This is a genomic window from Streptomyces sp. SAI-127 (genome assembly GCF_029894425.1).
Taxonomy (GTDB): domain Bacteria; phylum Actinomycetota; class Actinomycetes; order Streptomycetales; family Streptomycetaceae; genus Streptomyces.
The window spans coordinates 6,736,589-6,851,931 of sequence record NZ_JARXYJ010000001.1 but is presented as its reverse complement, the minus strand read 5'-3'; the positions used below and the strand labels follow the sequence as shown (position 1 = coordinate 6,851,931).

Annotated in this window: 93 protein-coding genes, 2 tRNA genes and 2 pseudogenes (2 of these 97 running past the window's edge); 37 read left to right on the top strand and 60 right to left on the bottom strand. The window is 70.5% G+C overall.

Features of this window, described 5'->3' with window-relative positions; translation table 11 throughout:
- Positions 1-272, top strand: partial view of a hypothetical protein gene (locus M2157_RS31575; RefSeq protein ID WP_280859014.1) — the end only. 1,747 nt of this gene lie to the left of the window's left edge; only the last 272 of its 2,019 coding nucleotides appear in the window; its start codon lies off the left edge, out of view; the stop codon is at positions 270-272.
- Here M2157_RS31575 and M2157_RS31570 read toward each other — a convergent pair.
- The 18 genes from M2157_RS31570 to M2157_RS31485 form a co-directional block, all read right to left on the bottom strand.
- The gene (locus tag M2157_RS31570; protein WP_280857592.1) at positions 256-1,449 is read right to left on the bottom strand and encodes a glycosyltransferase family 2 protein; all 1,194 of its coding nucleotides are present in this window, start codon (positions 1,447-1,449) and stop codon (positions 256-258) included. The two genes, M2157_RS31575 and M2157_RS31570, sit on opposite strands and share 17 nt — an antisense overlap.
- 162 nt (positions 1,450-1,611) lie before the next feature.
- On the bottom strand, positions 1,612-3,687 hold the full coding sequence (locus M2157_RS31565; RefSeq protein WP_280857593.1) for a hypothetical protein: 2,076 nt from the start codon (positions 3,685-3,687) through the stop codon (positions 1,612-1,614).
- A 129-nt stretch (positions 3,688-3,816) separates the two neighbouring features.
- Positions 3,817-5,316 (bottom strand): bifunctional cytidylyltransferase/SDR family oxidoreductase, encoded by a 1,500-nt coding sequence (locus tag M2157_RS31560; protein WP_280857594.1) that lies wholly within the window; start codon positions 5,314-5,316, stop codon positions 3,817-3,819.
- Between the two features lie 144 nt (positions 5,317-5,460).
- On the bottom strand, positions 5,461-6,690 hold the full coding sequence (locus tag M2157_RS31555; RefSeq protein WP_280857595.1) for a hypothetical protein: 1,230 nt from the start codon (positions 6,688-6,690) through the stop codon (positions 5,461-5,463).
- 89 nt (positions 6,691-6,779) lie between these two features.
- Positions 6,780-8,330: an alkaline phosphatase D family protein gene (locus M2157_RS31550; protein ID WP_280857596.1), complete on the bottom strand. Its 1,551-nt coding sequence runs from the start codon at positions 8,328-8,330 to the stop codon at positions 6,780-6,782.
- Positions 8,331-8,530: 200 nt separating this feature from the next.
- Positions 8,531-10,051 carry an FG-GAP and VCBS repeat-containing protein gene (locus M2157_RS31545; protein WP_280866879.1) on the bottom strand — a complete coding sequence of 507 codons (1,521 nt, stop codon included), beginning with the start codon at positions 10,049-10,051 and terminating at the stop codon, positions 8,531-8,533.
- Positions 10,052-10,154: 103 nt separating this feature from the next.
- Positions 10,155-11,591, bottom strand: coding sequence for a GTPase ObgE (obgE, locus tag M2157_RS31540; RefSeq protein ID WP_280857598.1), 1,437 nt, complete (start codon positions 11,589-11,591; stop codon positions 10,155-10,157).
- 105 nt (positions 11,592-11,696) lie between these two features.
- On the bottom strand, positions 11,697-11,951 hold the full coding sequence (gene rpmA, locus M2157_RS31535; RefSeq protein WP_266564724.1) for a 50S ribosomal protein L27: 255 nt from the start codon (positions 11,949-11,951) through the stop codon (positions 11,697-11,699).
- A gap of 14 nt (positions 11,952-11,965) precedes the next feature.
- A complete protein-coding gene (gene rplU / locus M2157_RS31530; RefSeq protein ID WP_030601628.1) occupies positions 11,966-12,286 on the bottom strand; it encodes a 50S ribosomal protein L21 in 321 nt (106 codons plus the stop codon).
- A gap of 206 nt (positions 12,287-12,492) precedes the next feature.
- Complete coding sequence (gene rfbC, locus M2157_RS31525; RefSeq protein ID WP_280866878.1) at positions 12,493-13,086, bottom strand: dTDP-4-dehydrorhamnose 3,5-epimerase; 594 nt, start codon at positions 13,084-13,086, stop codon at positions 12,493-12,495.
- A 10-nt stretch (positions 13,087-13,096) separates the two neighbouring features.
- Positions 13,097-15,097 (bottom strand): glycosyltransferase, encoded by a 2,001-nt coding sequence (locus tag M2157_RS31520; RefSeq protein WP_280866877.1) that lies wholly within the window; start codon positions 15,095-15,097, stop codon positions 13,097-13,099.
- Positions 15,094-15,990: a dTDP-4-dehydrorhamnose reductase gene (gene rfbD / locus M2157_RS31515; protein ID WP_280857601.1), complete on the bottom strand. Its 897-nt coding sequence runs from the start codon at positions 15,988-15,990 to the stop codon at positions 15,094-15,096. The genes M2157_RS31520 and rfbD overlap by 4 nt, the downstream gene beginning before the upstream one ends.
- Positions 15,987-16,973: a dTDP-glucose 4,6-dehydratase gene (gene rfbB, locus M2157_RS31510; protein ID WP_069758982.1), complete on the bottom strand. Its 987-nt coding sequence runs from the start codon at positions 16,971-16,973 to the stop codon at positions 15,987-15,989. The genes rfbD and rfbB overlap by 4 nt, the downstream gene beginning before the upstream one ends.
- Positions 16,970-18,037 carry a glucose-1-phosphate thymidylyltransferase gene (locus M2157_RS31505; RefSeq protein WP_280857602.1) on the bottom strand — a complete coding sequence of 356 codons (1,068 nt, stop codon included), beginning with the start codon at positions 18,035-18,037 and terminating at the stop codon, positions 16,970-16,972. The genes rfbB and M2157_RS31505 overlap by 4 nt, the downstream gene beginning before the upstream one ends.
- Positions 18,038-18,248: 211 nt before the next feature.
- Positions 18,249-22,337 carry an Rne/Rng family ribonuclease gene (locus tag M2157_RS31500; RefSeq protein ID WP_280866876.1) on the bottom strand — a complete coding sequence of 1,363 codons (4,089 nt, stop codon included), beginning with the start codon at positions 22,335-22,337 and terminating at the stop codon, positions 18,249-18,251.
- A 263-nt stretch (positions 22,338-22,600) separates the two neighbouring features.
- Positions 22,601-23,365 carry a TIGR03936 family radical SAM-associated protein gene (locus tag M2157_RS31495; RefSeq protein ID WP_280857604.1) on the bottom strand — a complete coding sequence of 255 codons (765 nt, stop codon included), beginning with the start codon at positions 23,363-23,365 and terminating at the stop codon, positions 22,601-22,603.
- A gap of 48 nt (positions 23,366-23,413) precedes the next feature.
- Positions 23,414-24,691 (bottom strand): hypothetical protein, encoded by a 1,278-nt coding sequence (locus M2157_RS31490; RefSeq protein WP_280866875.1) that lies wholly within the window; start codon positions 24,689-24,691, stop codon positions 23,414-23,416.
- Positions 24,692-24,706: 15 nt separating this feature from the next.
- Positions 24,707-25,234 (bottom strand): GNAT family N-acetyltransferase, encoded by a 528-nt coding sequence (locus tag M2157_RS31485; protein ID WP_280857606.1) that lies wholly within the window; start codon positions 25,232-25,234, stop codon positions 24,707-24,709.
- Positions 25,235-25,325: 91 nt separating this feature from the next.
- On the opposite strand from M2157_RS31485, the gene M2157_RS31480 reads away from it, so the two are divergent.
- Together M2157_RS31480 and M2157_RS31475 are read left to right on the top strand one after the other, a co-directional pair.
- On the top strand, positions 25,326-25,910 hold the full coding sequence (locus M2157_RS31480; protein WP_280857607.1) for a TerD family protein: 585 nt from the start codon (positions 25,326-25,328) through the stop codon (positions 25,908-25,910).
- Positions 25,911-25,984: 74 nt separating this feature from the next.
- Complete coding sequence (locus M2157_RS31475; protein WP_280857608.1) at positions 25,985-26,224, top strand: hypothetical protein; 240 nt, start codon at positions 25,985-25,987, stop codon at positions 26,222-26,224.
- Positions 26,225-26,456: 232 nt separating this feature from the next.
- Here the strand turns inward: M2157_RS31475 and M2157_RS31470 are convergent, their stop codons facing one another.
- The 11 genes from M2157_RS31470 to M2157_RS31420 form a co-directional block, all read right to left on the bottom strand.
- Positions 26,457-28,430: a TIGR03960 family B12-binding radical SAM protein gene (locus M2157_RS31470; RefSeq protein WP_280866874.1), complete on the bottom strand. Its 1,974-nt coding sequence runs from the start codon at positions 28,428-28,430 to the stop codon at positions 26,457-26,459.
- Between the two features lie 89 nt (positions 28,431-28,519).
- Positions 28,520-30,019 (bottom strand): CYTH and CHAD domain-containing protein, encoded by a 1,500-nt coding sequence (locus M2157_RS31465; RefSeq protein ID WP_280866873.1) that lies wholly within the window; start codon positions 30,017-30,019, stop codon positions 28,520-28,522.
- Positions 30,020-30,083: 64 nt separating this feature from the next.
- Positions 30,084-31,283: a rod shape-determining protein RodA gene (gene rodA / locus M2157_RS31460; RefSeq protein ID WP_280857611.1), complete on the bottom strand. Its 1,200-nt coding sequence runs from the start codon at positions 31,281-31,283 to the stop codon at positions 30,084-30,086.
- A complete protein-coding gene (gene mrdA / locus M2157_RS31455) occupies positions 31,280-33,535 on the bottom strand; it encodes a penicillin-binding protein 2 (protein ID WP_280866872.1) in 2,256 nt (751 codons plus the stop codon). The genes rodA and mrdA overlap by 4 nt, the downstream gene beginning before the upstream one ends.
- A 131-nt stretch (positions 33,536-33,666) precedes the next feature.
- A complete protein-coding gene (gene mreD / locus M2157_RS31450; RefSeq protein ID WP_280866871.1) occupies positions 33,667-34,344 on the bottom strand; it encodes a rod shape-determining protein MreD in 678 nt (225 codons plus the stop codon).
- A gap of 11 nt (positions 34,345-34,355) precedes the next feature.
- Positions 34,356-35,303, bottom strand: a complete 948-nt coding sequence (mreC, locus tag M2157_RS31445) for a rod shape-determining protein MreC (RefSeq protein WP_280857614.1) — start codon at positions 35,301-35,303, stop codon at positions 34,356-34,358.
- A 115-nt stretch (positions 35,304-35,418) separates the two neighbouring features.
- Complete coding sequence (locus M2157_RS31440; RefSeq protein WP_004931372.1) at positions 35,419-36,438, bottom strand: rod shape-determining protein; 1,020 nt, start codon at positions 36,436-36,438, stop codon at positions 35,419-35,421.
- Positions 36,439-36,746: 308 nt separating this feature from the next.
- Complete coding sequence (gene ndk / locus M2157_RS31435) at positions 36,747-37,160, bottom strand: nucleoside-diphosphate kinase (protein ID WP_059205347.1); 414 nt, start codon at positions 37,158-37,160, stop codon at positions 36,747-36,749.
- A 64-nt stretch (positions 37,161-37,224) separates the two neighbouring features.
- Complete coding sequence (locus tag M2157_RS31430; RefSeq protein ID WP_280857615.1) at positions 37,225-37,581, bottom strand: DUF4233 domain-containing protein; 357 nt, start codon at positions 37,579-37,581, stop codon at positions 37,225-37,227.
- Between the two features lie 9 nt (positions 37,582-37,590).
- Positions 37,591-39,075, bottom strand: coding sequence for a folylpolyglutamate synthase/dihydrofolate synthase family protein (locus M2157_RS31425; protein WP_280866870.1), 1,485 nt, complete (start codon positions 39,073-39,075; stop codon positions 37,591-37,593).
- Positions 39,076-39,159: 84 nt separating this feature from the next.
- The gene (locus M2157_RS31420; protein ID WP_280857617.1) at positions 39,160-41,784 is read right to left on the bottom strand and encodes a valine--tRNA ligase; all 2,625 of its coding nucleotides are present in this window, start codon (positions 41,782-41,784) and stop codon (positions 39,160-39,162) included.
- Positions 41,785-41,920: 136 nt separating this feature from the next.
- On the opposite strand from M2157_RS31420, the gene M2157_RS31415 reads away from it, so the two are divergent.
- Positions 41,921-42,931, top strand: coding sequence for a hypothetical protein (locus M2157_RS31415; RefSeq protein ID WP_280866869.1), 1,011 nt, complete (start codon positions 41,921-41,923; stop codon positions 42,929-42,931).
- A 71-nt stretch (positions 42,932-43,002) separates the two neighbouring features.
- On the opposite strand, the gene clpX is transcribed toward M2157_RS31415, so the two are convergent.
- The 5 genes from clpX to M2157_RS31390 all read right to left on the bottom strand — a co-directional run bounded on the left by clpX (position 43,003) and on the right by M2157_RS31390 (position 47,826).
- Positions 43,003-44,286, bottom strand: coding sequence for an ATP-dependent Clp protease ATP-binding subunit ClpX (gene clpX, locus M2157_RS31410; RefSeq protein WP_280866868.1), 1,284 nt, complete (start codon positions 44,284-44,286; stop codon positions 43,003-43,005).
- Between the two features lie 160 nt (positions 44,287-44,446).
- Positions 44,447-45,127 carry an ATP-dependent Clp protease proteolytic subunit gene (locus tag M2157_RS31405; RefSeq protein WP_020136160.1) on the bottom strand — a complete coding sequence of 227 codons (681 nt, stop codon included), beginning with the start codon at positions 45,125-45,127 and terminating at the stop codon, positions 44,447-44,449.
- A 49-nt stretch (positions 45,128-45,176) separates the two neighbouring features.
- Positions 45,177-45,782, bottom strand: a complete 606-nt coding sequence (locus M2157_RS31400; protein ID WP_266523715.1) for an ATP-dependent Clp protease proteolytic subunit — start codon at positions 45,780-45,782, stop codon at positions 45,177-45,179.
- 377 nt (positions 45,783-46,159) lie between these two features.
- Positions 46,160-47,554 (bottom strand): trigger factor, encoded by a 1,395-nt coding sequence (tig, locus tag M2157_RS31395; protein ID WP_266523424.1) that lies wholly within the window; start codon positions 47,552-47,554, stop codon positions 46,160-46,162.
- A 195-nt stretch (positions 47,555-47,749) separates the two neighbouring features.
- A tRNA-Pro gene (locus tag M2157_RS31390) sits at positions 47,750-47,826 on the bottom strand.
- A gap of 530 nt (positions 47,827-48,356) precedes the next feature.
- Here M2157_RS31390 and M2157_RS31385 point away from each other — a divergent pair.
- Together M2157_RS31385 and M2157_RS31380 are read left to right on the top strand one after the other, a co-directional pair.
- Positions 48,357-48,430 (top strand) — tRNA-Gly (locus tag M2157_RS31385).
- Positions 48,431-48,519: 89 nt separating this feature from the next.
- Positions 48,520-48,816 carry a hypothetical protein gene (locus M2157_RS31380; protein ID WP_280857619.1) on the top strand — a complete coding sequence of 99 codons (297 nt, stop codon included), beginning with the start codon at positions 48,520-48,522 and terminating at the stop codon, positions 48,814-48,816.
- 154 nt (positions 48,817-48,970) lie between these two features.
- On the opposite strand, the gene M2157_RS31375 is transcribed toward M2157_RS31380, so the two are convergent.
- Positions 48,971-49,165, bottom strand: a complete 195-nt coding sequence (locus M2157_RS31375) for a hypothetical protein (protein ID WP_020136157.1) — start codon at positions 49,163-49,165, stop codon at positions 48,971-48,973.
- A 365-nt stretch (positions 49,166-49,530) separates the two neighbouring features.
- On the opposite strand from M2157_RS31375, the gene M2157_RS31370 reads away from it, so the two are divergent.
- Positions 49,531-50,649, top strand: coding sequence for an acyltransferase family protein (locus M2157_RS31370; protein ID WP_280857620.1), 1,119 nt, complete (start codon positions 49,531-49,533; stop codon positions 50,647-50,649).
- Here the strand turns inward: M2157_RS31370 and M2157_RS31365 are convergent.
- Both M2157_RS31365 and M2157_RS31360 read right to left on the bottom strand, forming a co-directional pair.
- Positions 50,646-51,104 (bottom strand): HD domain-containing protein, encoded by a 459-nt coding sequence (locus M2157_RS31365; RefSeq protein WP_280857621.1) that lies wholly within the window; start codon positions 51,102-51,104, stop codon positions 50,646-50,648. The genes M2157_RS31370 and M2157_RS31365 overlap by 4 nt on opposite strands.
- Positions 51,105-51,255: 151 nt before the next feature.
- Entirely contained in the window at positions 51,256-52,437 is a 1,182-nt protein-coding gene (locus M2157_RS31360) for a PP2C family protein-serine/threonine phosphatase (RefSeq protein WP_280857622.1), read from the bottom strand.
- Positions 52,438-52,606: 169 nt separating this feature from the next.
- On the opposite strand from M2157_RS31360, the gene M2157_RS31355 reads away from it, so the two are divergent.
- On the top strand, positions 52,607-53,836 hold the full coding sequence (locus M2157_RS31355) for a GNAT family N-acetyltransferase (protein WP_280857623.1): 1,230 nt from the start codon (positions 52,607-52,609) through the stop codon (positions 53,834-53,836).
- Positions 53,837-53,843: 7 nt separating this feature from the next.
- On the opposite strand, the gene M2157_RS31350 is transcribed toward M2157_RS31355, so the two are convergent.
- Together M2157_RS31350 and M2157_RS31345 are read right to left on the bottom strand one after the other, a co-directional pair.
- The gene (locus tag M2157_RS31350; RefSeq protein ID WP_280857624.1) at positions 53,844-54,653 is read right to left on the bottom strand and encodes a DNA-formamidopyrimidine glycosylase family protein; all 810 of its coding nucleotides are present in this window, start codon (positions 54,651-54,653) and stop codon (positions 53,844-53,846) included.
- A gap of 270 nt (positions 54,654-54,923) precedes the next feature.
- Entirely contained in the window at positions 54,924-55,409 is a 486-nt protein-coding gene (locus tag M2157_RS31345) for a ribose-5-phosphate isomerase (protein ID WP_280857625.1), read from the bottom strand.
- Positions 55,410-55,613: 204 nt separating this feature from the next.
- Between M2157_RS31345 and M2157_RS31340 the strand changes: the two genes are divergently transcribed.
- Entirely contained in the window at positions 55,614-57,026 is a 1,413-nt protein-coding gene (locus M2157_RS31340; RefSeq protein ID WP_280866867.1) for an amino acid permease, read from the top strand.
- Positions 57,027-57,131: 105 nt separating this feature from the next.
- Here M2157_RS31340 and M2157_RS31335 read toward each other — a convergent pair whose 3' ends face one another.
- A complete protein-coding gene (locus M2157_RS31335; protein ID WP_280868302.1) occupies positions 57,132-60,206 on the bottom strand; it encodes a serine/threonine-protein kinase in 3,075 nt (1,024 codons plus the stop codon).
- Positions 60,207-60,397: 191 nt separating this feature from the next.
- Here M2157_RS31335 and M2157_RS31330 point away from each other — a divergent pair, with 191 nt between their 5' ends.
- Positions 60,398-61,117, top strand: a complete 720-nt coding sequence (locus tag M2157_RS31330) for an LPXTG cell wall anchor domain-containing protein (RefSeq protein ID WP_280868301.1) — start codon at positions 60,398-60,400, stop codon at positions 61,115-61,117.
- Between the two features lie 70 nt (positions 61,118-61,187).
- Positions 61,188-62,456, top strand: coding sequence for an FAD-binding oxidoreductase (locus M2157_RS31325; protein ID WP_280866866.1), 1,269 nt, complete (start codon positions 61,188-61,190; stop codon positions 62,454-62,456).
- On the opposite strand, the gene M2157_RS31320 is transcribed toward M2157_RS31325, so the two are convergent.
- Positions 62,446-63,021 (bottom strand): biotin transporter BioY, encoded by a 576-nt coding sequence (locus tag M2157_RS31320; RefSeq protein ID WP_280857629.1) that lies wholly within the window; start codon positions 63,019-63,021, stop codon positions 62,446-62,448. The two genes, M2157_RS31325 and M2157_RS31320, sit on opposite strands and share 11 nt — an antisense overlap.
- Positions 63,022-63,443: 422 nt before the next feature.
- Here M2157_RS31320 and M2157_RS31315 point away from each other — a divergent pair, with 422 nt between their 5' ends.
- The 7 genes from M2157_RS31315 to M2157_RS31285 all read left to right on the top strand — a co-directional run bounded on the left by M2157_RS31315 (position 63,444) and on the right by M2157_RS31285 (position 71,191).
- Positions 63,444-64,667: an ROK family protein gene (locus tag M2157_RS31315; protein ID WP_280857630.1), complete on the top strand. Its 1,224-nt coding sequence runs from the start codon at positions 63,444-63,446 to the stop codon at positions 64,665-64,667.
- 169 nt (positions 64,668-64,836) lie between these two features.
- Positions 64,837-65,904, top strand: a complete 1,068-nt coding sequence (locus tag M2157_RS31310; RefSeq protein ID WP_280866865.1) for an ABC transporter substrate-binding protein — start codon at positions 64,837-64,839, stop codon at positions 65,902-65,904.
- Positions 65,901-66,749: an ABC transporter permease gene (locus M2157_RS31305; RefSeq protein ID WP_280866864.1), complete on the top strand. Its 849-nt coding sequence runs from the start codon at positions 65,901-65,903 to the stop codon at positions 66,747-66,749. The genes M2157_RS31310 and M2157_RS31305 overlap by 4 nt, the downstream gene beginning before the upstream one ends.
- A complete protein-coding gene (locus M2157_RS31300; RefSeq protein ID WP_280857633.1) occupies positions 66,725-67,450 on the top strand; it encodes an ABC transporter ATP-binding protein in 726 nt (241 codons plus the stop codon). The genes M2157_RS31305 and M2157_RS31300 overlap by 25 nt, the downstream gene beginning before the upstream one ends.
- Entirely contained in the window at positions 67,447-68,784 is a 1,338-nt protein-coding gene (locus tag M2157_RS31295) for an LLM class flavin-dependent oxidoreductase (protein ID WP_280866863.1), read from the top strand. The genes M2157_RS31300 and M2157_RS31295 overlap by 4 nt, the downstream gene beginning before the upstream one ends.
- A gap of 12 nt (positions 68,785-68,796) precedes the next feature.
- Positions 68,797-69,693 (top strand): TauD/TfdA family dioxygenase, encoded by an 897-nt coding sequence (locus tag M2157_RS31290; protein WP_280866862.1) that lies wholly within the window; start codon positions 68,797-68,799, stop codon positions 69,691-69,693.
- Positions 69,694-69,805: 112 nt separating this feature from the next.
- Positions 69,806-71,191, top strand: a complete 1,386-nt coding sequence (locus tag M2157_RS31285) for an amino acid permease (RefSeq protein WP_280866861.1) — start codon at positions 69,806-69,808, stop codon at positions 71,189-71,191.
- Between the two features lie 70 nt (positions 71,192-71,261).
- Here M2157_RS31285 and M2157_RS31280 read toward each other — a convergent pair whose 3' ends face one another.
- From M2157_RS31280 to M2157_RS31270, 3 genes are read right to left on the bottom strand one after another with little or no spacing between them, the layout of a single operon-like run.
- Positions 71,262-72,038 carry an SAM-dependent methyltransferase gene (locus M2157_RS31280; protein WP_280866860.1) on the bottom strand — a complete coding sequence of 259 codons (777 nt, stop codon included), beginning with the start codon at positions 72,036-72,038 and terminating at the stop codon, positions 71,262-71,264.
- A gap of 12 nt (positions 72,039-72,050) precedes the next feature.
- Positions 72,051-72,674, bottom strand: coding sequence for a histidine phosphatase family protein (locus tag M2157_RS31275; RefSeq protein ID WP_280857638.1), 624 nt, complete (start codon positions 72,672-72,674; stop codon positions 72,051-72,053).
- Positions 72,675-72,722: 48 nt separating this feature from the next.
- Positions 72,723-74,153, bottom strand: a complete 1,431-nt coding sequence (locus M2157_RS31270) for an FGGY-family carbohydrate kinase (RefSeq protein WP_280868300.1) — start codon at positions 74,151-74,153, stop codon at positions 72,723-72,725.
- 97 nt (positions 74,154-74,250) lie between these two features.
- On the opposite strand from M2157_RS31270, the gene M2157_RS31265 reads away from it, so the two are divergent.
- From M2157_RS31265 to M2157_RS31255, 3 genes are all read left to right on the top strand, one after another.
- Positions 74,251-75,294 (top strand): 2-hydroxyacid dehydrogenase, encoded by a 1,044-nt coding sequence (locus tag M2157_RS31265; protein ID WP_280866859.1) that lies wholly within the window; start codon positions 74,251-74,253, stop codon positions 75,292-75,294.
- A gap of 13 nt (positions 75,295-75,307) precedes the next feature.
- Positions 75,308-76,735, top strand: coding sequence for an FGGY-family carbohydrate kinase (locus M2157_RS31260; protein ID WP_280866858.1), 1,428 nt, complete (start codon positions 75,308-75,310; stop codon positions 76,733-76,735).
- Positions 76,736-77,474: 739 nt separating this feature from the next.
- On the top strand, positions 77,475-77,681 hold the full coding sequence (locus M2157_RS31255; RefSeq protein WP_280866857.1) for a hypothetical protein: 207 nt from the start codon (positions 77,475-77,477) through the stop codon (positions 77,679-77,681).
- Here M2157_RS31255 and M2157_RS31250 read toward each other — a convergent pair whose 3' ends face one another.
- Positions 77,682-78,344: a DsbA family protein gene (locus M2157_RS31250; protein ID WP_280857642.1), complete on the bottom strand. Its 663-nt coding sequence runs from the start codon at positions 78,342-78,344 to the stop codon at positions 77,682-77,684.
- Positions 78,345-78,480: 136 nt separating this feature from the next.
- Between M2157_RS31250 and pepN (M2157_RS31245) the strand changes: the two genes are divergently transcribed.
- Entirely contained in the window at positions 78,481-81,066 is a 2,586-nt protein-coding gene (gene pepN / locus M2157_RS31245) for an aminopeptidase N (protein ID WP_280866856.1), read from the top strand.
- A gap of 205 nt (positions 81,067-81,271) precedes the next feature.
- Entirely contained in the window at positions 81,272-82,330 is a 1,059-nt protein-coding gene (locus M2157_RS31240; protein ID WP_280857644.1) for a hypothetical protein, read from the top strand.
- Between the two features lie 84 nt (positions 82,331-82,414).
- On the opposite strand, the gene M2157_RS31235 is transcribed toward M2157_RS31240, so the two are convergent.
- The 3 genes from M2157_RS31235 to M2157_RS31225 form a co-directional block, all read right to left on the bottom strand.
- Positions 82,415-83,599, bottom strand: a complete 1,185-nt coding sequence (locus tag M2157_RS31235; RefSeq protein ID WP_280868299.1) for a glycosyltransferase — start codon at positions 83,597-83,599, stop codon at positions 82,415-82,417.
- A gap of 143 nt (positions 83,600-83,742) precedes the next feature.
- The gene (locus M2157_RS31230) at positions 83,743-84,897 is read right to left on the bottom strand and encodes a serine hydrolase domain-containing protein (RefSeq protein WP_280857645.1); all 1,155 of its coding nucleotides are present in this window, start codon (positions 84,895-84,897) and stop codon (positions 83,743-83,745) included.
- 434 nt (positions 84,898-85,331) lie between these two features.
- Positions 85,332-85,889 carry a CGNR zinc finger domain-containing protein gene (locus tag M2157_RS31225; RefSeq protein ID WP_280866855.1) on the bottom strand — a complete coding sequence of 186 codons (558 nt, stop codon included), beginning with the start codon at positions 85,887-85,889 and terminating at the stop codon, positions 85,332-85,334.
- Between the two features lie 123 nt (positions 85,890-86,012).
- Here M2157_RS31225 and M2157_RS31220 point away from each other — a divergent pair, with 123 nt between their 5' ends.
- The 4 genes from M2157_RS31220 to M2157_RS31205 all read left to right on the top strand — a co-directional run bounded on the left by M2157_RS31220 (position 86,013) and on the right by M2157_RS31205 (position 89,806).
- Positions 86,013-86,456 (top strand): VOC family protein, encoded by a 444-nt coding sequence (locus M2157_RS31220; protein ID WP_280857647.1) that lies wholly within the window; start codon positions 86,013-86,015, stop codon positions 86,454-86,456.
- 2 nt (positions 86,457-86,458) lie between these two features.
- Complete coding sequence (locus tag M2157_RS31215; protein WP_280866854.1) at positions 86,459-87,340, top strand: pyridoxamine 5'-phosphate oxidase family protein; 882 nt, start codon at positions 86,459-86,461, stop codon at positions 87,338-87,340.
- 9 nt (positions 87,341-87,349) lie between these two features.
- On the top strand, positions 87,350-87,796 hold the full coding sequence (locus tag M2157_RS31210) for an NUDIX hydrolase (RefSeq protein ID WP_280866853.1): 447 nt from the start codon (positions 87,350-87,352) through the stop codon (positions 87,794-87,796).
- Positions 87,797-88,027: 231 nt separating this feature from the next.
- Positions 88,028-89,806: a TIGR03767 family metallophosphoesterase gene (locus tag M2157_RS31205; RefSeq protein ID WP_280857650.1), complete on the top strand. Its 1,779-nt coding sequence runs from the start codon at positions 88,028-88,030 to the stop codon at positions 89,804-89,806.
- Here M2157_RS31205 and M2157_RS31200 read toward each other — a convergent pair.
- Positions 89,803-91,041, bottom strand: coding sequence for a transposase (locus tag M2157_RS31200; RefSeq protein WP_280866852.1), 1,239 nt, complete (start codon positions 91,039-91,041; stop codon positions 89,803-89,805). The genes M2157_RS31205 and M2157_RS31200 overlap by 4 nt on opposite strands.
- A gap of 417 nt (positions 91,042-91,458) precedes the next feature.
- On the opposite strand from M2157_RS31200, the gene M2157_RS31195 reads away from it, so the two are divergent.
- Positions 91,459-94,752 (top strand): S8 family serine peptidase, encoded by a 3,294-nt coding sequence (locus M2157_RS31195; RefSeq protein ID WP_280866851.1) that lies wholly within the window; start codon positions 91,459-91,461, stop codon positions 94,750-94,752.
- A gap of 60 nt (positions 94,753-94,812) precedes the next feature.
- Here M2157_RS31195 and M2157_RS31190 read toward each other — a convergent pair whose 3' ends face one another.
- Positions 94,813-95,508 (bottom strand): hypothetical protein, encoded by a 696-nt coding sequence (locus tag M2157_RS31190; RefSeq protein ID WP_280857653.1) that lies wholly within the window; start codon positions 95,506-95,508, stop codon positions 94,813-94,815.
- 1 nt (position 95,509) lies between these two features.
- Positions 95,510-96,032 (bottom strand): annotated as a pseudogene (locus M2157_RS31185) (sigma-70 family RNA polymerase sigma factor).
- Between the two features lie 206 nt (positions 96,033-96,238).
- Between M2157_RS31185 and M2157_RS31180 the strand changes: the two are divergent.
- A complete protein-coding gene (locus M2157_RS31180; protein ID WP_266523508.1) occupies positions 96,239-97,255 on the top strand; it encodes an aspartate-semialdehyde dehydrogenase in 1,017 nt (338 codons plus the stop codon).
- Here the strand turns inward: M2157_RS31180 and M2157_RS31175 are convergent.
- A complete protein-coding gene (locus M2157_RS31175) occupies positions 97,252-97,731 on the bottom strand; it encodes a DUF1203 domain-containing protein (RefSeq protein WP_280857654.1) in 480 nt (159 codons plus the stop codon). The genes M2157_RS31180 and M2157_RS31175 overlap by 4 nt on opposite strands.
- 142 nt (positions 97,732-97,873) lie before the next feature.
- Between M2157_RS31175 and pepN (M2157_RS31170) the strand changes: the two genes are divergently transcribed.
- Complete coding sequence (pepN, locus tag M2157_RS31170) at positions 97,874-100,450, top strand: aminopeptidase N (protein WP_280866850.1); 2,577 nt, start codon at positions 97,874-97,876, stop codon at positions 100,448-100,450.
- Positions 100,451-100,900: 450 nt separating this feature from the next.
- Here pepN (M2157_RS31170) and M2157_RS31165 read toward each other — a convergent pair whose 3' ends face one another.
- Positions 100,901-102,148 carry a M14 family zinc carboxypeptidase gene (locus M2157_RS31165; protein WP_280866849.1) on the bottom strand — a complete coding sequence of 416 codons (1,248 nt, stop codon included), beginning with the start codon at positions 102,146-102,148 and terminating at the stop codon, positions 100,901-100,903.
- Positions 102,149-102,463: 315 nt separating this feature from the next.
- Here M2157_RS31165 and M2157_RS31160 point away from each other — a divergent pair, with 315 nt between their 5' ends.
- Together M2157_RS31160 and M2157_RS31155 are read left to right on the top strand one after the other, a co-directional pair.
- A complete protein-coding gene (locus M2157_RS31160; RefSeq protein WP_280866848.1) occupies positions 102,464-103,759 on the top strand; it encodes a ThiF family adenylyltransferase in 1,296 nt (431 codons plus the stop codon).
- Positions 103,756-104,922 (top strand): hypothetical protein, encoded by a 1,167-nt coding sequence (locus tag M2157_RS31155; protein WP_280866847.1) that lies wholly within the window; start codon positions 103,756-103,758, stop codon positions 104,920-104,922. Before M2157_RS31160 ends, M2157_RS31155 begins: the two co-directional genes overlap by 4 nt.
- Here the strand turns inward: M2157_RS31155 and M2157_RS31150 are convergent.
- Positions 104,912-105,106 (bottom strand): annotated as a pseudogene (locus M2157_RS31150) (SDR family oxidoreductase); the annotation flags it as partial. The gene M2157_RS31155 and the pseudogene M2157_RS31150 overlap by 11 nt on opposite strands.
- Positions 105,107-105,337: 231 nt before the next feature.
- The gene (locus tag M2157_RS31145; protein WP_280866846.1) at positions 105,338-106,387 is read right to left on the bottom strand and encodes an EamA family transporter; all 1,050 of its coding nucleotides are present in this window, start codon (positions 106,385-106,387) and stop codon (positions 105,338-105,340) included.
- A gap of 104 nt (positions 106,388-106,491) precedes the next feature.
- Between M2157_RS31145 and M2157_RS31140 the strand changes: the two genes are divergently transcribed.
- The 4 genes from M2157_RS31140 (at position 106,492) to M2157_RS31125 (ending at position 110,183) form a co-directional block, all read left to right on the top strand.
- Positions 106,492-107,001 carry a MarR family transcriptional regulator gene (locus M2157_RS31140; protein ID WP_280857660.1) on the top strand — a complete coding sequence of 170 codons (510 nt, stop codon included), beginning with the start codon at positions 106,492-106,494 and terminating at the stop codon, positions 106,999-107,001.
- Positions 107,002-107,071: 70 nt separating this feature from the next.
- Positions 107,072-107,701, top strand: a complete 630-nt coding sequence (locus M2157_RS31135) for a hypothetical protein (protein WP_280866845.1) — start codon at positions 107,072-107,074, stop codon at positions 107,699-107,701.
- A 58-nt stretch (positions 107,702-107,759) separates the two neighbouring features.
- The gene (locus tag M2157_RS31130; protein ID WP_280857662.1) at positions 107,760-108,458 is read left to right on the top strand and encodes a hypothetical protein; all 699 of its coding nucleotides are present in this window, start codon (positions 107,760-107,762) and stop codon (positions 108,456-108,458) included.
- A 3-nt stretch (positions 108,459-108,461) separates the two neighbouring features.
- Positions 108,462-110,183, top strand: coding sequence for a hypothetical protein (locus M2157_RS31125; protein ID WP_280866844.1), 1,722 nt, complete (start codon positions 108,462-108,464; stop codon positions 110,181-110,183).
- Here the strand turns inward: M2157_RS31125 and M2157_RS31120 are convergent.
- The 3 genes from M2157_RS31120 to M2157_RS31110 form a co-directional block, all read right to left on the bottom strand.
- A complete protein-coding gene (locus tag M2157_RS31120) occupies positions 110,155-110,568 on the bottom strand; it encodes an NUDIX domain-containing protein (RefSeq protein ID WP_280866843.1) in 414 nt (137 codons plus the stop codon). The genes M2157_RS31125 and M2157_RS31120 overlap by 29 nt on opposite strands.
- Positions 110,565-111,434 carry a radical SAM protein gene (locus M2157_RS31115; protein WP_280859018.1) on the bottom strand — a complete coding sequence of 290 codons (870 nt, stop codon included), beginning with the start codon at positions 111,432-111,434 and terminating at the stop codon, positions 110,565-110,567. The genes M2157_RS31120 and M2157_RS31115 overlap by 4 nt, the downstream gene beginning before the upstream one ends.
- Positions 111,435-111,614: 180 nt before the next feature.
- The gene (locus M2157_RS31110; RefSeq protein WP_280866842.1) at positions 111,615-113,051 is read right to left on the bottom strand and encodes an FAD-dependent monooxygenase; all 1,437 of its coding nucleotides are present in this window, start codon (positions 113,049-113,051) and stop codon (positions 111,615-111,617) included.
- A 113-nt stretch (positions 113,052-113,164) separates the two neighbouring features.
- Here M2157_RS31110 and M2157_RS31105 point away from each other — a divergent pair, with 113 nt between their 5' ends.
- Positions 113,165-113,758, top strand: coding sequence for a TetR family transcriptional regulator (locus M2157_RS31105; protein WP_280866841.1), 594 nt, complete (start codon positions 113,165-113,167; stop codon positions 113,756-113,758).
- Positions 113,759-113,840: 82 nt separating this feature from the next.
- On the opposite strand, the gene M2157_RS31100 is transcribed toward M2157_RS31105, so the two are convergent.
- Both M2157_RS31100 and malQ read right to left on the bottom strand, forming a co-directional pair.
- The gene (locus M2157_RS31100) at positions 113,841-114,131 is read right to left on the bottom strand and encodes a hypothetical protein (RefSeq protein ID WP_280857667.1); all 291 of its coding nucleotides are present in this window, start codon (positions 114,129-114,131) and stop codon (positions 113,841-113,843) included.
- 102 nt (positions 114,132-114,233) lie between these two features.
- Positions 114,234-115,343, bottom strand: the 3' portion of a protein-coding gene (gene malQ, locus M2157_RS31095) for a 4-alpha-glucanotransferase (RefSeq protein ID WP_280866840.1). The gene runs 945 nt beyond the window's last position; 1,110 of the gene's 2,055 nt are visible here — the last part of the coding sequence; its start codon lies beyond the right edge, outside the window; it ends in the stop codon at positions 114,234-114,236.

Sequence of the window (115,343 nt, the reverse complement as noted above, 5' to 3'; positions counted from 1 at the left end):
CCACGGCGGGAGCGGCGACTGTGCTGACGCCGGACGCGGTGGGGGTGCGGGGGTTGCTGGATGCCGTACGACAGCCTGAACTGGACGAACTCGCCGAGGCGCGAGCCGAGTTGAAGCGGCGGTTGCTGGGGGCGGACGAGCCTTCTTCGCGGGAACGGTTCGACATGGCCGTTCAGGCGTTGTGTGCGGTGGCGCGGAAGCGGCGGGTTCCCGGGCAGCGGCGGGACGAGGAGACCGTGTCCGTCTCCGGAACGCTCACCCTGCCGGGGTGAGGACCCTTCGCGCCTTGCGTACGGCCCGGCGCAGCAACTGGTCGACCCCTATCTCTCGGTAGCCCGGCACCTCGCGGGCCTCGCGCGGCTCGGCGAGATAGAGAGCGTCGGGCAGGCCCGTCGACGGGTCACGGAAGAACGGGTAGGCGAAGTACACCCGGCGGCCGCCCTTCTCCAGCACGGTCTCCGGGGTCTTCTTCGCCTTCATGAACTCCAGGACCTCCACCAGGAGATCCGGGCGGCCCATCGCCACCAGCTGGAGCCGCAGCCGTTCGTGCACCCGGAGGCGGTGGGCCACCTCGCCGGTCCAGTACGCGTCCACCAGCGGCTTCGCCAACTCCAGCTTCTCCTGGCGTACCGCCTCGCCGTCCTTCAGGAACTTCGGGCCGAACTGCGGGAGCAGGGTGACGAGGAAGGGGCGGACCATCAGGGCGTCGCGTCTCGCGCCCGCCGGGACCATGTCGGCGATCAGGTTCATCAGGGCGCGCGCGGAGTCGAAGCGGAGCGTGTGGCTGCCGGTCCTGGTGACGTGCTTGCCGTCCTCGCGGCCCACCAGGTAGTAGCAGGTGTGGTCGGCGATCACGGAGACGCCGTCGGCCCGCAGATAGGCCTCCATCGTGAACAGCGCGTCCTCGCCGGTCCACAGGGACTCGTCGAAACGCATGCTGTGCCGCTCGAGGAACGCGCGGCGGAACAGCTTCTGCGCGCTCAACGTGAACTTGATGTTGGAGGAGAAGACGTCGGTGCGCTCCAGGGTCTGCCCCCACATCGACGTCGGCGGCTTGCGGTTGACGCCCTCGACCCTGCCGAGGACGACGTCCGTGCCGTTGCGGTCGGCCATCGCGACCATCCGCTCCAGGGCCTCGGGGCCGAGCCGGTCGTCGGCGTCGAGGAAGAAGACGTAGCGCCCGGTCGCCTTGCCCAGACCGACGTTGCGCGGGCCGCTGGGGCCGCCGGAGTTGTCCTGCCGGATCACCGTGACGTCGAGGGAGGTCCGCTCGGCGAACTCCTCCAGGTACTCCCCGGTGCCGTCCGCCGAGCCGTCGTCGACCGCGATGACCTCGATACGCGTGTGGCCGATGGTCTGTGCCTCGACGGAGGCCAGACAGTCGACCAGATACGGCATCGCTTCGTACGCCCCGATGACCACGGTCACATCAGGCTGCACAACGGTCACGTCTCCCCCAGTCACGGTCTGTTTCCCCCAGTTCCGCTCAGGGGCAATCCCCTAGACGGCCGGCCGGGGGGAAGGGTTGCATCCGGCACTGGGACATACGCAGGAAGGGCCCGGATTTCGGGATCACTCCGAAATCCGGGCCCTTTCTTTACGAAGGGGAGGTCAGGCCTTGGTCGTGGCCTCCGCCGCCGAGGCAGCCGCATGTGACTCCTGGCCGACATTGCGCGCTTCGGCCTTGATCGCGAGGTTCGCCACCGCGGTGTTGAACTGCTCGATGGAGGTGGGCTCGTCCGGCCCGAGCAGGTACTGCTTGAGCTCCACCCGGTCCTCGGCCAGCGGGTCGGCCGCCGGGTCGCGGACCGCCTCGAGCAGCTCGCCCAGCTCGGCGGCGCTGTTGGACAGGATCGTGGCGGCCCGCACGGCGGTGTTCTGCCGCTTGAACTCCTCCGCACCCACCTCGGCGGAGTCCGTCACCGCGTACGGCTTGCCGCTCGCGATGAAGTCGGAGACCACGCTGGAGATGTCGGAGACCATCGCGTCGGAGACGTTGAAGCAGTCGTACAGCCGCGGCTCGGCACCCGTGACCACCCGGTGCTCCCACACCGGGAAGGAGCGCCAGTACGCGTCGTTCCACTCGCCGCGCAGACGCGCGATCTCCTCGTACTTGGCCACGTCGACCACGCCGTCACGGCTCGCCTCGGCCTCGTCGCCCTTGTCGCCGCCGTTCCCGGCGAGGACGGCGAGCCGGGCCTCGATACCGGCGAGCTCGGCCTTGGCGGCGGCCTGGGCCGCTGCGTCGGCCTGGAAGCGGGCGTCGGCGGCGCGCTCGGTGGCGGCCTTCTCGATCAGCGCGGTGACCTTCTGGTGCGCGGCGCCCGCCTTGGCGAGGACCGTGCCGGTGAAGGGGTGCGGCTTGTAGAGGACACGCACCGGCGGGTCGGCCTTCAGCAGCTTCTTCACGATGTTCTCGCCGGCCAGCATGAGCGAGGTGTTGCCCGGGTCGCCGTCCCAGCCCTCCCAGGTGGGGGCGTAGAGCACGGTCGGACAGTATCCATCAGCGGCTCCGCCGCGGGGTCCTTCCGGCGTGCCCTGCCACTTCTGGATCGGCGCCAGCTGCGGGCGGCCCACCTCGACGATGTCCTCGTCGCGGACGCCCACGTCGGCGATGGCGTAGCGGTCGCGGCCCGCCCGGCCCGCGGTCCACACCTCGTCGTACGCCTTGCTGAACGGGTTGACGCTCGCCAGCTTGTCGCTGTCCCCGTGGCCGATGAAGACGTGCTTCATGGTGGGGACGCGCAGCAGGTGGATGTTCTTGCCGACGTTCGCCGCGTACAGCGCGACCCGCACCGTGGACAGATCCATGTTCATCAGGTGCACCCCTCCGGGCACGCAGATGACGGGGACCGTGGTGGGCGCGAGGTTCTGCAGGATGACGCGCTCACGCAGGATGATCAGCGGCCTGGAGTCCAGCTGCTCCATGGTCTCCAACCACATGTTGACCTGGTAGACGGAGTCCTTGGAACCGGAGAAGTACAGCACGGTCTCCGGCCGGTACTCGCGCAGCCAGTCGTCGACCTTGGCGAGGACCTTGTCGGCGTTCGGCGGGATCTTCTTGCCGCGTACGTACGGCATCAGCGCCAGGACGTACAGGGTGCCCAGGACTATCGTCACGCCGATGCCGATGAAGCCCGGCAGCGCCGAGTCCATCGCGGCGGCGACGAGTAGGCCGACCACGGCCGCGAGGTCGAGGTGCAGCATCTTCTCGGCCGACCGGTTCAGCAGACCCATCGGCGGGGCGTCCGGGATGCGGACCCGGGAGGCCAGGTCGACGTTGCGGGTGGCGACCGGCAGCCGGCGGCGGTTGCGGATCAGGGTGACCAGCGCGCCGTGCGGGGCCTGGAGGCCGTAGAACGCGATGAAGCAGGCGGTGGCCCCGTAGAAGATCAGGTTGTCGGAGAGGTCGAGCCGGGCCAGCAGCAGGATCAGCAGGAGCTGTCTGATCAGGAAGCGGATCGACAGTCCGGCGCGCACCTTGCTGAGGCGGTTGATCAGATAACTGCCCTGGCGGTGCAGATAGTGGTCCGCAAGGTACGTGACGGCGGTCGCGGCCGCGAAGGCGGGGACGCTCGGGATGAGCGCGGCCACCATTATGGCGGGGAAACCCGCCAGCATGAGGACCGCCGCGGCCAGCTCGGCCGCGCTGCCCACCCGGGCGACGCGAATAGCGGTGCTTATCACTGAAAACCTGCTCTGGGAGGGATGCCGGTTGTTTACGAATTAACGGTGCTTAAGGTTCAGGCCCCTGTGAATGCACCAGGAACGGGCAGCCACAGAGGCCTGAATTTACCGAAAACTAATTGGCCCTGATTATGCCACGCCGTCCTGACGGTCCAGGACACTGGCCAGCGCGGCCTCGAAGCCGGAGGCCTGGCCCGCGGAGGCCGTCGGGTCCTGCTGGCGGACGTCGATGACATGCCCGGTCAGCTCGGAGAGCAGCACGTCGAGCGAGGTGCGGGCCACCGCCTCGGAGGACAGCAGGCTGCCCGCGGGCTCCTGGCCGAAGGCCTTGGTGCGCATGGGCGTGGCAGTGCGCTCAGGGTTGATGCAGTTCACCCGGACGCCGTCACCCGCCCATTCGTCGGACAGGGCCTGCGTCAGGTTGACCATCGCCGCCTTGGTCGAGGAGTACAGGCTGTACTCGGCGCGGCCGCGGGTGTAGCTGCTGGAGGTGTACAGCAGCAGCTGGCCCTTGGTCTCCGCCAGGTACTTGTACGAGGAGCGCGCGATCTGCACCGGGGCCAGGTAGTTGACCTTCAGCGCCTCCTCGATGGTGGCGTTGTCGGTCTCCGCCAGCTTGCCGATGCGCAGCACGCCCGCGGTGTTCACGACGTAGTCGATGCGCCCGGTCTCGGCGTACGCCTTGGACAGCGCGTCGTCGACCTCCTCCGGGTTCTCCACGTGGGTGCCGGTGGTGGAGCGGCCCAGCGCGTACACCTTGGCGCCGTAGGACTCGGCGAGTTCGCCGATGTCCTTGCCGATGCCGTAGGAGCCGCCGAAGACGACGACGGTCTTGCCGGTGAGCAGCTCGCGGTAGGCCTCGTCGCTGACCTGCTCGGGAGCCGCGGTCGAGGCGAGCTGGAAGAGCTTGTCGGCGATGAAGACGTCGACGGGCTGGGTGACCTTCATGTTGTACTCGTCACCCGCGACGACGTGGATCGGCACGTCCGGCAGGTACTTGAGCACGACCGAACAGTCGTCCGTCGCCTGGAAGTTGGGGTCCCCGGCGGCGACCTCGTAGGCGCGCTTGATGGTGGACAGCTTGAAGGCCTGCGGGGTCTGGCCGCGACGCAGCCGGGAGCGGTCCGGGATCTCGGTGATGAACTCGCCGTCCAGGCCGTGGGTGCGCGTCACGATGATGGTGTCCGCGGACGGGATGGCGACGTCGACGGCCTGGAAGCGCTCCAGGGCGACCACGCAGTCGTCGATCACACGGCGCGAGAGCAGCGGGCGTACGGCGTCGTGGAAGAGGACGTTGAGGTCCTCGCCCTCGGCCAGGCCCTCGCCGAGGGCGGCGATGGCGCGCTCGGTGGTCTCGTTCCGGGTGGCGCCACCCTCGATGATCTTCTTGACCTTCCGGAAGCCGGCCTTGGCCACGATCTTCTCTATGTCCGGAACATAACCCGGCGCCATCAGCACGATGATGTCGTCGATGGAGTCGGCCTTCTCGAAGGTGGTCAGAGTGTGCTCGATGACTGCCTTGCCGGCGATCTTCAGCAGCTGCTTGGGGATCGAGAGACCCACGCGCTGACCGGTACCACCGGCCAGGATCACTGCGGTGGTACGGGGCTTGGCGATGTGCTGGGACACAGAAGACCTACCTCGGGGCGACAGGGAACGGGGAAATGGTCCCACTTGCGGTTACCGCTGTGCAAGGTGACCGCCGTTCACCGCATATGTACGCGCTACCTGTCATTCATCTTGCACTGCCAGTAACGAAGACCGTGCGGGAGTTCAGCGGCGGCGCAGCTTCTTCAGGCACCGGTGTCCCAGTACCCGCATCAGTTCCTTCGACGGCGTCTGGTGCACCGTGCGCGCCTTGCCGGGCGAGGTGTGCCCCACCGGTGACTCGGCCGCCGCGGCGAGCGCCCCGTACAGCGCCCGTGCCGCCACCTCGGGCGAGATCCGCGGGGCGGGGATCCCGTCCAGGGCAGGAGCCTTCGGCACGGCGGACAGGAGCCCGGGATCACCGATGACCCGCACACCCAGGTCACCGATACGCCGTGCCATCTCGGCGCCGATCTCGGCAGCGGCCTCCATGGCCCACTCGGGAGTGAGGATCTTCACGTCTTCGGGCGATGGGCTGCACGCGTTCTTCATATGCATGACCGCGCCGTTGCGGACGAGCTTGGAATACAACTCGTCCGGCAGTCCATTGCCGCGGAATTCCTTGTTAAGATTCCGCAGCATTTCGGTCTCGGCGAGAGTAAGAGAGCGATTCGCCGTGTCCGGAACGGGCTGGAGGAGATTCTCGGGCAGCCCGAGGAGTTGTTCGAAAGTGCGCATCAGACCACGGGGGTCGCTGTCGTCGACCACGACGACGGTGACACGCTCCGCACCGACCGCCCGGGCCCAGCGCTCGACGAGCCGGTCGTGCCGGTGGCGGCGCCAGAAGCTGGGGTTGGGCTGCTCGTACGGCGCCTTCCTCAGCATGTGCGTGAGCCAGTCGCCGTAACCCATGCGCAGGCCGTTCTGCACGTACTGCTGCCACTGCGAGGGCATGATCCTCGCCAGCGGACGCAGGGTGACCAGCACGTGGACCCTCCCCCACTCTCGGCTTCGCTCGAGCGGGGGGACCCCCATCCCGCCGAGCTGCTCGACGATCCGCGCGATCGTGTCGTCGCCCTCGGCGTCGGCGAAGAACTCGCTGCTGATCACCGAGGTCCTCCCGCCGGTGGCCTCGACCTGTTCCAGCAGCCGCGTCCAGTGCTTCTCGGTGGGCGCGGTGTCGCCGATCATCGCGGGCCTCGCGCAGGCGGCCAGGGCGGCTTCCATGGGGTGTCTGCTGTGCGCCGGGAACACGACGCCGTGTCCGGGCAGCAGGTCCTTCGCCGCGAACAGCGCGCCCTGGATGGAGGTCGTGCCGGTCTTGTGGGGGCCGATGTGCAGCAGGCGCGTGCCGGCGGGCAGCGGAGCGGTCACGCCGTTCACCGGAAGGTCGTCACTCGTACAGTCCGTCTCCATAGTCAGAGGACGGTAAGAGAAGCGCCTGAGTGTTGCCTGAGAGGAGCGTGGGACTGTGATGAAGAGCACGCCCCTCTCAGGCAACGTCCTCACACCAAACGGACTCCGGGCTCGCCCGCGTCCACCCGGAGCTGCGCCAGCGTGCTGGGCGTCGCCTGCGGCCTGACCACCGTGTCCACGACCCGGACCTGGGCGTCGATGCCGTGCCGGTCGATGTCGAAGAGGTGGTAGCCGCGGTGGGCGTCGATGACCTTCCAGTGCGGGTTGTCGGCCTTCAGCGGGTCCCACTGGGCGTGGAAGGCGGCCTGGTCCTGGTCGCCGTTGCTGGAGATGGACGTCCCGACGAACTCGGCGCCGACCACCCGCGAGGACGGGTCGGCGTAGTCCTCCTTGAGGTCGCTGATCATCGTGAGGTGGCGGTCGCCCGAGAGCACGACCGGGTTGCGCACGCTTCTGAACTCCTCCAGGAGCGCGTTGCGTTCGACCTGGTAGCCGTCCCAGGCGTCGTAGTACCAGAGCTTGCCCTCGCCGAGCAGGATGTCGGTCTCGGCCATCATGATCTGCGAGGCGATGAGGTTCCAGCGGGCCGGTGAGCCGTGCAGCCCGTCCAGGAGCCACTGCTTCTGCTCGGCGCCGAGCATCGTGAGCGAGGGATCCTGGGCGGCCGCCTGACCGGTGACCTGGTCGCTGCGGAACTGCCGGGTGTCGAGCACGTTCAGCCGGACCAGACGGCCGAACTCCAGCCGCCGGTACATCTGGATGTGCGGGCCGTTGGGGACGGCGCTCGCACGGACCGGCATGTGCTCGTAGTACGCCTGGAAGGCCGCGGTCATCCGGGCCACGAACGCGTCGTGCGGCTGCTTGTCGGGGTCCTGCGGGATCTCGCCGGCCCAGTCGTTGTCGACCTCGTGGTCGTCGAAGGTGACCACCCAGGGCGCGTTCGCGTGGATCTCGGCGAGGTCCGGGTCGGTGCGGTACTGGGCGTACCGGTTGCGGTACTGGACGAGGGTGTACGGCTCCCCGCTGCCCTCGTGCCGGCGCGGACCGGCGGACGACGGCGCCGACTCGTAGATGTAGTCGCCGACGAACAGCACGACGTCGGGGTCCTGGTCCAGCATGTCGGCGTACGGCGTGAAGTAGCCGTTCTGCCAGTTCTGGCAGGAGGCGAGCGCGACGCGCAGGCTGCCCAGGGAGGTGTACCGGGCGGGGGCGGTGCGGGTGCGGCCGGTGCGCGAGAGCTGGCCGTCGGCGCGGAAGCGGTACCAGTACGTACGGCCCGCGCGCAGACCCCGTACGTCGACGTGAACACTGTGTCCGAACGCGGGCAGGGCCTGGGCGGTGCCGCGCCGGACGACCTTTCTGAAACGCTGGTCCTCGGCGAGTTCCCACTCCACCGGCACCACCCTGTCGGGCATACCACCGCCGTTCAGCGGGTCCGGCGCGAGCCGGGTCCACAGCACGATGCCGTCCGGCAACGGGTCACCGGAGGACACACCGAGGCTGAACACACCGTCGGGCAGCGGGGTCTCCGCCGCTCGCGCCGTGCCCGGCAGCCACAGCTGGGCGGAGGCGGCGGCGCCGAGCACGGCGGCGCCTGCGGTCAGAAAGCGGCGTCGGCCGGGTGATGCTGCTCCGTACATAGCGAACTCCCTTGCGTCGCTGACCTCTTGGACACCCTTGAAGCTCACGCTTCGGGGGGATCCGCGCGTTGAACCAGAGTGTTCGCGTGCATGACAAATAGGTAGACAACAGAAGAGCCGTTGCGACTCGGGTATCACATGATGAACGTGATCCCGGCGCAACGGCCTTCAGGACACTGCCGACTGACGATCTTTTGGGTTTAGTTGGCGAAGCCCGAGCCCAGACGGGCCTTCGCGGCGGTCGTACCGAGGAGGGTGTGGCCGAAGGTGAACGTGCCGTTCGGTGCCAGGACGGTGGCCGGAAGCGGCACACCGCCGGGCGACACGACGTACTCGCCCCGGGAGCGGAAGGACCACACGGACCCCGCGCCCGCGTTCTCGCCGGGCGCGCCGACCGCGACGTCGGCCAGTCCGTCACCGTTCGCGTCACCCAGATGGACGGCCCTGCCGAAGGCGTCGCCCTTCTCGGCGGTGCCCGGGACACCTGTGCTGTTCTGCGTGACCACCTGGTGGGAGCCGACGCCGGTCAGCCCGTCGGCCCGGCCGCTGAGCACCACGACGGACCCCGCGTCGGGCCAGGCGTCCGGGTCGGTGGGGGTGCCCAGGTCCTCGCCGGGCACGCCGGTGACCACGTCGAGGTACCCGTCGCCGTCGACGTCGGCCAGCTGGACGTCGGTCCCGAAGCCGTCGCCCTTCTCGGCGGTGCCGGGCACGCCGGGGCTGTCCTGGTTGACGAACTGCGCGGCCACGCCGTCGGGGGCGCCCGAAGTGCCGGGTATCCAGGTGATACGGCCGCCCTTGGCGCGGTAGGTGTCCAGGTCGCTGTCGTAGCCGTCGACGGCCCGGCCCACGACGATGTCGTCGTAGCCGTCCCGGTTCACATCCCCGACCGCGAGGTTCTCGCCGCCCTGGAGTCCGGCGCCGTCGATGTCGTAGACGAGGGTGTAGGGCGTGAGGCCGTCCTTGGTGCCCCACCAGTACACGACCCGCCGGGAGTCGAACTCGTCCCCGTCGTTCTCGGTGGCGACGACGTCGGTGACGCCGTCGCCGTTGAGGTCGCCGACGGCCAGGTCGAGGACACAGCTGTCGTACTTGTCCTTGACCACCTGGCGTTTCCCGGTGGCCGAGCCGTTGCGGGTGAAGGGCCCGCCGATCGCCGACAGGTCGTGCTGAGCGACCACGGTCAGCAGATCGCTCGCGCCGTCCCCGTCGATGTCCGCCGCCGCGAGCCGGCCCTCGGCGCCGAGCCGGTCGTACGCCGACCCGGAGGCGAGGGTGGCTCCCCCCGCCAGACCGCGGGCGCCGCCCCAGAGGACCTGCACCCGACCGGAACCGCCGTCCTCCCCGCCCACGCCCACGACCAGGTCCGGGTATCCGTCCCGGTCCAGGTCGGCGGTGGTGAGCGCGCTGCCGAACCGGTCGCCCGCCTCGGCGGTGCCCGGTATCCCCGCGCTGTTCTGGCTGAACACCTGCTTCGTGGCGGTCTTCAGGCCGCTCGCCGAGCCGTACAGCACGCCGACGAACCCGGCCTTCGCCTTCCCCGCGACGGTCCCGTCGGGCGCGGCCACCGCGAGGTCGGCGTAGCCGTCCCCGTTGAAGTCGTTCCGCGTCTGGTGAGGGGCGGCACCCGCGGCACCCGCGGCGGTGGGCAGGGCGACGACCCCGCCGAGCGCCAGGACGACGGCGAGCCCCGTGCGCCACCCTCTTCGTTGTACGCGCATGCCGCGTCCCCCTCCTGTGACAGTCGTACGGATTGCCCCGTACGACTCACAGGAAGGGCGGTTGGTTGTCTTCCGGTATGCCGGGACGTCGCCCGGCATTCACTCAGAACGGCTCGAAGTCGTCGAACTCCTGGGTCGCCTCGTCCCGTTCGGCCTGCTTGTCGCGGCGGCGCTGGGCGGCCGGCCGGGGTTCCTCGAAGCGGTGGTCCTCGCCACGCCGGCCGAGCATCTCGGCACCGGCCATGACGGTCGGCTCCCAGTCGAAGACGACCGCGTTGTCCTCGGGGCCGATGGCGACGCCGTCGCCCGAGCGGGCGCCCGCCTTCATCAACTGGTCTTCCACACCGAGGCGGTTGAGGCGGTCGGCGAGGTAACCGACGGCCTCGTCGTTGCTGAAGTCGGTCTGCCGCACCCAGCGTTCCGGCTTCTCGCCGCGCACCCGGTACAGCCCGTCCTCCTCGCGGACCACGGTGAAGCCCGCGTCGTCCACGGCCTTGGGCCGGATGACGATCCGGGTCGCCTCCTCCTTGGGCTTGGCGGCCCGCGCCTTGCCGACCAGATCGGCGAGACCGAAGGACAGCTCCTTCAGCCCCGTGTGTGCGACGGCGGACACCTCGAAGACGCGGTAACCGCGCGCCTCCAGATCCGGCCGCACCATCTCGGCGAGGTCCTTGCCGTCCGGTACGTCGATCTTGTTCAGGACGACGATGCGGGGACGGTTGTCGAGGCCGCCGTACTCCCGGAGCTCCGCCTCGATGATGTCGAGGTCGGAGAGCGGGTCGCGGTCGGACTCCAGCGTGGCGGTGTCCAGGACGTGCACGAGGACACTGCAGCGCTCCACGTGCCGCAGGAACTCCAGGCCCAGGCCCTTGCCCTGGCTGGCGCCCGGGATCAGGCCCGGCACGTCGGCGATGGTGTAGACGGTCGAGCCGGCGGTCACCACGCCCAGGTTCGGGACCAGCGTGGTGAAGGGGTAGTCGGCGATCTTCGGCTTGGCCGCGCTCAGCACCGAGATCAGCGAGGACTTGCCCGCGCTCGGGTAGCCGACCAGCGCCACGTCGGCGACGGTCTTGAGCTCCAGGACGATGTCCTGGAGGTCTCCGGGCACGCCGAGCAGCGCGAACCCGGGGGCCTTGCGGCGGGCGGAGGCCAGCGCCGCGTTGCCGAGGCCCCCGCGGCCGCCCTGGGCGGCGACGTAGGAGGTGCCGTGCCCGACCATGTCGGCGAGGACGTTGCCCTGCCGGTCGAGGACGACGGTGCCGTCCGGCACCGGCAGGACCAGGTCCTGGCCGTCCTTGCCGGAGCGGTTGCCGCCCTCGCCGGGCTTGCCGTTGGTGGCCTTGCGGTGCGGGGAGTGGTGGTAGTCGAGCAGCGTGGTGACGGACTGGTCGACGGTGAGGATCACGTCACCGCCACGACCGCCGTTACCGCCGTCCGGGCCGCCGAGCGGCTTGAACTTCTCACGGTGGACGGAGGCACAGCCGTGACCTCCGTTACCCGCGGCGACATGCAGTTCGACGCGGTCCACGAAGGTGGTCATGGTTCGGTGCCTCCAAAAACGTCACGAGTACTACTGGCTTAACACGCGAAAGGCGGACCCGCCTTCCCACCAGGGAAGTGAGGTCCGCCTCGCGAAAGTTTCCGATCAGGCGACCGGAACGATGTTCACGACCTTGCGGCCACGGCTGGTGCCGAACTGCACCGAACCGGCCTCGAGGGCGAACAGCGTGTCGTCGCCGCCACGGCCGACGCCCGCGCCGGGGTGGAAGTGGGTGCCGCGCTGGCGGACCAGGATCTCGCCCGCGTTGACGACCTGACCGCCGTAACGCTTCACGCCGAGGCGCTGAGCGTTGGAGTCACGACCGTTACGGGTGGACGATGCGCCCTTCTTGTGTGCCATCTCTCCTCAGTCCCTTACTTCGCAGCCGCGGGGATCTCAGTGACCTTGATCGCCGTGTACTGCTGGCGGTGGCCCTGACGACGGCGGTAGCCGGTCTTGTTCTTGTAGCGAAGGATGTCGATCTTGACGCCCTTGTGGTGGTCCACGACCTCGGCCTGGACCTTGATGCCGGCCAGCACCCACGGGTCGCTGGTGACAGCTTCGCCGTCGACAACGAGCAGGGTCGAGAGCTCGACCGTGTCGCCAACCTTGGCAGTGGAAATCTTGTCAACCTCAACGATGTCGCCGACAGCAACCTTGTGCTGGCGACCACCGCTGCGCACGATGGCGTACACGCGGATCTCACTCTCTCGCTCGGGAACGGCACCCCCGCAGTCCAGCCGCCCGGCAGAGCGAGCGGCCTCTCCCGGCCAGAACAGAGACCCGAGAGGAAGAGGTTTACGGGGATGTGGCGTGTCACCAGTGGACACGCCGACGGTCTAGGTTACGGGGCCACGGCCGAACGGGTCAAACCGGGCCCCGCCTCGTGCACACCTGTGGGTCAGGAGCCGAGGCTCTCCCGGTAGGCCACGCACTCCTCGTAGGAGGGCAGCAGCCCCTGCTCGCGGGCCTCGGCCAGGGTGGGCGCCTGCTCGTCCTTGGGAGAGAGCAGGGGGGCGACCCCCTCGGGCCACTCGATGCCGATCTCCGGGTCGAGCGGGTGGACGCCGTGCTCGCGCTCGGGTGCGTACCCCTCCGAGCAGAGGTAGACCACGGTGGCGTCGTCGGTGAGCGCCATGAACCCGTGGCCGAGTCCCTCGGAGAGGTAGACGGCGTGGTGGTCCTGGTCGTCCAGGCGGACGATCTCCCACTGGCCGAAGGTCGGCGAGCCGGTCCGGATGTCCACGATCACGTCGAGGACCGCGCCGCGCACGCACTTGACGTACTTGGCCTGCCCGGGCGGCACGTCGGCGAAGTGGATGCCGCGCAGGGTGCCCCGGCTGGAGACGGACATGTTGGCCTGGGCCAGGCCGAGCGGGTGGCCCGCGGCCTCCGCGAAGACCGGGGCCTTGAACCACTCGTGGAAACTGCCCCGGCCGTCGGGGAAGACCTTCGGCTCGAACACCCAGGCACCGGAGATCGAAAGGGGTCGCATCGCGGGGGTCTCAGCCCTTCTTCTGGTTGGTCAGGGCGCGCTTGATACGCCCGGCGGCCCGGCGCCACAGCGGGCGCGGCGCGGCCGCCTTCTTCTTCGGGGCGCTCGGAGCGGCCTTCTTCGTGGCCGGCGGGGTGTGCCGGTCGATCACCTTGGCGGTGCCGTCGGCGGCGACCACCACGTCGACCGGGAGCCGGGTCCACTTGCGCTCACCGCGGGCGGCGGACGGTACGCCGACGCGGACCGCCCAGCGCATGCCGGTGAGCTGCTCCAGCGGCAGTTCGGCGGTGAGGGCCCCGTCGGCGACGGTGGCGTCCGCGGGGTACTTGCCGACGTTCTTGCGCTCGAAGCGGAGCTGGACCGGTTCGCCGCCGTCCACCGCGTGGTGCAGCGGCAGCGGGAGCCGGACCGTGGCGCCGTCGACCGAGGCCGCGGCCGGGTCCATACGGGCCACCGCCTCGCCCTCCAGCTTGCCGGTGTGCTGGTCGACGTCGAGCGAGAGGTTGCCCGGTCCGTCGGTCCAGTACGGCAGCACCAGGCGGACCGCGTCACCGACGAGCGCGGCGCTCCGGCCGGCCTCGACGTCCGCGCCGCGCACCGCGCCGAGCCGGGTCTCCTTGCTCCAGCCGCAGGACTTGATCCTGAGGTGCAGATCCCAGATGCCCTTGTCGAGCGGGGCGCCGGAGGCCGCGGTCTCGGGGTCGAGCTCGGCGCGGGCGGAGATCCGCTGCCGGAAGGCACCCTCCCCGGCCGCGACCTCGTGCAGCTCGCTCTTGACGGGGAGGTAGAACTGCCGGGCGTCCTCGCGGTGCCGGACCACCAGGTCCACGTCGCTCTTGGCCAGCGGGGCGTCCAGCGCGATGCCCTGGTCGTCGAGCGCCTTGAGAGCCTCGTCGGGCAGCGGCAGACCGAGCAGCAGACGCCCGCCCTCGCGGCGGAAGGTCATCGGCTCGTCGCCGATGTGCAGTTCGGAGTCGAAGCCGACGCGCAGGGTGCCGTCCTGCCACTCCAGCGAGGTGAGCTCGCCGGTGGGCTTGATCCCGGCCTCCCACTCGGCGAGCGTCCGGATGTCCTGGTAGCGGTCGGCGAAGATCAGCCCGGCGACGACCTTCTGGGTGAGGCCGAGACGGGCGACGACACCCGGTCCGAAGCGCTCGGTGACCACCTTGTGGATCTCGGTGTACAGCTCCTCGGCGTAGTCCTCGGGGAGCTTGAGCAGCCGCTTGCCGCGCAGCCGCTCGACCATCTCGTTGCGCAGCCAGCGGCTGAACAGCTTGTCGCGCAGCGCGCCGGGCTCGGTCAGCGACTCGACGACGTCGAGGGCCTCGCGCAGGTTGCCGAAGTAACCGACCGGGTCGAAGCGCTGGAAGCCGGCGTTGGAGCCGTCGTCACGGGTGATGTGGTAGTAGCACAGGTAGTCGCCGAGGACGGAGACGTTCTTCGCGCGCAGATAGGTCTCCACGACGAAGACGTGGTCCTCGAGCCGGCGGCGACCCTCCTTGAAGCGGATCCCGTGCTCCTTCAGGAACTCCCGCCGGAACATCTTGTGCGGGGTGAGGCTGTCGATCAGCGGCGCGTTGGACACGGTGGCACGCGGCCGGTTCACCCGGAACAGCTCCTGCGGGACCGGCCGTCCGATGCCCGCCATCTTTCCCACGACGACGTCGGCCTCGTTGGCCTTGCCGTAGTCGTACATCCGCTCAAGGGCCTCGTCGCCGAGCCAGTCGTCGTGGTCGACGAACATGACGTACTCGCCCTGGGCGGCCTCGATGCCGGTGTTGCGGGGCCTGCCCGACCAGCCGGAGGACTCCTGGTGAATGACGTGGAAGTGCGGGTGCTCGGCGGCGAGCTGGTCCAGCCGGGCCGGGGTCTCGTCGGTGGAGCCGTCGTTGACGAAGAAGACCTCGAACTCGTCCGGGGTGAGGCTCTGCCGCAGCAGGCCCGTGATGCAGTCCTCGACGTATTTGCCGGGGTTGTAGACCGCGATGACGACGCTGACCTTGACCGTCACGCCGTGTTCTCCTTCAGATGGACCCGGTGGATCTCCGGGAAGGCCTCGGTGAGAGCCGTGCGCCAGTCGCGCAGCGGCTCGATGCCGGCCTCGGCGAACCGGTCGTGACCGAGGACGCTGTAGGCGGGACGGGGGGCGGGGCGTACGAACGCGTCGCTGGTGGTGGGGCGGACCCGGTCCGGGTCGGTGCCGAGCAGGCGGAAGATCTCCTGGGTGAAGCCGTGCCAGGTGGTCTCGCCGGAGTTGGTGCCGTGGTAGACGCCGGCCGGGGCGGTGCCGGCCAGGGCTCCGAGGCCCAGCTCGACCAGCAGGCCCGCCAGATCGGCGCTCCAGGTGGGCTGGCCGCGCTGGTCGTCGACGACGTCGAGGGTGTCCTTGACGCCCTCCAGCTTGATCATCGTACGGACGAAGTTGGGGCCGCCGGTGCCGTAGAGCCAGGCGGTACGGACGACGTACCCGCGCTCGATCCCGAGCACGGCCTTCTCGCCGGCCAGCTTGGTGCGGCCGTAGGCGCTGCGGGGCGCGGTGGGGGCGTCCTCCGCGTACGGCTCCTGGGCGTCCCCGGCGAAGACGTAGTCCGTGGAGACGTGCAGCAGAACGGCCCCGGTGCGGGCGCAGGCGGCGGCCAGGTTGGCCGGCCCGTCGCCGTTGATCGCGAGCGCCTCGTCCTCACGGGTCTCTGCGTCGTCGACGGCCGTCCAGGCGGCGCAGTTGACGACCACGGCGGGCCGGTGCTCGTCCAGCGCCGCGCTCACGGCGTCGGCGTCGGTGAGGTCCAGCGCCGCGCGGTCGAGAGCGACATACCGCTCCCCCGCCTGGGCGAGCCGGGCCAGGACGTCCTGGCCCAGCATGCCGCCCGCGCCCGTGACCAGCCAGGTGCGGTTGTCGGTCACAGCGCGGCCCGCTCCTTCAGCGGCTCCCACCAGGCGCGGTTGTCGCGGTACCACTGCACGGTCTCGGCGAGGCCCTGCTCGAAGCTCTTGCGGGGCTCGTAGCCGAGCTCCTCGCGGATCTTCGTGCAGTCGACGGAGTAGCGGCGGTCGTGGCCCTTGCGGTCCTCGACGTACTCGACGCTGGTCTCCCAGTCGGCGCCGCACGCCTTCAGCAGCAGACCGGTGAGCTCCTTGTTGGAGAGCTCGGTGCCGCCGCCGATGTTGTAGACCTCGCCGGCGCGGCCCTTGGTGCGCACGAGCTCGATGCCCTGGACGTGGTCGTCGATGTGCAGCCAGTCGCGGACGTTGCCGCCGTCGCCGTACAGCGGGACCTTCTTGCCGTCGAGAAGGTTGGTCACGAAGAGCGGGATGACCTTCTCGGGGAAGTGGTGGTGCCCGTAGTTGTTGGAGCAGCGGGTCACCCGCACGTCCAGGCCGTGGGTGCGGTGGTACGACAGCGCGATCAGGTCGCTGGACGCCTTCGCCGAGGAGTACGGCGAGTTGGGCTCCAGCGGGTGCGTCTCGGGCCAGGAACCCTCGTCGATCGAGCCGTAGACCTCGTCGGTGGAGATGTGCACGAAGGTCTTGATGCCCGCGCGGTGGGCCGCGTCGATGAGGGTGTGGGTGCCGACCACGTTGGTGCGCACGAACTCCGCGCCGCCGTCGATGGAACGGTCGACGTGCGACTCGGCGGCGAAGTGGACGACCTGGTCGTGCTCGGCCATCAGCTTGCCGACCAGCTCGGGGTCGCAGATGTCGCCCTGCACGAAGGCGAAGCCCGGGTGCTCGCGCACCTCGTCGAGGTTGGCCGGGTTGCCCGCGTAGGTCAGCTTGTCGAGGACGGTGACGGCGATGTCACCGGGGCCCTCGGGGCCGAGCACGGTACGGACGTAGTGCGAGCCGATGAAGCCGGCACCGCCGGTCACCAGAATCCGAGTGGTCATGAAGAGATCTGCACCTTGCTGTGATCACCGAGCACGAGCCGGTGTGCCTTGGGGTTACGGGGCGCGGGCGTGACCTCGACGTCACGTCCGATGAGCGAGGCCTCCACACGGCGCACGCCGGTCACGGACGAGCCGCGCAGCACGATGGAGTACTCGATTTCGCTGTCCTCGATCCGGCAGTCCTCGGAGACGGACGTGAACGGACCGATGTAGGCGTCGTTGACCACCGTGCCGGCACCGATGATGGCAGGACCGACGATACGGCTGCCACGGATGCTGGCCCCCGCCTCGATCCGGACCCGGCCGATGATCTCGCTGCTCTCGTCGACCGAGCCCTCGTTCACCGGGTCGACGGTCTCCAGGACCGACCGGTTGACCTCCAGCATGTCGGTGACGTTGCCGGTGTCCTTCCAGTACCCGGAGATGGTCGTGGAACGCACGTCACGCTTCTGGTCGATCAGCCACTGGATCGCATGGGTGATCTCCAGCTCGCCGCGCCAGGACGGCTCGATGGAGCGGACGGCCTCGTGAATGGCCGGGGTGAAGAGGTAGACGCCGACGAGCGCCAGATCGCTCTTGGGCTGCTTCGGCTTCTCCTCCAGGCCCACCACCCGGCCGTCGCCGTCGAGTTCGGCGACACCGAAGGACGTGGGGTTGGGGACCCGGGTCAGCAGGATCTGCGCCTCGGGCCGCTCGGCGCGGAACTCGTCCACCAGACCGGTGATGCCGCCGACGATGAAGTTGTCGCCGAGGTACATGACGAAGTCCTCGTCACCGAGGAACTCCTGCGCGATGAGGACGGCGTGGGCGAGGCCCAGCGGCGCTTCCTGCGGGATGTAGGTGACCTTGATCCCGAACTGGGAGCCGTCACCGACCGCCTCACGGATCTCGTCCGCGGTGTCGCCGACGACGATGCCGACCTCGCTGATCCCGGCCTCGGCGATCGCCTCCAGGCCGTAGAACAGCACGGGCTTGTTGGCGACCGGCACCAACTGCTTGGCGGACGTGTGGGTGATCGGGCGGAGGCGGGTGCCCGCTCCCCCGGAGAGCACGAGAGCCTTCACGAAAATCCCTATTTGTCTAAATTAAGCGTCAATCTCGGCTCACATCATAACCCTGGGGACAGGCCCGGGATTCACCAGCCATTCACATGATCGATCACCGGTTGACAACTTTCTGTCGGACGCAATACCCACAGAATCACGAAATCCGCCCTAGGCGAACCAAGAGCGGATTTCGATCTTCAGACGGCCGAAACTATGCGGTGACCGTCCGTCAGGCCTCGTCGGCCTGGGTGGAGACGGACCGCGGCGACTGCTGCTCGGCCGCCACCGTCTTCTTCGACGCCGCCTTCTTCGCGGTCGTCTTCTTGGCCACGGTCTTCTTCGCGGCCGTCTTCTTGGCGGTGGTGGCCTTCTTGGTCGCGGCCTTCTTCGCCGTGGCCTTCTTGGCCGTCTTACGGGCCGTCTTCTTGGCCGGGGCCGCCTCGTCGACGGGTGCTTCCGCCTCGACGGGCGCCTCCGCCTCGGCCGGGGCCTCCGCCGAGGGCACGACCACGACGGCCGCCTCCTCGGACGCGGTGGGCGCGGTGGCCTTGCGGACGGCACGACGGCGCGGACGGGCCGGGGCGGCGCTCTCGGCGACCGCCTCGGGCTCGGCCGACACGGCCGGGGCCGGCTCGGCCTGCGGCTCGGCCACCGGCGCGGTCTCGGCGACCGTCACCACGGCGGCCTCGGCACCCGTCGGGGAACCGGCCGGGGCCGATGCCCTCCGGGTGGCCCGGCGGCGCGTACGGCCCTTGGGAGCGGCCTCGTCGGCGGCGGGCTCGCTCGCGGACACGGCCTCCACGACGGGGTCCTCCGCGGCGACCGGCTCGGCCTGTGCCTCGGCGGCCGTCTCCGGCTGCACGGGACGCTCGGCCTCCACCTCGGCCGGCACGGCCTGAGCGGTCGGCACCTCGACGTCCTCGGGGACCGGGCTCTCCTGGTCGGCCGGCACCTCGGCACCGCCCGACCTCCTCGACCCGCCGCCCCTCGGGGCACCGGCCGGAGCGGACGCCCGGCGGCTCGCCCTGCGACGGCCACGCCCGCGCGTGGCCGCGGCCTCCGCCTCGGCGACGCTGCTGTACAGCTCCTCGTCCGGGGCGAACTCAGCCGGCGTGAGCGCGATGGGCTCGGCCACCTCGGCGGCGAGCTCGGCCTCGGTCTCGACCTCTTCGGGCGCCTCGGGAGCCTCTACCGCGGCCACGGCCTCGTGGACGTGCTCGTGTCCGTCACCACCGCGCCCGCGCTTCTTGCGCTTGCCGCCGCCACCGGCGGAGGTCGGCGTCTCCATGTGCACGATGACACCGCGGCCGTTGCAGTGGACGCAGGTCTCGGAGAAGGACTCCAGCAGGCCCTGGCCGACCCGCTTGCGGGTCATCTGGACCAGGCCCAGCGAGGTGACCTCGGCGACCTGGTGCTTGGTCCGGTCCCGGCCCAGGCACTCGAGCAGGCGCCGCAGCACCAGATCCCGGTTGGACTCCAGGACCATGTCGATGAAGTCGATGACGATGATGCCGCCGAGGTCGCGCAGCCTGAGCTGGCGCACGATCTCCTCGGCCGCCTCCAGGTTGTTCCTGGTGACCGTCTCCTCGAGGTTGCCCCCCTGCCCGGTGAACTTGCCGGTGTTGACATCGACGACGACCATCGCCTCGGTCCGGTCGATCACCAGCGAACCGCCACTGGGCAGCCAGACCTTGCGGTCCAGCGCCTTGGCGAGCTGCTCGTCGATCCGGTACGTGGCGAAGACGTCGACCTCGGAGGTCCACTTCGACAGCCGGTCGGCCAGGTCGGGCGCGACGTGCGAGACGTATCCGTGGATGGTCTCCCATCCCTCGTCACCGCTGACGACGACCTTGGTGAAGTCCTCGTTGAAGATGTCGCGGACGACCCGGACGGTCATGTCCGGCTCGCCGTAGAGCAGCGTCGGGGCGTTGCCGCTCTTCGCCTTCTTCTGGATGTCCTCCCACTGCGCCTGCAGCCGCTCGACATCGCGGCGCAGCTCGTCCTCGCTCGCGCCCTCGGCGGCGGTGCGCACGATGACGCCCGCGTCCTCGGGGACGATCTTCTTGAGGATGGTCTTCAGACGCGCGCGCTCGGTGTCGGGCAGCTTGCGGCTGATGCCGGTCATCGAGCCCTCGGGGACGTACACGAGGTAGCGCCCGGGGAGGGAGACCTGGCTGGTGAGCCGCGCGCCCTTGTGGCCGATCGGGTCCTTGGTCACCTGGACCAGCACCGACTGACCGGACTTCAGCGCGCTCTCGATGCGGCGCGGCCCGTTGGCCATGCCGAGCGCCTCGAAGTTGACCTCACCGGCGTAGAGCACCGCGTTGCGGCCCTTGCCGATGTCGATGAAGGCGGCCTCCATCGACGGCAGCACGTTCTGGACCTTGCCCAGGTAGACGTTGCCGACGTACGAGGTGGCCTGCTCCTTGTTGACGTAGTGCTCGACGAGCACACCGTCCTCGAGCACGCCGATCTGCGTGCGCTCACCGCTCTGCCGGACGACCATCACCCGCTCGACGGCCTCGCGGCGGGCCAGGAACTCGGCCTCGGTGATGATCGGGACCCGACGGCGGCCCTGCTCACGGCCCTCGCGGCGGCGCTGCTTCTTGGCCTCCAGACGGGTCGAGCCCTTGATGGACTGCACCTCGTCGGACGGCTCCGAAACCCTTTCCCGCGCGGGACGGGGCTCGCGCACCTTGACGACGGTCCGCTCGGGGTCGCCGTCATCGGGCTCGGTGTCCGCGGAGGAGTCCCCGGCCCGACGCCTGCGCCGACGGCGACGACGGCTGGAGCTGGAGCCGCCGGACTCGTCCGAACGGGCGTCCTCGTCGTCCTCGTCGTCCTGCTCGGCACCATCGTCGTCCTGGGCGGACTGCCCGGCGGCGGGCTCCTCGGAGTCCTCCGAGTCCTCGTCACCGGACGCCTCGGCCGACTCGCCCCGGCGCCTGCGACGGCCACCGCGGCGACGGCGACGCCGCGACCCGGTCTCCTCGGCGTCATCCGACTCCGCGGAGTCCTCGTCGGCGGCCTCGTCCGTCTCTTCTTCCTCCACGACGGTCTCGGCGGCGGTCTCCCGCGCCTCGGGCTCGTCACCGGCACCCCGACGACGGCGGCGGCGCCGCGGCCCGCTCTGCTCCTCGGCGATCTCCTCGACCGGCTCGGCGGACTCGACCGGTTCTTCGCCCTGCCCGGTCTCCGCCTCGGCGGCGGCCTCTGCGGCGGCCCGCTGCGCGGTCTGGAACTGCGGTTCGGTGAAGACGGGCGCCTGGAACACGGCGACCGCGGGGCGCGCCGGCCGGCGCACCGACTCGTCCTCGTCCTCGTCCTCGGCAACGCGAGCGCGCCGCGCGGGCTCGGCGAACCCGGTGGCGGCCTGACGAACGGACCGACGACGGGCACGGCGCGGCGCGGCGTCCTCGGCGGAGGTCTCGGCGACGGGTGCGGGGGCTTCGGTGGCGGGTTCCTGCACGGCGGGGGCCTCGGCAACCGGCTCGGACGGCGTGGCCTCGGCGGCCTCACCCTCGGGGGCACCGGCAGGCGCGGAAACGCGGCGCGTGGCACGGCGGCGGGAACGACGCGGGGTGGCGTCCTCGGCATCGGCGGTCTCGGCGGGCGCTTCCGCGGCCACCGGCTCGACGGTTTCGGCGACCTCCGCGGCGGCAGGCGACTCGACGGTCTCCGCGGCCTCCGGAGCACCGGCGGGCGCGGCGGCACGCCGGGAGGCCCGGCGACGCGTACGCCCGGCGGGCGCGGTGGTCTCGGCGGTGGGCGCCTCATCGGCGGTCTCGGCCTCGGCAGGCGTCTCGGCGGTCACCGGAGCCTCGGCCTCGGCGGCCACGGGCGCATCAGCGGGGGTGGACACCCGACGTGTCGCGCGCCGACGTGTACGTCCGGCGGGCGGAGCCGTGTCCTCGGCCTCGACGGCAGGCGCGCTCTCCGCGGCCGCGGGCTCGGCGGGTGCCTCGGCGACCACCGGCACCACGGTCTCGGCGGCCTCGGCCGCCTCGGGTGCCCCGGCAGGCGCGGAGGCCCGGCGCGTCGCACGCCGACGCGGACGCCCGGCAGGCGCAGCCGCCTCGGTGGTCTCGACGTTCTCGGTGATCTCGACGCTCTCGTCGAGCTTCTCCTCCTCGTCCGTGACGAGGTCCTCCGCCTCCGCGGCCGGTATGGCCGGAGCGACGACCTCCTCGCCGCCCGGGGCGGCGGCGACCGGCGGTCCCGCCGGCCTGGACGCGGCACGGCGCCGACGACGCGGCGGCAGGGTGTCGCTGGGAGTGTTCTGTTCGGAACCCTCGATGGGTTCGGTCGGTTCGAGCATGCGGGCATTTCTCCCGTCAGGCTCCCGGGCGCCGCACCTGGTCCGGCAGGGATGCCGGTGACGTCCGCGGCTCGCGCGATGCGCGGTGCCGCCGTCCGGGGCGCGGGCGCCTCACGGGAGCTCTCTGTGTCCTGTCTCGCCGGTTCCGTACGCCCTTGTTGGGTACGGCCTGGCGAAAGTCTTGTGGTCAGTGCACTGCCCGACCCAGGTGGCTCCCGAGTACGAGGGCTGCGCTACGACGCCCGTCCTTCGCGGGACCTTCCTTACGCCGGCGCCTTCGCGGCGGCAGTCGGTTCGGCCGTTGAGCGGGCCTCCACTGCCTCGCGGTCGGGCGCGAGCGGGTCGGTCACCGTGCCGGTCTCTTCATCGAGCAGCCCCTGCGCCAGCCTGGTCACCGCTGCGGGGACCGGCGGCGCCAGGTCGGCCACGGCGCGGAGACCGGACAGGACGTCGTCGGGTCGAACGGCAGGCGTCACGTGCCGAACAACCAGCCGCAGTATCGCACAGGGCTGGTCGGTCGGCCTATCAGCAGGTTCACTGTGCGTTTCAAGTTGTACGACCGCGGGGCGGGCGTCAAAGGTCCGAAGGCCGTTCTTGGTGGTGCGCTGGACCTCGACCGCCTCGGCGGCGTTGAACGCGGCGACCGCGCGCCCGGCCTCTGCCGGGTCCACGCCGTCCAGCCTGAGCTCCCAGACGGAAGCGGTGAGCCGGTCGGCGAGTCCCGAGGTCCGGGCCTCGACCGCGTCGACGACGTCGAGCCCGGCGGGCAGCGACTCGTCGAGAAGGAGCCGGAGCTTCTCCGGGTCACGCGCCTGCGTGAGCGCGATCTCCAGGTACTCCGCCTCACTGCCCGTGCCGGTGGGTGCGGCATTGGCGTACGACACCTTCGGATGCGGCGTGAACCCCGCCGAGTACGCCATGGGCACCTCGGCGCGGCGCAGCGCACGCTCGAAGGCGCGCTGGAAGTCACGGTGGCTGGTGAACCGGAGGCGGCCGCGCTTGGTGTAGCGCAGTCGGATGCGCTGCACCGCCGGTGCGGGCGGCGGGCCTTCGGGCTGTCGCTTGCCCAGTGTCGCTCAGTCCTTCGTGAGTGCGGTCGTACTGCTACCAAGAGTACGTGTGTCGGCGCCCGTCGGTTCCCGGAGGGCCACCACCTCACGCTCACGGGTCTCGCCGACAGCGCCTACGCCGCCGCCATCGCTGACGCGGCTGACATGGCCGGCATCGCCGAAGAGCATCCGCCGGAAGTCGGCCCGGGCCTGCCGTACGGACTCGCGGGCGGAGGCGAGCGCGGCCCGGGTGATCCGTCCCACACTGCGCGCGGCCTCGGCGACGGGGCGCAGCACCACGTCCCGGATCATGTGCCCGACCGGGGTCAGCACGGTGCGGTACACCCAGCGCACCGGCTCGACGAAGACCCACCGGAAGAGGGTCCCGAGGAACCGCCCGACGGCGAGGGAGATGTGCCCGGCGATCCGCCAGGCGTGCCCGAGCGCGTCCCACACTTCCCGGCCGACCAGGGCAAGGGCCCTTCCTACGGGCGCGAGGACCCAGCGCCACAGGGCGATGACGGGCAGGACTAGCAGGATGCGGGCGATCCAGTACAGGGCGACACCGATGCCGGTGACGACGGTGCTCGCCAGCCATGCGATCCCCCTGGCGCACCAGACGATCGCGCGCCCGATCGGCGTGAAGATCCAGGCAAGGACGGCACCGAAGCCCTTGAGGAGCCACACGACCCCGTGCCCGACCGGCGTGAACATGCGCGCGTACACCCACACGAGCCCGGCCACGATCCCCTGCACGACCCACGCGATGCCGCGCCCGATCGATGTGAGGACCGCCCCGATGCCCTTGAGGAGCCACACGACCCCGTGCCCGACCGGAGTGAGCACGCGCGCGTACACCCACACCAGCCCGGCCACGATCCCGCGTGCCAGCCACGCGATGCCCTGCCCGACCGGCGTCAGCACGCGCGCGTACACCCACACCAGCCCGGCCACGATCCCGCGTGCCAGCCACGCGATGCCCTGCCCGACCGGCGTCAGCACATACCGGTACAGCCACACCAGGGGGATCACGACGAGCACCTTGCCGAGCCATCCGACCGCCTTGGCGATGGGCACGACCACGTAGCGCCACAGGGCCACGCAGGGCCAGACGACCAGCGCCCGCCACAGCGGCCGCAGCACGCTGTCCCGCAGGAACCGCCCCACCACGACGAACGCGTCCCACACGATCCGCACGGGCACGACCAGCACGAGCACGACGATGCGTACGGGGATGCGAATCGCGACGGTCAGACATCCCTCTGGCGGGGGCGCCTGCGGCGCGGGCTGCTTCTCCAGGTCCATAACGACGTAGACGCCTCAGTTCCCCGTACGGATCCAGTACCGCAGCTTTACGCCGCGCCGGTCCTCGAATTCTCCGCCATTGGCCTCGATCACCTTACGAGACGCGGTGTTGTCGGCGTCACAGGTGACCAGGGCCCGGTCGATGCCCAGTTGACGGCAGACGGGCAGGGCGGCCGCGAGCATGGCGGTGGCGTGCCCCCGTCGCCGGGCGCCGGGGCGCACGACGTATCCGATGTGGCCACCGAGCTCCAGCAGATGCGGAGTGAGCCGGTGCCGTATCGAGAGCCTGCCGAGGAAGGTGTCCTCCTCGACGTACCAGAGGTTCGTCATCGGCACCCAGTCCCGCCTGCGCGGTCGTTCCGACTCCGCACGCAGCATCTCCACGAAGGCCGCGAACCCCGCCGGCTCCCCCCACGTCCTCCCGTACGGTCCGGTCTCCCCGCTCTCCAGCACGGCCGGATCCAGGCCCGCCTCGGTGAACTCCCGTACCGCGTCGAGGTAGGAGGCGTGGAACCGGACGTCGGGCGGGGTCAGTTGCGGCATCGCCCCATGATGGCGAGACCGCGGGCCGCCGGGCCACCGGGTTTCCCGGGCCTCTTCCGCGACCCGGCAGGCACCCGTGCACTATGTCCCCATGATTACGCTTACGAAGGAAGACGGCCCCGCCGACCTGGACGGCGTGACCCATCTGTCCATAGGGGTCTCCTGGGACCCCAGCGTCGGCGCCAGCGGCGGAGTGCTCGGCAAGCTCCGCCAGAAGAAGGGCACCGACCTCGACCTCATCGCCATCGCGATGCACGACGGCGACCCGGTCCGCCTGGCGGGCCTCGACTCGCTCGACCCCATCGGCAACGGCTCCCTGCTGCACAGCGGCGACAACCAGACCGGCCACGGGGACGGCGACGACGAGACGGTCACCGTCGAGTTCTCGAAGATCCCGCCGCACATCACGTCGATCGTCTTCGTCGCCGCCGCCTACAAGAAGGGCAGCTCCTTCCAGAAGGCCCGCAACATCAGCTTCAAGGTCTACGACGCCAGCGGCGGCAGCTCCCAGCAGGTCGCCGACATCTGGCCGAGCATGCTCACCACGGACAACGGCTGCGCGGTCGCCAAGGCGGTCCGGGTCGGCAACACCTGGAAGCTCGAAGTCATCAACGTGACGGGCAAGATCAAGCAGGGCGACCAGCTGGCCCTGATGCGCTTCGCCGCGAGCAAGTAGCGGATTCCAGGCCGGCTCACCCACTCAGATGCGCTCGGCGAGCAACTGGTCGCGGGGGTGTGCATGGTGAGTTCATGAACACAACACCTTTCTCCAAGAAGGCCGTTTCCCGCATTCCGCGAGTATTCGCGGTGACTGTCGCCGTGGGCATCGCCTGTGCGGCGGGGCTGGCAACTGCCACGTCCGCCGTGGCCGCGACGCCCGCCACGCACGCCGTCACCAAGGCCGCCCCGGCCGGCGGCCACGGTGGTGGCGACGGCGAGGACTTCCAGTGCGGCAACGGCCTTCTGCCCATCCTCAACTTCTGCAACTGACAGACAGGCGACGGCAGTTCCTGACCGCCAGCCGCACCACCACACAACCGCACATGTGAAGCCCGTCCAACGCAGGGCGGTCGGGAACAGGGACAGAACCCTCTTCCCGACCGCCCTGCCGACCGGCCGAGAGACAGCAACTTCCTGAAGCCATGAGGCACGTCGCGAACCGAGAGCGGCCACTCAGGCGACGGGCTGATCGCCGATAGACGTCACCGGCACCTCGCCCATCTCAGTGCGAGTGCCCACCAGGCGCCGGCGCAGCGTTCTTGACCGTCAGAGGCAGCAACTTCTTGCCGGTCGGGCCGATTTGGATGTGCGTGTCCAGCTGCGGACACACCCCGCAGTCGAAGCAAGGCGTCCACCGGCAGTCCTCGACCTCCGTCTCGTCGAGGGCGTCCTGCCAGTCCTCCCAGAGCCAGTCCTTGTCGAGGCCGGAGTCGAGGTGGTCCCAGGGGAGGACTTCTTCGTACGTCTTCTCGCGGGTGGTGTACCAGTCGACGTCCACGCCGAAGGCGGGCAGCGTCTTGTCGGCGCAGGCCATCCAGCGGTCGTAGGAGAAGTGCTCCCGCCAGCCGTCGAAGCGGCCGCCGTCCTCGTAGACGGCGCGGATCACGGCACCGATCCGCCGGTCACCCCTCGACAGCAGGCCTTCCACGATGCCGGGCTTGCCGTCGTGGTAGCGGAAGCCGATCGAGCGGCCGTACTTCTTGTCGCCGCGGATCTTGTCGCGGAGCTTCGCCAGGCGGGCGTCCGTCTCCTCCGCCGAGAGCTGCGGGGCCCACTGGAAGGGCGTGTGGGGCTTGGGGACGAAGCCGCCGATCGAGACCGTGCAGCGGATGTCGTTCTGGCCGGAGACCTTGCGGCCCTCGGCGATCACCTTCGTCGCCATGTCCGCGATCTGGAGGACGTCCTCGTCGGTCTCCGTCGGCAGGCCGCACATGAAGTACAGCTTCACCTGGCGCCAGCCGTTGCCGTACGCCGTGGAGACCGTCCTGATCAGGTCCTCTTCCGAGACCATCTTGTTGATGACCTTGCGCATGCGCTCGGAGCCGCCCTCGGGGGCGAAGGTCAGGCCCGAGCGGCGGCCGTTGCGCGTCAGTTCGTTCGCCAGGTCCACGTTGAAGGCGTCGACGCGGGTGGAGGGGAGGGACAGGCCGATCTTGTCCTCCTCGTACCGGTCCGCCAGGCCCTTCGCGATGTCGCCGATCTCCGAGTGGTCCGCCGACGAGAGCGAGAGAAGACCCACCTCCTCGAAGCCCGTCGCCTTCAGGCCCTTCTCCACCATGTCGCCGATGCCCGTGATCGAGCGCTCGCGGACCGGGCGGGTGATCATGCCCGCCTGGCAGAAACGGCAGCCGCGGGTGCAGCCGCGGAAGATCTCGACCGACATGCGTTCGTGGACCGTCTCCGCCAGGGGGACGAGGGGCTGCTTGGGGTACGGCCACTCGTCCAGGTCCATGACGGTGTGCTTCGACACACGCCACGGGACACCCGACTTGTTCGGTACGACGCGGGCGATACGGCCGTCCGGGAGGTACTCGACGTCGTAGAACGCGGGGATGTACACCGAGCCCGTCTTCGCGAGGCGGAAGAGGACCTCCTCGCGGCCGCCCGGCCGGCCCTCCGCCTTCCACTCACGGATGATCTTCGTCATGTCGAGCACGGCCTGCTCGCCGTCGCCGATGATCGCCGCGTCGATGAAGTCCGCGATCGGCTCGGGGTTGAAGGCCGCATGGCCGCCGGCCAGCACGATCGGGTCGTCGAGCGTACGGTCCTTGGATTCCAGCGGGATGCCCGCCAGGTCCAGCGCCGTCAGCATGTTGGTGTAGCCCAGCTCCGTGGAGAAGGACAGGCCGAACACGTCGAAGGCGCCCACGGGCCGGTGGCTGTCCACCGTGAACTGCGGGACGTGGTGCTCCCGCATCAGCGCCTCCAGGTCCGGCCACACGCTGTAGGTGCGCTCGGCGAGGACCCCCTCCTGTTCGTTCAGGACCTCGTAGAGGATCATGACGCCCTGGTTGGGCAGACCGACCTCGTACGCGTCCGGGTACATCAGTGCCCAGCGGACGTCACAGGACTCCCACGGCTTGACGGTGGAGTTGAGCTCTCCGCCGACGTACTGGATCGGCTTCTGCACATGCGGGAGCAGAGCTTCGAGCTGCGGAAACACAGACTCTGCGGCCGCAGCGACTTCGGCAGGCATCTCGCGAACCTTCGGTGGGCTTGGCTGAACTGACAGGGGTGACCATCTAGCCTAACGCGGCCGCGACCACCCCCCGTACGCCCCGAAGGTCACAGGCCGTCCGCCACGCCCCTGATCCCGTCCCAGAAGCCGGGCAGTTCCGACTCCACGGCCGCCGCCCGCTGCTCCTCACGCCCGTGGAGCAGCCCGTAGGTGAAGGCGCTCTCCCCCGACGCGTGGGCGACCGCGGACAGCTCGCGCAGGGTCTGCCGGGCCATCACGCTGTCCTGGTGCTCCCCCAGCAGGTTCTGGAGCGACTTCATGGACTTGACCATGGTCTTGGCCGGCTCGCCGAGGACCGGGCGGGCCGCTTCGGCCGCGTAGCGGGTGCGCTTGGTCTTCTTGCGGGCCTCGTGGATCGCGGCGTCCCGGTCGGTTCCGGGCTCCAGCTCAAGCGCCTGCCCGACGAGCCCGGCGACCTTCCGGAAATCCTTCCGCACGGCCTTGGCGATCACCTTGTGGGGTTTCTTCCCGGCCGCCTGCAGCAGCGGCGGGTCGGCGATCAGCGCGTCCAGGGTGTCGAGCAGGGCGAGGTAGCGCCGGGAGTCCAGGACGCCGATCAGCCGGGCGCTCGCCCCGCCGGGCCGGTCACCGGCCCATGTGCTCAGCCGCGCGGCGATCGGACCGTGGAGCAGCGTCTTCGGCACCTCGTCGAGAGCCGCGGTCAGGCGTTCGGCCAGTACCTCGCGGTCCCGGTCCACGCCCAGTTCGCCGGCCAGCCACTTCAGCTCGTCGCCGATCGTGTCGGTGACGTCCCGGTCGAGGACGGTGCCGTACGACTTGAAGGTGCTGCGCATCCGGCGGGTGGCGACGCGCATGCTGTGCACGGAGTCCTCGGCGTCCTGGCGGACGGCCGGATCGAGCTCGAGGATCGCGTCCCGCTGGGCGCGGACGTACGCGAGGACGTGGTCGCCGGCGGTCACCGGATCCGCTGTGACGGGGCTCTTCTTCTTGGGGGCCGTCTCCGCGAGGGCCCGGGCCAGCTTCGAGGAGGACGCGGACGGCCGTACGTCCGCCTTGCGCAGCCGCTTCTCGACCTTGTCGAGGAAGGCCGGGTCGCCGCCGTCGGCGAGCTCCACCTCGATCTCGGTCCACTGGACGTCGCCGACGCCTCCGCTGAGCCGCTCGGCGTGCACGGCGTCCACGCTGACCTCGGCGAGCAAGCGCCCCTGCGCGTCGAGGAGGTGGCGCACGTCACGGTCGGAGCGCAGCCGGACCACGGGCAGCAGCTCGACGCCCCTGACCCGGGAGCGGACCAGGGCGGCGAGTTCGTCGGGGAGGGTGTCGGAGAGCGGGGCCCGGATCTCGTCGCGCACGCCCTCGGACACGGGCAACTTCAGGTGCCAGCCCGCGTCCGATCCGCCCGTGCGGCGGCGCAGGGTGATCGAGGACGCCACGAGGCGTTCGTCGGCCGTGTCGTAGTAAGTGGCGTCCAGATGCGCGACGCCCTTGTCGACGACGGCCTCGACCCCGGCGACTCCGGTCAGATCGGGCAGGCCGCTGTCGTCGGACTCGTACTTCCGCTCGATCTCCCGCTTTGTATCCGCCATACCTCGAATCTAGTGGTCAGCGGGCGGTTGCGGCAGAGGGCGGCCGCCACCCGGCCGACCATGCCTACGCCGACATCGGCCGCTGCACTCTGATCGACTGCAGCAACCCCACCGCGACCCACGTAGCGAACATCGACGATCCTCCATAGGACACGAACGGCAGCGGCAGACCGGTGACCGGCATGATCCCGAGGGTCATGCCGACGTTCTCGAAGGACTGGAAGGCGAACCACGCCACGATTCCGGCGGCCACGATCGTGCCGTACAGCTCGGTCGTCTCACGGGCGATCCGGCAGGCCCGCCACAGGACGACCCCGAGCAGGACGATGATCAGGCCCGCGCCGACGAAGCCCAGCTCCTCGCCGGCGACGGTGAAGACGAAGTCGGTCTGCTGCTCCGGCACGAACTGGCCGGTGGTCTGCGAACCGTGGAACAGGCCCGCGCCCGTCAGGCCTCCCGAACCGATGGCGATCCGCGCCTGGTTCGTGTTGTAGCCGACGCCCGCCGGGTCGAGGCTCGGGTTGGCGAAGGCGGCGAAGCGGGCGATCTGGTACTCGTCCAGGATGTGCAGCTGCCAGACCGTGATCGCGCCGGCCGCACCCGCGCCGAGCAGCCCGAAGACCCATCGGTTGGAGGCGCCGGAGGCGAGCAGCAGCCCGAGCACGATGATGACCATGACCATGACCGACCCGAGGTCGGGCATGAGCATCACGATGAGCATCGGTACGGCGGCGAGGCCCAGGGCCTGGAGCACGGTGCGGTGGTCGGGATAGGGCTTGTCGCCCGCGTCGACCCGGGCCGCGAGCAGCATCGCCATGCCCAGGATGATCGTGATCTTCACGAACTCCGAGGGCTGGAGCGAGAAGCCGCCGCCGATCACGATCCAGGAGTGGGCGCCGTTGACCGTGGAGCCCAGCGGGGTGAGGACCAGCAGGATCAGGAGGAGCGAGGCGCCGTAGAGCAGGGGCACGGCGGTGCGCAGGGTGCGGTGGCCGACCCACACCGTGCCGATCATCAGGGCGAACCCTATGCCGGTGTTCATGAGGTGGCGGATCAGGAAGTAGTACGGGTCGCCCTGGTTGATCTCGGTGCGGTTGCGGGTCGCCGAGAAGACCAGGACCGAGCCGATCAGGGACAGGGCGAGGGCCGAGAACAGTATCGGCCAGTCCAGCCGGCGGGCGAGCGAGTCGCGGGCCAGCAGCCGGGTCCAGCCCGCGCGCGCGGGGCCGTACCCGGAGACCTGGAAGCTGTTCGCCCCGGTCATGTGAGCATCCTCCGGCTCCCCCTCTTGCGGCGCCGCCTCCGGGTGTCACGGTTCCCGGTGGTCGGCGTGTTCACGGTCGCCGCCTGCTGTGTCTCGTCCGGCTCGGGCGCGCCCTCCTGGCTCGCCCGCTGGTCCTTGGCCGGGTCCTTGGGCACCTTCGGGGACTTGATGGTCCCGTCCGTCTGGACCTTCGGCAGGCTCTTCTCGGGGGTCGGCAGCAGTGCGTTCTTCTTGTTGATGGTGCCGTCGTCGGAGACGCCGTACAGCGCGTCGTAGATGTTGCGGACGGCGGGGCCCGAGGCGCCGGAGCCCGTACCACCCTGGGAGATCGTCATGACGACCGTGTAGTCCTTGGTGTACGTGGCGAACCAGGACGTCGTCTGCTTGCCGTAGACCTCGGCGGTACCGGTCTTGGCGTGCATCGGGATCTTGTCCTGGGGCCAGCCGACCTGGGCGAAGCGCCAGGCGGCGGTACCGCGGGTGGCGACGCCGGCGAGGGCCTCGTCCATCTTGGCCAGGTTCGTCCGGCTTATGGGCAGCTTGCCGTGCGAGGTGGGCTTGATCTCGTCGACCGCCTTGCCGTCGGCGCTGACGATGGCCTTGCCGACGGTCGGGTCGTACAGGGTGCCGCCGTTGGCGATCGCCGCGTAGATCGTGGCCATCTGGATCGGGGTGACGAGGGTGTCGCCCTGGCCGATGGAGTAGTTGATCTCGTCACCGGCGCGCATCTTGTTGCCCTCTAGGCAGTTCTCGTACGCGATCTTCTGGACGTAGTCGCCGTCCTTCTTGCCGGTCTTGCACCAGCCGTCCTTGTTGGCCTTCCAGTACGACTCCTTCCACTGGCGGTCGGGGACACGGCCGGTGACCTCGTTGGGGAGGTCGATGCCGGTCTCCTTGCCGAGGCCGAACTGGTGGGCGGCCTTGAAGAAGTAGTCCTTGGGCTCGCCCTTCTTCGGGTTGATCCCGCCGTCCTTCTGCCATTCCCTGTGGGCGAGGCCGTAGAAGACGGTGTCGCAGGAGACCTCGAGGGCCCGGCCGAGCGAGATGGGGCCGAAGTTCTCCGACTCGAAGTTCTTGAAGACCTGACCGCCGACCGAGTACGAACTCGTGCAGGGGTAGTTGCCGTTGAAGTCGTAGCCGGCTTCGAGTGCGGCGGCCGTGGAGATCACCTTGAAGGTGGAGCCGGGCGCGGACTGACCCTGTATGGCCCTGTTGAGCAGGGGGTAGTTGGACTTCTTGCCGGTGAGCCTGGCGTAGTCCTTGGCGGAGATGCCGCCGACCCAGGCGTTGGGGTCGTAGGTCGGGTTGGACGCCATGGCGACGATGCGGCCGGTCTTGGCCTCCATGACGACGACCGCGCCCGAGTCGGCCTTGTAGTTCTCGCCGGTGTTGTCGTCGAACTGCTTGCGGGCTTCCTTCATCGCGTCGTTCAGTTCGTACTCGGCGACGCGCTGGACGCGGGCGTCGATGCTGGTGACGAGGTTGGCGCCGGGCTGGGCCGCGTCGGCCTCGGCCTGGCCGATGACGCGGCCGAGGTTGTCGACCTCGTAGCGGGTGACGCCGGCCTTGCCGCGCAGTTGCTTGTCGTACTGGCGCTCCAGGCCCGAGCGGCCGACCTGGTCGGAGCGCAGGTAGGGCGAGTCGGTGTCCTGGGCCTTGGTGATCTCCTCGTCGGTGACCGGCGAGAGGTAACCGAGGACCTGGGCGGCGTTGGACTTGGCAGGGGCGGCATAGCGGCGCACGGCCTCGGGTTCGGCGGTGATGCCGGGGAAGTCCTCGGCGCGCTCGCGGATCTGCAGGGCCTGCTTGGGGGTGGCCTCGTCGGTGATGGGGATCGGCTGGTACGGCGAGCCGTTCCAGCAGGGCTGGGGTGTCTTCGCGTCGCACAGCCGGACCTTCTGCATGACCTCCTTGGCGGACATGCCGAGGACCTTGCCCAGCTTGGCGAGGACGGCCTTGCCGTCGTCGTTCATCTTCAGCAGGTCGGTGCGGGAGGCGGAGACCACCAGCCGGGTCTCGTTGTCCGCGAGGGGCACTCCGCGGGCGTCCAGGATCGAGCCGCGCACCGCGGGGTCGACGACCTGCTGGACGTGGTTTCCGGAGGCTTCCTTGGCGTACTCGTCGCCTTCGCGGATCTGGAGGTACCAGAGGCGGCCGCCGAGGGTGCCGAGGAGCGAGAGGACGAGGATCTGGATCACGACGAGCCGGATCTGGACCCGTGGGGTCCGCCCGGTCTCGGGGATGTTGGTCACTGCGGTGTCCGCCCCCTCTCAGTGCGCCGACGTGTGTGCGCGTACGAATGATGAACGGCGGACCTGTGAACCCGCGTTCCGCCCCGGCGCACCCGTTCGGGTGAAGTTGCCCGTGCTGAACTCGCCCGCCCTCACAGCCGCTTGACCCCCTTGATGCGGCCCACCCGCGCGGTCCGGGTCCGGGCCTTCGTCTTCAGGCTCCCGAGGCCGCCCCGCTGGCCGCCGATCTTCAGACCGGTGCCCGAGGACAGCCACCCGGAGGAGATGTTCGCCGAGTTGGCCGCGGAGCCGGCCTCGGCGAGCGGGTCGTTCTCGGCGCGCCGGGCGAGCGCCATGATGCCGGGGACGACGAAGGGGGCGAGCAGCAGGTCGTACAGGGCGGCCGTGAACAGCAGGCTGCCGAGGCCGACATGGCGGGCGGCGGTGTCGCCGACGAGGGCGCCGACACCGGCGTAGAGCAGGGTGGTGCCGATGGCGGCGGCGACCACGACGACCATGGGGCCGGTGGCCGACTTGAGTCTGCCGTTCTCCGGTTTGGCGAGGCCGGCGAGGTAGCCGATGACGCACAGCACCAGGGCGTAGCGGCCGGCCGCGTGGTCGGCGGGCGGGGCGAGGTCGGCGAGGAGACCGGCGCCGAAGCCGACGAGGGCACCGCCGACATGGCCGTAGACGAGAGCCAGGCCGAGGACGGTGAGGAGCAGCAGATCGGGGACGGCGCCCGGGAGGTGGAGGCGGGCGAGGACGCTCACCTGGAGGACCAGGGCGACCACGACCAGGGCGGAGGACAGCAGGATCCGGTTGACGCGCATGACTACAGCTCCTACTGCTCTTGCTGGATCTCGCCGTCGACCGGCGCATTGGCGGACGGGGTGACGGTGACCGTCACGGTCGGCGTGGGCGTCGGTTTCGGTTTGGCCGGGAGCACCGTGTCGCGCGGGTCCTTCTTCGGGGCCTGGACGACGACGCCGACGATGTCGAGCTTGGTGAAGCTGACGTACGGCGTGACGTAGAGGGTGCGGGTGAGGTCGCCGCCTGAGGGGTCGACGCGGGAGACCACGCCGACCGGGACGCCGGGGACGAAGGGCTTGTCGGCCTGCGAGCCGAAGGTGACCAGACGGTCGCCCTTCTTCACCTCGGCCTTGCCGTTGAGGAGTTCGACGCGCAGCGGACGGTCGCCCTGGCCGGAGGCGAAGCCGAGTTCGTCGGTGGCCTCCATGCGGGTACCGACGGTGAAGTCGGGGTCGTTGGCGAGGAGCACGGTGGCGGTGTTCGGGCCGACGGTGGTGACGCGGCCGACCAGGCCGTCGCCGTTGAGGACGGTCATGTCGCGCCGGATGCCGTCGTTGGCGCCGACGTCGACGGTGATCGTCCAGGAGAAGCCCTGGGCCGCTCCTATGGCGATGACCTCGGCGCCCTTGATGCCGTACTGACCCTCGCCGGCGGTCTTCAGCATCTTGTCGAGCTGCTTGAGACGGCTGGAGTTGCGGTCGTCGCTGCCGAGTCTCGCCTTGAGGGCCGCGTTCTCCTTCTCCAAGGCGGCGAGCCGGTCGTGCCGCTCGCCGGAGTCGCGGACGGCCGACACGGCGTTGCCGACCGGATTGACCGCGGTCGACACACTGTCCTCGATCGGGCCGAACACGGCGGCCGCGGCCTGGCGGGCGCCGTCGACCGGTGAGTCCTCCCCGCCGCGGATGTCGACCGTGATCAGCGCGAACGCGACGGCGATCAGCAGCACCAGGAGCAGCCGGCTCTCTCGTGTGTCCCTCACGTGCGGCGGCCGTGCCCTTCTTATTGGAGTTGCGTTTGTGGGAGCTTATGCCTCGATATCAACGATCCGCCGCACGAGAGGAGATCATCTCGTACGGCGGAATCGAAGAGTTACGTCATCTGCGCGGCTGGGCGTCCAGCACCTGCTGCAGCGCCTCGAACTCCTCGACGCACTTCCCGGAGCCGAGCGCCACGCTGTCGAGCGGGTCCTCGGCGATGTGGATCGGCATGCCGGTCTCCCGGCGCAGCCGCTCGTCGAGTCCGCGCAGCAGGGCGCCGCCGCCGGTGAGGACGATGCCGCGGTCCATGATGTCGCCGGAGAGCTCCGGCGGGCACTTGTCCAGGGTCGTCTTGACGGCGTCGACGATCGCGTTGACGGGCTCCTCGATCGCCTTGCGGACCTCGGCGGCCGAGATCACGACGGTCTTGGGCAGCCCGGAGACGAGGTCCCGGCCGCGGATTTCGGTGTGCTCGTCAGCGTCGAGGTCGTACGCCGAACCGATCGTGATCTTGATCTGCTCGGCCGTCCGCTCACCCAGAAGGAGGGAGTACTCCTTCTTGATGTGCTGGATGATCGCGTTGTCCAGTTCGTCACCCGCGACGCGGATGGACTGGGCGGTGACGATGCCGCCGAGCGAGATGACCGCGACCTCCGTGGTGCCGCCGCCGATGTCCACCACCATGTTGCCCGTGGCCTCGTGGACCGGCAGGCCGGAACCGATGGCGGCCGCCATGGGCTCCTCGATGATGTGCACCTGGCGGGCGCCGGCCTGGGACGACGCCTCGATGACGGCGCGGCGCTCGACGCCGGTGATGCCCGAGGGGACACACACGACGACGCGCGGCCTCGCGAGATACCGCCGCTTGTGGATCTTCAGAATGAAGTAGCGGAGCATCCGCTCGGTGATCTCGAAGTCGGCGATCACGCCGTCCTTCAGCGGCCGCACGGCAACGATGTTGCCGGGGGTCCGCCCGATCATCTTCTTCGCTTCGGCGCCGACCGCGAGGATGCCACCGGTGTTGGTGTTGATCGCGACGACGGACGGCTCGTTGAGTACGATCCCGCGACCCCTGACGTACACCAGCGTGTTGGCGGTCCCGAGGTCGACAGCCATGTCACGGCCGATGAACGACATTGAGTTCCCCATCAGGATTCGTCTGGCCTTCCCGGGAGCTTTCGAGGGCTTTTCAGGTCGGCGAAGTGGGTGCTGTGACGTGAAGGCTTCCATCGTAGACGCGCCTGCACGAACACTGCGCGAGGGTCTTCGCCATTGTCAGCAGATGTAAAGCCGGCCCGCTTGTGGAGACGGTCCATAGGGGGCACTCGTTCCCCCTATCGGCACGCATATGCCGAAGGACGGCCGAAAATGTACGGCCGTCCCAGGTCAGATGGGCGGATGAACTGATGCCCTGTCAGAAAATGCCACTGAACCTACGCACGGACCTATGCGCGCCCGGGGAAGAAGATCTTCACCTCGCGCTCGGCGGACTCCTCCGAGTCGGACGCGTGGATCAGGTTCTCGCGGACGATGACACCGAAGTCGCCGCGGATGGAGCCGGGCGCGGCGGCGATCGGGTCGGTCGGGCCGGCCAGCGCGCGGACGCCCTCGATGACCCGCTCGCCCTCGACGATCAGCGCGACGACCGGACCGGAGGCCATGAACTCCACCAGCGGCTCGTAGAAGGGCTTGCCCTTGTGCTCGCCGTAGTGCTGCTCCAGCGTGTCCTGGTCCAGCGTGCGCAGCTCCAGCGCGGTGATCTGCCAGCCGGCCTTGCGCTCGATACGGCTGATGATCTCGCCGGTCAGGCCACGACGGACGGCGTCGGGCTTGAGGAGGACGAGGGTGCGCTGGCTCACGAGGGGCTCCTTGCCTGCTGACATGTGCGGTGGGACGAGATTACAGGGCGTGTCGGTGCGCTCGTCACACAGCGTCAGGTGCAGGGGAGTCGGCCTGGGCGGCGAATCTCGCCTTGGCCTCGTCGATCTTCCGGCCGTAGTGCACGGAGGCCCACCACAGTGCCGCGAAGATCGCGCCCATGAAGAACATGGTCGGCACGACGAAGCCGGAGGCGATCAGGGCGATCTGGAGCGCCCAGCCGAGCGCGACGCCGCCGGGCCGGGTCACCACCCCGCACAGCGCGAGGCACAGGAACATGGCGATGCCACTGACCGTCCACACCGTGGAGGTGGCCAGATCGGGGTCCTTCATCGCGACCAGTCCCGCGAAGCCGATGACGAACAACTCGCCGATCAGCGTGGAAGCACAGAGCGTACGCATGCTCGGGACTCAGCCCCTTCCCAGCAGCAGCCGGGCCTCGCCGACCGTGATGACCGACCCGGTGACGAGTACTCCGCCGCCCGCGAACTCGCCGTCCTCCTCGGCCAGCGTGATCGCCTCCTCCAGCGCGTCCGGCAGCCGCGGTTCGACCTGCACGCGCTCCTCGCCGAACACCTCGACGGCGATCGCGGCGAGCTCGTCGGAGTCCATCGCGCGGTGACTGGAGTTCTGTGTGATCACGACCTCGGCGAAGATCGGCTCGAAGGCCTCGAGCAGCCCCCGTACGTTCTTGTCGCCGCTCGCGCCGACCACGCCGATGAGCCGGCTGAAGTCGAAGGCCTCGCCGACCGCTTCGGCGGTGGCGCGGGCGCCCGCCGGGTTGTGGGCGGCGTCCAGGACGACGGTCGGGGAACGACGTACGACTTCGAGGCGGCCCGGGGAGGAGACGGCCGCGAAGGCCTTGCGGACGGTGTCGATGTCGAGGCGGTCCGGGCGCTGGGCGCCCACACCGAAGAACGCCTCCACGGCAGCGAGCGCCACGGCCGCGTTGTGCGCCTGGTAGGGGCCGTGCAGCGGCAGGTACACCTCTTCGTACTCGCCGCCGAGGCCGCGCAGGGTCACCAGCTGGCCGCCCACGGCGACCTGCCGCGAGACGATCCCGAACTCCAGGCCCTCACGCGCGACGGTGGCGTCGACCTCGACGGCCTTCTTCAGCAGCACCTGCGCCGCATCGACCGGCTGCTGGGCCAGGATGACGGTCGCGTCCTGCTTGATGATCCCGGCCTTCTCGGTGGCGATCGCCGCGTGCGTCTCGCCGAGCCGGTCGGTGTGGTCCAGGTCGATGGGGGTGACCACGGCGACAGTGCCGTCGATGACGTTGGTGGCGTCCCAGGAGCCGCCCATGCCGACCTCCACGACGGCGACGTCGACGGGCGCGTCCGCGAAGGCGGCGTACGCCATGCCGGTCAGCACCTCGAAGAAGGACAGCCGGTACTGCTGCTGACCGTCGACCATCTCGACGTACGGCTTGATGTCCTCGTACGTCTCGATGAACCGCTCGGCCGAGATCGGGGCGCCGTCCAGGCTGATGCGCTCGGTGATCGACTGGACGTGGGGGCTGGTGTACCGGCCCGTGCGCAGTTCGAAGGCGCCGAGGAGGGCCTCGATCATGCGGGCCGTGGAGGTCTTGCCGTTCGTCCCCGTGATGTGGATCGAGGGGTACGACCGCTGCGGCTCGCCCAGGACGTCCATCAGCGCGGCGATGCGGCTGACGGAGGGCTCCAGCTTGGTCTCACCCCAGCGGGTGGCGAGCTCCGCCTCGACCGTACGCAGGGCCTTGTCGACCTCGGGATCGGCAGGGCGTGCGGGCACATCTGCCTCCGGCGGGGCGCCCTGGGTGCGCAGGGTGCGGCTGCCGGCCTCGATGACCGCGAGATCGGGGTCGCGGTCGGTCTCGTTGGCGATGATCTCGTCGAAGGGGTCGCTGTCACTCACGCAGTCAGTCTACGGAGGGCGACTGACAGAGTGCCTACGGAGTGGGGCCCCGGGGTGCAGAAGACCCCGGAGCCCCACAATGCCTCATGCCTGAGGCAGACGATCCAGCTGAGCCTTGATCCTCGCGATGTCCTCGTCCGCCTTGGCCAGGCGGCCGCGGATCTTGTCCACCACGTTGTCCGGGGCCTTCGCGAGGAAGGCTTCGTTGCCGAGCTTGGCGTTCGCCTGGGCCTTCTCCTTCTCGGCCGCCGCCAGGTCCTTCGCGAGGCGCTTGCGTTCCGCCGCCACGTCGATCGTGCCGGAGAGGTCGAGCGCGACCGTGGCGCCCGCGACCGGGAGGGTCGCCGTGGCCGCGAAGCCCTCGCCCTCCGGCTGGAGGCGCAGGAGCTGACGGATGGCGGCCTCGTGGGGCGCAAGAGCGGTGCCGTCGAGCTCCAGACGGGCGGGGACCTTCTGGCCGTCCTTCAGGCCCTGGTCCTTGCGGAACCGGCGGACCTCGGTGACGACCCGCTGGACCAGCTCGATCTCGAGTTCGGCGTCCTTGTCGCGGAAGCCGCTGTCCTTGGGCCAGTCACCGATGACCAGGGACTCGCCGCCGGTGAGCGTGGTCCACAGGGCGTCGGTGACGAACGGGATGACCGGGTGCAGCAGCCGCAGCGTCACGTCGAGGACCTCACCGAGGACCCGCCCGGAGACCCTGGCCTGCTCGCCGCCCGCGAAGAACGTCGTCTTCGACAGCTCGACGTACCAGTCGAAGACCTCGTCCCACGCGAAGTGGTAGAGCGCGTCGGCGAGTTTGGCGAACTGGTAGTCGTCGTAGTACGCGTCGACCTGGGCGACCGTGGTGTTGAGGCGGGAGAGGATCCAGCGGTCCGTCGCCGACATCTGTGAGGCGTCCGGCAGCGGGCCCTCGACCGTGGCGCCGTTCATGAGGGCGAAGCGGGTGGCGTTCCAGATCTTGTTGGTGAAGTTGCGGGAGGCCTTGACCCAGTCCTCGCCGATCGGCACGTCCGCGCCCGGGTTGGCGCCGTTGGCGAGGGTGAAGCGGACGGCGTCGGAGCCGTACGCGTCCATCCACACCAGCGGGTCGACCGCGTTGGGGTTCGACTTCGACATCTTCTTGCCGAACTCGTCGCGGACCAGACCGGTCAGCGCGATGGTGTGGAAGGGGACCTCGCCGTCCATGGCGTAGAGGCCGAACATCATCATCCGGGCGACCCAGAAGAAGATGATGTCGTGGCCGGTGAGCAGGACGTCGGTCGGATAGAACTTCCGCAGGTCCTCGGTCTGTTCGGGCCAGCCGAGCGTGGAGAACGGCCACAGGCCGGAGGAGAACCAGGTGTCCAGGACGTCGGAGTCCTGGGTCCAGCCCTCACCGGTGGGCGGCTCGTCGTCGGGTCCCACGCAGACGACCTCGCCGTCCGGGCCGTACCAGATCGGGATGCGGTGGCCCCACCACAGCTGGCGCGAGATGCACCAGTCGTGCATGTTGTCGACCCAGTCGAAGTAGCGCTTCGACATGTCCTCGGGGTGGATCTTGACGCGGCCGTCGCGGACCGCGTCACCGGCGGCCTTGGCGAGCGGGCCGACCTTGACCCACCACTGCATGGACAGGCGCGGCTCGACCGTGGTCTTGCAGCGCGAGCAGTGGCCCACGGAGTGCATGTAGGGGCGCTTCTCGGCGACGATGCGGCCCTGCTCCTTGAGGGCGCCGACGACGGTCGAGCGGGCCTCGAAGCGGTCCAGGCCGAGGAAGGGGCCGTGGACGGTGATGACGCCGTGCTCGTCCATGATCGTCAGGGACGGCAGGTCGTGCCGGCGGCCGATCTCGAAGTCGTTCGGGTCGTGCGCCGGGGTCACCTTGACCGCGCCCGTGCCGAACGCGGGGTCGACGTGGGTGTCGGCGACGACCGGGATGGTGCGGTCGGTGAGCGGGAGCTTGATCTGCTTGCCGATGAGGTGCTGGTACCGCTCGTCGTCGGGGTGGACGGCGACGGCCGTGTCACCGAGCATCGTCTCCGCGCGCGTGGTCGCGACGACGAGGCTGTCCTCGCCCTCGCCGTAGCGGATGGAGACCAACTCGCCCGCGTCCTCCTGGTATTCCACCTCGATGTCGGAGATGGCCGTCAGACAGCGCGGGCACCAGTTGATGATGCGCTCGGCGCGGTAGATCAGCTCGTCCTCGTAGAGCCGCTTGAAGATGGTGAGGACGGCCTTGGAGAGGCCCTCGTCCATCGTGAAGCGCTCGCGGCTCCAGTCGACGCCGTCGCCGAGGCGGCGCATCTGGCCGAGGATCCGGCCGCCGTACTCCTCCTTCCACTGCCAGACGCGCTCGACGAACTCCTCGCGGCCCAGGTCGTGTCGGGACTTGCCCTCCTCGGCGAGCTGCTGCTCGACCTTGTTCTGGGTGGCGATACCGGCGTGGTCCATGCCCGGCAGCCACAGGGCCTCGTAGCCCTGCATGCGCTTGCGGCGCGTCAGCGCGTCCATGAGCGTGTGCTGGAAGGCGTGGCCCAGGTGGAGCGAGCCGGTGACGTTCGGCGGCGGGATGACGATGGTGTACGGGGGCTTGTCGCTCTTCGCGTCGGCGGTGAAGTAACCCTTCTCCACCCAGCGCTCGTACAGCGTCCCCTCTACCTCGGCCGGCGTGTACTGGGTCGGCAGTTCGGTGATGGGCGCTGTGGGCTGCTGCTGAGCGTTCTCGGTCACGGGGTCAGTTTAGAGGTGTCCCGGGCGTGTCCCGAAACGTGTTTGCTCTGTAACGGTGGGGGCCCCGATGCCGTGTGCCGCCTCTGACTGAGCCAGGATGTCGGGAACACATAAGCATCTGGAGGGGAACCCAGAGATGAGTCACAACCAGCCGGGCCCGTACGGGCAGCCCCAGCAGCCCGGTCAGCCGCAGCAGCCCGGGCCGTACGGCCAGCCGGGCCCCTACGGCCAGCCGCCGCAGGCTCCGCAGGCGCCCCAGCCCGGCTACGGCTACCCCCAGCAGCCCGCGCCGCCCCAGCAGCCGGCGCAGCAGCCGGGTTACGGCTATCCGCAGCAGGGCGGGGTGCCGCCGCAGACCCCGCCGTACGGCCAGCCGCAGGCTCCCTACGGCCAGCAGGCCCCGTACGGCCAGCAGCCGCCGTACGGCCAGGCCCCTTACGGCGCGCCGCAGCCCCCGGCGCCGGGCGGCGGCAACGGGAAGAAGATCGGCATCATCATCGGCGCGGTGGCGGTCGTGGCCGCGATCGCGGTGGGGGCGTACCTCGTGATCGGCGGGGGCGGGGGCGGCGGTGGCGGTTCGGACATCGCGGACGACGGCGCGCACACGCTGAGCACGCCGGCCACGGTCCTCACCGACTACAAGAAGTCAGCGAGCGCCGGCGGTGACGGCTTCAGCGCGGACGACGTCAAGGACGCCGAGAAGCACGGCGTGAAGAACGCCAAGGACGTGAGCGCCACCTACCAGTCGGGCGACGCGACCAATTACCTCGCCATGAAGATGGTCAACTTCATGGGCGTCTACGGCGACATCGACGACCCCGAGAAGGTCGTCGACGCCATGTTCGAGGAGATGCAGAAGAGCGCCGAGAAGGACTCCGAGGGGGAGGCCGTCGGCAGCCCGAAGGCGTACACGCCGGCCGGTCTCGACGGCGCGGTCCTCAAGTGCCAGGAGACGAAGGTCTCCGACAGCTCCGGATCCGGTCCGAGCTCGATCAGCATGCCGGTGTGCATCTGGGGCGACCACAGCACGCTGGGTGTGGTCATCCCGATCGACATGGCGGACGCCATGGCCGGAAAGACGGCGGACCTTTCGGGCGCGGCCGACATGACGGCCAAGCTCCGCAAGGAAGTTCGCGTCAAGGCCTGACGCCGGAACCCACCATCGAAGGGGCCCCGGTCGGTTGACCGGGGCCCCTTCGGTTGTTCTGCGTGCGGTCGCTACGCCGTCTTCTGCTCCCCCGGGCCGCGCCCGCGGGCGTCCCTCGGGATCAGGGTCGGGTTCACGTTGGAGTGGACGACGTCCGCCGTGATGACGACGCGGGCCACGTCCTTGCGGGACGGGATCTCGTACATGACGCCCTGCAGGACCTCTTCCATGATGGCGCGCAGGCCGCGCGCGCCGGTCTGGCGGAGGATGGCCTGGTCGGCGATGGCTTCCAGGGCCTCGCGCTCGAAGTCCAGCTCCACGCCGTCGAGTTCGAAGAGGCGCTGGTACTGCTTGACGAGCGCGTTGCGGGGCTCGACCAGGATCTGGAGGAGGGCTTCCCGGTCGAGGTTGTGCACGCTCGTGATGACCGGGAGACGGCCGATGAACTCGGGGATCATGCCGAACTTGACCAGGTCCTCGGGCATGACGTCCTCGAACTGGTCCTTGGCCTCCAGCTCGCGCTTGGAGCGGATCGTCGCGCCGAAGCCGATGCCCTTCGCGCCCGCCCGGGACTCGATGAGCTTCTCCAGGCCCGCGAAGGCACCGCCCACGATGAACAGGACGTTCGTCGTGTCGATCTGGATGAACTCCTGGTGCGGGTGCTTGCGTCCGCCCTGCGGCGGAACCGAGGCCGTGGTGCCCTCGAGGATCTTCAGGAGCGCCTGCTGCACACCTTCGCCGCTCACGTCCCGGGTGATGGACGGGTTTTCACTCTTCCGCGCGACCTTGTCGATCTCATCGATGTAGATGATCCCGGTCTCGGCCTTCTTGACGTCGTAGTCGGCCGCCTGGATCAGCTTCAGCAGGATGTTCTCGACGTCCTCGCCGACGTATCCCGCCTCGGTGAGCGCCGTCGCGTCGGCGATCGCGAACGGGACGTTCAGCATGCGGGCCAGCGTCTGCGCGAGGAGTGTCTTGCCGGAGCCCGTGGGGCCCAGCAGGAGGATGTTGGACTTCGCCAACTCGATCGCGTCGTCACGGCTGCTGCCGCCGTTCTCGCCGGCCTGGACGCGCTTGTAGTGGTTGTACACCGCCACGGAGAGGGCCTTCTTGGCCGACTCCTGGCCCACCACATAGCCCTCCAGGAACTCGTAGATCTCGCGGGGCTTGGGGAGTTCCTCCCAGCGCACCTCGCTCGTCTCCGCGAGTTCCTCCTCGATGATCTCGTTGCAGAGATCGATGCACTCGTCGCAGATGTACACACCAGGCCCTGCGATGAGCTTCTTGACCTGCTTCTGGCTCTTGCCGCAGAACGAGCACTTGAGCAGATCGCCGCCGTCACCGATGCGTGCCACGGTGTGCTTCCCCTTCGCCTGGGAGACGCCTAGGTCCAGCGGCTCCTGGTGCTGCCTTATGTCCGACGGTACCTTGCCGGGCCCCCCGTTCGGGCCCCCCTTGGCAGGGTTCACTTTGACGTGCACTGTGCCAAGGGGCGGCATATCCTACGGGTCCGCGTCAGCGGACGGCGGCGTTGTTCATCTTCCGGGTGGAGATGATCTGGTCGATCAGGCCGTACGCCAGGGCGTCGTCGGCCGTGAGGATCTTGTCGCGCTCGATGTCCTCGCGGATCTTCTCGATCGGCGTGGTGGAGTGCTTGGCCAGCAGGTCTTCCAGCTGGGCGCGCATCCGGAGGATCTCGTTGGCGGCGATCTCCAGGTCGGAGACCTGACCGCGGCCGGTCTCGCTGTAGGGCTGGTGGATCAGCACGCGGGCGTTGGGCAGCGCCATGCGCTTGCCGGGCGTACCGGCGGCCAGCAGGATCGCGGCGGCGGAGGCCGCCTGGCCCATGCAGACCGTCTGGATGTCCGGCTTCACGAACTGCATCGTGTCGTAGATCGCGGTCAGCGCGGTGAAGGAGCCACCGGGGCTGTTGATGTAGACGGAGATGTCCCGGTCGGGGTCCATCGACTCCAGGCACAGCAGCTGCGCCATGACGTCGTTGGCGGAGGCGTCGTCGATCTGTACGCCGAGGAAGATCACGCGCTCCTCGAAGAGCTTCGCGTACGGGTCGTACTCGCGGATGCCCTGCGAGGTGCGCTCGACGAAGCGGGGGATCACGTACCGGGACTCGGCGCGCGGGCCGGTGTACTCGGCCTCGGTGCGGGCGTAGAGGCCGCTGCCGGGGAAGTCGTTCACTGTCTGTCTCCTAGGGGCTTAGGCGGTCGGCTGAGGGGCTCTACGGGGGTCAGGCCCCGGTGCCGCCGCCGCCCGGCATACCGGCGGCCGTGGGAATCACGTCGTCGATGAGGCCGTACTCCTTGGCCTCGAGGGCGTCGAACCAGCGGTCACGGTCCGAGTCGCGGGTGATCTGCTCGATGCTCTGGCCGGTGTGCTGCGAGGTGAGCTCGGCCATGCGCTTCTTGGTGTGCAGCAGCCGCTCGGCGTGGATCTTGATGTCCGAGGCAGAGCCGGCGAGGCCGGCGGACGGCTGGTGGATCAGGATCTCGGCGTTCGGCAGCGCGAAGCGCTTGCCGGGCGTGCCCGCGCTGAGCAGGAACTGGCCCATCGAGGCGGCGAGGCCCATGGCGATGGTCACCACGTCGTTCTTGATGAACTGCATGGTGTCGTAGATCGCCATACCGGCCGTGATCGAGCCGCCGGGGCTGTTGATGTAGAGGTAGATGTCCTTGTCCGGATCGGCGGCAAGGAGGAGCAGCTGCGCGGTGATCTTGTTGGCAATGTCGTCGTCGACCGCCTGGCCGAGGAAGATGATCCGCTCGCCGAGCAGCCGGTTGTATACCTGGTCGCCGAGGCCACCACCGATGGAGGGGTCGCCGGCGGCGGAGGGCATCAGATTCGTCACGTATCCACCTGCTCGTCTTACGACGGCGCCGGGGCCGTCTCACGTTTCCCTGCGTGTTCCCTGCGGGGCTGGGGCAGTCGGGGACTTCCCTGCCCTCGTAGTTATGGACCCTAACGCGCTGGTCCCTTCGGAGAATCCCGGTAAGCGGGGTGTTCGCCGGGGGCGTAGCGCCGCGGGGCTTCCCGCTTCGCGAGCGGCCACGGGTTTGCGGCGGCCGCTCGCGCGCACGCGGTGGAGCCGCGCATCGACGCGGTCTCGCGCCCCTGGGGCCGGCCGCCGTCCCCCACGTCCTCCACGACGGAACGGGCCCCCGGGGAACACAACTCCCCGGGGGCCCGTCCTACGACCTGCTAGGTGCCGTGGGCTCAGCCCTCGGTCTTCTCCTCGGCCTCGGCCTCGGCCGGGGTGTCCTCGGAGGCGGCCTCGACGGTCTCGGCCGTCTCGTCCTCCTCGTCGTCCAGGTCGACGACCTCGCCGTTGGTGTCCTTGACCGTGGCGGCCTCGACCACGACGGCCAGGGCCTTGCCGCGGGCGACCTCACCGACGAGGAGCGGGACCTGACCGCCCTCGACGACCGCCTGGGCGAACTGGTCGGGGGACATGCCGGAGGAGGCGGCGCGGCGCATGAGGTGCTCGGTGAGCTCCTCCTGGTTGACGTTCAGCTTCTCGCGCTTGACGAGCTCGTCCAGCACGAACTGGGTCTTGATGCCCTTGACCGCGGCGTCCTTGGTCTCGGTGTCGAACTCCTCGGCCGTCTTGCCCTGGATCTCGAGGTACTTCTCGAGGTCGAGGCCCATCTGGCCGAGCTGGTGGTGCTCCAGGTTGTGCTTGCGGGTGTTGATCTCGTCCTCGAGCAGCTTCTCGGGGACGGGCACCTCGACGAGCTCCAGGAGCTTCTCCAGGACGCGCTCCTGGGCCTGGGTGGCCTGGTCGTACTGCTTCATGTTCTCGAGGCGCTTGCGGCTGTCCGCCCTGAGCTCGTCGAGGGTGTCGAACTCGGAGGCGAGCTGCGCGAACTCGTCGTCCAGCTCGGGCAGTTCGCGGGCGGCGACCTGGGTGACCTTAACGGTGACCTCGGCCTCCTTGCCGGCCGCGGAGCCGCCCTTGAGCTCGGAGGTGAAGGTGGCCTCGCCACCGGCCTCCAGGCCCTTCACGGCGTCGTCGATGCCGTCCAGCAGCTCGCCGGAGCCGATGGTGTAGGAGACGCCGCTCGCGACGCCGTCCTCCAGCACCTCGCCCTCGACCTTGGCCTCCAGGTCGATGGTGATGACGTCGCCGTCCTCGGCGGCGCGCTCGACCGGGGAGGTCGAGGCGAAGCGCTCACGCAGCTCGGTCACGGCCTTGTCGACGTCCTCGTCGCTGACCTCGACCGCGTCGACCTCGACCTCGATGCCGGAGTAGTCCGGGATCTCGATGGCCGGGCGGACGTCGACCTCGGCGGTGAAGTTCAGCGTCTCGCCGTCCTTCAGCTCGGTGATGTCGACCTCGGGCTGGCCGAGGACGTCGATCTCGGCCTCGTTGACCGCCTCGGTGTAGAACTTCGGAAGCGCGTCGTTGACGGCCTCCTCCAGCACCGCACCGCGGCCGAACCGCTGGTCGATGACGCGCGCCGGGATCTTGCCCTTCCGGAAGCCCTTCACCGTGACCTGCTGGTTGATCTTCTTGTACGCCGCGTCGAGGCTGTCCTTGAGCTCCTCGAAGGGCACCTCGATGCTGAGCCGAACCCGAGTCGGGTTCAGGGTCTCCACGGCGCTCTTCACGGTTCGGTCTCCTTGGGGGCTGACTTCTTGGTTTCTGCCGGAGCCAGAGCGGCTCCGGCGGATTCGCCGCCCGGAGGACTTCCAGTGGAGATCCAGAGGATGAGGCACACGGGCGTGCAGCTTGCATAGTAACGGCAGCGGCGACACGCCCCAAAGGCGATCACTGTGTACGGCCGCGCGAAGTGATCGCGCAGGTGGTCGGGGTGGCGGGATTTGAACCCACGGCCTTCCGCTCCCAAAGCGGACGCGCTACCAAGCTGCGCCACACCCCGTCTGGTGCGACACGTAGGGTACATGCCCGCAGGCGGCGGGGTTGCCGCATTTCGCGAGGCCCATGCAGAACCACGCCCAACGCGCCTCCCCCTGGGGCGCCTGGAGTAGCCCGGCCGCGACGCCACAAAGCGCCTGCCACACTCCGACACCGGACCACGCCGACACGCGGGGCGCCGACACGAATGGACACGCGGTGCCGTGTCTCGCGGCGGCAAACGGACACGCACGGCGAGGCCGGGCCTCCCGCGGCATCCGAGTGGACGTGGCGGTCACGCCTCGCGAGCGGCGCGTCGTGGGTCGGCCCGCTCATGCTGCGGCGACAGGCCGCGCACGATGCGCGACTGGTGTCCCGGCCCGGCGATCCCGGAGTCAGCGGCGCGTGACCTCCACGGCAGCGCCCGTACGCGCTCCAGTGCGCCCCGTCCGTGACGCGCGCGGTAGGGGCGGAACGGAAGGGGTGTGCGACGACAGGTGACGACCCGGTACGATGCTTTCGTGCCGTCGGTCACCGGACCGCGGCGCGTGCTGTGCGGGCGTAGCTCAATGGTAGAGCCCTAGTCTTCCAAACTAGCTACGCGGGTTCGATTCCCGTCGCCCGCTCCATACGACTCAGGGCCAGGCCAGAGGATCAATCCTCCGCCTGGCCCTGATCGTTTCCGGGGTTCCGATCAGCGAGCGATACAGTGCGCGCCGTGGACATACCCGGCTGGTTCGTCTGGATCGCTCTCGGTCTGGCCTTCTTGCAGGCCCTCGGCCTCGTTCCCGTCATCCGCCGGCTCCGCGGATCCGACTCCGCGGTGCGTTTCAGGGCGCGCCTTGACCTGCTGGACGTCGTTGGCTCCTTGTTGCTCTTCGGCGGCGTGCTGCTGAGTCTCGTGGTGGCGGCATCCTGGTTCTGGCTCACCTTCGCCGGCTTCGCGCTCATGGCCGCCGTCTACGCCGTGAAAGGTGTGCGCCGGCTCCGCGCCCGCCAGCGCCCCACAGCCTGATCCACTCGACAGGCTCTGGTGTCACGTGAGAATGCTGAGCGGCCCGCCGCCACCTTCAACGCGATGGCAAGCTGCCACGACGGAAGGCCTCCGGTCCGGTCCCCCGAGGGGAGCGGGCCGGAGGCCTTCTGTCGTGTCCGTCCGGTGGGCCGGGCTAGAACTGGATCGAGTTGATGGTGTCCGCTATCGAGTCCAGGAAGCGTTGGATGTCGTCGGCCATGCCGGTCGAGGCGAGGAAGAAGCCGAAGAGCACCGCGACTATGGCGGGGCCGGCCTTGATGGATCCTCCCCGCATCAACACCACCAGGATGATCCCCAACAGCAGCACCACTGACAGCGAAATGGCCACAACTCATCACACCCTCGGTCGGTCCCGCTCTCCCGGCCCGGGGACGCGACCCCGCGCCCCCCGCCAGAACCATCGTGCCACCAACGCGGCCCGCATATGCGGCCGGTGAGGCAACGTTTGGCCATGCCGATACACGCGCCGCACCCCGTGGCCGGTTCCTTTCGGCACTCAACCACCGCGTCCGCACATCCCGTTCGCAGGGAATTCGAATGGTCGACACAGACATGCGAAGACTGTCGTTATGCGGCATTTCAGGTGGATGAATCCTGACAATGCAGGCCTGTTGAAGTCGACTCAGAAGTGAACAACCGGCCACGAGACGACCGGTTTTACGGAAACACACAGCCGAGGCTAGGGTGCCTCAGATGTTTCCAGCCGCCGCCGACGCAGTCCCCCGTCCGCGCTCGCCGCAGGACCCGCCGCCCGCCAAGCAGCGCGACGCCTTCTTCGACAACGCCAAGTTCCTGGCGATCGTCCTGGTGGCCGTCGCGCACTCCTGGGAGCCGCTCAAGGGCGACAGCCGGATCCTGGAGGGCGTGTACACGGTCGTGTACTCGTTCCACATGCCGGCGTTCATCGTCATCTCCGGCTTCTTCTCCCGCAGTTTCGACATGCGCCCGGACCGGCTGCGGCGGCTGATCACCGGCGTCGCCGTGCCGTACGTCCTCTTCGAGACGGCGTACTCCCTCTTCAAGCGCTACGCCGACCACGATCCGGGCATGGACATCAGTCTCCTGGACCCGTGGTTCCTGACCTGGTTCCTGGTGGCGCTGTTCATCTGGCGGCTGACCACGCCGATCTGGAAGCTGGTGCGGTGGCCGCTGCCGCTCGCGCTCGGCATCGCGATGCTGGCGTCCGTGACCCCGGGCATCGGCGACGACCTGGACCTCCAGCGGGTGCTGCAGTTCCTGCCGTACTTCGTGCTGGGCCTGGTCATGAAGCCCGAGCACTTCCGTATGGTGCGGCGCCGCTCGATGCGGATCGCGGCGGTGCCGGTGTTCGCGGCCGCCCTCGCCGTCGGCTGGTGGGCGGTGCCGCGGATGAACACCGAATGGTTCTACCACCGCAACGCCGTCCAGGAGATGGGCGCGCCCTGGTGGACGGGGCCGGTCATGGTGCTGGCCATGTTCGGCAGTTCGCTGCTGCTGACGGCCTGTTTCTTCGCCTGGGTGCCGGGCCGGCGGATGTGGTTCACCGCGCTCGGCGCGGGCACGCTGTACGGCTATCTGCTGCACGGCTTCCTGATCAAGGGCGCGGGTTTCGCGGGCTGGTTCGACCCCGCCTGGCTGCATCGCCCGCTCGGCGAGCTCTTCGTGAGCGCCCTGGCCGCGATCGCCGTCACCCTGCTGTGCACCTCGCCGGTGCGCCGGGTCTTCCGGTTCGCGATGGAGCCCGACATGAACTGGGCGTTCAGGAAGGACGCCACCGACGTGGCCCCGGTCCGCGCACGGACGACGGCTCCGCGCGAGAAGGTCGACGCCTAGACAGACCCCCGGCTCAGACCGAGAAGCGCGCGCATCCCCGCGTACTTCTCGGTCAGTCGGTTCCGCGTCACCTCGTCCAGGACCGCCAGGCGCGCCGGGTCCGCGTTGTGCGCCAGGTCGGCCTCCTTCACCAGCAGCGCGCCCGGGGTCTCCAGGATGCGCCGGGCGTACACCTCGGGCGGCTCCCCGGACCGCTTGGTGACGGCGAGCACGATGTCCTTCGTACGGCGGCTCAGCGCGGCCCGGTCGAGCCAGTGCGCGGAGAGCGCGTCGTCCTCGACGGAGTCGTGCAGCCAGGCCGCCGCGATCTGCTCGTCGTCGCCGCCACGCGCGCGTACGCCCTCGGCGACGGCCCGCAGGTGTTCGGCGTAGGGCCGTCCCGCCTTGTCGGTCTGGCCCTCGTGCGCGGCGCGGGCGAGGGTCTCGACTTCGGCCAGGGTCAACTCGTCGGTCATTCCTCCAGTGTGTCGCGCCGCAGCGCCGAGCGGGCCGGAAGGCCGGCCACGGTGAGGCCGAGCACGATGAAGCCGATGAGGCGCAGCGTGCCGAGTTCCGTGCAGTTCTACGGCCCAGTCGGCTGGGATGCACCCCACCCCGGTGTCCTGGTCAGCGCGGCGCGGCCTGGGCCGTAGGCCCTTCCCGGCAGATCAGCAGCAGCGCCCGGTCGTCGTTGACGTCCTTAGCGACCGCCTCGATCAGGTGCCACGCGGCACCGTGGAAGCCACCCGCCACATAACGGTCGGCCTCGCCCGTCAGGCGGTCGATGCCCTCCACTATGTCCCGGTCGGACGTCTCGACCAGACCGTCGGTGAAGAGCATCAACACGTCACCGGGCCGGAGCGAGCCCTTCACCGGGTCGAACTGGGCGCCGTCGTAGACCCCGAGGAGCGGGCCCTCCGCGGCCTTCTCCTCCCACCGGCCGCTGCCCGCGCTGAGCTGCAGCCCCGGCGGATGGCCGGCCGAGTAGAGCTCGTAGTCGCCGGAGTCGAGGTCCAGGACCAGGTGGATCGAGGTCGCGAAACCCTCGTCCCAGTCCTGGCGGAGCAGATAGCCGTTCGCGGCGGGCAGGAAGGCGTGCGGGGGCAGCGAACCCAGCAGGCCGCCGAACGCCCCCGACAGCAGCAGCGCACGCGATCCCGCGTCCATGCCCTTCCCGGACACGTCCGTCAGGACGACCTCCATCGTCCTGCCGCCGTTGGTACGGGCCGCGACAACGAAGTCACCGGAGAACGACTGCCCGCCCGCGGGACGCAGCGCCATCTCCCGGTGCCAGCCCTGCGGAAGCTGCGGCAGCTTGCTCTGCACCCGGATGCGTTCCCGCAGGTCGAACAGCATGGTGCCGCCGCGCCGCCAGGGCACACCGACCCGGCTGCGGAACTGGGCGATCAGCAGGCCGAAGAAGCCGCAGGCGGCCACGACCAGGACCACGCCGGGGGTGACCCGGGACGGTCCCTCGGTGTACGGCCCCAGCCGCACCGACTCCACGATCAGGGCCGTCGCCGCCGCCGCGTACAGGCCGAGCAGGCTCGCCGGGCGCAGCAGCAGTCCGCCGGCGACGATCGGCAGGACCAGTGCGGCCGGTGAGCACCACACGGAGTTCATCAAAGTAATGGCCGCGATCACCGGGACGGTCAGGAGCAGACCGGCCAGCGCGACCCAGTCCGAGCCGTCGCCGCGGAAGTAGTCCACGGCACTTCTGCGCAGGCCGACGCGGACCCGGTGCCACTGCATCCTCAACCGGGCCGTGAACGTCTCGGCTTCCGCGCGCCGCTCTCGTCCTGCTGCCATTAGTTCGGGACCTTATCCGTCGAACCCCCTGCTTGGCACAGGAGGTACGACTTGTCCCCCGTGCGAGGTTCAACTTCACAGACTCCAGGGGGTCGTGCACGCCCCGGCCGGCGACGGGTCCCGCGGAAATTCCCTCGCTCGTCCCGCAATGCCCTGGTAGGCATGGTTCATGGGTACTGACTTGCGGGTACTTCGGCGGGACGAATGGGACGAGTGGTACGGCAACCTGATCCGCGCCTTCGGCGGGGTCCCGGAGTCGGCCGAGGAGCGGGAGCTGTGGCGTGAGCTCAGCGTGGACGACCGGTCCATCGGCGCCTGGGACGGCGAGCGGTGTGTGGGCACGGCGGGGGCGTTCGCCTTCCGGATGACCGTGCCGGGCGGCGCCTTGGTGCCCGCCGCCGGCGTCACCATGGTCGGCGTGGCCGGCACGCACCGGCGGCGCGGGGTGCTGACCTCGATGATGCGGCGCCAGCTGGACGACGTACGGTCCTGGGGCGAGCCGCTGGCCGTGCTCACGGCCTCCGAGCCGGTGATCTACGGCCGGTTCGGGTACGGCGCCGCCACCTATCACGTCAACGCCGACATCGACACGACCCGGGTGCGGCTGTCCGTGCCGCCTGGCACCGACGACGTACGGCTGCGGTACGCGGCACCCGCCGACGTCCTCGACGCGTGCGAGGCGGTGTACGCCCGGCTCGTGCCGCGGCGGCCCGGGATGATCGCCCGGGTCCCCGGCTGGGAGCGGCTGTGGCTGCTCGACCCGGAGAGCGACCGGGACGGCGCCTCACCGCTGCAGTGCGTGGTCGCGGAGCGGGACGGGGAGGTCGTGGGGTTCGTGCGGTACCGGGTGAAGGCGGACTGGGAGCCGGCCGGGCCCAGGGGCACGGTGGTGGTCTCCGACCTGGAGGCGCTGGATCCGGCCACGCACGGCGCGCTGTGGCGGTTCCTGTTCGACCTCGACCTCACCTCGCGGATCGACGTGCGGCGGCGGCCGGTCGACGAGGCCTGGCAGTACCTCGTCTCCGACGTCCGGCGCTGTTCGCTGCTGGTGCGGGACGCGCTGCACGTGCGCCTTGTGGACGTCGGGGCCGCGCTGGAGGCGCGGACGTATCAGACGCCGGTGGACGTGGTGTTGGAGGTCGAGGACTCCTTCTGCCCCTGGAACTCCGGGCGTTGGCGGCTCAGCGGCGACGCGAAGGGCGCGTCGTGCGAGCGTACGACGGACTCGGCCGATCTCGCCCTGTCCGTACGGGAGTTGGGAGCGGCCTATCTCGGCGGCGTGAGCCTCGCCTCGCTGGCGGGGGCCGGGCTGGTGCGGGAGATACAGCAGGGGGCATTGGCCGAGGCGGCGGTGGGGTTCGGGTCGGCGGTGGCGCCCTGGCTGCCGCACGGGTTCTAGGCCCCGCTCAAGGTTTCTGGCAGGCCGGGCACCAGAAGAGGTTGCGGGCGGCGAGATCGGCGGTGCGGATCTCGCCGCCACAGATGTGGCAGGGCAGGTTGGCCCTGCGGTACACGTAGACCTCGCCGCCGTGGTCGTCGACGCGGGGCGGGCGGCCCATCGCCTCCGGGGTGTGCTCCGGGCGGACGGTGTCGATGCGGTTGTTCCGCACGCCCTCCCGCATGAGCTCGACGAGGTCGGTCCAGATCGCGTCCCACTCGGCGGGGGTGATGTCCTTGCCCGCACGGTACGGGTCGACGCGGTGCCGGAAGAGGACCTCCGCCCGGTAGACGTTGCCCACGCCCGCGATGACCTTCTGGTCCATCAGGAGGGCGGCGATCGTCGTACGGCTGCGGGAGATCCGCTGGTACGCGGTCTTCGGGTCGGCGTCCTCGCGGAGGGGGTCCGGGCCGAGGCGGTCATGTATCGACTGCTTCTCGGTGGGGGTGATCAGGGCGCAGGTCGTGGGGCCGCGGAGGTCGACGTACGCCGTGGTGTTCGCGAGGCGGAGGCGGACCGTGTCGGTGGGTGGGGGTGCGGGGGTCGCGCCGAAGGTGACCTTGCCGAAGAGGCCGAGGTGGATGTGGACCCAGTCGGTGTCGCGGAAGCCGAGGAAGAGGTGTTTGCCGTGGGCCTCGGTGTGGGTGAGTTCGGAGCCGGTGAGGAGGGCGGCGGCGTCCGAGAACTTGCCCTGGGGGCTGGTGACGCGGGGTTTCGTGCCGATGAAGGCCTCGGCGTGGTCCTGTGCCAGGCGGTGGATGGTGTGCCCCTCAGGCACGGTGGCTCCTCTGTCGTGTGTCGGGAGTGAGCGCCGGGGTCTTTCTCGCCCCCGCCGCCCCTACCCGTCCCATCCCCAGGGGGCGCTGCCCCCTTCGACCCCCATCGGCCCGAAGGGCCTCGTCCTCAAACGCCGGACGGGCTGAAAGATGACGTCCAGGGCGGCTGCCCAGGGGCGCGGGGCTGTATCGATAGGCGGCTCCGCCGCGGGGCGCGACCAGCCCCCACGCACCCGCACTCGACCACACCCCCGCCGCCCCACCGCCGGAGGCTACTGCTGGGGGTGGTGTGCCGGGATGGCCGGCAGGTCGCCCGTCGTCTCGTAACCGGCCAGCATGTCGATGCGGCGCTGGTGGCGCTCGTCGCCCGAGAACGGCGTCGCGAGGAAGGTCTCGACGAACTTCGTCGCCTCCTCCGTGGTGTGCATGCGAGCACCCACCGCGACGACGTTGGCGTTGTTGTGCTGCCGGCCCAGCGACGCGGTCTCCTCGCTCCAGGCGAGGGCAGCCCGGACGCCCTTGACCTTGTTCGCCGCGATCTGCTCGCCGTTGCCGGAGCCGCCGATCACGATGCCGAGGGCATCGGGGTCGCCGGCCGTGCGCTCGGCGGCGCGGAGGCAGAACGGCGGGTAGTCGTCCTGGGCGTCGTAGATGTGGGGGCCGCAGTCGACCGGATCGTGGCCGGCCGCCTTGAGCCAGTCGACGAGGTGGTTCTTGAGTTCGAAGCCCGCATGGTCGGAGCCGAGATACACGCGCATGGGATGAGTGTGACACGGCTGTTTCAGGGCAGCAGCCCCGGGTGTCGGCCAGGAAAACTGTGAACCCAACAATGGAACCTCAAGCAAACCTCAAGTAACGATCTGGATTCAAAGGTTCACGAACTTCTTTGCCTCCGATTCACTGGACCGACCCGTACACCGCTCGTACGGGATCCCCACACCCGGCACGAAGGAATTCCCCGTATGACTGGTCTCCAGGCCGGACTCAAGAACCGTCACCTCTCGATGATCGCCATCGGCGGTGTCATCGGAGCGGGCCTTTTCGTGGGCTCCAGCTCCGGTATCGCCACCGCCGGACCCGGCATCCTGCTGTCGTACGCGCTCGTCGGCACGCTGGTCGTGCTCGTGATGCGAATGCTCGGCGAGATGTCCGCCGCGAATCCGAACTCCGGTTCCTTCTCGGCGCACGCCGACCGGGCACTCGGGCGCTGGGCCGGTTTCTCCATCGGCTGGCTGTACTGGTTCTTCTGGGTCGTCGTGCTCGCCGTCGAGGCGACCGCCGGCGCCAAGATCCTCGAAGGGTGGATACCCGCCGTACCGCAGTGGGGGTGGGCGCTGATCGTGATGGTGGTGCTGACCGCCACCAACCTCGTCTCCGTCGGGTCCTACGGCGAGTTCGAGTTCTGGTTCGCCGGAATCAAGGTCGTGGCGATCGGGGCGTTCATCGTCATCGGTCTGCTCGCCGTGTTCGGCGTGCTGCCGGGCGTCGACGCCGACCAGGCGGGGCTCTCCAACCTGACCGACCACAGCGGCTTCCTGCCCAACGGGCCGGGCGCCATCCTCACCGGTGTTCTGCTCGTCGTCTTCTCCTTCATGGGCAGCGAGATCGCGACGCTCGCCGCCGGTGAGTCGGAGGACCCGCAGCGGGCCGTGACCAAGTCGACCAACAGCATCATCTGGCGTATCGCCGTCTTCTACCTCGGCTCGATCTTCGTCGTGGTCACCCTGCTGCCGTGGGACTCCAAGGCCATCCAGGAGGACGGCTCCTACGTCGCCGCGCTCGACTCCCTCGGGATCGCGCACGCCGGTCAGATCATGAACTTCATCGTGCTGACCTCGGTGCTGTCGTGTCTCAACTCCGGCCTCTACACGGCTTCCCGGATGGCCTTCTCGCTCGGCGAGCGGGGCGACGCGCCCAAGGCGTTCGCGCGGGTCAACGGCCGGGGTGTGCCGATGGCCGCGATCCTCGCGTCGGTGGTGTTCGGCTTCGTCGCCGTCTTCTTCAACTACCTCTCCCCCGACAAGATCTTCCTCTTCCTCGTCAACTCCTCCGGTGCGGTCGCCCTGTTCGTGTGGCTGGTCATCTGCTTCTCGCAGCTGCGGATGCGGAAGATCATCCAGGCCGAGGCGCCGGAGAAGCTGGTCGTGAAGATGTGGCTGTACCCGTATCTGACCTGGGCGACGGCCGCGTTGATCGTGTTCGTCCTCGGGTACATGCTGACCGACACGGAGCACGACGGGCGGGAGACCGTGCTGCTGTCGCTGCTCGTCGCGGCGGTGGTGCTGGCCATCGCCGTGGTGAAGGAGAAGGTCGGGCGCGGGCGGGCTACCGCCGCTTCGGCCGGTGAGGTGACGGACAAGGTCTCCGTCAGCTGAACAGACGTGTGACCGGGGCCCCGTGGCGTGTGCCGCGGGGCCCTTCTCTTGTGCGTTGTGCATTGTGCGTTGTGCGCTGTGCGCTGTGCGCTGTGCGCTGTGCGTTCACAGGACGGTGAAGCTGTCTTTCACCTTCTCGTACGTCCTGAGGGCCTGCGTCTCGGTGTCCGGCTGGTACCAGGTGTTGATCTGGTACGACTTGTCGCCCACGTTGAAGCCGAGCAGCTGGGCGTGCCAGGGGATGCCGTCGAGGGTGAAGGTGTACTCCCACACGACCGCGGGGTGATCGCGGAACGTCGTCTCCTCCAGGCGGATCTTGGCGTAGGCCTGGCCCTGGTGGGCGTTCTGCTCGGAGGTTCGCCAGGTCTCCATCAAGTCGCCCCGGGCGAGGGACGACTTGGCCGCCAGCTCCTGCTTTCCGTCGGGCGAGGTGTAGTGGACCTCCGCCCCGGTCTTCACGTCCCGCCGCCAGCCGGTGGGGGTCGCCCACGCGAACCCACCGGCCTCCTCGTGTGCGCCGGGCGGGAGCGAGCGGGGGCGGGAGGTGCCCTCGACGGTGGAGGACGGGGTGCCGGCGGGGGTGGAGGCGCCGGATTCCGGGGCGGAGACGGAAGCCGAGCCCGAGGCGGACGGGGAGCCGCCCGCCTTGTCGTCGCCGGGCGAGCCGGAGGTGGTGGCGAGGATGATCGCGACCACGGCGGCACCCGCGGCGACCATGCTTCCGGCGGCGACGAGGGCGGTTCGGCGGCGGTCGCGGTGGCGGTGGCGGGTGGCGGGGCGGGCGGGGCCGGGGGGTTCGCCCGGGTGCATGCGGTGGGGGTGGGGGCCGAGGATCAGGGCTGGGGCGGGGTCGGGATCCTGACCGGTGTGGGGCTGGGGATCGGCGCCGGGGCCCGGGTCGGTGGAGCTGGGGTCGGTACGGTCGGGGTCGGTACGGAGGTTGGCAGCGGGGCCGTCGGTGTGGGCGGCGGAGTCAGGGCTGCCGGTGCCTGCCGTGGTGCTCGTGGCTCCCGACCCTGACGTAGGACCGGGATCCGGGTGTTGGTCGGGTACGGCCTGCTTGCCGCGGACCAGGGAGACCCCGGGGCCGGAGCGGCGGTGGGTCGCCGGTACCGGGCCGACTCGGGTGGGGGCGGAGGCCGCGCGCGTGGGAGTGTCCCGGGTCGGTGCGTCCGGCATCGGGAAGTGCTCCGTGGGGGCGCCCGCCGAGAGGGAGTCCTGGGTGGGAGCGCTGGCGAGGGGCGTACCGGCCGTGGTGGCACCGGCCCGGAGTACTGCTCCCACCGCGCTTCCGGACGGCGTCTCCGACCGGACCTCCGAACGCTCCTCTGAAGCGGCCTCGGTGGACGCACTGGCGACGCGGTCGATCGAGAACGGCTCGGCGGAGGTGGGGGGTTCGGGCTGCGCGGCCACGACCTCGGCGACCGCCGGGAAACCGTCCGACGGCGGGCCCGAACCCTCGTCACCGGTCCCACCCGAGAGGGCAAACCCTGGCGGCACGGCATCCGACGGCTCCACAACGGCAGGCTCACGTACCGATTCGCCTACGGCCGCCCCGGCGACCTCGGTAACAGGCTGAGCCCCGTCCGACGGCGTGCCCGAGCCCTCGTCACCAGCCGCGCCCGGGAAGGCGTGCCCGACGGGTACGGCATCCGACGGCTCCGCAACGGCAGGCTCACGTACGGCTGTTGCGGGCCCCGTCTCCGACTGCGGCACCCGCGGATCCCGCACCGACCGAACTCGCTCCGATCCCGGCGCCGTCCCCGACGTCTGCGCCCCGTCATCCCGCCCGGCCCCCGCCGCCTGCGCAGGGTCGGCACGTCCTGCAGCCGGCGCCGGCGCAGATTCCCCGTGGCCCACGCCCGATGCCCGCGCAGAGTCCTCCTGGCCCGCACCGGGCGCCCCCGCAGACTCCACCCCACCGGCACCCGGCGCCCCCGCAGGATCCACCCGACCCGGGTCTCCCGGCCAACTCTCCCGGTCCCCCTCCTCTCCGGCAACCGGCCCCCGCGCAGCCCCGGCCCCGTCATCCCATCCGGGCCCCGCCAGCCGCACAGGGTCCGCCCGTCCAGCAAACGCCGCCCGCGCAGACTCCCCTCGACCCGCACCCGACGCCCCCGCAGGATCCACCCCACCGGCACCCGGCGCCCCCGCAGGATCCACCCGACCCGGGTCCCCCTGCCGACGTGCCCACTCCTCCCCTTCTTCAGCCACCAGCCCCCGCGCGGCCCCGGCAGCGTCATCGCGCCCGCGTCCCTCCGTCGGCCGTTGCTCGTTCGCCTCGTCGGCGGCTTGGGTCGGCCCCCGCCGCTCAGCCGGTTCTGGCGTCCCGGCGTCGTCTCCCGTCCCCATCCTCAAAGTCGGCGTGGGCGCCGGGAACGCGACCGTGTGCAGGGCCGACTCCACGTCGTCCAGGGATGGGCGTATCGAAGGGTCCTTCTCCAGCAAGGCAGCCAGAATGTCGGTCAACGGGCCCGCCGCGGCGGGGAGTTCCGGCTCCTCGTAGAGGACCGCGTGCAACGTGGCCAGGGTGGTGTCGCGGGAGAACGGGGAGCGGCCGCCCAGGGCCGCGCACAACGTCGCTCCCAGGGACCAGATGTCCGACGGCGGCCCCTGGGGGCGGCCGGAGACCCGCTCGGGGGCCATGTAGTCGGGGGAACCGACGAGCATGCCCACCATGGTGAGCGCCTTGGCGTCCTGCATCGCGGCGATACCGAAGTCCGTCAGCACGATCCGGTGACCGGCGCGGTCGGCGGACTCCACCAGGACGTTCCCGGGTTTGATGTCCCGGTGCAGGACGCCCCGGGCGTGGACCTGGCGGAGAGCCTGCACCAACCCCAGGCCGAGGAGCGCCGTTTCGCGGGGGCCCAGCGGGCCGTCCTCCACCGTCATCCGTTCCAGGGAGCGGCCGTTGACCAACTCCATGACGATCCACAGGCGTTCGCCCTCGTCCACGACGTCGTAGACCCGTACGACGTTCGGGTGGTCGATCCGGGCCGTGGCCCTGGCCTCGCGCAGGGTCCGTTCACGGCGGGTGCGGGTGTCCTCCGCGTCAAGGCCGTCGATCCGCATCTCCTTGACCGCGACCTGCCGGTCGAGCATCTCGTCGGCGGCTCGCCACACCCGCCCCATTCCCCCCTGGCCGATACTCTCGACCAGTCGATAGCGTCCTGTCACCAGGAGCCCTGGAACTCCGCCGTTCCTCGCATTTCCCGTGTCTCCCGCATTCCCCGGCAATCCGCTGCACCCCCTCAACGATGCCCCGAGTGGAACACAATGGTCACACTTCGCGCCGTACCAGCATAGTGCGGAGAAATCTTGTGGTACCTCTTCAAGTACTGCGAATTCAGGCGCAGCCAAGGGGGACGAACATGAGTTCTCGTCGTATGACGACCATTGCCGGATCGCTGGTCACGGCAGCTTTCTCGACGGTGATGATCTTTTCCGTCACCGCGAGCGCGGACGACGGACCCGCAAGCAGTAAGGGGGGAAAGGCCGTTGACGAGGCACCGGCGGGCGTGGAGCTGACGACGACACTGCCCGAGACGATCTCCGTCGACAACAGCTCGCAGAAGACCGACCTCACGGCCACCGTGAAGAACGACGGGAGCAAGGACAGCGGAAAGATCAGGCTTTTGGTCGTCGGTTTCGACGGCATGACGGTCACAAACGTTCAAGGCTGTTCTCCGATGGAAGAAAAGGATCTGCCGGAGGGCTCGAACAGCGGTTTCGTCTGCCCCGTCGACAATCTCGCGGCCGGTAAGTCGAAGTCGTACGCCGTCGACGCGACATTCGATGTCAAGAAGACCGGCAAGATCTGCCTGCCGGTGCAGACCGGCGACGGAAAGAAGACGTTCTGGCAGCAGGGCCCGGTTCCCTTCGGTACGACGAACCCGTCGCCGAACGCCCCGGCCACCCCGCTGCTGCTGGGCACCGACAACAAGCCGGTGGCACCCGGCGGTGACGAACTGCCCAAGACCGGTGTCGAGCGGGACCTGCTGCCGCTCGGGGCGGCGGGCGCCTCGCTGATGGCGGCGGGCGTGGCCGGGCTGTGGTGGTCGCAGCGGCGGCCGCGGCGCACCACCTGCTGATCCGGAGCGCGAAACAGCTGGAGGCATAACCTGACGGAAGCTGTCAGGTTATGCCTCCAGCATGTCCGGTATGAACACCTCGACCGACGACGAAGTAAGCAGCTTCCAGACCGGGTTCGCCCTGCGCCCCGACCTCGTGTTCCCCGTCCGCTCCACCGACGACGTGGTCACCGCCGTGCGCCGCGCGGCCGACGCGCGGCTGCCCGTCACCGTGCTGGCCACCGGCCACGGACTGCCCGGCGCGGTGGAGGGCGGCGCGCTCATCAGCACCCGGCGCATGGACCGGGTGACCATCGATCCCGCGGCCCGCACCGCCCGCGTCCAGGCGGGTGTCCGATGGGGTCAGGTGGTCGAGGCGGCCGCGCCGTACGGACTCGCGCCCCTCAACGGTTCCGCGCCCGGCGTCGGGGCCGTGTCATACACGCTGGGCGGCGGACTCGGCATCCTGGCAAGGGAGTTCGGCTACGCCGCCGACCACGTCCACTCCCTCGACGTCGTCACCGCGGACGGCCGACTGCGCCATGTCACCGAGGGGTCCGAGCTCTACTGGGGCCTCCTCGGCGGCGGACACCGCCTCGGTGTCGTCACCGAGATGGAGATCGGACTCGTCCCCGTACGGACTCTCTACGGTGGTTCGCTCGCCTTCGACGGCCGCGAGGTCGATCCGGCGGACGCGCTGCGGGCGTACAAGGAGTGGACCAGGACCGTGCCGTCCACACTGACCTCGTCCTTCGCGGCCGTACCGTATCCGGACATCCCGGCGCTGCCGCCACATCTGCGGGGGCGGTACGTCGTCTCCGTACGGGTCGCGTACACCGGCGCCGACGGCGGCCGACTCGTCGCGCCGTTGCGGGAGTTGGGCCCGGTGCTCGCGGACTCGCTGCGCGAGATGCCGTACGCCGAGAGCCACACCATCCACAGCGACCCCGACTTCCCGCACAGCTACTACGGGGACAGCGCGGTGCTCGGCGAACTGGACGTGGAGCGGGCCGCCGAGCTGCTCGCGCGGACGGGGCCCGGCGACGGCGCCATGGTCGTCGTACAGATCAATCATCTGGGCGGGGCGCTGGCGCGGCCGGCGCCGAACTCGGTGCCGTACCGCGAAGGGCGTTTTCTGGTACGGCTGTTGACCGGCGGCGGGCGTCGGCAGGCGCGCGCGCTGCTGGACCCGGCCTTCCGGCTGCTCTCGGCCACCACCCTCGGCCGTACCGTCAACTTCGCCTTCGGGGCCGGGGACCGGACCGAGGGCCTGTACGACGCCGAAACGCAGAAGAGGCTCGCCGAGTTGGAGTCGCGGTACGACCCGGCGAGCCTCTTCGGGAGGCGTGTCAGCGCTTGACGAGCTTCCAGGCGGTGGGGAGCACGCCCATCGCCAGAGCGGCCTTGAGGGCGTCACCGAGGAGGAACGGGGTGAGGCCGGCCGCGATCGCGGCGGAGGCCGACATGTCGGCGGCGTAGGCGAGGTAGGGGACGCCGACGGCGTAGATGATCGCCTCGCCGACCAGCATGGTGCCCGCCGTGCGCAGCATCGAGCGGTCGGCACCGCGGCGGGCCAGGGCGCCGACGGCGGCGGAGGCGAGGATCATGCCGAGGATGTAGCCGAAGGAGACGGAGAAACCGGAGGTGCCCTGGGCGAACCACGGAAGACCCGCGAGGCCTGCCAGCGCGTACAGGGCGAGGGAGGCGACACCGCGGCGGGCGCCGAGGGTCGTGCCGACGAGCAGCGCAGCGAAGGTCTGGCCGGTCACCGGCACCGGGGAGCCCGGCACGGGGACGGAGAGCTGCGCGGCGAGGCCGGTGAGCGCGGCACCGCCCACCACGAGCGCGACGTCCCGGACGCGGGAGGCGGGGATCAGGTCGGCGAGGACCTCGCCGGTGCGAAGGGGGGCGACGGCGGTGCTCATGGGGACTCCGCGAGGGTGTGAACGGCGAGGGACATCGTGACGCTATCCCAGCGCGCTCCGGCCGATCACCGTCAGCGCCCGACAAAGCGGGGAACGGGGGCTTGGTGGGCTCCGGACAAAGAGTGCGGGTTACACCGGGTATGGCGTGACCCCTGTCACTGAGGTGAGGTGGCCGGGGCTACAGGGACGCTGTCCACACGGCTGTGGGGAATCTCCAAACGAATCCTAGTGGTCTGGTCGGATTCACCGTTCCTGGCCTACTCTTCCAGTCATGGTCGCCCAGTCCCGGTACTTCTCGTCGCGCCGCCACGTCGATCTGCGACGTGTGGGCACGGCCGTCTGTCGCCGTCCGGTGTGAGGCGGGCTCCGGCTCGCCTCACCTTCCGAGACGTGTCGGCCCCCGTTCCCGAGGACGGTCTTCCATGCCCCGTACCGAGGCACCCCCTGTCATCCCGACTCCCATGTCCCGGCGCCGGACCAGCGCCAGCGTGGTCCTGCGGTCCGTGCTGGAGCACGGCCCGGTGGCCCGCAGCACCATCTCCCGGCTGACCGGGCTGTCCCCGGCCTCCGTCACCGACTACTGCGCCCGCTTCAGCGAACTCGGCCTGATCCGCGAGTCGGCCGTGCCCCGGCGGTCGAACGGCGTGGGCCGCCCGCACGTCCCCGTCGACCTGGACGACTCACGGTTCGTGGTCGGCGGCGTGCACGTGGCGGTGCCGTACACCACGGTCGCGCTGCTCGATCTGCGCGGCCGGGTGCTGGCGCGCCGCGAGCTGAAGCACGAACGCACCGCTCCGGAGCCCGTGCTGGCGCGGGCCGCCGAAGCGCTCGGGGCGCTGCTGGACGCCGCCCCCGGCTGCCGGCCGCTCGGCGTCGGCGTGGCCGTGGGCGGCTGGGTGGACCGGGACTCCGGGACCGTCGTCGAGCACCCCCTGCTGGGCTGGCACGACGTGCCCGTACGAGAGGTACTGGGCGCCCGCACCGGGCTGCCGGTCCATGTGGACGGACACGCGCGGGCGTTGGTCAACGCGGAGCGGCTGTTCGGGCGGGCGCGCGGCAGCCGGAGTGTGCTGCATCTGTTCGTCGGCAACGTGGTGGACGCGGCGTTCGCCACCAACGACGAGGTGCACCACGGGCCGCGCTCCCAGGCGGGCGCCATCGCCCATCTGCCGGTGCCGGGCGGCTCGGAGCCCTGCGAGTGCGGCCGGACCGGCTGCCTCCAGGCCGAGTTGAGCGAGCGGACGCTGTGCCGGCGGGCCCGGCGGGCAGGGGTCATCGAGGGCGACAACCCGATGCATGTGGTCGCGGCGGCGGCCGCGGGCGATCCCGAGGCGGTACGGCTGCTGGTGGAGCGTGCCGGTGCCGTCGGACGGGCGGTACGGCTGCTGCTGGACGTGCTGAACCCGGAGACGGTCGTGGTGACCGAGATCGGTGTCATACACCGGCAGGACTGCCTCGCCGCCCTGCGCGAGGGGGTCGGCAGCGAACGCGCGACGTCCGTGCTGCCCACGGGTTTCCCGGATTCCGTGCTCGCCGTGGCGGGCGGTGCGGTGGCCCTCGACGTGCTCTACCGGGATCCGCTCACCCTCTCTCACCTGAGCGGAATTAATTCAGAAACTCCGAATGTTGACAGGGCCTCCGCATGACCGCGAACATCCTGTTCATGAGCCCGCACCTGTACTGTCGCACCCTTTGTTGCTGACACGCTGCCCCGCGTGACGCGCTCATTTCCCCTGCGCTCGTTTCCCCTGCGTTGACTTTCCCTCTTCGTGCTTTTCCCTGCGCTGTTCCGGCGCTGATTCCGGGAGCTCTCCCATGCCTGTTTCCCGTACGTCCGGCATCGACCGGCGTCTGTTCCTCTCCTCGATCCTCGGTGCCGCGGCCGGCGTCGCCGGGCTCAGCGGCTGCGCCGGAAACAGTGCCGCCGCCGACAGCAAGGACGCCCTGTCCGCCCCGCTCGCGGGCAAGGTTCCGGCTGGCACCAGCCTGAAGATCGCCTCGTATCTCGGCACCCAGCAACTCCAATTGAAACTCGGCAAGTTGGGTGCGCTTCCGTTCAAGGTGTCGAGCTGGGCCAATATCGCCGCCGGGCCCGATGTCATCAACGCCTTCCGCGCGGGTTCCCTTGATGTCGCCACCAACGCGGGTATTCCGCCGATCCAGGCGCACTACCAGGGATTCGACGCGAAGATCGTCGCCATCAACATCACCCGAAAACCGAGCTATCTCTTCGCCACCAAGCCCGGCAGCGACATCCGGACGGTCGAGGACTTCAAGGGGAAGCGGCTCGCCTTCTCCCAGGGCCAGGCCCAAGGCGTCGTACTCCTGCGGGCGTTGAAGAAGGCCGGCATCGCGTATGACGACGTCAAGCTCGTCCCGCTGACCAGCAACCAGTTCTTCACCGCTCTGCAGTCGGGCCAGGTGGACGTCGCGCCGCTCGCCAACAGCCAGGCGCCCTCCTATCTGTCGCAGTACGAGGCCAAGGGCGCCCACGCCGTCACCACCGACGTGGTCGACCTGCTCACGCTGCTGTGGGCGCCGGCCTCCGTGCTGGCCGACTCCGCGAAGGCCGCCGCGGTTGCCGCCTACATCCCGTACTGGGCCAAGGGACAGGTGTGGGCGTACGAGAACACCGACATCTGGAACGAGCAGTTCTACGTCAAGACGCAGAACCTGACCCTCGCCCAGGCCAAGGCGGTCAGCGCGCTGGCCAACAAGCCGCTCTTCCCGCCCAGTTGGGACGAGGCGATCAAGTGGGAGCAGGAGACCGCGGATCTGCTGGCGGAGGGCGGCTTCGTGAAGAAGTTCGACGTGGGCGACCTCTTCGACCACCGCTTCGAGGGCATCGCCGCGAAGGCCGTGGCCGCGGAGTACCGGAGGTGAGCGCCGTGACCACGACCGAAGCCGCCGTCACGGTCGCCCCGGCCAAGGACACGCCCCAGGTCCGCAGGCGCCGCCGGCTCTCCCCCGGCAGGCGGCTGCCCGCCGCCCGGCTCGCCGGACCGGTCCTCCTCCTCGCCCTGTGGGCCGCCGCCTCCGCCGCCGGACAGCTCGACCCGGCCGCCATCCCGGCACCCTGGACGGTGGTGAAGACGGGCGCCCATCTGTGGACCGACGGGACCCTGCCCACCGACATCCTGACCTCGCTCCAGCGGGCCGCGACCGGCTTCGCGATCGGGCTCGCCGCCGGGGTCCTGCTGGCCCTGGCCTCCGGACTCAGCCGGACCGGCGAGGCGCTGATCGACGGGACGGTCAACCTCAACCGGGCGATCCCGACCCTCGGTCTGATCCCGCTGTTCATCCTCTGGCTGGGCATCGGCGAGACCTTCAAGGTCGCGATCATCGCGATCGTCGTCTACATCCCGATCTATCTGAACACCCATGCCGCGCTCTCAGGCATCGACCACCGCTTCGTCGAACTCGCCGAGGTGCAGGGGCTGTCGAGGTACGCCTTCGTGCGGCAGATCGTCGTCCCCGGCGCCCTCCCCGGATTCTTCGTGGGCCTGCGGCTCGGCGTCACCGGCTCCTGGCTTGGCCTGGTCGTCCTGGAGCAGATCAACGCCACCAGCGGACTCGGCTACATGATGTTCCAGGCCCAGAACTACGGCCAGAGCGATGTGATCCTCGTCGGTCTCGTCGTCTACGGCGTCTTCGGCCTGGTCTCCGACAGCGCGGTCCGTCTCGTCGAACGGAAGGTGCTGTCATGGCGACGCACACTGAGCAGCTGACCCGACCCGCGGTCCAACTCCGGGGCCTGACCAGGTCGTTCGGCGGGCGCACGGTCCTGGACGGCATCGATCTCGACATCCCGGCCGGACAGTTCGTCGCCCTGCTCGGGCACAGCGGCTCCGGCAAGAGCACGCTGCTGCGGGCGGTGGCGGGGCTGGACCACGAGGTCGCGGGAAGCGGCCGGCTCACGGCTCCCGAAAGGGTGTCCGTAGTCTTCCAGGACTCACGGCTGCTGCCCTGGCGGCGGGTGCTGGACAACGTCCTGCTGGGCACGGACGGCGAGGACAGGGGCCGGGAGGCACTCGCCGAGGTGGGTCTCGAGGGCCGCGAACGCGCCTGGCCCAACGAGCTCTCCGGCGGCGAGGCACAGCGCGCCGCCCTCGCCCGCTCACTGGTCCGCGAGCCCGAACTGCTGCTGGCCGACGAGCCGTTCGGCGCCCTCGACGCGTTGACGCGCATCAGGATGCACGCGTTGCTGCGGGAGCTGTGGAAGCGCCACCAGCCGTCCGTCCTCCTCGTCACCCACGACGTGGACGAGGCGATCGTGCTCGCGGACCGGGTGCTCGTACTCGAAGAGGGCCGCATCGGCCTCGACCTGACCATCGACCGCCCGCACCCGCGTTCGTACCGGGACCCCCTGCTGGGCGAGTACCGGGAGCGGCTGCTGGCCGCGCTCGGTGTGACGGAGGACCACGCATGACCACCGGACAGCTCCACCTCAACGCGTTCCTGATGAACACCGGCCACCACGAGGCCTCCTGGCGCCTCCCCGAGAGCGACCCGTTCGCGCACGTCTCACTCGACCACTACGTCCGCCTGGCCCGGATCGCCGAGCGCGGCACCTTCGACTCGCTCTTCCTGGCCGACGGGCCGCAACTGTGGAGCAACCTCGCCCAGCGGCCCGCCGGCGCTCTGGAGCCGCTCACCCTGCTGACCGCGCTGGCGACGGCCACCGAGCACATCGGGCTGATCGCGACCGCCTCGACCTCCTACAACTCCCCCTACAACCTGGCCCGGAAGTTCGCCTCGCTGGACATCATCAGCGGCGGCCGGGCGGGCTGGAACATCGTCACCACCGCGGGCAGGGAGGCCGCCCGCAACTTCGGTCTGGAGCACGAGCCCGCGCACGCGGACCGGTACGCCCGGGCCGGCGAGTTCCTCGACGTGGCGCTCAAGCTCTGGGACAGCTGGGAGGACGACGCGATCGTCGGCGACAAGGCCGCCGGCGTCTGGGGCGACGACACGAAGGTCCATCCGCCCCGGCACCAGGGGACGTACTTCAGCGTCGAGGGCGCGCTCAACGTGCCCCGCACGCCCCAGGGTTACCCCCTGCTCGTGCAGGCGGGCTCCAGCGAGGACGGCAAGGAGTTCGCGTCCCGGTACGCGGAGGCGGTGTTCACCGCCCAGCAGACCATCGAGGACGCCCGGGCCTTCTACGCCGATCTCAAGTCCCGTACCGCCGCGGCCGGCCGGGACCCCGACCACATCAAGGTGCTCCCCGGCATCGTCCCCGTCATCGGCGCCACGGAGGCCGAGGCGCTCGCGAAGGAGCGGGAGCTGGAGGACCACATCGTGCACCACCACGGCGTGGCCACCCTGGAGCGGCTGCTGCAACTACCCGCAGGCTCCCTGGAGTTGGACCGGCTGCTCCCTTCCGACCTGCCGCCCGAGTCCGCCGTGGAGGGCGCCAAGAGCCGCTACACGCTCGTCGTGGAGCTGGCCCGGCGCGACCGTCTCACCGTGCGGCAGCTGATCGGGCGGCTCGGCGGCGGGCGCGGCCATCTCACCTTCGCCGGTACGCCCGAGCAGGTCGCCGACGCCATCGAGACCTGGTTCACGCAGGGCGCCGCCGACGGCTTCAACATCATGCCCCCGGTCCTGCCGTCCGGCCTGGACGCGTTCGTCGACCACGTCGTCCCGATCCTGCGCACCCGCGGTCTGCTCCGCACCGAGTACGGCCCGCGGCAGACCCTGCGGGAGCGCTACGGCCTTCCGCGCCCCGCGAACCAGTACGCCCAGCCCGTCCACGCCTAGGAAGGACCCCCCATGTCCGGTATCGAGATCCGCAAGGTCACCGCCCGCATCGGCGCCCACATCTCCGGCGTCGACATCTCCAGGCCGCTCGACGAGGAGACGGCCGCCGCCCTGCGGGACGCGCTCAACGTCCACAAGGCGCTCGTCTTCAGTGACGTGAACCTCGACGACGAGGGTCAGCAGGCCTTCGCCCGGCAGTTCGGCGAGCTCACCACCGCCCACCCGACCGTGCCCGCCGTGGACGGCGCCCCGAACGTCCTGCCCGTCGACAGTGAAGAGGGACGCGCCGCCAACAACTGGCACACCGACGTCACGTTCGTCCTCAACCCGCCGCAGGCCAGCACCCTGCGCAGCCTGACGATCCCGCCGTACGGCGGCGAGACGCTGATCGCCAACTCGGCCGCCGCGTACCGGAATCTGCCGGAGCCGCTGCGCAGGCTGGCGGACGGTCTGTGGGCCGAGCACACCAACGACTACGACTACGCCGTACCGGAGGAGACGGTGGACGAGGAACAGGCCGCCCGGCGAGCCCAGTTCACGTCGATCAAGTTCCGCACGGCCCATCCGGTGGTCCGGGTGCACCCGCTGACCGGTGAACGCGGTCTTTTCATCGGCGGGTTCGCGCAGCGGATCGTCGGCCTGTCGGTGGGTGAGTCCCGCAAGGTCCTCGACCTGCTCCAGGCGTACGTGACCCGGCCGGAGAACCTGCTGCGGCACCGCTGGTCGGAGAACCAGCTCGTGCTCTTCGACAACCGCATCACCCAGCACTACGCCGTCGACAACTACGACGGTCTGCCGCGCCGGCTGCACCGGGTGACCGTCGCCGGGGACGTGCCCGTGGGCATCGAGGGCAAGGAGAGCTACTCGATCGAGGGCGACGCCTCGCACTACTCCGCCGTAGCGGCGTAGTCACAGCGGGTTCGGACGGTGTCCGCATAGTGGGCGGCCTCCCCTCCTACCTGGGGAGGCCGCCCAGACTGTGGGCGTTTTTGCCCGTCTCACGCACTGGACGAACCCGCCCATGCCCCGCACCACCGTCAAGGCTCCACAAGAGCCCGACGCCTCCCTGACCCACGGCCTCAAGCAGCGCCATCTGTCGATGATCGCCCTCGGCGGGGTGATCGGCGCCGGACTGTTCGTCGGTTCCGGCGCGGGGATCGCCGCCGCCGGGCCCTCGATCGTCCTCGCCTACACGCTCTCCGGCCTCCTCGTGATGCTGGTGATGCGGATGCTCGGCGAGATGTCGGCCGCGTATCCCTCCTCCGGCTCCTTCTCCGCGCACGCCGAGCGGGCGTTCGGCCCCTGGGCGGGCTTCACCGCCGGCTGGTCCTTCTGGATCCTGCTGTGCACGGCCGTGGGCCTGGAGGGCATCGGCGCCGCGAAGATCGTGACCGGCTGGCTGCCGGGGACCCCCGAATGGGCCTGGGTGGCCCTGTTCATGGTGGTCTTCTGCGTCACGAACCTGGCCGCGGTGAAGAACTTCGGCGAGTTCGAGTTCTGGTTCGCGGCCCTGAAGGTGGGCGCGATCGGCCTGTTCCTGATCCTCGGGGCGCTGGCGATCGCCGGTGGCCTGCCCGGCACGGACGCCCCGGGCACCGCGCACCTCACCGGCCGCGGGGGCCTCTTCCCGGGCGGCGGCGAGGGCCTGGTCGTCGGCCTGCTCGCGTCCGTCTTCGCGTACGGCGGCCTGGAGACGGTCACCATCGCGGCCGCCGAGTCCGAGGACCCGGTACGTGGCGTGGCGAGCGCGGTCCGGACGGCGATGTGGCGCATCGCGCTGTTCTACATCGGGTCGATGGCGGTCATCGTCACCCTGGTCCCCTGGGACTCGAAGGCGGTCGTGGAGAAGGGCCCGTACGTCGCCGCCCTCGACGAACTGGGCATCCCGGGAGCGGGGCAGCTCATGAACGTGGTCGTCCTGATCGCCCTCCTCTCCGCGATGAACGCAAACATCTACGGCTCCTCCCGCATCGCCTACTCCCTGGTCGAGCGGGGCCTCGGCCCCCGCACCCTGGGCCGCGTCCTCGGCGGTGTCCCACGCGTCGCGGTTCTCGCCTCCAGCGTCTTCGGCTTCGTCTGCGTGGCCCTCAGTTACTGGCGTCCCGACGACGTCTTCGCCTGGCTCCTCAACATGATCGGCGCGGTCATCCTCGTCGTCTGGGGTTTCATCGCCGTCTCCCAGCTACGGCTGCGCCGCGCCCTGGAGCGCGAAGCCCCCGAGCGGCTTGCCGTCCGCACCTGGGCCTTCCCCTACCTGACCTGGGTCGCCCTGGCGGGCATGGTCTCGATCCTCGTCCTGATGGCCCGCGAACCGGACACCCGCGTGCAGTTGTACTGGACGGGCGGCATGACGCTGGTCCTGGCGGGCGCGGGGTACGCCTGGCAGAGGGCGCGTACCGAGGCCTGACTCCCCGCCGCACGCTGGAAACCCCCGCGAGGACGTGACTCGCGGGGGTTTCCCCTGTGGCCTGGGGGGCTCAGGCCTTGCGTCCCACGCCGCCGTGCTGGCCGATGGGAGCGGGGGCCGAGTCGCCGTCCGGGCGCCACAGCGGGACCGAGACCACGCCCGGGTCCACCAGGTCCAGGCCCTCGAAGAACGCCTCGATCCTGTCGACCGGACGCAGGATGTAGGGCACCGCGCCGGTCTCGTTGTAGGCGTCCTGGGCCTGCTCGTAGTCCGGGTCGGTGCCGCGGGAGCCGTCGTTGACGCAGAGGTAGCTGCCGGAGGGCAGGCCCGCCACCAGCCGGCGGACCAGGTCGCGGGCCAGGTCGTAGTCGGTGACATGGCCGAGGATGCCGCTGAGGATCAGGGCGGTCGGGCGGGTGAGGTCGAGGGTCCGGGAGGCCGCGTCCAGGATCTTCTCCGGCTCGTAGAGCGTCAGGTCCTCGTACGCCGTCTCGCCCTCCGGTGTGGAGGTGAGCAGGGCGCGGGCGTGGGCGAGGACCAGCGGGTCGTTGTCGACGTAGACGATCTTCGATTCGGGGGCGAAGCGCTGGGCGACCTCGTGGGTGTTGTCGACCGTGGGCAGCCCGGTGCCGACGTCCAGGAACTGGCGGACGCCCGCCTCCTCGACCAGGTACCGGATGCTGCGGCCGAGAAAGGCGCGGCTGCTCCGGGCGATCGTGACGATGCCGGGGAAGACGGCCGTGTAGGCGTCGCCGGCCGCCTCGTCGACGGGGTAGTTGTCCTTGCCGCCGAGCCAGTAGTTCCAGATCCGGGCCGAATGCGGCACCGAGGTGTCGATCTCCGTCATGGGCCCATCGTGCTACGACCTGTCCGGCTCGCACGGCACATTGAGTGAGAGAAGTGCGGCGGATCCGTCTTCGCCGAGGCGGAGCTCGGAGATCGCCGCGTTGCGCAACCGCGGGAACACTCTGCGGTACTCACCGAGCGGGATCGACAGCAGCGTGCACAGCACCAGCCGCAGCAGGGTGTTGTGGGCGACGACCAGGACCCGCTCATCGGGGTGGGCGGCGGCGATGCCGCGCAGGGCGCCGGCTCCACGGGCGGCGGCCTCGAGCGGGTCCTCCGCGCCGGGGAAGGGATACGTCACCGGGTCCGCCCGGAACGCCTCGGCCGCGTCGGGGACCTCGGCGGCGAACTCCGCGAGGGTACGGCCCTCCACCACCCCGAAGTCGCACTCCCTGAGGTCGGGTTCGCGCCGCGGGACGATGCCGAGGGCACGGCAGGCGGGGTCGGCGGTGGCGATCGCCCGCGAGAGGGGGGACGTCCAGATCGCGTCGGGGCGGTGCACGGCGGCCCACCGGCCGAGCGCCGCCGCCTGGGCGCGGCCCTCGTCGGTGAGCCCGATGTCGCTCACCCCCGCGTAACGGTTCTCGGCGTGCCAGATGGTCTGTCCGTGCCGGGCCAGCAGCAGGGTCGTGCTCATGGGGGTGGGGTCTCCAGGTTCTCTGCGGTCGGTCACGGTCGGTCGTCGTCAGGATGCCGTGGTGTCCTGGTCGAGTCGGGCGCGCGCGTGGGCCGCCACCTGCGCCGAGAGCCAGCCGCGCTCGCTGAGTTCGCCGACGAGACGGGCGTACGGCTCGGCGAAGAGCGCCGTGCGGCCGGGGCGCGGTTCCACGACCGTGCGGATGCGGACCATGTGCTCGGCGGCCTCCGCCAGGGGGGTGCCCGTAGTGCCGTGCAGCGCCAACGCGGCCATTCCCAGGGCCGGTTCGGTCTGTTCGGGTACGCGGGCCGGGCGGCCGAGGATGTCGGCGCGGAGCTGGTTCCAGTACGGGCTGCGGGCCGCGCCGCCGGTGAAGGTGAGGGGGCCGTCGAGCGGGGCGCCCAGGTGGTGCAGGTAGTCCAGGCACAGGCGCTCCGCGAACCCGACGCCCTGGAGGAGCCCGGCCCAGCGGTCGGCGTCGTCGGCGGGCGTGCCGAGGAGGAGGGCGGTGGCGTCCGGGGCCAGGAACGGGAACCGCTCGCCCCGCGAGACCAGCGGGTAGGCGACCGCGCCGGACGGCTCGAAGGCGGCGGCCCGTTCGTCCATGGCCACCGGGTCCACGTCCGCCGGCAGCGCCCCCGCGCCCACGCTCGACGCCCCGCCGGGCAGCCAGGTACCGCCCGGCGCGCGGTGGTTGTAGACCACGCCGGTGGGGTCCCGCACCGGCTCCGGGGCGGCCCCCTTGAGCACGAGGGTGGTACCGAGCACCGAGTTCCAGGATCCGTGCCGCAGGGCGCCCGCCGCGATCTGGGCCGCACAGCCGTCGGTCATCCCGGCGATGACCGGGGTCCCGGCGGGGATGCCGGTCGCCTCCGCGGCGGCCGGGCAGACCTCGCCGAGCCGGGTGCCGGGCAGGACGACCTCGGGGAGGTCCAGCGCGATATCCGGCCAGGCGTCGCGCTCGAGGTCGTAGCCCGTCTTGAGGGCATGGCTGGAGTCGGCCGGCACCGGCCTGCCGATCAGCCGGGCGGTGACGATGTCGGGCTGGTGGGTGACCCGGCCCTTCCCGTGCGCGCCAACGAGCCACAGCGCCTTCGGCAGCGCCCACGTGTCCTGCACCGCGAGCCCCGCCTCCCGCAGCCGTGCCGCCTCGCCCGCCGCGCGTGCGTCGTCGTACATGAGCGCCGGGCTCGTCGGCCGTCCCTCCACGTCCGTCAGCAGCACCGTCCCGGACGTCCCGCACACCGCGAGCCCACCGATCCGTACGCCCGTCAGGGTGAGGAGCGCGGAACGGGACGCCGTGCGCACGGCCTCCCACCACTCCCCCGGATCCTGCTCGTGCCGCCCGCCCTCGCGCCGGCCGCCGAGCGGGGCGGAACCCCGGCCCCGCACGGTTCCGCCGGCTGTGACCGCCAGCGCGCGGACGCTCTGTGTGCCGAGATCGATCCCCAGCCACACCGTCTCGTTCTCGTCTGTCATCTCTGTCATCGGGGCCTCCCACCCGCACGGGGTCTATGCGTACCCCGGACCCGCGGCTCAACATCGTGACAGTGAAGCGACGATCCGGAGGTCGACGATGCCCCAGAGGACCGATCCCGTACGTGTCGTGGCGGCCGGCGACCACTTCGTACTGCCGGGGCTGATCGCCGGGGCCGTCGAGGCCGAGCTGGGCGACATCGCCGCGGAGACGAAGGAGTTGAGGCTCGGCTGGCCGCTGGACCCCTTCGGGCCCGTGGCGGAGGTGACGGAGGCGAGTGACGCCGAGGACGAGCTGATCGAGGCGCTGGACGGCGCGGAGGTCCTCGTCACCCAGATGGGCCCGGTCACCGAGCGGGTGCTGAACGCCGCCGACAGCCTGCGGCTGGTCGTCGTGTGCCGGGGCGGCCCGGTCAACGTGAACCTCGACGCGGCCAAGGCCCGTGACGTACGGGTGTGCTTCGCGCCCGGCCGCAACGCCGCCGCCACCGCCGAGTTCACCGTCGGCATGCTGCTGGCCGCCATGCGCCGCATTCCGCAGGCCCACGACCTGCTGGCCGGGAAGGGCAGTTGGGAGGGCGGCGCCGCCTACTACACGTACGAGCACAGCGGCCTGGAGCTGGAGGACCTGCCCGTCGGACTCGTCGGCTACGGCGCCGTCGGCAGCAGGGTCGCGCGCGTGCTGTGCGCCTTCGGCGCGCAGGTCATGGTGTACGACCCCTATGTGCGCGGTGAGATCCACGGCCTGCGCGTGTCCTCGCTGGACCAGCTCCTCACCCGCTCCCGGGTGATCACCCTGCACGCCCGCCTCACCGCCGAGACCCGCGGCCTGATCGGCGCCCGCGAGCTGGGCCTGCTGCCCCAGGGGGCGGTCGTGGTGAACGTGGCCCGCGGTCCGCTCCTCGACGAGAGCGCCCTGTGCGACGCGCTGGAGGCCGGCCGGCTGTCGGCGGCGGCCCTCGACACCTACGCGCACGAGCCGCTGGCCCCGGACTCCCGGCTGCACGCCCTGGCCGACCGGGTCGTCCTGACCCCGCACCTCGGCGGGGCGAGCCGCGCGGTGGCCGAGAAGGCGGCGAGGATCGCGGCGGAGGAGGTGGGCCGCTGGGTGCGGGGGGAGCCGTTGGCGCACTGTCTGACCTGAGCCGGGAGGCAACATGTACGTCGGTATCGATGTGGGCACGTCCGTCGTCAAGGCCGCCGCGTTCGACAGCGGGGGCCGTCAACTGGCCGTCGAGTCACGCCCGGTGGAGCTCTCCCTGCACGGAGGGTTCGTCGAGCAGGACATGGCGGAGGTCTACGACGCCGTCGTCGACGTCCTCGGCAAGCTGACCGGGCGGGTGCCGGAGCCGGTGGAGCTGGCCGGGCTGACCGGTCAGGGCGACGGGGTGTGGCTGGTCGACGAGGAGGGGCGGCCGGTGCGTTCGGCGCTGTCCTGGATGGACGGCCGGGCCCACGAACTGCTCGACCAGTGGCTGGCGGACGGCACGTTCGAGACGGTGTTCCGGCGGACCGGCGGCGCGATGTTCCCCGGCTCGCCGGGGCCGTTGCTGGCCTGGCTCGACCGGTACGACCCGAGGTCCCTGGATGCCGCCGCGACCGCCGTGTACTGCAAGGACATGGTCTTCCAGCGGCTGACGGGTGCCGCGCGGGCGACGACGGACGTGTCGGACGCGTCCATGCCCTTCCTCGACCCTCGGACACGGACGTACGACAACCGGGTGGTCGAGCTGCTGGGGCTCACCCGTCGCCGGCGGCTGCTCCCCACGATCGGCGATCCGATCGCCACGGGTGAGGCGCGGGGCGAGGGGCTGCCGTCCGGGACGCGGCTCTCGAACGGGCCGTACGATCTGCCGGCCTGTGCGCTCGGGGCCGGGGTCACCTCGCCGGGCGACGGACTCCTCATCGTCGGAACCTGTCTTGCCGCGCTCGTCGCCACCACCGAGCTGGACCTGAGCGGGGAGCCGGCCGGGCTGTACATCTCCACCGACCGGACCGGCCACCGGCTGCGGGCGATGCCGGCGATGGTGGGGACGGCGGCGCTGGACTGGGTGCTGTCGACCACGGGCCTCACGCATGCGGAGGTGGACGACCTGCTGGCGGCGACCCCGCCGGGGGCGCACGGGGTTCGGGTGCTGCCGTACTTCGCTCCCTCCGGGGAGCGGGCTCCGTTCGTCGAGCCCCATCTGCGGGCCGAGCTGAGCGGGGTCTCACTGGAGACGACCAAGGCGGATCTGATCCGGGCGACCTGCGAGGGCATCGGGTACGCGGCCCGGCACTGTCTGGAGGCGGCCGGGCTGACGGGTTCGCTCGCGGTGTGCGGCGGAGGCACTCGAAGCTCCGCGTGGATGCAGCTGCTGGCGGACGTGCTGGGTCGACCGTTGCGGGTTGTCGAGGGCGAGGTGGGGGCCCGGGGGGCGGTGCTGGCGGCGGCGGAGCGGTACGGGGTCTCGCTGGACGCGGGTGCCTGGACCGAGCCGACGGCGATCGTGGAGCCCGACGCGGGGCGGGCCTCGTACTACGCGAAGGGATACGAGGACCACCTGGGCCGGCTGAAGGAGGCTCGGGGGCGGGCGAGGCACTGACGATGCGAAAGGGCCGGGAGCGAGCCGGCAACAAGCTTGGAGCGGACCGGACGCCGGCGATGTGAGGAGGCTCGGAGCGGGGCCGGGGCTGGTGATGCAAGGAAACTCGAAGCGCGCCCGGCCCCTGCGAGGCGAGGAGGCCCGGAGCGGCCCGGCGCCGGGGTGCGGGGAGGATCGGGGCGGGCCCGGCCCCGACGACGCAAGGAGGCTCGAAGCGGCCCGGCGCCGGGGTGCAGGGAGGATCGGGGCGGGCCCGACGCCAACAACGTCAGGAGGCCCGAAGCGGCCCAGCGCTGGGGCGCAAGGAAACTCAAAGCAGGCCCGGCCCGACGACGCGAGAAGGGCTCGAAGCGGCCCGGCGCAGGTGATGCGGGGAGGCTAGAAGCGGGGCCGGGGCTGGTGATGCAAGGAAACTCAAAGCAGGCCCGGCCCCTGCGAGGCGAGGAGGCCCGGAGCGGCCCGGCGCCGGGGTGCAAGGAAACTCAAAGCAGGCCCGGCCTCGGCGAGGCGAGGGGGCTGGGAGCGGCCCGGCGCTGACGACGCGCGGGGGCCCGAAACGGCCCAGCGCCGGCGACGCAAGGAAACTCAAAGCAGACCCGGCCCCGGTGAGGCGAGGGGGCTGGGAATGAGCCCGGTGCTGATGATGTGGCGGGACCGATTCCGGGCTGACGCCTCGGCTCCGCGAGGACCTACGCTCGCGGGGCCGGGGCGGTCGGCCTCTGGCCAGTCAGGGGGTCACATGCCGAAGATGCCATGCCCGAACTGCGGCTCCTCCGAGGAGTTCGAACCCCTCAGGGACGACAAGGAGAAGGCACACGTCCGGAAACACAAGCCGAAATGGACCCGCCTGAACGCGTACTACCGCTGCTCACGCGGGAGCTGCCGGCGGTTCCAGCGGCTGGGTGACGTGACCGACGGCGACACCTTCCCCGAGCCGGAGAAGTGATCACAGGTTGCTGAAGTCCGGGCCCTTCGTGCGCGTGCGCTTGATCTCGTAGAAGCCCGGGACCGACGCCACCGCGAGCGTGCCGTCCCACAGCCTGGCCGCGTCCTCGCCCTTGGGGGCCGGCGTGACGACCGGGCCGAAGAAGGCGATCTGCTCGCCGTCCGCGCCGGGGACCGCGATGACCGGGGTGCCGACCTCCTGGCCGACCTTGTCGATGCCCTCCTTGTGGGAGGCCCGCAGCTCGGCGTCGAACTCGAAGTCCTCCTGGTCGGCGTAGTCGATCAGGTCGGCGGGCAGACCCACCTCTTCGAGCGCGGCGGCGATGGCCTCGACGGTCGGGCCCTCGTCCTGGTTGTGGATGCGGGTGCCGAGCGCGGTGTAGAGCGGACCGAGGACGTCGGCGCCGTGCTTCTGCCAGGCCGCGGTCACCACACGCACCGGTTTCCACGCCTTGGTCGCCAGCATGTCCCGGTACTCCTCGGGCAGCTGGTCGATCTTGTCCTCGTTGAGCACCGCCAGACTCATGATGTGCCAGCGCACCTCGATGTCCCGGACCTTCTCCACCTCCAGGACCCAGCGGGAGGTCATCCAGGCCCAGGGGCACAGCGGGTCGAACCAGAAGTCGACGGGGGTCTTGCCGGAGGCGTTCGAGGTCTCGGACATGAGTCTCCTAGAAAAGTGTTCGTTTCAACCCGCAACACCGCTCGTCGCCCACCCCATTCCCGGCTGACCGATGTCAGGAGCACATGGCAGGATCGGGCCTGTCCGCATGCTGAAGACACCCGAGGGAGTACCGCCCGTGCCCGGTGAGAATCTGTCCCGCGACGAGGCCCGGGAGCGGGCCGCCCTGCTGTCCGTCGACGGGTACGACGTGTCCCTCGACCTGCGCTCGGCGGTCGGCGACCAGGCCGGGGACGGCCCGCGCACCTTCCGGTCCGTGACCACGATCCGCTTCCGGTGCAACGAGCCGGGGGGCACGAGTTTCGTGGACCTGATCGCGCCGAGCGTCACGGCGGTCTCGCTGAACGGCCGGGACCTCGACCCGGGCGCGGTCTTCGACGGCTCCCGGATCGCCCTGGAGGACCTGGCCGCCGACAACGAACTGGTCGTCGACGCCCAGTGCGCCTACTCCCGCACCGGTGAGGGCATGCACCGCTTCGTCGACCCCGAGGACGGCGAGGTCTACCTCTACACGCAGTACGAGCCGGCCGACTCGCGCCGCGTCTTCGCCAACTTCGAGCAGCCGGACCTCAAGGCGCCCTTCCGCTTCGAGGTGCGGGCGCCGGAGGGATGGGTGGTCTGGAGCAACGGGGCCGGCTCGGAGAGCGACGGCGTCTGGCGGTTCGCGGAGACCAAGCCGATCTCGACGTACATCACCTGTGTGGTGGCGGGCCCGTACCACTACGTCACGGACTCCTACGAGCGCGTCTTCGAGGACGGCACCCGGCTGGAGATCCCCCTCGGTGCCCTGTGCCGCAAGGGGCTCGCCCCGCACTTCGACTCCGACGACGTCTTCCTGGTCACCAAGCAGGGCCTGGACTTCTTCCACGACCACTTCGACTACCCGTACCCCTTCGGGAAGTACGACCAGGCGTTCGTGCCCGAGTACAACCTCGGCGCGATGGAGAACCCGGGGCTCGTCACCTTCCGCGAGGAGTTCATCTTCCGGGGCAAGGTCACCCAGGCGTCCTACGAGGGCCGGGCCAACGTCGTCCTGCACGAGATGGCGCACATGTGGTTCGGCGACCTGGTCACCATGGTCTGGTGGGACGACCTGTGGCTGAAGGAGTCCTTCGCGGACTTCATGGGCACCTTCGCGAACGTCGGCGCGACCCGCTTCGAGGACGCCTGGATCACCTTCGCCAACCGCCGCAAGGCCTGGGCCTACCGCGCCGACCAGCTGCCCTCCACGCACCCCATCACCGCCGACATCCGCGACCTCCAGGACGCCAAGCTCAACTTCGACGGCATCACGTACGCCAAGGGCGCCTCCGTACTGAAGCAGCTCGTCGCGTACGTCGGCCAGGACGCGTTCCTGGAGGGCGCGCGGCGCTACTTCAAGCGGCACGCGTACGGCAACACTCGCCTCGGCGATCTGCTGTCGGTGCTCGAGGAGACCAGCGGGCGGGACATGGGCGCGTGGGCGCGGTCCTGGCTGCAGACGGCCGGGGTCAACTCCCTCACCCCGCAGGTGCTGTTGAGCGCCGAGGGACGGGTCGACGAGCTGGCGGTCGTGCAGGAGGCGGCCGAGTCGCACCCGGAGCTGCGGCCGCACCGGGTGGCGGTGGGGCTGTACCGGCGCTCCGGGGGCGGTGCGCTGGAACGGTACGCGCGCGCCGAAGTGGACGTCGACGGCCCGCGGACGGTCGTGGCGGAGCTGGCCGGTGCTGAAGCGCCGGAGCTCGTGCTCGTCAACGACGACGACCTGACGTACTGCAAGACCCGCTTCGACGCGGGCTCCCTGGAGACCCTGAAGTCGGGGCTGGGTGACCTCACCGACCCGCTCGCCCGCGCCCTGTGCTGGTCGGCGCTGTGGAACATGACGCGGGACGCGCTGCTCCCGGCCAGGGAGTTCATCGACATCGTGCTGCGCTTCGCGGGCCGCGAGTCCGACATCGGCGTCCTGCAGATGCTGCACGCCTGGGCCGAGTCGGCGGTCGTGCACTACGCGGCGCCCGAATGGCGCGACCGGGGTGCGGGGCTGCTCGCCGAGGGGGCCGAGCGGGAACTGCTCGCCGCCGAGCCGGGCAGCGAACAGCAGCTGGCGTGGGCGCGGTTCTTCGCGCGGACGGCCGAGAGCCCGGCCGGCCTGGACCTGTTGCAGGGCCTGCTGGACGGCACGGCGACCATCGACGGGCTGACCGTCGACCAGGAGCTGCGGTGGGCCTTCCTGCAGCCGCTGACCGTGTGGGGCGTGGCCGACGAGAAGGCGCTGGCCGCCGAACTCGCCCGCGACGACACCGCGTCCGGCAAGCGCCATCAGGTCCGCTGTCTGGCCGCCCGTCCGTCCGAGGCGGTGAAGGCGCAGGCGTGGGCGCAGGTCGTGGAGTCCGACGCGCTCTCCAACGCCCTGGCCGAGGCCACCATCTCGGGGTTCAACCAGCCGTCCCAGCGGAACCTGCTGGAGCCCTACACGGAGAAGTACTTCGCGGTGATCGAGCGGGTCTGGCAGGACCGCTCGATCCAGATCGCGATGAACACCGTCTCCGGGCTGTTCCCCTCCCTCCAGGACCCGCGGACGACGCTGGACGCGGCCGACGCGTGGCTCGCGGCCCACGAGGACGCGGCGCCGGCGCTGCGCAGGCTGGTGCTGGAAGGGCGGGACGATCTGGCGCGGGCGCTGCGGGGACAGGAGTGCGATGCGCGGGCCGTCAACCACGGATGACCTTTGGCCTGAGCTTGGGCTCCCGGTAGCCGTTACGAAATCCGTTCAATAGCAGCCGTAACCCCTGGTCCCACCCGAATGGACCAGGGGTTTCGCTCTCTACTCGGCACCCGAACACCCGTCCTTTAGTACTGCCTTGTCCGCATTTGTCGACAGCCGTGTAACAGCGGCTATCGGGCGGACCGGACGCGGGAATCTCCGCTGCATGAACCACAACGCCCCGCTCCCCCCGCTCTCCCCCCGCCCCCTGCGTCACCTCTCCGAGGTGCACCGCCGTGTCGTGACGGCCGGCCGGCTCCGTACGACCGGCGTCTCGGTCGCCGAGGCGAACGAGCAGTGCCGGCCCGGCGGCCCCTGGCAGCAGATCCTCCCGGGTGTCTACCTGCTCCACCCGGGCTCGCCGACCAGCGAGGAGCGCCTGCACGCGGTGCTGATGTACGCGGCACGGGAGACCGCCGCCGGGGTCCCGGCGCAGCCGGGCGCGGAGGACCCGCACCGCCCGATGTACGCGGAGGCGATGATCACCGGTCTCGCGGCGCTGACGCTGCACGGCTTCAGCTCGACCCCGCCGCTGCTCTCCCTGGACCGGATCGACGTCCTGGTCCCGAGGATGCGCCGGCTGCGCTCGGCGGGCGGCGCGCGGATCGTCCGCACGTCGGCGCTCCCGGCCGCCGAGCAGGTCACCGGCGTCCCGGTCGCCCCGGTCGCGCGCGCCCTCGCCGACGCGGTCACCGAACTGACGGACGCGGGCGCGGTACGCCGGCTGCTGACGGAGGCGGTCCGCGGCGGCCACTGCGAACCGGCCGCCGTCGTCCGGGAGCTGAACGAGGCCAGGCTGCTCAGCCGCCCGCACGTGGTGGACGCGGTGGACTCCCTGCTCGCCGAGGGCCGCGCCATCGCGGAGGACCGCCTGTACCGCATGGTCCAGGAGTACGGCCTCCCGGACCCGGTGTGGAACGTGGATCTGAGGCTGCCGGGCGGGCCGCACCTGGGCGGACTGGACGCGTACTGGCCGGAGCAGGCGGTGGCGGTCGAACTCGACACCCGCGCGCCCCGGCAGCGCCACCGGCAGGACGACGACGCCCTCTGGTCCGAGTACGCCCGCAAGCGCGAACACCTGGAGCGCCTCGGCATCACGGTCGTCCACATCACCCCCCGCAAACTCCGGGACGCGATGGAACAGCAGGCGACGGTGGTCCGTACGGCCCTCATGGCCTCCGGCGACCGGGATCCCGCCGCGTATGTCGTGGTGCTGCCCCGGTAGTGACGGACCGGGGCAGGACCAGGAGGGGAGAGGAGGGGCCACGGCGCCGGGGAGCCGGGCCCCTCCTCGCTGCGCGCGCGGCTGTCAGAACGGGCCGGGCAGCGCGGGGCGGGCGGCGCCCGCGGCGACGCGGTCCAGCAGGGCCGCGTACGACGCGATCATCCTCGTACGGCTGAAGCGCTCGCGGCTCGCCGCTAGGGCCGGGGCGAGGTCGGCGCGTACGGCCACCGCCTGTGACCAGGCCGCCGCGATCACCTCCGGATCCGGGGCCGTGACCAGGCCGCGGCCCGCCACGATCACCGCGCTGTCGCCGACGTCCGTCGCCACCGGGACCGCGCCGCACATCATGCCCTCGATCAGGCACAGCGGGGCCGCCTCGCCCCAGGCGGAGGTGAGGGCGACGACGTCGGAGGCGGCGTACAGCATCTCCATGTCGCTTCGGACGCCCAGCAGACGCACCCCCCGGTCCGCCAGGGTCGTCGCCCCTTCGAACGCCGTCGCGAGGTCCGCGGTGAGCCCGGGGTTCTCCGCCGTCATGCCCGCCCCGCACATCAGCACCTGCCCGTCCGGGACCCGGCCGAGCCAGGCGCGGGCGGCGGCGAGCAGCAGGGGGACGTTCTTCATGCCGTCGTAACGGGCGGCGAAGACGACCACGGGGGCCGCGGAGTCGATGCCGAGTTCCGTGCGGACCGCGAGGCGGCGGGCCGCGTCGGGGCGGAAGCGGAAGAGGTCGACGCCGTTGGGGATCACGTGGAGCAGGTCGGAGGGGATCCCGGCGGCCCGGTACGCGGCCCGGGTCGACTCGGCGCAGCAGACGCAGGCGACGACCGTGCCGTCGGCGATGGCCGCCTTCAGCTCGTCGAGGGCGGTGCCCTGGTTCTCCGGGTCGGAGCGGTGCAGACAGACCACGACCGGGCGGCGCGGCAGGCCCGCCTGGTTGAGCAGCGCCAGGGGCTGTTCCTTGAGGGAGACGATGACGTCCGCGCCGGCCGTCGCCCGGGCCGTTCCGGCCAGCTCCGGTCCGGTGAAACCGGCCGAAACGCCGGTGCTCCGGAAGGTGCGCCCGAGGGAGGTCACGCCCACTCCGGCCGCGGTCAGCGCCCGGTAGCAGGTGTCGTCCTCCATCCGCTGCCGGGTCGCCTCCCGGTGGACCTCGCCGTGCAGGCTCAGCACCTGATGGTGCTGGCCGCCCTCGGCGAGGCCCAGCACGATGTCGCTGTGCACGATCCGGGCCCCGCCGGAGAAGAAACCCTCGTACACCGACAGCACTCGCAGTTCGTGTCCCGTACGCACACGACCACCCGCCTTGCACACAGATCGAGCCATCCCCGTGAAGTGCGGGTTAGCCGATATGAGGCGGTACGGATATTACGTCCGGATGAACTGCGTGCTTCGTGTCCGAGTCGGTGCGACTACTCGCCACAGAACTCCGCTTCGACGACCGCGTCGGTGTCCCCCGACCAGTCGCCGTTGAAGTTGAAGGCGACGGAGTGCCGGCCGTCGGCCGTGGTCACGGCCACGGAGTTCGAGCCGTGGATGCCGCCGTCGTGACCCCAGACGTGGACCCCGCAGCTGAGCTCGCGGTCGATGAGACCGAGGCCGTAACCGGCGTTCGGGAGGCCCTCGACGGGCACCGTGGTCTTCATCTCCTTCAGCTGCTTCGGCGGGAGCAGCCGGCCCTTCAGCAGAGCCGCGTAGAAACGGTCCAGGTCGGCCGAGTCGGAGATCATCTCGCCCGACGAGGAGGCGAGGGAGGGATTCAGCCTCGTGACGTCGTACGTCGGTCCCGTCGCCGTCCGCGCCAGCTTGGAGTAGGCCCGGCTGCTGGGCTGCGGGACGTTGACACGGGTGCCCGGCACCGAGGTGGCGGTCAGATGCAGCGGGTCGATGACGCGGCGCCGGATCTCCTCGCCGTACGACCGTCCGGTGACCTTCTGGATCACCATGCCGGCCACGACGTAGTTGGTGTTGGAGTAGTTCCAGGACGCGCCCGGCGCGAAGTCCGGCTTGTGGGTCATGGCGATCGCGACGAGCTGCTCGGGCGTCTTCGTGTCGTAACGGTGCTCGAGGAAACCGTCCTTGAGGAAGTACGTGCGCCCGAACGTCTCGTCCGCGGTGTAGTTGAAGATCCCGCTCGTGTGGTTGAGGAGCTGCCGGACGGTGATCCGGCTGCCGTCGTGTCCGTTGCCGTGGACCAGGCCCGGCAGCCACCTCTCCACCGTGTCGTCGAGCGACAGCCGTCCCTCCGCCTCCAGTTGGAGCAGCACGGTGGAGACGAAGGTCTTGGTGATGCTGCCGACGCGGTAGCGGTCGTCCGCCGAACGCGGCGCGTGCGTCCTGAGGTCGCCGACCCCGGCGGTGGTCGACCAGGTCCTCCCGCCGTCCTTCGCGGTCAGCGTCACGCCCGGGACGCCGTCCTTCACGGCGGCGCGGACGGCCTTCCGGGTGGCGTCATGGTCGCCGGACCTGGTCCCGGTCCCGGCGCCGGCCGCCATCGCCGGCGCGGCGAAGCCGGCCGTGAGCGCCACCGCCGTCGTCGCCACCACCACTGTCGTACGTACCGTCATGTCTTCCCCCTGTTCGGGCACGCTCGGCGAGCGTGATCGGCGGGAGAGACCCGCGGCGGAGGGGGAAGGTTGAGGTGAGTACGGCTGGTTGAGCCGGTTTCAGCTAATTCTTGCAAGGGCATCGGCAGTGACGCCCGGGAGGAATCGCATCGTCAAGGGCGCGGCGCGGAGCTGCCGTGGGTCACCTCCGGCGGAGACCGCGACGCGAGACGGCTCGTTCACTCGTTCAGGTGATCCACTTCGAACGTGCGGTGGCCTGTCGTGCGGGTGTGTGCGTTTGGTGCTTGTGACGCTGGTGGTGCAGTTCAGATTGCTGCCGACGCCCGAGCAGGCGGCGGCACCGGAAACGACCCTGCACGCCTGACACCTCGGGGCAGGACTGGACGCAAACCCAGCATCGCCGCCAGTGATGCCCATTGTGCAAGCCCGGCGCTTTAGCGCTGGGCAGTTGACACGTCCTTGCTGCGCGCGTAATGCCGGGACGCCTTCGCGCGGTTGCCGCAGGTCGCCATCGAGCACCAGCGCCGGGTGCCGTTCCTCGACGTGTCGAAGAAGTGGAGCACGCACGAGTCGTGGGCGCATGACCGGATCCGGTCCGGCGCGGCGGCGAGCAGCTCCAGGTAGTTGCGCGCGGCGAGCCAGGCGGGTCCCCAGCCGGGGTCGCTCAACTCGGCCCGCTCGACGGGCCCTTGCGCGGTGAGAGAGACCCGGACCCGCCCGTGCTCCAGCACGGCGTCGACCAGGGGTGCCCCCTTCTCGAGTGACCCGTCCACCGCCGTGCGCAGGGCGTCCCGGGCCTGCTGGACGTGCCGCAGCATCCTGCCGTCGGGGGTGTAACCGCCGCTGAGTCCGGTCAAGTCGAGCCACGCCGCGAGCCCGTCCACGTCGGTGAGGAGGTCCTGGAGGGTTCCCTCGCTCATCCACCGCGTATTGAGCAGGTCGAGCGCGAGCGGCTCGCCGGTGAGCGGGCGGGGGTCGCGGGTGACGGGCATGTGGGGGCTCCCTTCCGTACTAACCGGTCAAGAGTACGTGACCGGTTGCATCCTCCGCTCCTAACCCTTAAAGTCATCTACAAGGGTTAAACATGCGAGTCTTCCAAGCTGAAGGGGACAGCCGTGACCTTGCGCACCGGCCACATCGGCCTGAACGTCACCGACCTCGACCGTTCGCTCGCCTTCTACCGGGACGTCCTCGGCTTCACGCCACTCGCCGAGGGCAAGGAGGAAGGCCGTCGCTACGCCTTCCTCGGCGACGGCGAGAACCTCGTCCTCACCCTCTGGCAGCAGGCCGAGCAGCCGTACGCCGCCGAGCGCGCGGGCCTGCACCACCTCGCCCTGGAAGCGGACACGATCGAGAAGGTGAGGGAGTACGAGGAGGCGCTGCGGGCGTACGGGGTGGACTTCGCCTACGACGGCGTGGTCGCCCACCGCGAGGGCGCGGGGTCGGGCGGCATCTTCTTCCACGACCCCGACGGCACCCGCCTGGAGATCTCCGTGCCGAGCGGCGCCGAGGAGGCCCCGGCCCCCTCCGGTACGGCTCCGACCTGCGGGTTCTTCTAGCCATGGGGGTCTATCACGCGGGCTCGCGGGCCGTGCAGGACCGGGTGGGAGTGCGCGAGCAGGCCGATCATGTGGGCCGCTCCGTCGGCCGGGGCATCCGGGAGGTCGCCGCGGCCTTCCTGGAGCTCCAGCCGCTGCTGGTCGCCGGCGCCGCCGACCCCTCGACGGGCCGGGTCTGGGCGTCGCCGCTCACCGGGGCGCCGGGCTTCGTCCGGGCGACGGGCCCGCAGCGGATCTCCGTCACCGGCGGCTGGTCCCCGGCCGACCCCCTCGCCACCGCCTTCACCACGCCCGGCACACCCGTCGGCACGATCGCCCTCGACCCCCGCACCCGCCGCCGTATGCGCCTCAACGGCCGACTCGGGCCCACCGCACGGGGGTTCGCGATCGAGGCCGACCAGGTGTTCTCGAACTGCCCGAAGTACCTGCAGAGGAGGACGTCGTACGAGGTCGTGGCCGACCGGCACCGGGGCGAGACACGGCACGGCGGTGAACTCACCCCGGAACAGGCCGAGTTCGTGTCGGCGGCCGACACCTTCTTCCTGGCCACCGTGCACGAGGGCGGCGCCGACGTCAGCCACCGGGGCGGCAACCCCGGCTTCGTGCGCGTCGATTCACCGGGCGAGCTCAGCTGGCGCGACTACCCGGGCAACTCGATGTTCCTGACCCTCGGCAACCTCGCCGCCGATCCCCGGGCCGGCCTGCTGTTCCTCGACTGGACGACCGGCACGGCCCTCCAGCTGACCGGCGAGGCGAGCACCGAGTTCGGCGAGGACCGCAGGGTCCGCTTCACCGTACGGGAGACCGTCGAGACCCCGTCGGCGCTCCCCCTGCGCTGGTCCGCGCCCGAATACTCACCGGCCAATCCGGACCCGGCGCACTAACTTCCTCCTATGCGCAAGACGTTGAGGGTGGCGGCCTACGCCATATGCGTCCGCGACGGACAGATCCTGCTCGCCCGCTGGATCGACGGCGGCCGGCCGGAGTGGACGCTGCCGGGCGGCGGCATGGAGCACGGTGAGGACCCCCACGACACCGTCCTGCGGGAGGTGGAGGAGGAGACGGGCTACCGCGTCGAGGCCACCGGCCTGCTCGGTGTCAGGTCCCACCGGCCCCCGCTCCGCCGCCGCTTCGGCCGCACCGTCGACCACCACGGCGTGGGGCTCGTGTACGAGGCCCGCATCACCGGCGGCGAGCTGCGGTTCGAGGTCGGCGGCTCCACGGACATGGCCCAGTGGCACGACCTCGACGCGGTACCCGGGCTGAACCGGGTGCCGCTGGTCGACTTCGGCCTGCGGCTGTGGCGGGAGCGGCCGATGGCCGGGCGGCCCGCGGAATAGGTGTCGTACCCCGCAAGATGAACACGGAGTGACCGCCCTCGGGCCGTTCGACGAGCGCTCCCGAACGCGCAGGGTGGCCCAAGATCGACGTACGGTGATCGGCGTTGCGCGTTGCCGTCTCGTTCACGCGCAGGTCATTCCCGGTGCCAAGCATCCAGAGCGAGCGGGAAATTCGCACCGGCGACTCCCGCGACCACTGCCGACGCAGTTCGCACTCGGGGAGATCGCGCCATGTCGCGCATACGCTCTGTCGCCAGCACCACGCTGGGGGTCCACCGCCGCACCGTCCTCGCCGCCGCAGGCGCGGCCGCCGTCTCCACGGGCGTCGGCTACGCCCTGCGGCCCACCGACAGCCAGGCCGCGACGACCGCAGGCCACGCCGAGGCGCCGGTGGCCCAGTCCGTCCACAAGGCCGCTCCGGTCGAGGCCCCCCTCGCCCCCTACACCCGCGGCACCACCGTCGCCTCGATCGCCGCCCCGCGCACGAGCTCCGGCTACCGGCGGCTGGGCGACGGCGCCGGCTGGAGCCGCAAGGTGCGTTCCGACCTCGCCGCCCCGAAGGCCGGGCGGGCCGGCCGCCGTACCCCGCTGGCCGCGTTCGTGCAGCTCACCGACCTGCATCTGATGGACAGCCAGCACCCGTTGCGCCTGGAGTACCTGCGCTCGACCGATGTGCACGCCTGGCGGCCCCAGGAGGCGCTGACCGTGCCGGGCGCGATCTCGCTCGTCGAGCGGATCAACGCGCTGCGGGGCGCCCCCGCCACCGGCGCCCCGCTCCAGTTCGCGATGACGACCGGCGACAACACCGACAACAACTCCCGCACCGAGCTGGACTGGTTCCTCACCGTCATGAGCGGCGGCCGCATCACCCCCAACTCCGGGGACCCGCGCCACTACGAGGGCGTCCAGAACAGCGGCCTCAAGCAGTACTGGCAGCCCGACTCGAGCACCCGCGACGCCGACAAGCAGCTCGGCTTCCCGCACCTGACGGGCTATCTGGCCGCCGCGATCCGGGAGCTCAACAGCCCCGGCCTCAACATCCCCTGGTACTCCACGGTCGGCAACCACGACAGCCTGCCGCTTGGCTGCTACGGCCACGGCGACTCCTGGCTCGCCGAATACGCCGTCGGCGGCAAGAAGCTCATGTCGCTGCCCGCGTCCGAGTCGAAGAAGCTCCAGGACATGATCAGGAAGGCCAGTGACCCCCAGGGCCACGCCTTCCGCGACCTGCTCAAGGCGCACGCCCGGAACATGCGCTCGGTCACCCCCGACGAGCGGCGCGCCCCCTACACCGCCCGCGACTACCTCGCGGCCCACCTCGACCCCGCGCACCGGGGCGTGGGCCCGGTCGGCCACGGCTACTCCACCGCCAACCTCGACGCGGGCACCCAGTACTACAGCTTCCGCATCGCCGACGACGTCATCGGCGTCAGCCTCGACACCACCGACCCGGGCGGTCACTACCAGGGGTCCATCGGCGCCAAGCAACTCCGGTGGCTGGACCGGACGCTGCGGGAGAACAAGGACTCCTACGTGGTCGTCTTCAGTCACCACACCAGCGACTCGATGGACAACACCCGCCCCGACCCGGCCCACCCGGGCGAGCGGCGGTACGGCGGCCAGGACGTCGTCGCCCTCCTCGCCAGTCACCGCAACGTCCTCGCCTGGGTCAACGGCCACATCCACCGCAATGTGATCACCGCCCATTCCGCCCCCGACGGCCGTTCCTTCTGGGAGATCTCCACCGCCTCCCACATCGACTTCCCGCACCTCGCCCGGGTCATCGAGCTGACCGACAACAAGGACGGCACGATCTCGGTCTTCACCACCCTGGTCGAGTCCGCGGCCCCCCACCGCACCGACTTCGCCGACCTCTCCCAGACCGGCCTCGCGGCCCTCTACCGCGAACTGGCCTACAACGCCCCCGGTTCCAGCAACAAGCTCGGCGGCGGCTCGGGGGACCGGAACACGGAGCTGGTACTGAAGAAGGGGTCAACTGCCCAACGCTAAAGCGCCGGGCTTGCACAACGGGCATCACTGGCGGTGATGCTGCGTTTGCGTCCAGTACCGCCCCGAGGTGTCCGGGGCGGGGCAGGGGCCGTTGACTGGGCCCCGCGTCGCCACAACTCCCACGCTCTGGCGCGGATGTTGCGGGAGCTGTTGCTGTCTGCGTGATCAACGAATCCGCAGCTCCGGCACGTGAACCAGGCCTGGGAGATGCGGTTCGCCTTGTCGATGTGGCCGCATTCGGCGCAGGTGCGGGAGGTGTACGCCGGATCGACGTGCACCACCGGCACCCCCGCGCGGCGGGCCTTGTACGCGATGAACTGCCCCAGCTGGTGGAAGGCCCAGCTGGAATGGGTGGCCCGTTGGGGCTTGCGAAGCCGTACCCGCTCGCGGATCCCCGTCAGATCCTCCAGGGCGATCCCGCGACCGGTGCGTTCTGCCTCGGCCACCACATGTTTCGCGATCTTGTGGTTGATGTCCTTCGCCCGCCGCGCCTCCTTGCGCCGCCGCTTCCTCAGCCGGCGCTTGGCGGACGGGGTGCTCTTCTTCTGCAGCTTGGCACGCAGGCTGCGCTCGCGCGTGCGGAGCCGGTTGAGCTCGCGCCCGGCCAGGATCTCGCCGTCGGAGGTGGTGGCGATGTTCACGATGCCCAGGTCGATCCCGAGGAAGTCCACCGGCTCCGTGTTCAGCGGCGCTTGGGGGACTTCGCAGGTGGCGTTCAGGAACCACATGCCGTCCCGCTCCAGCAGGTCGGACTCGCCCTTGCGGTACAGGGCCAGGGTGGCCAGCTGCTCCGCGGAAGCGGTGAATGCCACGCTCTTGACCCGCCCGGCGGTGGTCCAGATCGAGACCGTGCGGCCAGGGATCTGCCAGGACAGCATGCGGTCGTCGTAGGGTTGCGCACCCTGCGGGCGGAAGGAGATCGGCTTCTCGGTGGCCCGGCGGTAGCGCTGGGAGCCGGGCCTGCCGAGGTTTCCGGACTTCAGGTTCGCTTTCAGTGTGGTGTACGCATCGCACGTCTTCTTGATGACGTGCTGGGCTGCCTGGGCGCCCAGCCCCCAGCGGGACTTGACGGTGTCGTAGGTGTGCTGGCGCAGGGCGAAGTTCTTGAACTCCCCGCGCGCGAGGGCCACATTGCTCACCCAGGAGGCGGCCTCGTTGCAGGCGTGCAGGGTTGCCTCCAGTGCCGCCGCCTGCTCGGGCGTCGGCAGCAGCCTGACCTGCACCACCAGCTTCACAAGCACCGAACGTACACACCCGCACGACAGGCCACCGCACGTTCGAAGTGGATCACCTGAACGAGTGACACACAAGGGCGTGTGGCGACCCCTTGACCGGACCACAGACCCGGCCGCTCCTCGCGCCGCCCGACCCAAGCGAGGCCGCCCGGGGCTCCTCGCAAGAAACAAGCTGAAAGACCAACCAAAGGGCCCGCAAGGCGAATTGCCCGCTTTCACACGCCTCTTCACCGATGTCCCCAAAGGGCATCGCGGGTTTTCCCCATACACCCATATCGATTCGGTCAACTCTCCCTAAACATCCTTCCCATGCGTAAAGCTGTGCGGTCATCCGGGGTCTTCTTCCGGATCACCGTGACCAGGACCGATCGGTCCCGGTCACCAACCCGCTCGTTCCTTTACCTACAAGGGATGCCGATGACCCTCACCCCCCAGCACCCTCCGATATCGGGCGCGAGACGTGTGGCGCGCATAGCGGTGGCCGCCGGTCTGGTCGCCGCGCTCTCCGCGGCGGGGCCGATACCCATGGCCTTCTCCGCCGCCGCGGACGACGCCCCCGCCGCCTCCGACCCGGGCCTGAAGTCCGCCGACGAGAAGCTCGGTTCGGACGACGCCGACGCACTCGCCGAGGCCAAGGCCGACGGCGCCAAGAACATCACGCTGATGGTCGCCACCGCCCCGGGGAAGACCGAGCAGGTCGCCGAGGAGCTGGACGCGGTCAAGGGCGGCCTGGTGGGCCTCACGTACGACAAGCTCGGTTACGTCCGGGCGACCGTTCCCACCGCGAAGGCGGACTCGGCCATCGCCGCCGCCGCGAAGCTCTCCTCCGTGCACGGCATCGACGTCAAGCAGGACATCCCGCTGGACGACCCGACGCCGAGCGCCGACACCGCCAAGGGCGCCGCGAGCAAGGCCACGAAGGCCTACCCGGCGCCGAGCGCGAAGACCCCCGCCGAGAACCCGTACAACCCGTCCTTCGAGACGGGCGCCGTCGACTTCGTGGAGGACCACCCGAAGGCGGACGGCCGCGGTGTCACGATCGGCATCCTGGACTCCGGCGTGGACCTCGGCCACCCGGCGCTGCAGAAGACCACCACCGGTGAGCGGAAGATCGTCGACTGGGTGACCGCGACCGACCCGGTCACCGACGGTGACGCCACCTGGCGGCGCATGACCACCGCGGTCTCCGGCCCGAGCTTCACCTTCGACGGCCGCACCTGGACGGCGCCCGCCGGGTCGTACCAGGTCAACCTGTTCCGCGAGGCCGCGACCACGGGCGGCGACGCCAAGGGCGACGCGAACCGCGACGGGGACACCACCGACACCTGGGGCGTGCTGTACGACAAGGCCGCCGGGACCGTCCGGGTCGACCTGAACAACAACCAGAACTTCGGCGACGACACGCCGATGAAGCCCTACAAGGACGGCTACCAGGTCGGGTACTTCGGCACCGACGACCCGTCGACCGACGTGGCCGAGCGCCAGCCGTTCGTCGTCGAGATCCGCAAGGACGTCGTCTTCGACGCCGCCGGCAACAAGGCCGACTACGTCAACATCGGCGTCATCGAGTCCGAGCACGGCACCCACGTGGCCGGCATCACCGCCGCCAAGGGCCTGTTCGGCGGCCGGATGAACGGCGCGGCCCCGGGCGCGAAGCTCGTCTCCTCCCGTGCCTGCACCTGGACCGGCGGCTGCACCAACGTGGCGCTGACCGAGGGCATGATCGACCTCGTCGTCAACCGCGGCGTCGACATCGTCAACATGTCGATCGGCGGCCTGCCGGCGCTCAACGACGGCAACAACGCGCGCGCCGAGCTCTACACGCGCCTCATCGACACCTACGGCGTCCAGCTGGTGATCTCCGCGGGCAACTCCGGCCCCGGCGCGAACACCATCGGCGACCCGGGCCTGGCCGACAAGGTCATCTCGGTCGGCGCGACCATCTCCAAGGCGACCTGGGCCGCCAACTACGGCTCGGCCGTGGAGAAGAAGTACGCGATGATGCCGTTCTCCTCGCGCGGTCCGCGTGAGGACGGCGGCTTCACGCCGACCCTGTCCGCCCCGGGTGCGGCCATCAACACCACGCAGACCTGGCTGCCGGGCTCCCCGGTCGCCGAGTCGGGCTACACCCTGCCGGCCGGCTACTCGATGCTCCAGGGCACCTCGATGGCCTCCCCGCAGGCCACGGGCGCGTCCGCGCTGCTGCTGAGCGCCGCCAAGCAGAAGCACCTCGCGCTGACGCCCGCCACCCTGCGCACCGCCCTGACCTCGACCGCCGACCACATCAAGGGTGTGCAGGCGTACGAGGAGGGCGCGGGCCTCATCGACATCGTGGACGCCTGGGACGCCATCAAGGACGGCGCCACCGCCCACGACTACACCGTGAAGGCCCCGGTCGACACCGCGATCGACCAGCTCCTGAAGACCCCGGGCTACGGCACCGGTCTCTACGACCGCGAGGGCGGTCTGAAGGCCGGTCAGAAGAAGACGTACGACGTCACCATCACCCGTACGTCCGGCGCGGACAAGGCGATCCCGCACGAGCTGCACTTCGCGAACAACGCCGGTGACACCTTCCGGATCCTCGGCAAGGACGACGTCAGGCTCCCGCTGAACCAGCCGGTGACCGTCAAGGTCCAGGCCCAGCCGAGGTCCGCGGGCCTCAAGAGCGCGATCCTGGAGGTCGACGACCCGAGGACCGAGGGCGTCGATGAGCAGATCCTGACCACGGTCGTCGTCTCGGCGCCGGTGAAGTACACCTACACCGCCTCGAACACCGTGCAGCGCAACAGCACCCAGTCGTACTTCGTGACCGTCCCCGCGGGCGCCAAGTCCCTCGAGGTCGCGATCGGCGGGCTGAAGGACAAGAGCCAGACCCGGTTCATCGCCATCCACCCCTACGGCGTCCCGGTCGACAACACCGGCACCCCGTACTGCTACAACAACTACCTCGACGGCAACGGCTGCAAGCCCGACACGCGTTCGTACGCGGACCCGCAGGCCGGTGTCTGGGAGATCGAGGTCGAGTCGCGCCGCACCTCGCCGCTGCTCGACAACCCGTACAAGCTGGACGTCGCCGTCTACGGCGCGCTCTTCGACCCGGAGACCGTGACCGTCCCCGAGGCCAAGGTCGGCACCCCGGCCACCGCCTCCTGGAAGGTGACCAACACGCTCGCCGCGATCGACGGCAAGCTGGCCGGCGGCCCGCTCGGCTCGTCCAAGACGGCCCGTCCCACCATCGCCGAGGGCGCCACCCAGACCACCACGGTCGAGGTGCCCGCGGGCGCGAAGTCGCTCGACGTCGCCATCGGCAACGTCTCGGACGTCTCCGCCGACCTGGACCTGACGGTCTACGACGCCTCCGGCGCCGTGGTCGGCCAGGCCGCCGACGGGGACTCGGAGGAGGCCGTCTCGGTCGCCTCGCCCGCCGCCGGCACGTACACCATCGAGGTCGCCGGCTACTCGGTCCCGGCCGGCTCCACGGCGTACGACTACCAGGACGTGTTCTTCTCCAGCACCCTGGGCACGGTCACCGTCTCCGACGCGCCGGTGAAGCTCGCCACGGGCGCCTCGACGACCGTCTCCGGCAGCGTCACCGCCCTGGCGGCCGCCCCGGCGGGCCGTGAGTTCTTCGGCCAGGTCAGCCTCGTCAACGCGCGCGGCACGGTCGCGGGTGTGGGCAACGTGAAGATCGAGAAGGTCACGCCGTAACACTTCTCCGTACGGCGGCAAGGGGCGGGCGTCCGACGGGCGCCCGCCCTTTCCCGTGCCCTAGCAGGTGAGCCCGCGCGAGGCCGGGAGCGAGGTGGTGATCCAGGCCCGCTCCCGGGCGATCTCCTGCTCCCCCACGACCCAGTGGTCGGGGCTCGGCGAGCCCTCGGTCACGCCGAACAGGACGCGGGTGCCCTTGGCCAGGGGTTCGGGAAGGTCGTACTCGCTGATCACATAGGTGAGGTTCGCCACTGGGCGGGTCGGCTTGTAGGAGTGGGTGACATGCACGGTGACCTGGAGTTCCCCGGTGGTGGGGAGCTCCTTGACCACGGTGACCTCGCCCTCGGCGACGGTGACGGCACAGGCCAGGTAGGACGGGCTGCCGAAGCGGACGCCGGATTCCGCCTTGGAGGACCCCGAGTCGGCCGAGCTCAGGTTGTCCGCACCGCCGTGCCCGAGGAGCCAGCCGAGGCCCGTGACCACACTCGCGACGGCGGCCACCGCGAGGGTGCCGAAGGCGAAGGTGCGGGCGTGGTGCCGGGCCCGTGAGGGGCGTACGGGAACGGGTTTCGCGGCGGGTGCCGCCTCGGCGAGTGTCCCGCCGATGATCGCGAGCTGCTCCCTCAGCAGGGCGAGGTCGGCCCGGGCCGAGCGGTGCTCGGCGAGGAAGTCCGGGTCGGCGGCGGCGCTCTCGGGCAGTGGCTCGTCGGTGATGGCGGCCATCAAGGCATCGAGACCGTCGTGTTCCGCGGTCATCTCACACCACCTCGTCCTCGTGCAGGCGGGCACGCAGGGCCCGGACCGCCGTGTGCAGGCGGCTCTTGACCGTGCCCTCCGGGACGCCCAGCTCCTGGGCGATCGAGCGCACCGGCAGGTCGGCGAAGAACCGCAGCACGAGGACCTGGCGCTGCTGGTCGGGCAGCTCGTCCAGGCCCTGCGCGACGGCCAGGGAGAGCACGCTGGTGTCCTCCCCGGAGGGGTGCTCGTGCTGGCGCAGGGAGGCCAGCCGCTCCCCCAGCCGCTCCTGGCGCCTCTTGGCGCGGTGCCAGTCCATGGCGAGGTTGGAGGCGACGACCGCGGCCCACGCGGACACGTCCCGTGGCGCCTCGTACCCCTTCGCCGCCCGCTCCAGCAACCGCAGGCGGACCTGCTGCACCCCGTCCGGCAGGTCCGCCTGCGGCACCCCCGCCCAGGGCGAGCACAGCCCGCACCCGGCGTTCCTGCGCCGCGTCCAGGGGATCGTCCCCTTCTTGGACCCGGCGTGCCTTTCTGCGCAGCACAAGCCACCCCCTCACCGCGTTTCCTCTACGACGCCGCAGCGCACGGAAACGTTCGCCGGATCCCGCGGAAAATCGCCGAGAGGTGTACGTCACACCGTCCGGCAGTCCATTCCTCGGGCATGGAGCGCAAAGAATTGGACAGGGGGACCCGGGTCGGCCGCATGATGGAAAAGCCTCGGTCAAGTGTGAAGAGATAGGGAGTCGCCGTGAGGGTCGGAATCGTCGGAGCCACCGGACAGGTCGGCACGGTCATGCGCGGGATCCTCAAGGAGCGCGACTTCCCGGTCACGGAGCTGCGCCTGTTCGCCTCGGCGCGCTCGGCGGGGTCGGTCCTGGACGGCGTGACGGTGGAGGACGCGGCGACGGCCGACTACACCGGCCTGGACATCGTGCTGTTCTCGGCGGGCGGGGCCACGTCCAAGGCTCTGGCCGAGAAGGTCGCCTCGCAGGGCGCGGTAGTGATCGACAACTCCTCGGCCTGGCGCAAGGACCCCGAGGTCCCGCTGGTCGTCTCCGAGGTGAACCCGCACGCGATCGCGGACCGCCCCAAGGGGATCATCGCCAACCCGAACTGCACCACCATGGCCGCCATGCCGGTCCTGAAGGTGCTGGACACGGAGGCGGGCCTGCAGACGCTGATCGCCACCACCTACCAGGCGGTGTCCGGCTCGGGCCTCGCGGGCGTGGCGGAGCTGCACGGCCAGGTGCAGAAGGTCGCCGCCGACGCGGACAAGCTCACCCACGACGGCGGGGCGGTCGACTTCCCCGAGCCGCAGGTCTACAAGCGCCCCATCGCCTTCAACGTCCTGCCCTTCGCGGGCAACCTCGTCGAGGACGGCCTGAACGAGACCGACGAGGAGCAGAAGCTCCGCAACGAGTCCCGCAAGATCCTGGAGCTCCCCGAGCTGAAGGTCTCCGGCACCTGCGTGCGCGTCCCGGTCTTCTCCGGCCACTCCCTCCAGGTCAACGCCCGCTTCGCCCGCCCGATCACCCCGGAGCGCGCGACGGAGCTCCTGGCGGGCGCCCCCGGCGTGACCCTCTCCGACATCCCGACCCCCCTCCAGGCCGCCGGCCAGGACGCCTCCTTCGTCGGCCGCATCCGCCGCGACGAGACGGTCGAGCACGGACTCGCTCTCTTCATCTCCAACGACAACCTCCGCAAGGGCGCCGCGCTGAACGCGGTGCAGATCGCGGAGCTGGTGGCGGCCGAGCTCAAGGGCTAGGCCGAGGGCCTGCGCACCTCGTAGAGGAAACAGCCGTATTCGACGGCCCGGACGTGGACGAGCGCCACGGACGGGTCGTCGAACGCGTTTCGGAAGGCGTCGTCGCCGACGGCCCCGACCAGCCGGCCGCCCAGGATGTGCCCGTCGGCGGAGTAGCGGCGGACGGTCCGGTGCGCGTCGGCGAAGGGGAATCCGTCCCCGGCCGCCGGCCCCGCGCACTCCCCGGCGTGGATGAAGACGGGGCCCTGCTCGTCGTACGCCCCCGGACGCGCGCCGGTCTCGGCCGCCCAGCGGCGCAGGGGGGCGTAGGAGACGAGGGCGATCCGCTCGCCGGGCTCGCTGCGGCGCAGACAGCAGCGCAGCGGCGCCCCGCCCTCGTCGTCGGTGAACGGGGCCGGGGGGCGGCCGGCGTCGTCGGCGGTGCGGAGCTGCTTGAGGACCCGCGGTTCGACGGGGCGTGCGGTGTAGGTCGTCATGGGATCAGGCTGGCGCGGGCGCGCGCGGACGACCGGCGGAATACGGACCTGGTGTTCGGGGTGGGCGGCGGCTCCCGGCGACGCGGGTCACATGGAAGGATGACCGAACCGCCGAACCTAGACATAACGAGGAGATGACCGCGTGCCTGGCACAAACCTGACTCGCGACGAAGCTCGGCAGCGGGCGACGCTGCTCAGCGTCGAGTCCTACGAGATCGATCTCGACCTCTCCGGCGCGCAGGAGGGCGGTACCTACCGGTCCGTGACCACGGTGCGCTTCGACGTCACCGAGAACGGCGCCGAGTCCTTCATCGACCTGGTGGCCCCCACGGTCCACGAGGTGACGCTGAACGGGGACGCCCTCGACCCGGCGGAGGTCTTCGCTGACTCCCGTATCGCCCTGCCGGGCCTGCTGGAGGGACGCAACATCCTGCGGGTCGTCGCCGACGCCGCATACACCAACACCGGTGAGGGCCTGCACCGCTTCGTCGACCCTGTCGACCAGCAGGCCTATCTGTACACCCAGTTCGAGGTGCCGGACGCCCGCCGCGTTTTCGCCTCGTTCGAGCAGCCGGACCTGAAGGCCACCTTCCAGTTCACCGTGAAGGCGCCGAACGGCTGGACCGTCGTCTCCAACTCCCCGACGCCGGAGCCGAAGGACGACGTCTGGGTCTTCGAGCCGACCCCGCGGATCTCGTCGTACATCACGGCCCTGATCGTCGGCCCGTACCACTCCGTGCACAGCGTGTACGAGAAGGACGGCCAGTCCGTCCCGCTGGGCATCTACTGCCGCCCCTCGCTCGCGGAACACCTCGACTCGGACGCCATCTTCGAGGTGACCCGGCAGGGCTTCGAGTGGTTCCAGGAGAAGTTCGACTACGCGTACCCGTTCAAGAAGTACGACCAGCTGTTCGTGCCGGAGTTCAACGCGGGCGCGATGGAGAACGCCGGCGCGGTGACCATCCGCGACCAGTACGTCTTCCGGTCCAAGGTGACGGACGCCGCGTACGAGATGCGCGCCGAGACCATCCTCCACGAGCTGGCCCACATGTGGTTCGGCGACCTGGTCACCATGGAGTGGTGGAACGACCTGTGGCTGAACGAGTCGTTCGCCACCTACACCTCCATCGCCTGCCAGGCGTACGCCCCGGACAGCCGGTGGCCGCACTCCTGGACCACGTTCGCCAACTCCATGAAGACGTGGGCGTACCGCCAGGACCAGCTGCCGTCCACGCACCCGATCATGGCCGAGATCCGCGACCTGGACGACGTGCTGGTCAACTTCGACGGCATCACGTACGCCAAGGGTGCGAGCGTCCTCAAGCAGCTCGTCGCCTACGTCGGCATGGACGAGTTCTTCGGCGGCGTGCAGGCGTACTTCAAGCGCCACGCGTTCGGCAACACCCGCCTGTCCGACCTGCTGGGCGCGCTGGAGGAGACGTCCGGACGCGACCTGGGCAACTGGTCGCAGAAGTGGCTGCAGACGGCCGGCATCAACATCCTGCGCCCGGAGCTCGAGACGGACGCGAACGGCGTCATCACCTCCTTCGCGATCCGCCAGGAGGCCCCGGCGCTGCCCGCGGGCGCGAAGGGTGAGCCGACCCTGCGTCCGCACCGCATCGCGGTCGGCCTTTACGAACTCGACGACGCCAGCGGCAAGCTGGTCCGCGACGAGCGCGTCGAACTGGACGTCGACGGCGAGCTGACGGCCGTACCGCAGCTGGTCGGCAAGCGCCGTCCGGCGGTCGTGCTCCTCAACGACGACGACCTGTCGTACGCCAAGGTCCGCCTCGACGACCAGTCGCTGGCCTTCGTGACCGAGCACCTCGGCGACTTCGAGTCCTCGCTGCCGCGCGCGCTGTGCTGGGCGTCGGCGTGGGACATGACGAGGGACGCGGAGCTCGCGACCCGCGACTACCTCTCGCTGGTCCTCTCCGGTATCGGCAAGGAGTCCGACATCGGTGTCGTGCAGTCGCTGCACCGGCAGGTGAAGCTGGCGATCGAGCTGTACGCCGCCCCCACCGCCCGTGAGGCCCTGCTGACCCGCTGGACCGACGCCACGCTGGCCCATCTGCGGTCCGCGGCGGCGGGCAGCGACCACCAGCTGGCGTGGGCGCGGGCGTTCGCGGCGACGGCCCGTACGCCGGAGCAGCTGGACCTCCTGGAGGGACTGCTCGGCGGATCGGAGGTCGTCGAGGGCCTGGCCGTCGACACCGAGCTGCGCTGGGCGTTCGTCCAGCGGCTGGCCGCCGTGGGCCGCTACGACGAGTCGGAGATCGCCGGCGAGTACGAGCGGGACAAGACGGCGGCGGGCGAGCGCCATGCGGCGACCGCCCGTGCCTCGCGGCCGACCGAGGAGGCGAAGTCGGAGGCCTGGGCACAGGTCGTCGAGTCCGACAAGCTGCCCAACGCCGTCCAGGAGGCCGTCATCGGAGGCTTCGTCCAGACCGATCAGCGTGAGCTGCTCGCGCCGTACACGGACAAGTACTTCGAGGTGGTCAAGGACATCTGGGAGTCCCGCTCGCACGAGATCGCCCAGCAGATCGCGGTCGGCCTCTACCCCTCGCTCCAGGTCTCCCGGGAGACCCTGGACAGGACGGACGCCTGGCTGGCCTCGGCCGAGCCCAACGCGGCCCTGCGGCGGCTCGTCTCCGAGTCCCGCGCGGGCGTGGAGCGAGCGCTGAAGGCCCAGGCCGCGGACGCGCAGGCCGGGCAGTAGGACACGGCGGGAGGCGGGTGACCCCGGTCATCCGCCTCCCGCGCACACCAGCCGGGCGGTGCCCAGCACCGTCCGCAGGCGCGCCCCGGGCCGTCCGCCGCATCGTCCGCAGGCGCGCCCCGGCCGTCCTCAGCTTCCCCCGCACACCAGCCCGGCCGTGGTGAGCATCGGCACACGCGCGCCCCGGCCGTCCTCAGCATCACCCGCAGGGGCGACCCGACCGTCCTCAGCATCGGCACACGCGCAACCTCGCCGTCCTCAGCATCGGCACACGCGCAACCCGACCGTCCGCAGCATCGGCACACGCGCAACCCGGCCGTGCTCAGCTTCCCCCGCACACCAGCCCGGCCGTGTTGAGCATCGGCACACGCGCGCCCCGGCCGTCCTCAGCATCGGCACACGCGCAACCCGACCGTCCGCAGCATCGGCACACGCGCACCCCAGCCGTCCTCAGCTTCCCCCGCACACCAGCCGGGCCGTGTTGAGCATCGTCCGCACGTGCAGCCCGGTCTGCACGGCCACCGGCACCCACCGCAGGTCGTAGGTCTTCTCCAGCTCCCGGCTCCACTCGCGCACCAGGTCGTCGAGGATCTCGGCCGCCCGGGGATCGGTGCGGGCCAGGGCGCGGCTCGCCATCGCGGCCACCCTGAGCGGGATCCGGCGGGCCGAGATGCCCCGGGTCGCGAAGTGGCCGTGGAACCGCCCGGGTGGCTCCGCGGCCCAGCTCGCCACGATCGACGGCGCCACGTCGAGGAGTTCCCGCGCGGCGTCCCGCAGCGGCGCGAGATCCTCCGGTACGGCCGCGTCGAGCCGTGTCCCGAGCACGGCCGCCAGCTCCTGGCTCCGGCCCAGCAGCACCTCGCTCAGCCGCGCGGTCTCGCGGTCCGGGTCCGTGACGGGCCGGGCGTCGCTCACCGAGGGCACGGCCCAGGCGGGGGCCTCGATCAGGGTGGTCAGGGTGCCGTGGCGGCGGGGATGGAACCAGGTGCTCTCGGCGACGAACCCGCTCGGGTCGCGTTCGCCCTCGCCGTGGCCGTCGGGCAGCACCAGGACGCCGGGCGGGTCGAGCCGCCAGTCGGGGCCGTCGACGGGGTGGCGGTCGACGGGGACGCGCAGCCGCGCCGCCGTCTCCCGGAAGGCGTCCGCGGCCCCCGGTACCTCCCGGGTCATCATCACGAAGGCGCCGCCGAACTCGATGCCGTGCAGGGTGAACTGGGCGACCGGCCGCAGCTCGTCGAGGAGCTCGACCAGGGCGGCCGACTCGGGGAGCGGCCTGCCGGGAGGCATGGGCAGGGACTCCGGCTGGAGGGTGAACGCGGGCCGGTAGAAGTACCGATGGCATTCCGTCAGGGACGGCTCCGGCTCCTCCGGCTGCCAGCCGTGCGCGAGGTGCGCCCCGTCGGGGTCGAGGCAGAGCAGGAAGTGCCAGGTGCAGCCGAGGCGTTCGAGCAGGCCGGGCCGGCGGGCGAACAGGGCGGCGAGCCGCAACGCCGAGGCCCCGCCCACCGGTTCGTTGGCGTGGGCGCCGGCGACGGAGAGGATGTGGCGGTCGCCGTGTCCGGCGGACAGCAGCCACAGCGGGCGCCTCGCCCGGCTCTCCCCGACCTGGCCGAGCCGCACCAGGCCGGGGGCGGCGCGGGCCAGCGTGCGGGCCCTTCGCTCCAGTTCGTCGACTGCCGGATAGAGCGAAGTCCGCACGCCGGTCCTCCGAACGCTGGTGGTCCGATCAAGCACCCTGGGAATTACTGTCCCCAGTGGTCTCTTTCTTGTCCAGCGGGCGAATCACGATCTTGACAGGCATGTGAGCTCCTCTCAGCTGCCGCCGTTGCCGCCGCTCTCCCCCGTGGTCTCCTTCTTGTCCAAGGGGCGGATCACGATCACTTCCGGCATCCCAACTCCTCGCTGCTGTACGGGATTTGATCATCCCGAAGCGATCGCCGACCGCTCTTGTCAAGGCTGTGCCGGTGGGGTCAGAGTGTCAAGAAGGTGTACGTGTGAAGGAGAGGGGCCGCGGTGACGGAGGCGGTGACGGTCGAGACGTTCGGGCGGCCCCGGATCAAGCCCGAGCACCGCGCCTACCGCACGGTCGACGGCAACGTCCGCGTCGGCAGCGTGATCCACGGCATCGGCGCGGAGATCGCGGATCCGCAGGGCTGGGTGTGGACGCTCGTCGAGGCGATGGACGGGTCGCGGGCGCCGTCGGAGGTGGTCGCCGAGGTCCTGCGCACCCACCCGGAGCTGTCCGGCGATGACGCCCGCCAGGCGATGGCCGACCTGCTGGCCGCCGGTTTCGTGGACGACGCCCGGGCGTCGGTGCCGGTGCCGCCCCGCGAGGAGGACCGCTACAGCCGTGGCGTCCCCCTCCTGCGCTGGATGGACCTCACCCCCCGCACCGGCCCCTGGGACGCCCAGCTCCGCCTGCGCGAGGCCCGCGTCCTGCTGATCGGGGTCGGCGGCACCGGCGGCCACGCGGCCCAGGCCCTGGTCGCCTCCGGGGTGGGACACGTCCACTGCGTCGACCCGGACACGGTCGAGCTCTCCAACCTCAACCGCCAGCCCCTGTACCGCGAGTCCGACCTCGGCCGGCCGAAGGTGGAGGCGGCGGTGGCGACCCTGCGGGCGCTGAACTCGGACGTGACGGTGACCGGGGAGCGGAGGGAGGTGGCGGGGCCGGAAGACCTGGCGGAGCTGGTGGCCGGATCACGACAGGCGGGACGACCCCCGGGCGGGCCACCACCGGTGAGGGCCGCCGTGGAGCGCCGCAGACCCGGTGGAACCCTCGGAGCCGCCGACCCGCCGGCCGAGACCGCCGACGGGCCCGGGCGAGCGGTCGCCTCGTCGACGCCCGCCTCTGCTCTCCCGCCGTCCCCCTACGACCTCCTCGTCCTCGCCGCCGACCGCCCGGACGCGATCCGGCGGTGGGCCAACCGGGTCTGTCTGGCGGCCGGATTGCCGTGGGTGGACGCCGGTTACCGGGGGCCTCTCGTGACCGCCGGGGTGTACGTGCCCGGGCAGGGGGCCTGCTGGGAGTGTCTGCGGGACGGGGAGATCGCCCGGCGGGATCTGCGGCTCGGGCCGGGACAGGACCCGGAGGTCGCCTCGCCGCGGATGCCGTGGAACCCGGCGAGTGCCGTCACCGCCGGTCTCTCGGGAGCCCTGCTCGCGCATGCCGCCCTCGCCCTGCTGACCGGGGTGCCCGCGATGGAGCCGGGCTTCCGCTTCGGCGTGAACCTCATGCTCCCCGGCGACCCCGTCCACCAGCGCACTCCACGCCACCTGGACTGCCCGGCGTGCGGGGAGCGCGTGTGAACCGGGTGCGGCTGCACGCGCTGGACTCCCGCCCCGACGGCGACGAGTGGATCGTGGGCCGCAGGGCGACCGGCCGTTTCGTCGCCCTGCCCGAGGTGGGCAAACAGGCCCTGGACCTGCTCGGCCAGGGCCTGCCCCCGGCCGAGGTCGGCGAACGGCTCCGCGCCCGCACCGGCCACGACGTCGACGTACCGGACTTCGTGGAGGCCCTGCTCGGGCTCGGTTTCGTGGCGGAGGTCGACGGCCGCGTGATCGACCAGGAGCCGCCGCCGACACCGACCCTGGCATGGATACGGCCCCGTCATGTGCGCTGGTTGCTGAGTCCCGCTGTCCTCGTGGCGGTCGTCCTGTTGATCGCGGTCACCCTGCTCACCCGCCCTCCGGTGCCGCTCGACCACCGGACGCTGCTGTGGAGTTCGCACGGCAGCGCGGTCCTCGCCCTCGGCGCGGCCGTCGGCTGGAGCCTGCTGCTGCTCCACGAGTGCGCCCATCTGCTGACCGCTCGCGCGACCGGCGTGGCGGGGCGGATGCGGCTCGGTACCCGGCTGCAGTTCCTGGTGATGCAGACGGACATCAGCGGGATCGAACTCGCCCCGCGCCGACACCGGTTGACCGCCTACCTCGCCGGCATCGCGACCAATCTGACGGCCGCCTGCCTGGCCGCCCTCGCCGCGGGCGTCACGACCGGCACACCCCGCCGTGTCCTCGCCGCCGTGGCCCTGCTCGCCCTGCTTCCGCTCCCCTTCCAGCTCCTGGTCTTCCTGCGCACGGACCTGTACTTCGTCCTCCAGGACCTCACGCGCTGCCGCGATCTGTTCGGGGACGGGGTGGCGTACACGAAGTACCGGGCCCGGCGCCTGCTGGGGCGCCGGGGCCGCCGTAGCGACGACCGGGACCCCAGCCTCGGACTGCCCGTGCACGAACGGCGGGCCGTACGGGTGTACAGCGTGGTGCTGGTCGTCGGCACCACGCTGTGTCTCGCGTTCTTCGCGGCCGTCACCCTGCCCGCGGACCTCACGCTGTTCGCCCGCGCGGTGGTCGAGGCGGGCACCGGGCGGTCGGTGTGGGACCGGCTGGACGGGATCGCCGTCGTCGTCACGCTCGGCGGGCTGCACGCCCTGTGGCTGCGCACGTGGTGGCGGGGCCGCGGGCTCAGACGCTGACCATCCCGCCGGTGGCGTTGACGAACGTGCCGGTGATGCCGCCCGCGTGGTCGGAGGCGAGGAACACGGCGGTGGCGGCGACCTCGGCGAGGGTGGGGTTGCGGCGGGTCATGCGCATCCCGGCGAGGTGGTCGATGATGCCCTGGACGGCGCTCTCGTCGATGGCCGGGTTGACCGCGGCGAGCTTCTCGACGGTGAACGTCCTCGCGCCCCTGCCACCACGGCACCTGACCCGTCAAGTCTGCCGCAGCGCCGCACACCTCAGGTCTGCCGAAGCCCCTCGACGGTCGCCTCCAGCGAGGCCGAACGACCAGCCGGCAGCGGGCCACACCCCCGACCCGCAGAGCTTCCAGCACCCTCGCATCCCTGCCACCACGGCACCTGACCCGTCAAGTCTGCCGCAGCGCCGCACACCTCAGGTCTGCCGAAGCCCCTCGACGGTCGCCTCCAGCGAGGCCGAACGACCAGCCGGCAGCGGGCCACACCCCCGACCCGCAGCGCTTCCCGCACCCTCACCCCCCTGCCACCGCGGCACCGGACCCGCCAGGTCTGCCTCTCGGCGGTTGCTTTCCGCGGGGCCGAACGACCGGTCGGCAGTGGGCCGCGCCCCCAGCTGGCCCGCCACCGTCGCCCCGAAGGCCAGGGCCATGCCCGCCAACTGCACCGGCGTCAGGCTCTGCCCGAGCGCCGCCCAGCCGACGACCGCGGCGGTCAGCGGGGACAGCGGGCCGAGGAAGGTGACCTGGGTGGCGGTGAGACGGCCGATGCCGCGGAACCAGAGCCAGTACGCCACCGCCGTGTTCGCCAGCGCGAGGTAGAGGTAGCCGCCGACCGCACGGCCGTCGAGGGCGGGCGGGGCTCCCTCGACGAGGAGGGCGAGGGGCGCGATGAGCAGGCCACCGGCGGTGAGCTGCCAGGCGGTGAGGGCTAGCGGGCCCACGCCGTCGGGGCGTCCCCAGCGCTTGGTCAGCACGGTGCCGGCGGACATCGAGGCGGCGGAGATGAACGCCGCCGCCACCCCGACGACGTCCAGGGCACCGGCCGCCTTGAGCACGACCAGGCTGACGCCGAACGCGGCCACGAGCCCGGTGAGCACGCTCCTGGCCGTGGGCCGCTGCCCCAGCAGCACCGCCGACAGCCCGACGACGATCAGCGGTCCGACCGACCCGACCACCGCGGCCATCCCGCCCGGCAGCCGGTACGCCGACAGGAACAGCAACGGGAAGAAGGCCCCGATGTTCAACGCCCCGAGCACGGCCGCCTTGCCCCACCAGACCCCGCGCGGCAGCACCCGGGCGAGGGCGAGCAGCACCAGTCCGGCGGGCAGGGCGCGCATCATTCCGGTGAACAGGGGACGGTCGGCGGGGAGGAACTCGGTGGTGACGGCGTAGGTGGTGCCCCAGGAGACGGGCGCGAGAGCGGTGAGGAGGACGGTGGCGGTGCGGTTCCTGGTCGGTGTACTCACGGTTCCCCCTCATCGCTGACTTGGCAGCAAGTAGCTTACCTCTAAGCTACTTTTCCACAAGCAACTTTCTTGCGGGCGACCGGAAGCCTGCGGATACTCGGCACATGAGTGCACAGCGCAAGGACGCCGTCGACGCGATCATCGACCAGTGGGCGGCCGTGCGGCCCGACCTCGACACCAGGGCCATGGAGGTGTTCGGGCGGATCTACCGCCTCTCCCGCGCCATGGGCGACCGCGCGGAGAAGGCGTACGCCCCCTACGGCATCTCCCGCGGCGAATTCGACGTCCTCGCCACCCTCCGCCGGGCCGGCGAGCCGTACACGCTCTCCCCCCGCCAGCTCTCCTCGACGCTGATGCTCACCACGGGCGGCATGACGGGCCGCCTCGACAAACTGGAACGCGCCGCCCTCCTCCGCCGCTCCCCCGACCCCCACGACCGCCGAGGCCTCCAAGTGACCCTGACGGAGAAGGGATTGACCGTCATCGACGAGGCGGTGGGAGCGGGCCTGGCACCCCAGACGGCGGCCCTGTCCACCCTCGACGACGAACAGGCCGGCCAACTGGCCGATCTGTTGCGTGAGTTGCTGGAAGGGGCCCAGAACTCACCGGAGTGACCAGGCCTCCCGGAGACCCACGACGCCGTAGCAGTTCCGTCCGCCCCCGCCACCACCTCATCATGACGGCGTGCGCATCACACCGGCAGAGGCCGCGATCATCGGTACGTCACTGGGCGCGACGGCCACCCTCAGCGCGGCCTGGATCACCCAGCGGGCGACGTCGAGACGCGAACGGGAACGGCGGCTCTGGGACCGCCGGGTGGCCACGTACGACGACCTCATGAGCACCGTGCACACCTACGCCCAGCTCCGCGCCCACACCCGGCGCAGCTTCGACCTCCCGGAACTGGAAGGCGTGCGCAGCGAGGCCCTGCACTCCGCGGCCGCGTTGGCGGCACGTATCGAGCTCTACAGTTCCGAGCGGCTCCGCGAGGCCTGCGAGAAGTCGTTCGACGGCATGCAGCGGTGGCTGGAGGCCTGGGAGGAGTGGCATGAGCAGGGTGCCGCCGTCCGTCTCCCCAGCCAGGCCGACGGCCTGTGGAAGAAGTTCACCAAACGCGTCGAGGAGGCGGAGGAGGCCGACAGCGAACTCCTCGCGCTGCTGCTGGCCGACATCCACGGCGAACGACCGGGATCCAGACGGTTACCGGCCGGCCGCTTCCTCGGAATCAAACTGAGCGTGACCACATCCGGCTCCTCCGCCTCATGGGAAACAGTCATCGGGAAGAAGGCGTCGCGGAACTCTGACCGCGGTTAACATTCTTCTTTCCGGGTGAGACTTCTGGAACGCGCAGCGGAACAGACGGGGGCCGGACATGGCGCGGGACGAGCATTTGATCGAGTTATATCTCGCGGGCAGGCGCATCGCGTCCGGCCTGCGTATCGCACGGCCCTTCGCGCTGACGACCGCCCACGCGCTCGGGCCGGACGTCCTCACCACGAAGCCGCTCCTGCATCTGCGGGACGGAACACCCGCGCACATCCTCTGGGGCAACACACCGTCGGACCTCGCCCTGCTCAGACTCGAACTGAACGGCACCACGGGCCCGTTGGCGACGACCGCCTTCGGTGAGGCGCACCAGGGCCAGTCCTGGCGGGCGACCGTCTCCGTCGACCCCAAGCCCCTGACGGGCAGCGTCGTCGAACCGGAAGCCGTCTACCACGACAGTCCCCACCTCACGGTGACGGCCCTGCGGCTGCGCTGCGAGCGCGTCCTGCGCGACCCGGCGGCCTACGCCGGCAGCCCGATCGAGGAGACCCGCCAGGACCCGCCGGTCGTCCTCGGTCTGCTGGTGAAACCCCGGGACGCCTCTCCCCGCGAGAGCGACGAGGCTTTCGCCATTTCCGTGACTGAGGCGCTCAGGCTGTTCAACGACGTCACCGGTGGCAAGAAGGCGGAAAAGCGCACCCGGGCCAACCAGGTTCTGCACGACAGGGGATACGGAAGTGTGCGCCCGCGCTGGACGAGGACCGAACCGAACCGGCGTGCCCGGCGTCCGTCAGAAGGAAACTGATCGATGACCGAAATCGATGACCTCGACGAAGCGATATCGATCGCCGAGGAAAAGGCGGAACACGAGGACGGCGGCACGGAAAAGCAGTCCTCCGCACGGGAGTCCGAAGCGGCGCTCATCAGCTACGTGGACCGGCTGCGCAGCGGACAGGCCGTGTGGGAGGACGAACCGGAGCGGATCGCCCGGTACGCCCACCTGGTCGAACTGCTGCTCGCGCTCGGCCTCGACAAGGCCGCGATGGACCTGACCGACACGACGCTGCGCGCCATGCGGCTCTCCGAGATCGACCAGGTCGTCTACCGGGAGCCCGAACTCTGGAACCACCTCGGCTCCCTGCTCGCCGAACAGGGTGACCTGGTGCGGGCCATGGCCGTACTGGACTGCGCGCTCACCCGCGCCCACGAGTACGAGACCTATGAGGTCCCGGCCATCCTCGCCAACCTGAGTGTCGTGAGCCTTCAGCTGGGCGATCCGGACGCGGCCGCGATCTGGGCCAACAAGGCGCTCGACTCGCTCAAGTACGAACAGGACAAGGATCTGGAGACCCGGCTGACCGCCGACCGGGTCCGCCTGGACCTCGCCAGGGCGTCCGGCGACGAGCAGGAACTGCACAACGCGGTGGACAGCTTCGACCAGTCGGTGACCCGGTTCGTCGAGAGCGAGGGCGGCGACCACGCCCGGGCCCTCGGCGCCCGCGTCGCACTGGCCGCGGCACGCCACGACCTGGACCCCGGCCTCGAGAACCTGGCCGCCCTGGAACTCCTGTACGTCACCGCGCAGGTGACACTCGGCCTGGAACACCGCGAGACGATCATCGCCCAAGCCACCCTCGCCGCCACGGAGTTCGCTGCGGCGGGCGGCTGGGACGGGCAGGCCAACGAACGCACGGAGGCCGCCGTGCAGGCCTTCGTCACCGCCGCCACCCGTGCCGTCACCTCTCCCGACCTCGGCCAGGAACATCCCCAGACGCACATCCTGCAGGACGAACTCGCGGACATGCGGGCGGCCATCACTGCGGACGACGAACTCCCGTACCACATCGAGAGGGTGTACAAGCCCCACCAGAACACCGAGCGCAACGACGCGAAGCGCAGGGCGCTGGAGGAGGAGACCGGCATCATCCGGCTCATCGCCCACGCCGGCGCCTCCTACTTCCTGAAGGAGACACGGCTCTTCTACGGCCGGGTCAAGGACGCGCTGGAGCGCGGGGTCCGGTTCAACGTGGTCATCAGCAGTCCGTGGAACAGCCTCGCCGCCTTCATGCCGCACGACACCGCCGCCGAACCGGGCAACTACCAGAACATCGTGGAACTGGTGGAGAGCAGCCCGTCGTACAACAACACCTTCCTGCCCGTGGTCGAGTCGTACCAGCTGCTCAAGTCGATGTACCCGGACCTGATCGAGCTGCGGATCACCTCCCTCGACGTCAGCGGCTCCACCCTGCTCACGTCGAACGTCGGGTTCTTCGAGCCGTACATCACGTCGAATCCGCAGCGCCGGACCCGACGGGGCATGAGCGTCTTCGAAGTGGAGTTCCGCAAGGACAGCCGGTACTACGCGGACAGCCTGGAGGAGTTCCGGGCGCAGTGGGAACTCTCCAGCACCTTCAGGGAGTTCGAGGCCAACCAGGAACAGCACAAGGCCGCGCTGCGGTCGGAGATGGGGGCGCTCGCCTCCGTGCGGATGAGGGCGAGTGTCAGGAGGGGAGAAGTGCCCCTTCCCTGACCTTGTGCAGCACTTCCACCGAGCCCACGAACAACGGCGTCGGCAGCGCGTCCAGCGGCCAGAACTCCCAGCGCTCGCACCGGTCCGGCTCACGCACCCGGATCTCGCCCGTGTAGTCGGGGATCTCCACACCGACCTGCATGTGATGGTTGGCGGCCGGGTCCGGGTCGGTGACACAGACGACGCGCGCGCCGCGGGCACGGACGCCGGTCTCCTCCTCGAGTTCCCGGCACGCGGCACCGGTCAGCGTCTCGCCGATCTCCAGATGCCCACCGGGCAGCCCCCAGCTGCCGGCGCCGAAGGTGTTGACCCGCAGCCCCAGCAGGACGCGCCCGCCGGAGCGGACGATGGCCTGCACTCCCACGCGTACGTGTGGCGTCGTCATCCCTGGTCTCTCCGTGCTTCCGGATATGTTCCGACGAAATTCGCGGCATTGCTGAACGGCTGGACCAGACCGGCCCGGCGAACGCCGTCGTCGTCCCGCACCAGGTCGAAGAAGTTGCCGAGCCGCCGTTCCTCGCCCGCGTCGACCACGACGACCTCACAGTCGGGGTCGATGAAGAAGTAGGTGCCCGACCGGTCCGCGTTCCGGTAGACCCGAAGAGGGACGTCGCGTTCGTCGGCGGCCACCTGGCAGCGGGCCACCACCTCTTCGAACTCCTCGTCGCCGACGGACAGCCAACCGGCGTTGTCGGCACCGTAGTTGGTCTCCGACATCTGGTAGACCTTCCACACGTCGGGACGGCAGGAGTCCTCGATGAGGTCGAGCACGCGCGGAGCTCCGGCGACATTGCGCCGGGTGACGACGGTCCCCAGTTTCACCCCGACCTGCTGGTGGTTCTTCCGCACTTCCCGCAGCAGATCGAGAACCCTTCCCCGGTGCGGCGCGACACCTTTGCGCAGTTCCCGGTGCTCCTTCTCGTCCGCCGATTCCAGCGGCAGGGCGATCGACCACAGCCCCGGCAGCACGCGTTGCATGACCTTGAGCGGTGCGAGCCCGTTGGTGCTGAGCACCACCCTCGGAGGCGCTCCGCCGTCCGGCAGTGGACTGCTCAACTCCTGGACGAGGTCCGCGAGATACGGCAGGAGCGTGGGCTCGCCCCCCGAGATCACCACTCCCTGCACCCCTTCCTGCCGCAGTGTCGCGGCGATCCGGAATGCCTCCGCACGACGCATGGTGGGCATTTCGTGGCGAGGTCCGAAACAAAAAGGGCAGCTCAGATTACATCTGCCGATCGGACGAAGATCCACGTACGGGGGGAGCACCCGCCGAATGTACAGCGCGCCGAAGCGGCCCGCCGCCCGACGCACGAAGTGGCACCCGAGTGGTGACCATTCCGTGGCCGACCGCGGACCGGTTCGAGCCGCTCCTCTCCGAACACTGCCCCGGAGAGGAAAACATCACTCTCGCCGCGGGCACCGGAATCCGCGTCAGCCGACGTGGGCCGCGAGCGCCGCCTCGGTGTCCGCCGCGGTCGCGCTGTCCGCCGCCCACCCCACATACCCGTCGGGCCGCACCAGCACGGTCGTACGCCGTCCGCTCGCCCAGCGCTGCACCGTGAGGCGGCCCTTGTGGGCGCCCCGGTCGTCGTAGCCCTCGGGGGTGATCAGGACGAAGTGGCCGCCACGCAGGGACGCGTAGAGGCGGCCGCCGTCCGCGAGGGCCACATCGGGGACGCGGGTGCCGGTCAGGGGGTGGGAGCCGCGGGGGGCCGCGTACCGGTAGCCGATGCCGGTGAGCCGGCCGAGCATGCGGCGGCGGGCCGGGCCGGCGTGGTCGAGGACGGTGGTGAGGGCGGCGCGCAGGGCCAGTTCCCAGGGGCGCTTGGCCATCGCGAGGCGGACGATGCCGCCGCTGCTGCGCAGGACCGACCTGCCCACGGGGTGGCGTTCGGCCTGGTAGGTGTCCAGCAGTTCGGGGCCCGCGTGGCCGCCCACCACCTGGGCCAGCTTCCAGCTCAGGTTGGCCGCGTCCTGGAGGCCGGTGTTCATGCCCTGGCCGCCCGCCGGGGTGTGGACGTGGGCGGCGTCGCCGGCCAGGAAGACCCGGCTCACCCGGTACGCGGGGGCCTGGCGTTCGTCGCTGTGGAAGCGGGACATCCAGCGGGCGTCGTGCATCCCGAAGTCGCGGCCCAGGGCGAGCCGGGTGACCTCCTTGATCTCGTCGAGGTCGAGGGGCTCGCTGTCGGCGACGTCGCGGGCGCGGTTCCAGGCGATGACCCGGTGGTAGCCGTCGCCGAAGGGGGCGATGAAGGCGAAGGCGTCACCCACGGCGTTGACGGTGAGCAGGGTCTCGGGCTGCTCGGCGAGGCGCACGTCGGCGAGGACCACCGAGCGGATCACCGAGTGGCCGGGGAAGGGCAGACCGATCGCGTCGCGTACGGCGCTGCGCATGCCATCGGCACCCACGAGGTACCCGGCGCGGAGGGACTCCGTGGACCCGCCCGGACCCCTGACCTCCACCGTGACGCCGTTCCTGTCCTGGACCAGACCCGTCACCTCGGTCTCGTACCGGAAGTCGACGCCCGCCTCCACCGCCCGCCGCTCCAGGGCCTTCTCGACCTCGTACTGCGGGAGGACCAGGAGGTGGTTGAAACGGGAGGGAAGGTCGTCGAGGTCGATGGTCAGGCGGCCGAACAGGCGCAGTGTGTCCAGGCGCTGCCCGAGCGCCTCCAGGCCGTCGGCCAGGGCCCGGGCGTCAAGCTGTTCGAGGGTACGGGCGTGCAGGACGAAGGCGCGGGAGAGGTTGCTGATCCTGTGCGGGCGCCTCTCGACGAGGGTGACGGGGACACCGGCGGTGGCCAGGTCACCGGCCAGGAGCAGGCCGGTGGGGCCGGAGCCGACGACGATCACGGGGGTGCCGTTCATGGTGACCTCCTGTTGCCAACGCTTGTTTGCCAACGCTTGTTGACGAAGATAGCGGGGGCACTCGCGGGCGTCAACACTTGTTGGCCAACAGTTGTTGACCTAGACTCACCGGCATGAACGGCAGCAACAGCGCAGACTCCGGCTCCACAAGCGTGCGTCGCCGCTCCGACGCCACCCGCACCGCGATCCTCGCCGCGGCCCGTGAGCGTTTCGCCGCCGACGGATACGAGCGCGCCACCATCCGCGCCATCGCCAAGGACGCGCGCATCGATCCGTCCATGGTGATGCGCTATTACGGCAACAAAGAGGGGTTGTTCGCGGCGGCCGTCTCCGTCGAACTGGAGCTGCCGGAGCCCGGCTCACTGCCCCGGGACGACATCGGCCGCGCACTCGTGACGCGCTTCCTCGACCTGTGGGAGGAGAACGAGGTGCTCACCGCGCTGCTGCGGGTCGGCGCGACCAATCAGGCGGGGGCCGAACGGATGCAGGGCATCTTCCGGGAGCAGGTGATGCCGGTCGCCCTGCGGGTGTGCCCGGACCCGGAACAGGCTCCCGCGCGGGCCGCGCTCGCCGCCACGCAGTTGCTGGGGCTCGCACTGACCCGGTACGTCCTGCGGTTTGCGCCGACCGTGGCATTGACGCGCGAGGAGATCGTGGCGTGGCTCGCGCCCACGCTGCAGCGGTACCTCACGGAGCCGAGCCCCTGAGAACGCGCCAGGGCGCCGGCCTCGCCCACGTACGGCAGAGGCGCGTACGTGCGGCGGGGTCGGCGCCCCGGAAAAGGCGTGGTCAGGCCTTCGATCCGGCCTTGGCCTCGGCCGGCTTGGTCTTGATGTTGCGGCTGGTCACCCGGTGCTCTTCCTTGGACTTGTCCAGGACCATCACCAGGCCGGCGATGACCGCGAACAGCGCGAGCGGGGCCACGACGAAGAGGCCCAGCGTCTCGATGACGCTCAGGCCCGAGCCGGGGTCGTCACCGTCGTCGCGGACCAGCGCGGAGGCGGGGGACGACATGAGCAGCATCATCAGCGTCGTACCGGCCACCAGGGCGCCGGCGCGCAGGGCGTTCTTCTTGTCCACGGAGTCAAAGTATCCAACCGCGGTTCGGGCCGCGCGCCCGGGGTGCCGTATGAGACGCCCGCGCCGTGCGAGCGCCCGCCACCACGGCGCCGCAGCCCACCCCTACGGCGCCCGAAGCACCTCCACCAGCGCATGCAAACGCGGCGACGCCGCCAGCTCCTCCAGCGTCACCACCCGCCCCTCCCCGTCCGCGATGGGCAACCGCCAGTTCGGATACTGGTCCCACGTCCCCGGCAGGTTCTGCGGCCGGCGGTCCCCCACCGTGTCCGGCAGCCAGATGCCCACCATCCGGGCCGGGGTGTGCAGCAGGAACCGGTGGACGGCCTGGATCTGGGCCTCCTCCGCGGAGGGGTCGGTACCGCCCCCCGTGCCGTGCAGCAGACCGAGACGGGCCAGCAGCTCCAGCCACTCCGCCGTGTCCGCGGAGGCCTCCGCACGTTCCTCGTCCAGCGGCCGGGTCAGCAGGCCGAGGCCGTCCCGGAGTTCGACGTGCTCCCCGGTGAGACGAGAAGCCGTCGGTGGCAGGTCGTGCGTGGTCGCCGTCGCCAGACAGTCCGCCCGCCACCGCTCGGGCGGCAGCGGACGCCCGTCGCCCTCCCAGTCCCGTTCGAACCACAGCACCGACGTCCCCAGCACCCCGCGCTCGCGCAGCACCTCCCGCACACCGGGTTCGACCGTGCCGAGGTCCTCCCCGATCACCACCGTCCCGGCCCGCGACGCCTCCAGGACGAGCACGGCGAGCATCGCCTCCGCGTCGTAGCGGACGTACGTGCCCTCCGTCGGCGGCCGCCCCTGCGGGACCCACCACAGCCGGAACAGGCCCATGACATGGTCGATGCGCAGCGCGCCGGCGTACCGGAACAGGGCCCGCAGCAACTGCCGGTACGGCGCGTACCCCGACTCCGCCAGCCGGTCCGGGCGCCACGGCGGCAGCCCCCAGTCCTGGCCGCGCGCGTTGAAGGCGTCCGGAGGCGCTCCTACGGACATCCGGGCCGCGAAGTACGCCTGCTGGGCCCATGCGTCCGCGCCCTCGGGATGCACGCCCACCGCGAGGTCGTGGACGACACCCAGCGGCATCCCCGCCTCCCGCGCGACCCGCTGGGCGGCGCCGAGCTGGCTCTCGGTGAGCCAGGCGAGGCGGGAGTGGAAGTCGACGCGGTCCATCAACTCACCGCGGGCACGGGACGTCTCGGCCGAGCGCGGGTCGCGGAG

Bases quoted from the DNA above. Each gene is read 5' to 3' on its own strand.
- M2157_RS31555 (WP_280857595.1), bottom strand. From the start codon at position 6,690: ATGGAGACGGACTGTACGAGTGACGACCTTCCGGTGAACGGCGTGACC.
- M2157_RS31550 (WP_280857596.1), bottom strand. From the start codon at position 8,330: ATGTACGGAGCAGCATCACCCGGCCGACGCCGCTTTCTGACCGCAGGC.
- M2157_RS31545 (WP_280866879.1), bottom strand. From the start codon at position 10,051: ATGCGCGTACAACGAAGAGGGTGGCGCACGGGGCTCGCCGTCGTCCTG.
- obgE (WP_280857598.1), bottom strand. From the start codon at position 11,591: ATGACCACCTTCGTGGACCGCGTCGAACTGCATGTCGCCGCGGGTAAC.
- rpmA (WP_266564724.1), bottom strand. From the start codon at position 11,951: ATGGCACACAAGAAGGGCGCATCGTCCACCCGTAACGGTCGTGACTCC.
- rfbC (WP_280866878.1), bottom strand. From the start codon at position 13,086: ATGCGACCCCTTTCGATCTCCGGTGCCTGGGTGTTCGAGCCGAAGGTC.
- rfbB (WP_069758982.1), bottom strand. From the start codon at position 16,973: ATGACCACTCGGATTCTGGTGACCGGCGGTGCCGGCTTCATCGGCTCG.
- M2157_RS31500 (WP_280866876.1), bottom strand. From the start codon at position 22,337: ATGCTCGAACCGACCGAACCCATCGAGGGTTCCGAACAGAACACTCCC.
- M2157_RS31490 (WP_280866875.1), bottom strand. From the start codon at position 24,691: ATGGACCTGGAGAAGCAGCCCGCGCCGCAGGCGCCCCCGCCAGAGGGA.
- M2157_RS31485 (WP_280857606.1), bottom strand. From the start codon at position 25,234: ATGCCGCAACTGACCCCGCCCGACGTCCGGTTCCACGCCTCCTACCTC.
- M2157_RS31480 (WP_280857607.1), top strand. From the start codon at position 25,326: ATGATTACGCTTACGAAGGAAGACGGCCCCGCCGACCTGGACGGCGTG.
- M2157_RS31475 (WP_280857608.1), top strand. From the start codon at position 25,985: ATGAACACAACACCTTTCTCCAAGAAGGCCGTTTCCCGCATTCCGCGA.
- M2157_RS31470 (WP_280866874.1), bottom strand. From the start codon at position 28,430: ATGCCTGCCGAAGTCGCTGCGGCCGCAGAGTCTGTGTTTCCGCAGCTC.
- M2157_RS31465 (WP_280866873.1), bottom strand. From the start codon at position 30,019: ATGGCGGATACAAAGCGGGAGATCGAGCGGAAGTACGAGTCCGACGAC.
- rodA (WP_280857611.1), bottom strand. From the start codon at position 31,283: ATGACCGGGGCGAACAGCTTCCAGGTCTCCGGGTACGGCCCCGCGCGC.
- mreD (WP_280866871.1), bottom strand. From the start codon at position 34,344: ATGCGCGTCAACCGGATCCTGCTGTCCTCCGCCCTGGTCGTGGTCGCC.
- M2157_RS31440 (WP_004931372.1), bottom strand. From the start codon at position 36,438: ATGTCGTTCATCGGCCGTGACATGGCTGTCGACCTCGGGACCGCCAAC.
- M2157_RS31430 (WP_280857615.1), bottom strand. From the start codon at position 37,581: ATGCGTACGCTCTGTGCTTCCACGCTGATCGGCGAGTTGTTCGTCATC.
- M2157_RS31415 (WP_280866869.1), top strand. From the start codon at position 41,921: ATGAGTCACAACCAGCCGGGCCCGTACGGGCAGCCCCAGCAGCCCGGT.
- M2157_RS31400 (WP_266523715.1), bottom strand. From the start codon at position 45,782: ATGCCCTCCGCCGCCGGCGACCCCTCCATCGGTGGTGGCCTCGGCGAC.
- M2157_RS31370 (WP_280857620.1), top strand. From the start codon at position 49,531: ATGTTTCCAGCCGCCGCCGACGCAGTCCCCCGTCCGCGCTCGCCGCAG.
- M2157_RS31365 (WP_280857621.1), bottom strand. From the start codon at position 51,104: ATGACCGACGAGTTGACCCTGGCCGAAGTCGAGACCCTCGCCCGCGCC.
- M2157_RS31360 (WP_280857622.1), bottom strand. From the start codon at position 52,437: ATGGCAGCAGGACGAGAGCGGCGCGCGGAAGCCGAGACGTTCACGGCC.
- M2157_RS31355 (WP_280857623.1), top strand. From the start codon at position 52,607: ATGGGTACTGACTTGCGGGTACTTCGGCGGGACGAATGGGACGAGTGG.
- M2157_RS31345 (WP_280857625.1), bottom strand. From the start codon at position 55,409: ATGCGCGTGTATCTCGGCTCCGACCATGCGGGCTTCGAACTCAAGAAC.
- M2157_RS31340 (WP_280866867.1), top strand. From the start codon at position 55,614: ATGACTGGTCTCCAGGCCGGACTCAAGAACCGTCACCTCTCGATGATC.
- M2157_RS31330 (WP_280868301.1), top strand. From the start codon at position 60,398: ATGAGTTCTCGTCGTATGACGACCATTGCCGGATCGCTGGTCACGGCA.
- M2157_RS31325 (WP_280866866.1), top strand. From the start codon at position 61,188: ATGAACACCTCGACCGACGACGAAGTAAGCAGCTTCCAGACCGGGTTC.
- M2157_RS31320 (WP_280857629.1), bottom strand. From the start codon at position 63,021: ATGAGCACCGCCGTCGCCCCCCTTCGCACCGGCGAGGTCCTCGCCGAC.
- M2157_RS31315 (WP_280857630.1), top strand. From the start codon at position 63,444: ATGCCCCGTACCGAGGCACCCCCTGTCATCCCGACTCCCATGTCCCGG.
- M2157_RS31310 (WP_280866865.1), top strand. From the start codon at position 64,837: ATGCCTGTTTCCCGTACGTCCGGCATCGACCGGCGTCTGTTCCTCTCC.
- M2157_RS31300 (WP_280857633.1), top strand. From the start codon at position 66,725: ATGGCGACGCACACTGAGCAGCTGACCCGACCCGCGGTCCAACTCCGG.
- M2157_RS31295 (WP_280866863.1), top strand. From the start codon at position 67,447: ATGACCACCGGACAGCTCCACCTCAACGCGTTCCTGATGAACACCGGC.
- M2157_RS31290 (WP_280866862.1), top strand. From the start codon at position 68,797: ATGTCCGGTATCGAGATCCGCAAGGTCACCGCCCGCATCGGCGCCCAC.
- M2157_RS31285 (WP_280866861.1), top strand. From the start codon at position 69,806: ATGCCCCGCACCACCGTCAAGGCTCCACAAGAGCCCGACGCCTCCCTG.
- M2157_RS31280 (WP_280866860.1), bottom strand. From the start codon at position 72,038: ATGACGGAGATCGACACCTCGGTGCCGCATTCGGCCCGGATCTGGAAC.
- M2157_RS31275 (WP_280857638.1), bottom strand. From the start codon at position 72,674: ATGAGCACGACCCTGCTGCTGGCCCGGCACGGACAGACCATCTGGCAC.
- M2157_RS31270 (WP_280868300.1), bottom strand. From the start codon at position 74,153: ATGACAGACGAGAACGAGACGGTGTGGCTGGGGATCGATCTCGGCACA.
- M2157_RS31265 (WP_280866859.1), top strand. From the start codon at position 74,251: ATGCCCCAGAGGACCGATCCCGTACGTGTCGTGGCGGCCGGCGACCAC.
- M2157_RS31260 (WP_280866858.1), top strand. From the start codon at position 75,308: ATGTACGTCGGTATCGATGTGGGCACGTCCGTCGTCAAGGCCGCCGCG.
- M2157_RS31255 (WP_280866857.1), top strand. From the start codon at position 77,475: ATGCCGAAGATGCCATGCCCGAACTGCGGCTCCTCCGAGGAGTTCGAA.
- M2157_RS31250 (WP_280857642.1), bottom strand. From the start codon at position 78,344: ATGTCCGAGACCTCGAACGCCTCCGGCAAGACCCCCGTCGACTTCTGG.
- M2157_RS31240 (WP_280857644.1), top strand. From the start codon at position 81,272: ATGAACCACAACGCCCCGCTCCCCCCGCTCTCCCCCCGCCCCCTGCGT.
- M2157_RS31230 (WP_280857645.1), bottom strand. From the start codon at position 84,897: ATGACGGTACGTACGACAGTGGTGGTGGCGACGACGGCGGTGGCGCTC.
- M2157_RS31225 (WP_280866855.1), bottom strand. From the start codon at position 85,889: ATGCCCGTCACCCGCGACCCCCGCCCGCTCACCGGCGAGCCGCTCGCG.
- M2157_RS31215 (WP_280866854.1), top strand. From the start codon at position 86,459: ATGGGGGTCTATCACGCGGGCTCGCGGGCCGTGCAGGACCGGGTGGGA.
- M2157_RS31210 (WP_280866853.1), top strand. From the start codon at position 87,350: ATGCGCAAGACGTTGAGGGTGGCGGCCTACGCCATATGCGTCCGCGAC.
- M2157_RS31205 (WP_280857650.1), top strand. From the start codon at position 88,028: ATGTCGCGCATACGCTCTGTCGCCAGCACCACGCTGGGGGTCCACCGC.
- M2157_RS31195 (WP_280866851.1), top strand. From the start codon at position 91,459: ATGACCCTCACCCCCCAGCACCCTCCGATATCGGGCGCGAGACGTGTG.
- M2157_RS31190 (WP_280857653.1), bottom strand. From the start codon at position 95,508: ATGACCGCGGAACACGACGGTCTCGATGCCTTGATGGCCGCCATCACC.
- M2157_RS31175 (WP_280857654.1), bottom strand. From the start codon at position 97,731: ATGACGACCTACACCGCACGCCCCGTCGAACCGCGGGTCCTCAAGCAG.
- M2157_RS31140 (WP_280857660.1), top strand. From the start codon at position 106,492: ATGAGTGCACAGCGCAAGGACGCCGTCGACGCGATCATCGACCAGTGG.
- M2157_RS31130 (WP_280857662.1), top strand. From the start codon at position 107,760: ATGGCGCGGGACGAGCATTTGATCGAGTTATATCTCGCGGGCAGGCGC.
- M2157_RS31125 (WP_280866844.1), top strand. From the start codon at position 108,462: ATGACCGAAATCGATGACCTCGACGAAGCGATATCGATCGCCGAGGAA.
- M2157_RS31120 (WP_280866843.1), bottom strand. From the start codon at position 110,568: ATGACGACGCCACACGTACGCGTGGGAGTGCAGGCCATCGTCCGCTCC.
- M2157_RS31110 (WP_280866842.1), bottom strand. From the start codon at position 113,051: ATGAACGGCACCCCCGTGATCGTCGTCGGCTCCGGCCCCACCGGCCTG.
- M2157_RS31105 (WP_280866841.1), top strand. From the start codon at position 113,165: ATGAACGGCAGCAACAGCGCAGACTCCGGCTCCACAAGCGTGCGTCGC.